Origin of the sequence: Mycolicibacterium frederiksbergense, assembly GCF_012223425.1 — a bacterium.
GTDB classification, from domain to species: Bacteria; Actinomycetota; Actinomycetes; order Mycobacteriales; family Mycobacteriaceae; genus Mycobacterium; species Mycobacterium frederiksbergense.
In genome coordinates, this window is sequence record NZ_CP038799.1 from 1,997,181 (window position 1) to 2,111,438 (window position 114,258).

Here is a 114,258-nt window from a genome sequence, read left to right on the forward strand (position 1 = left end):
CCGCCCAGGTCGACGTCCGCGACTTCGATGCCCTGCAGGCGGCGGTGGACAGCGGAGTGGAACAGTTGGGCCGCCTCGACATCATCGTTGCCAACGCCGGCATCGGCAACGGCGGGCAGACGCTGGACAAGACCAGCGAAGCCGACTGGGACGATATGATCGGCGTCAACCTCTCCGGGGTGTGGAAGTCGGTCAAAGCCGCTGTCCCGCATCTGATCTCCGGCGGACACGGTGGCTCGATCGTGCTGACCAGCTCGGTGGGCGGCCTCAAGGCATACCCCCACACCGGGCACTACATTGCCGCCAAGCACGGTGTCATCGGCCTCATGCGTACCTTCGCCGTGGAACTCGGCCAGCACTCCATCCGCGTCAACGCCGTCTGTCCCACCAACGTGAACACGCCCATGTTCATGAACGAAGGAACGATGAAGCTGTTCCGCCCGGACCTGGAGAACCCGGGTCCCGCCGATCTCGCCGTCGCGGCGCAGTTCATGCACGTCCTGCCGGTCGGCTGGGTCGAGCCCGTCGATATCAGCAATGCCGTGCTGTTCCTGGCATCCGATGAATCTCGCTACGTGACAGGCCTTCCCGTGACCGTGGACGCCGGGAGCATGCTCAAGTAGGGCAACTCACGGCAGCGCGGCGATGAGCGCCGCGGTCACCTCGGCTGTCGATGCCGTACCCCCGAGATCGGCGGTGCGGGTGTCCGGGTCGGCGAGGGTGGCGGTCACGGCGGTCATCACATCCTCGGCCGCGCCGGGGTGGCCGAGATGGTCGAGCATCAACGCCGCCGACCAGACCGCACCGATGGGATTGGCGATACCCCGTCCGGCGATGTCCGGCGCGGATCCGTGTACGGGCTCGAACATCGACGGGTTCTGCTTGGTCGGATCCAGGTTGGCCGAGGGCGCAATGCCGATCGACCCGGCCACGGCAGCGGCCAGGTCGGAGAGGATGTCGCCGAACAGGTTCGATGCGACGACCACATCGAAGCGCTGTGGCTGCAACACGAACTTCGCTGCCAGGGCGTCGATGTGCTCACTGTCCAGGCGCACCTCGGGGTAGTGCGCCGCGCGCTCGGCGACGACCTCGTCCCAGAACGGCAGGGTGTGCACGATGCCGTTCGATTTCGTCGCCGACGTGACGTACTTGCGGCGCGACATGGCGAGGTCGAACGCGAAGTCCGCGATCCGGCTGACCCCGACCCGGGTGAACACCGATTCCTGGACGGCCAATTCGTCGGGGAATCCGCGGTTCAGCCGGCCACCGACCTCGCTGTACTCCCCCTCGACGTTTTCCCGGACGACGACGAAGTCGACGTCCTCGGCGTCCCGCAGCGGGCTCCGGACACCGGTGAAGACCTTGATCGGCCGCAGGTTGACGTACTGCCGGAAGGCTCGCCGGATGGGGATCAGCAAGCCCCACAGTGAGACGTGGTCGGGCACCCCGGCCCAGCCGACCGCGCCCAGGAAGATCGCATCGAACTCGCGCAGTGTCTCGATACCGTCGTCGGGCATCATCGTGCCCTCGCGCTCGAACCGTTGACAGGACCAGTCGAACATGCGGTATTCCAAGCTGATCCCGTGCCGCGCGCAGACCGCGTCCAGCACGGAGCGGGCAGCGTCGACCACCTCCACGCCGATGCCGTCGCCCGGGATGACCGCGATGCGCTGCGCGCTCATGCGCCCAGCCCCAGCACCGCGACCATCGCCGGCAGGAGCAGCACGATGAGGATCGCTCCGGCGATGTCGAAGGTCACCCCGGACCGGATCATCGTCGTGATGGGCACCGCTCCGGACCCGTAGACAATCGCGTTCTGCGGGGTGGAGACCGGCAGCATGAACCCGAAGGACGCCGCGAAGGTGGCGGCCAGCGCGGGCACGAAGGGGTTGACGCCGGCGGCGACCGCGATCGGGATGATGATCGGCACCACGACCGCCGCGGAGGCGGTGTTGCTGGTCGTCTCGGAGACCACGATGGCCAGCAGCACCGCGAAGATCGTGATGGCCACGACGCTCGTCAGCCCCAGCGACTCGGCCACCGAATTACCGATGGTCTCGGCAAGTCCGGTGTCGGCCAGCAGCGATCCGAAGATGATGCCGGTGCCGAACAACACGATCGTGCCCCAGTCGATGGCCGCGGCATCCTTCCACCGCAGGGTGAACTCGCGCTGCTGCCAGTCGGTGGGGAGCAGGAAGAGCAGCGCCGCACCGAACACCGCGACCGTTCCCTCGTCCAGGCGGTCGCTGACGGCGGTGTACACGTCGGAATCGTTGCCGAAGACCAGCGCGAAGACACCGGGCAGGATCCACAGCGACACCGTCACACCGAACGCGACCAACGTGTTCTTCTCGGCCCGGGTCAGATTCCCCATCTCGGCGCGTTGTTCGGCGATGTACTCCGACACCCCCTCGATCCGTTTGAGCTCGGGCTTGTTCAGCGAGATCAACACGATCGCCAACACCAGGAACATCGCCAGGCAGATGGGTGCGGCCAAGACCATCCACTGCCCGAAACTGATCTTCTCGCCGGTGGCCTCTTCGATGAGTCCGCGACCGATCAGGTTGGGCGGACTTCCGACGGGGGTCAGGAGCCCACCGACGCTGGCCGAGTAGGCGAGCATGAGCATCAGCGCGGCGCCGACCTTCAGCCGCAGCGGGTCGAAGTCGTCCGCGACTTTCCCTTGCACCTGAAGGATTTTCGCGATGACGCCGAGGATCCCGATCGCGGTGGGCAGCAGCATCGCGACCGTCGCGGTGTTGGACACGAACGCCGACAGCAGACAGGTGATGGCGCCGAACGCGATGATCACACCGGTGGTGGACTGCCCCACCCGGGGAAGCGCGAGGATCCGGAAGGCAAACCGACGAGCCAGTCCGTGCTTCAGCATCGCCTGGGCCAGGATGAACGCACCGATGAAGGTGAAGACCGTGGATGAACCGAACGGCCCGAGCACATCGTCGGCCGGCGCGACGCCCAGGAAGACGATGACGGCGACGCCCAGCAGTCCGCCGATCGGGATGGGGATGGCCTCGGTCACCCAGAGCACGATGACGCCCAGCAGTACCCCCGCCAGTGTCTGCTGCTGGGGCGGGATGCCCATGGGCAGCACGAGGAAGACGATGGCCACCACCGGCGCGAGGAACAGCCCGACCGTGCGCCGCCCCTTCTCGAAGCGCTCCTCGCCCGGGCTGAGCCGCTGTTCTCCGAGGCTGCGGTAGGTGGATCCCCCCATCAGGGCACCGTCGACGTCGGTCTTCTTTGCCGTGTGTTCTGTGGTCATGGCCGCTCCCCCGCACCGAGCCCACGCCGTGTGACGCAGGTCACCGAACCTGATTCCTCAGTGGTGCCCGTTCTTGCCGCGCGGTAACCGTGAATTGTCAATCAGCGGCCAGGATCCGGACGGCCGGAGCGCAGCGGCCAGCCGCCCGTGGACAGCCCGCTGCCACGCCGGGACTGATCGGGACGGCTGCGGCCGACTCGTACACTTCGTTTCATGTCCGGACATTCGGTGCTGGATTAGGCTGCGCTCGGTGGGGTTGAGCTCGGAGGGGGCGGTACTCGTTTCTGTGCCAGGTTCATCTCGGCCGTCCTCGTGACGGCACCCAGTTGGCAGGACCCCCGCCATCCCGACCACTACCACTGGATGACCTCGCGCCTCGACGCGCGCGGCGCCCGCGTCGCGACCTCCCGATTCATCGCCGCCTGGATGATGATCGGGGGTTTGGCGCCGGCGCTCGTCATCTTCGGTTCCACCAACTCCTCGCAGTGGCCGCTGCGAGCTGCCGGGGTGGCCATCAGCCTCACCAGCGCCCTGCTCGGATTACTGTGGATACGCGGCGTCTGGCCGACCAAACGCCAGTCGTCAGCCTGCGTGATCCTCGGGACGGCGCTGGGCGTGGCCACCTGTCTGTTGATGCCGCACCCGCTGCTCGGGCTGATGGGTGCGGCGCTGTTCTGCGCCGTCGCAACCTACGCCACCGTGTTCCATACCGGGACGTTCGTCGCCTACGTCCTCGCCGCGGGCGGCACCGTCATCGGCGTCACCGGGTACTGGCTCGGCCGCACCGACCCGGCGGTCGCCCTCGGTCTGAGCCTCACGATCGCATTGAGCCTCGTGTTCATGACCTTCGTGGTGCGCGCCCTGATCGGTCTCATCGATGCGGACATGTTCACCGGCGCCATCGAGCCGATCACCGGACTGCTGAGCCGCGAGGGTTTCGACGACGGCGTGGCCATCACCATTGCCGCGCGCGGCCGTACCGATGACCGCTACCTGGTGATCGTCGTCGTGGACCTGGACAGTTTCGGCGCCGTCGCCGATCTCGCCGGCGAGGGCCGCGCCCGGCAGCTGCGGGTGCTGATCGCGCAGATGTTGCGGGACAGCGCACGCCGGGACACCGTGCTGGCCCACACCGCCGACTCCGAATTCGTGCTGGCCGACATCTTCAACTCCCGCGACCCCGACCCGCTGTGCGAACGGATCAATGCCGGCGTACCGGCCACGGCGCGCGAGCTCACGGCAAGTGTGGGGGCGGTCGTCACACCGCTGGGCCCGCTGTCTGCGATGGCGCCCACCGACGTCACCGCCGCGCTGCTGAAGATCGCCGGCGAGGCCGCCGACACAGCGCGCAAGAACGGCGGACACCAGCATCGCATCGTCTACCTGCCGGAACTACCGGAGACCGATCCACCCGCGCATTAGCATTGCTAATCTACTGTAAGAATCATTAGCTATACTTCGGCCTGGACGCGCCCTACCGTCAGCACCATGGCTTCACCTGTCTTCATCGGATTCCTGACCACCATGGCATTGATCGCTGCGATCGGCGCACAGAACGCCTTCGTGCTGCGCCAGGGCATCCGCGGCGAGCATGTGGTGCCGGTGATCGCGCTGTGCACGGTGTCGGACCTGATCCTGATCGCCGCCGGGATCGCCGGCGTCGGCGCACTGATAACCGCGCACCCGACCGCGGTGACGGTCGCCAAGATCGGCGGCGCCGCCTTCCTGATCGGCTACGGACTGCTGGCCGCGCGGCGGGCACTTCGGCCGAGCGCGCTGAACCCTTCCGAAGAGACCCCCGCGCGCCTGGCCGAGGTGCTGCTCACCGCTGCGGCGCTCACTTGGCTGAACCCGCATGTGTACCTCGACACCGTCATCCTGCTCGGGTCCCTGGCCAACGAACATCAAGAGCAGCGTTGGCTTTTCGGCGCCGGTGCGGTCGCGGCGAGCGCCCTGTGGTTCACCGGACTGGGCCTCGGCGCGCGCAAGCTCGCCGGGCTGTTCGCGAATCCGTCCACCTGGCGCGTCCTGGACGGGATCATCGCGGTGGTGATGGTGGCGCTCGGGGTGTGGATGGCGGTCTCCTGACCGGGGCAGATAGTTGTTTAGCAGAGCGAACTTTTCGCGTCGTTAAAGTTGGGCGCAGGGCGGCGAGCAGCGCTTCCCGCCCGTGACCCTCTGACCCGAAAGGTGATGTGTGCATGCTCGAGATCAGCGGCGTGACATGGGGTGTGACGATCGGCGTGATCGTCGGACTGCTGGCTGTCGACCTCATCCTGGCGGCGGTCCGGCCGCACCGCGTCGGCTTCCGCGAGGCCACCGCGTGGTCGGTGTTCTACATCCTGGTGGCCGTCGGCTTCGGGGTGTGGTTCACGATGGCCCACGGCGGGGACTTCGGCACGCAGTACTTCGCGGGGTACATCGTCGAGAAGAGTCTGTCGGTCGACAACCTGTTCGTGTTCGTCATCATCATGACGACCTTCGCGGTACCCGAGGAGCACCAGCACAAGGTGCTGACCTTCGGCATCATCCTCGCGCTCATCATGCGGGCGATCTTCATCGCACTCGGTGCGACTCTGCTGTCCCTGTTCTCCTTCATGTTCCTGATCTTCGGTCTGCTGCTGATCTACACCGCGGTCCAGCTCTTCCGGCACCGCAACGAGGATCCCGATGTCGAGAACAACATCATGATCCGGGCGACCCGCAAGATCCTGCCCATCAGCGATGACTACGACGGCGGCAAGCTGCTGACCCGCCGGGAGGGCCGGCGGATGGCGACCCCGCTGCTGGCGGTCCTCATCGCGATCGGCAGCGTGGATCTGCTGTTCGCACTCGATTCGATCCCCGCGGTCTTCGGCGTCACCAGCGAGCCCTACATCGTCTTCACCGCAAACGCTTTCGCGCTCCTCGGGTTGCGTGCGCTGTTCTTCCTCGTGAAGGGCCTGCTGGACCGGCTGGTCTACCTGTCGACCGGGCTGTCGATCATCCTGGCCTTCATCGGCGCGAAGCTCATCCTGCACTGGGGGCATGTCGACATCGATGCGCGCATCCCCGAGATCAACACCTATCTGAGCCTCGTCGTGATCATCGGCATCCTGGTGATCGTCACCGTCGCCAGCCTGGCCAAGACTCGCAAGGACCCCTCGGCCAAGGCGCATGCCGGTTCACTCCGCGCGTCGCGGAAGGAACCGCGGGAAGAGTGATTCCGCTTCGCCCGCTGGATATTTCGGTCCGCGGCAGTGCGTACCGAAATATCCAGCGGCTTCCCGCGGCGGCGATTTCTCTGTGTAGTTTTCAAGGTGCCGAGAGTTGGGGTTATGCGGCTGCCGAGAGGTCGGTCATGGTGCGTCGGGCGTGGGATCTCAGGCGTGCCGGTTCGGGGCCGGCCGGGTCATGGGGTTGGATGAACCAGGGGTGGCGGTCGGGGCCGAGGTAGACCTGCCAGCCGCCGTGGTGGATGGCGGTGTGGTGCAGTCGGCACAGCAGCACCCCGTTGTCGATGCTGGTGTGCCCACCGCTGCTCCACGGGGTGATGTGGTGGGCGTCGCACCAGGAACCGGGTCGTCCGCAGCCGGGGAATGCGCAGCCCCGATCGCGGATACCCAGGGCTTTGCGCAGCGCCGGGGTGAACAGTCGCTCGGCGCGCCCGAGGTCCAGCGGTATGCCCGAATGGTCGACGAGCACCGTGGTCAAGGTGCTGTCGCAGGCAATCAGGTCCGCGGTGCTGGCGCTGACCGGGCCGGTGAACCCCAGTGAATCCACAGACCCCTCGGCCCCCGCTGCGGACCCCACTGATGCGGCGGAGCGGATGAGGGTGACATGCGGAAGGACACCCCCTGATGTGGGTCGCCGTTGGCCCGAAAGATAGTCGCGGATGATCTGTCCGAACGCGTCGGCGCGGCGCCGCCCAGTCGGCCGGGGATCCGGTGATCCATCCGGCAACGGTACCGGCCGGCACAACGGATCCAACGCGGCCAACAGTTCTTCCCCGGTGAGTATGTCGAGATCCAGTCCGGCACTGACCCGCCCGTCCTCGCCCTGCACCACGGCCATGTCGTTGAGGTCGGGGTTCTCCGCCACCGGCACCGCCCCGTCGTCGACCGGCCGGGTCTTGGCTGTGGCGATGGCGATCGCCCGTGCCTTCTTCTGCACTGCTGCCGGGGTGGTCTCGATCATCAGCTTCGTCACGACCTCGGCCCGGTCCTCGTCGCACAACGGCACCCGGTTGTGGATGTGGGCGACGCCCTTGCCAACGGCGTCGGCGAACTCGATACCGACCCCACCCAGGCGCTGCTGGTGGGTCAACGCGGGCAAGGTGTGCGCGGCCCGCCCCACCCGTACCGCGCGCTGCGCGGCACCGGGCGCCACACCCAGCGCGGTGAGCAGATCGGCGCCGGAGCCCAGGTGTTTACGTGCGGGGATCCCGGCCCGTTCGGCGGCCGCGACCGCCTCGGAAATCACATGATCCAGCAGATTCCGCGCGGCCACCGCGCCCGCCAGCACCGCCAGCAACCGGTGTTCATCGATCACCCGCCGCGGGCAGTCCAGCAGATGAAACAACGTGCGATCCTCATCCCGCGCAGGCACCGGGGTGAGGTCATCGATCAGCGCATCAACAAACGCGTCGAGATGGGTGGCGTCCATAGGGATACCGACTTTCACAGAAGGTGCCCACCAACAGGGGACACGATCAGGCACTACGATCCGCACAGCCCCCAGGGGGCCATCGAACCTCGCGGCGACCGAAGTCGCGGTCTGTGCTCACCGAGCGGAGATGGGAGCAACGTCGCATTCGAACTTATGTTCGATCGTACGCCGCGCCATTGCATGGTGCAAGTGTCATGTCTCAAGACATCGGTGACAGTTCTGCATCAGGACATCGGTGACACTTTGAGGGTGCGGGCTCAGCGACGGTGACAGCCTGCAGAACCGCGCGTCCTCGGCAACCGCGCGCCCCGGCCCCCGATCACGCCGTTGGTGAACATGGCTGGACCGGATCAGAGCATCACGGTGATTAGGATCGGGCCAAATGGCCCGCAGATCTCCGCAAACCGAGCGTCTCGTCGAGATGGTCGAGTATCTGGCGGCGGACCCGCATCGGGAGTACCAGCTCACCGAGCTGGCCCGCCTGGTCAATCTCGACGCCGCCACCTGCCATCCGATGCTCACCGAGCTCACCCGGGTGGGCTGGCTGGTCAAGGACCGCGTGCACAAGACCTACCGGCTCGGGCCGCGTCTCATCTCCGTCGGCGCCTCGGCGCAGGCGTCCCTGCAGATCGCCACCTACGCCCGCCCCGAGATGCAACGCGTGAGTACTGAAACCGGTGTGCCCGCCTGCCTGTTCATCCCGTCCTCCGACGATCTGGTGATCGCCGACCTGACATATCCGGACGGCAAAGACAGCGGGCATCTCCCATTGCAGGCCGGCGATCACATCGAGTTCGGGCCGCCGCTCGGCGCGGTGCTGGCGGCGTGGGCCGGCCAGTACACCGTCGACACGTGGCTGCGCCGCGTCGAGCCGGGACCCGACGACCCGGGGCGCACCTGGCAGATCCTGCGGACCATCCGGGAACGCCGATTCTCGGTCGAGTTGTCACCGGCGTCGCAGGCCGAGATGCGCGAGCTGACGGATTTTGCGATCGGGGAGGTGCACGGCTCCCGCCGGGCCGCACGCATGATCGGTGGACAGCGGCCGGTCATGACACCGGAGCTGATGCTCGGGGACATCGACGACGCCGCGGTCTACGCGCCGCTGTCGGTCAGCGCGGCCTGCTTCGACCCCGGGGGCAATCCGGTCGCCGCGCTGTCGGTGCTGACGATGGCCGAGCCCAGAACCGGCCGAGAGCTGCGGGACCTCGGGGCGAGCGTCAGCGCCGCGGCGGGCGCCATCACCGCGCGCCTCCACGGCCGCTGATACCTGCGCGTTTTGCACTATGCAAATCCTTGCCCGCAGGCTCTCATCCGACTTACGGTGACCGGCACCACAGTGATCGAGGAGGCCCCGTGAGTGTCGAGCAGAAGGTGACCTACTGCCGGATCTGTGAGCCGCTGTGCGGGCTGATCGCCACCGTCGAGGACGGCCGCCTCCAGTCGCTGCGCCCCGACAAGGACCATCCGCTATCCCAGGGCCGGGCATGCCCGAAGGGCATCGCGTTCACCGATGTGCAGAACGACCCCGACCGGGTGCTCAACCCGTTGCGCCGGGAATCCGATGGCAGCTTCACCGAGGTCGGCTGGGATGACGCGCTCGCCGACATCGCGCGCAGGCTGCAGGGGGTGCTCGACACCCACGGCGGCGACTCGGTCGGTGAGTACCTGGGCAACCCGTCGGCGTTCGGGTACGCCGCGAGCCTGTGGTCGGGCCTGTTCATGAAACGGATCGGCGCCGGGCATCTGTACTCGGCCGGATCCCAGGACATCAACAGCCGCTACGTGGCGAGCAAACTGCTCTATGGGGCCGCCACCCAGATCCCGTTCCCCGATCTGCCGCGCACCGATTTCCTGTTCATGCTCGGCGCCAATCCACTGGTGTCACATGGCAGCGCGCTTCGGGTGCCCCGGGTCAGGGACGACCTGTCGGCGATCGTCAAACGCGGCGGCCGCATCATCGTGGTCGATCCGCGCCGCACCGAAACCGCGGCCGCCTACGAACATGTGGCGGTGCGCCCGGATTCGGATTCCTGGCTGATGCTCTCGCTGCTGCACGTCGTGTTCGCCGACGGCCTGGAGGACGGAGCGGCCATGGCGGCGCAGTCGACCGGTGCCGCCACCCTGCGTGCGCTGTGCGCGGACTTCCCACCGGAGGACACCGCCATCCGCACCGGGGTCCCCGCAGCGACCGTACGCGCGCTGGCCCACGACTTCGCCACCGCCCGAACGGCCGTCGCCTATGGACGCACCGGCGCCTGCCTCGGGCATCACGGCACCCTGGTCAGCTTCCTGATCGACGCGCTCAACCTGGTGACCGGGAACATGGACCGGCCCGGCGGGGCGCTGATGTCACACCAGGTGATTCCGGTCGAGGACATGGGCGAACGATCGGGCGCGTTCGGCTACAACAGCAAGCGGTCCCGGATCGGTGACTTCCCCGATGTTTTCGGTTCCTTCCCGGCTGCGCTGATCGCCGACGAGATCACCACGCCCGGCGCGGGCCAGTTGCGCGCACTGTTCGTCTTCGCCGGCAATCCGGTGCTGTCGGTGCCCGACAGCGCCGCCCTGGACGCGGCGCTGCAACAGCTGGACCTGCTGGTGTCGCTGGACCTCTACGTCAACGAGACCAATCGGCACGCCGACTACATTCTGCCGGCCACCACCTTCCTGGAACGCGACGATATGCCGATGGCGTTCGCCGGCTGCTGCCCGACGGTGTTCCTGCAGGCCGCAGAGCCGGTGCTGGAACCGTACGGGCAGGCCCGACCGGAATGGGAAGTGTTCGAGGAGTTGGCCGCCCGGATGGACGTGTCGCTGCTGGCCGCCGGTCCGCTGGTCCGACTCAACCCGGTGCTGCGCTGGCTGGAACGCCGAGGCCTGCGACTCACCCCGCAGAAGATGATGAACACGCTGCTGCGCATCGGGCCGTACGGGGACCGGTTCGGGCTGCGCCGGAGTGGGCTGAATCCGCAGAAGCTCAAGGACAATCCGCACGGCATCGTGCTGGCCGAACACGCGCCGCACGGGGTGCTGCGCGATGTGGTTGTCCACCGGGACGGCAAGGTGTGCCTGGACCCGGCCGAGATCGTCACCGAGGTCGCCCGGCTCGGCACCGCACCCAGCACGAGTCCACAATTTCCCTTGTCGGCCATCGGCATTCGCGAGTTGAGGTCACAGAACAGCTGGATGCACAACAGCCCCACCCTGATGAAGGGCACCCGCCGGCAGCGCGCCCGGATCAACGCCGCCGACGCCGAGGCGGCCGGGATCACCGACGGTGACATCGCGCGGGTGGTCTCCGCGACCGGAGCGATCGAACTGGAGATGACGATCACCGACGAGGTCGGCCCCGGCACCATCGCGATCCCCCAGGGTTGGGGACACCGCGGCGGCGGCTGGCGGTTGGCGAATGCCAACCCCGGCGTCAATGTGAACGAGTTGACCTCGAGCCGCCCCGAGGACCTCGAGGCACTTGCTGGCATGTCGGTGCTCAACGGGGTGGCGGTGCGACTGGAGGCGGTGGCTCCAGGCGGCGAGGACCGCGCGACTCTCGGTGCTCGCGCGGCGTTCTCACACCCCTAGGAGCGTGGGTCGGTAAGGCTTCGAGCGGGTGTGTGGCGTCGAGTCTGGGTAGAGATGGTATTGCGGGGTCTGCGGCGTTCTGAGTGGATGTTCGGTGTAGACGTGCCCCGATGAGTCGTGTGTCGGCAACTGGGGCGGCCAGCGGATGCCCCGTTAGGCTGGCAGGGCGGTGAGTCCGGTAATTCCGATGTGGCCGTGCAATTTTCGCAGGTTGTGGCAGGCAGCCAGAAGTAGCCATTCCCCGCGGGCTTGGTCCAACCCGCGCAGCAGTAGCGCTTTGGCGTTCTGCAGGGTCGACATTTGACCGAACACCGGTTCGACGATCGCTTTGCGGCGGGCATAGACCGCGTGGCCTTTCTTCGTGGTGAGCTTGCGGGCCATCCGCTGCTTGCCGGTTGCGTTGTTGGGGATCCGCCCGCGCGGCGGTGCCGGGGTCGGTTCGTCGCGGCGGCGGCGGCCGGTGGCGATGAAGAACTCGGTGCCGTGGGTGGCGGTGAATTGCGTTGCCTTATCGAGGTTGTCCGCGGAGCAGTAGCCGGCATCGGCGAGCATCTGGCCGGGGACCTGCCCGGTGTTGGTGAGGGTCTGTTCGGTCATCGAGATCAAGTTCATGACGTCGGAGGCGTTGGTGCCCAACTCGGTGGCCACGATCACCTGATGGTCGGAGTCGACCACGGCCTGGGCGTTATAGCACTGGTGGAACGCCCCATCGCCGGTGAGCATGATCTTCGACTCAGGGTCGGTGAAGTTGCGTTGCGACTTGGGTTTCGGTGTCGCCTCCTCGGCGGCGGCGGTCCCTTTCTCGGCGGCGGTGTCGTCGTCATCGCCGCGCTCGCGGGCTTTGGCCTCGGCGTGTTCACGCGCCGCTTGGGCGGCTTCGGCTTCCAGTGCGGCCTTGGCTTCCCGAATCGCCGCCAGCCGGGTTTCACGGCGCCGTAGTTCCTCGGGTAGTTCATCACCGCGGCGGTTCTTGCCGAACTTCTTATCTTCGGCAGTGTCGATACGTTCGGCCTCAGCCAACAACGCCGAGACCTCCCCGGCGAGGACCTTTTCCTTCTCGGTCATCCGGGCGTAACTCATCGCTTTACGTTTAGAGGCATTGGCCCGGACTTTCGTTCCGTCGAGGGCGACTCGGCCCAGGCTGACCATGCCCGCGGCCTGGCATAACGCCAACGCTTGGACGAACAAGTGCCCCAACGCGGAGAGGTGGCGTTTACGGAACCGGGCGATCGCCCGGTAATCCGGGGCCGATCCGGCGGCCAGCCAGCGAAATGCCACCACATCAACACAGGCCGCCTCCAGCTTGCGCGAGGAGCGGACCCCGGTGGTGTAGCCGTAGAGCAGGATCCGCACCATCAACCGCGGGTCATACGGCGGCCCGCCACGGACCTCGGTATAGACGCCATGGATCCGGGACAGGTCCAGATGCTCATCAACAAGCTCGGCGACGAACCGGGCCAGATGCTCAGCCGGTAGCCAATCATCGAGCGAGGGCGGAAACAACAGGTCCTGATCCGGGGCGAACACCCGAAACGTCTTATCCACCGGCGCCTTTGACGCCACGGAATGCGGTTCAACCCTGTCCGAAGGGTCTACCTCGAACAAACCATCCGGATCGAGATCATCAGGCATACCCCATCATCGCTGATACACCACCATCAACCAGACATCCCGCCAGGCGTGTTACTGACCCACGCTCCTAGCGCCGGTTCAGGACGAGTTCGCGTCGCGGTGCACACCCAACAGGTACTCGTAGGCGGACGCATTCACAACGTTGGCCTCGATCTCCTCCGCGTTGAGCTCGCGGCGCACCTTGGCCGGCACACCGGCCACCATCGATCGTGGCGGGATGACCATCCGCTGCGGCACCACCGCGCCCGGGGCGATCAGCGACTGGGCGCCGATGACGGCGCCGTTGCCGATGACGGCGCCGATGCCGATCAGGCAGTCGTCCTCGACCGTGCACCCGTGCAGCACCGCGTTGTGACCGATCGTGACCCGCGCACCGATCTTGACGGGGAAGCCCGGATCCGTGTGGATGGTGACGCTGTCCTGAACGTTGGAGCCCGGCCCCACCTCGATCGGCTCGAACTCCGCCCGCAATGTCGCCGAGTACCAGACGCTGGCGTTCGCACCGAGCAGGACGTTGCCGATCACGGCCGCGTTCGGCGCCACCCACGAGGTGACGGCCAACCGCGGCGTTCGGTCCGGAAGGGCGATGATCAGCGGCTCTGCCATGCACCGATTGTGCCCAACGCCCACCGGGAACCCCCATCCGGGCCATTCGGGGACCGCAGACGAGCGGCCCGCGAGGACGTGACCGGCCTCGCAGAATACGATCGACACAAGCGGGGTACCCAGTACTCCCGTCGCTCAGCGCTGAGCCGCGCAGTCTGAAGTACGCCGTTGAGCAGTGAGGACGTCCATGTCGGTATCTCCCAAACCGTCGACCAGCCAGGTGGCCGAGCAGGAGGTGTGGCCGGGTAAGGCCTACCCCCTCGGCGCGACCTATGACGGTTCCGGTACCAACTTCGCCCTCTTCAGTGAGGTCGCCGAACGGGTGGAACTCTGCCTGTTCGACGAGGACGGTACCGAGACCAGATATCGGTTGCCCGAGGTGGACGGTTTCGTCTGGCACGGCTTCCTGCCGGCTGTGGAACCGGGTCAGCGGTACGGCTACCGGGTGCACGGCCCGCACGACCCTGCGGCCGGTCATCGGTGCAATCCCCACAAACTGCTGCTCGACCCCTACGCCAAGGCCATCGACGGGACCTTCCAGTGGGACCAGTCGCTGTTCGGCTACAACTTCGGGGAGCCCGACAGCCGCAACGATGACGACTCCGCGGCCAGCATGCCGAAGTCTGTGGTGATCAGCCCGTTCTTCGACTGGGGTATCGACCGCCCGCCGCAGCGCGAGTATGCCGACAGCTTCATCTACGAGGCGCATGTCAAGGGCCTCACCGAGACACACCCGGACATCCCCGACGCGATGCGCGGCACCTACGCCGCGATCGGACATCCGGCGATCGTCGATCACCTCAAGGCGCTCGGTGTCACCGCCATCGAACTGATGCCGGTGCACCACTTCGCCAATGACTCGACGCTGATCGACAAGGGCCTGTCCAACTACTGGGGTTACAACACCATCGGGTTCTTCGCCCCCGATGCGAAGTACTCCAGCAGCGGCACCCCCGGCGGCCAGGTGCAGGAGTTCAAGGCGATGGTGCGCACCCTGCACGAGGCCGGTATCGAGGTGATCCTGGATGTGGTCTACAACCACACCGCCGAGGGCAACCATCTCGGCCCCACGGTGTCGATGCGCGGGATCGACAACGCCGCCTACTACCGCCTTGTCGACGACGACAACCGTTACTACATGGACTACACGGGAACCGGTAACAGCCTCAACGTCGGACACCCGCATTCGCTGCAACTCATCATGGATTCGTTGCGGTACTGGGTGACCGACATGCACGTCGACGGTTTCCGATTCGACCTGGCATCGACGCTGGCCCGCGAGTTCTACGATGTCGACAAGCTGTCGACGTTCTTCGAACTGGTGCAACAGGATCCGACTGTCAGTCAGGTGAAGCTCATCGCCGAGCCGTGGGACGTCGGCCCCGGCGGATATCAGGTGGGGAACTTCCCACCGCAGTGGACCGAATGGAACGGCAAATACCGCGACACGGTGCGCGATTTCTGGCGCGGTGAGGCAGGCAGCCTCGGCGAGTTCGCATCCCGACTCACCGGTTCGGCGGACCTCTACGAACAGAGCGCACGCCGCCCCGTCGCCTCGATCAACTTCGTCATCGCCCACGATGGCTTCACGTTGCGAGACCTGGTGTCCTACAACGAGAAGCACAATGACGCCAACGGTGAGGACAACAACGACGGAGAGAGCCACAACAGGTCGTGGAACTGCGGGGTCGAAGGGCCCACCGACGATCCGGAGATCACTGCCCTGCGCGCCCAGCAGGAGCGCAATTTCCTGACCACGCTGCTGCTCTCCCAGGGCGTGCCGATGATCTGCCACGGTGACGAACTCGGCCGCACCCAGGGCGGCAACAACAACGGGTACTGCCAGGACAACGAGATCACCTGGGTCGACTGGGCGAACGCCGACCAGGAGTTGATGGACTTCGCCGCCCTGGTCTCGGCGCTGCGCGCCGAACACCCGGTCTTCCGCAGGCGCCGGTTCTTCAACGGCCGGCCGGTACGCCAACGTGGATCCGCCGGCGTGCCCGACATCTCCTGGTTCCGGCCCGACGGTTCGGAGATGAGCGACGAGGATTGGGACACCGGGTTCGGCAAGTCGATCGCGGTCTACCTCAACGGCAACGGCATACCGGATCTGGATGCCCGCGGCCAGCGGGTCACCGACGACTCGTTCGTCGTGTGCTTCAACGGCCATCACGAACCCCTGGAGTTCACGCTGCCACCCGAGGAGTTCGGACCGGCCTGGCACACCGTCATCGATACCGCGATGCCGGCCGGTACCGGTGACGAGACCGTCCCCGCGGGGGCCTCACGCAAGGTCGCGGGCCGCTCGGTCACGGTGTTCCAACAGGCGGGGTGAGCGGCTGGTCCTATGCTGCTCACCATGGGTGTGGTGGCCAGGAACAACATCAAGATGGTGGGCGTCGAGGGCGCTCCCCTGCTGCTGTTGGCCCATGGGTTCGGCTGCGACCAGAACTTGTGGCGGCCCATCGTCGAACGCCTCCGGTCCGATTTCCGGATCATGCTGATGGACCACGTGGGAGCCGGTGGCGCCGACCCCGCGGCGTGGGACGCGGACAAATACTCGACGCTGCACGGGTACGCGGCCGATGTGCTGGACATCGTGCGCGAGCTCGACCTGCACGACGTGGTGTACGTCGGCCATTCGGTGGCGGCGATGATCGGCGCCCTGGCGGTCATCGCCGACCCGAGCCGCTTCGCCAAACTCGTCATGGTGACGCCGTCACCGCGCTATATCGACGACGGCGACTATCACGGCGGCTTCTCCGAGAGCGATATCGACGAACTTCTGGAATCCATCGACGCGAACTACCTGGGCTGGTCGCGGGCGATGGCGCCAGTGATCATGGGCAATCCGGACCGCCCAGACCTGCACGCCGAGCTCGAGGAAACGTTCTGCCGGACCGACCCTGCCTGCGCCCGGGTGTTCGCCCGCACAACGTTCTTGTCCGACAATCGATCTGATCTTCCGCACGTTCCGGTGCCCACGCTGGTCCTGGAGTGCACACAGGATGCCATCGCCCCGCGCACCGTCGGCACCTTCGTCCAGCAGCAGATCCCCGGCAGCACATTGGTCACCCTCGACGCGGTGGGCCATTGCCCACACGTGAGTGACCCGGACGCCACCGCGGCGGCCATCGCCGCGTTCGCGGGCACCCAATGACCAGCCTCGATTTCGAGGACTTCTGGGACAATTCGCCGTCCGGGCATCTGATCCTGACTGCCGACGGTCGCATCGTCAGCGCCAACGCCACCATCATCGACCGGCTGCGTTACCCCAAGGGCGCGCTGCACGAGAAGTCCTTCTCAGATCTGCTGACCACCGGCGGAAAGATCCACTACGAAACCCACTTCGTTCCGCTGCTGCGGATGACGGGCACGCTCGAAGGTGTCACCGTCGACATGCTGACCTCCGACGGCGCGCGGCTCCCGATGTTCCTGACCGCCAATGTCAAAGCGGCGAGCCCAGAAGCGCCCGAATTGTGGCGCGTCACCGCGGTCGATGCCGGGGACCGCCGGGCCTACGAACGCGAACTCCTGGAGCAGCGCCGTCGCGCGGAGACCGAGCAGGAGCGGGCGCGCGCGTTCGCCGCCACGCTGCGCCGCTCACTGCACCCGCCGTTGTTGTCGCCGCCACCGGGTCTGGATGCCGCCGACCACTACCACACCGCCTCACCCGACGATGTGGGCGGTGACTTCTATGATCTGTTCCCGCTGCCCCCGAACACCTGGGGTTTCTTCCTCGGCGATGTCGCGGGCAAGGGCGTCGACGCCGCCGTCGTCACCACGCTGACCCGCTATGTCCTGCGCTCGGCCGCGGTGTTCGACGACGCCCCCGAGCAGGTGCTGCACAACCTCAACGCGGTGCTGCACCAGCAGTTGGGCATCGAACGCCATCGGCTGTGCACCGTGGTCTACGGAAACCTCACAGCGCGGGGTGACGGTTTCGACGTCGACCTCGCCAGCGCGGGTCACCCGCCCCCGCTGCTGCTCGGCGGGGACGGGAGCGCCTACTTCGCCGACACCATCGGCGGCCAGGCCGTCGGCATGATCGAGGATCCGCACTTCTTCAGCAGCCGAATGCATCTCGGGCCCGGTGACACCCTGGTGCTCTACACCGACGGATTGACCGAGGCGCGAGTCGGCCCGGGCACCGCACGCTACGACGACGATGGCGCGCTGCTGCGGTTCGCCCGCGAGCAGGCGCCGGCCAGTGCCTCCGAGGTCGTCGACGCCATTCGGCGGCTGCTCGACGCGCTGGGCGACGGCGTCGAGGACGATGCCGCGGTGCTCGCCTTCGGAGTGCCGCGGAGCGGCGACGCGTAGGCCGAGGCTGGTTTTTGAACCTCACGGTTGCATCCGACACGTCACCTGAACTCCGGGTACTGAAGCAACCATTCCACCCTCGGCACCTACGACCGTACGCCCGATACATCACGATGGGGACCCACACTTCACCAGGGACGTGTTTGCAGCGGCACCGATGTGGCTACCGACCCAGGTATGTCTGAATCTTCTGTTGACGGTCGCATCGACGCGGTGGCCCCCGGCGACCTGGTCGCGCTCGATCGTGGCGCCGGCGAGCTGGCCTACAAAGTGGTCCACAAGGAAGAGAGCGAATCCGGTTTCCTGGTCACCTTCGAGGGTGACGACGGCGAGACATTCCAGCTCACCATCGCCGCCGGTGAGCCGGTGAAGCGGTCTCTGGAGTCGAAGTGGGAGTCGGCGCAGAGTCCCACGCCGCACTCGATGTGACTGTGCACACTGTCGAGTACGCGCCGGGGCGGTCCGCCGATCTGTTCGGAGAGCCGTCGCGACCCATCGTGCTGCTGTGGCACGGTACGCAGACAGATTCCCGGGCCGCGGTCCGCGTGCTCGCCGAAGCCGTCGCCGAGCACGGGGTCGGGGTGATCGCCCCGGACTGGGATTCGCACGCCGCCGACGGTGGGCGTGCGGACCTGCTGAACTCGGCGCGATTTGCGCGCACGCGCAGCGCCGGCGCCGATCTCGTGCTCGTCGGCTGGTCGCTGGGCGGTGTTGCCGCGGCCGGGTTGACGCTCCGTGCACAAGAGTTCGATGTTGCTGTCGCGCACACGGTCTGCCTCGGCGGGGCGTTCATGGTGGATGATCCGATCTCCGGTGGTCCGGTGCTGCGGGCTGTCCCCGATACCGGCTTGCGGACGCCATTGAGCCTGCTTGTCGGCGCGGGCGACGATGTGGTGCCCGCATCAGCCGCCGTCGACTTCGCGGCAGGCCTGCGCGCGCTGGAGTGGCCGGTCGAGATCGTCGAGGTGGCCGCCGACCATGGATCGATAGCCGGGGCGCGCTATGACGCTGCCGCCGACCGGTACGAAGCGGACGACGACCCCGCCACCGCGGTCGTCGCCCGTGCGGTCGCCACGCATATCGCCGCGGTGGCGTACAACGCCTGACTCCGGGCGATGCTCGGCCGAAAAGGCGACCTCGCCGTCTGCGGTGCGTTTACTCCGCCCGAGTCGCCGGGTAACCGCACGGCAACGGACGAGAGGGCAGGACATGGGCACTGGACCCGGAAGACACGCACGCAGGACACCGCACACCACCGTGCTCAGCCTGTCGATTTCCTTTGCAGTCGCATTCGCCGCCGTCGTCACCGCGCTCCTCATGCACCTGATGGACTCGGGCGTCGCGGCGCCTCGTCCCGAGCCCGCGCCCGTTGCCGTCACGCAGCCCGTCACCCAGGAAGGCCGAGTGATCGCCATCGCACCCGATTCGTTGACCGCCCAGGGGCCCGACGGGGTGGCGCGAACGTATCGCGTCGACGATCAGACGCACGGCATCACCGCAGCCGGAAGCCAACTGGGCGGCACTGCCGAACGTTTCACACTCAATGACGAAGTGTCCATCATCGGGGTGATCCGCGGCGGGCACAACGTCGCCACCACCGTCGTGCACCGCGATGTCGCCGATCTCAACGGCCCCCCGATGGACTACGCCCTGCCCTGATCGTTCGGTCAGTCGGCAGGATCTTCGGTGACCGGCCGCTCGACCAACAGCGACATCCCGTGGTGCGCCGGCATCTCCACGGTGAAGCTGTGCAGGTCATCGACGTGGGCGATCTCTTTGCCGCTGAACATGTCCGAGACGACCGCGTCCGGTGGCAGGAACTCCGAACGCACCGTCCCGGCGATATCGGCGTTGGCGAAATTGAGCACCGTCAGTTGCAGCTGGTGCGGATCTGCCAGCTGATGCACCATGACCAGCATGCCGCGGTGCGACACCTCCGGGATATCCACCTGGGTGCTGGTGGCGATGCCGAAATGCGTACGCACGGCCAGAATCGCCTGCAGCTGCCGCAGGAAGCTGGCCTCATTGTCCATCTGATCCGGGATCGATCCGTAGAGGCTGGTGCCGCGCGGCATCCCGGCACTGGAGTGCCGGGCATCGGGGTTCACACCCATGAGGTCATGCGCGGCGCGATGGATCCACCGGGTGTCCCCGCCACGGAGCAGTTCGCTCACATCACCGGGCGGGAGCGTCAGCATGCCGCACAGGTCCCACCCCGAGAGCGCGAAGACGCCCGGCTGCAGGGCGTTGAACATCGCGAGCAGCAGATGCGCACGCCGGATGGGATCGATATCGGTGATCTCGTCAAGGTCGGATATACCGAGCGTCGCCGCGATCACGGTCGCCGTCGTGCAGGCGATGCCGTTGGTGGTGAACACCAGGTTGTACGGGGCGTCGGGACCGGTGAGCGCCTCGACCAGGTCGGTGCGCACGCTGTGCCCGAGTTGTTCGCCGGTGACCTCGTGGCCCTTGTAGGTGTAGATGTCGTCGCGATGCCCGGCCGACCAGTGCACGAGTTCGTAGGTCAGTTCGTCGTGGTTCTGCATGGCGTGCACCAGCGAGGCCGGATCGATGTCCGTCTCCAGCGTGGTGCGCAGGGTCAGCCGGAGGAACTCGGTGTCGGCGGTGGCCAGCGCGTGCTGGTAGGCGGGCCGGTTGATGAAGTCATAGGACAGGTCCGGCCCGGCGATGCTGTTCTCGCGGATGTCGTCGATGGTGAGATTGAGCTCCTGGAAGGTGAATCCACCGAGCTTGCGCACCATGCTGCCGATGAACTGGTTCGCCGCCTGCGACAGCGGGTGCCCCTCGGACCAGCCGACGTCGTCCTCTGAGGACTTCTCGGCGCCGAGGAACCCGTTGGCGTCCAGGCGCAGACCGCCGGTGCCCAGGTCGGACAGTGAATGCAGCGCGTCGCCGATCACCAGCCGCATTCCCGCGAAGCTGGGATCAAGCCAGTTGATGGAGGGCTGACCGTCCTTGAAGTAGTGCAGGTACACCCAGCGCCGCTCGACACCGTCCACGCCGACGATCGGGCGGGTCACGCTCCAGTTGGTCTCCTTGATGCCCTCGGCGTAGAAGATGACGCGCTGCAGGCGGCCGATGATGTAGCCGGCCTTGTCGAGCCAATCCTCGGTCGCGGCATCGCAATTCACCGAATCCGCACCCTCGGGAACGTCGGGAAGATGCTCCCAGTCACGCGGATCGATATCCACCATGTGGTAGATGCCCGGGTAGTCGGCGTACTTCATCTCGGCCAGCCGGAAGTCTGCCCCCTTGCCGGTGTGACCCGGCACGATGTCATCGATGATCGTGCCGCCATACCAGTTGGCGGTTCCGCACATCTGCCGAAACTCGTCCTCGGATCCGAAGGCCGGGTCGATCTGCGTGCTGATGCGGTCGAAGTGGCCGTCCACACTCGGAGTGAGCTGCCAGCCCGAGATGCCGCCGGCCCGTTTCACCGGACCGGTGTGCACGGCCTGGATACCGATCTCCGCGAAGGCCTTCCACAGTGATTCATCGGACATCGCCTTGAGGAACGACTCGTCGGAGCGGGTGATCAGCGACAGCGGGTAGGCGGTGAACCACACCGACGCGGTCTCCACCGCGGTCCGCGGGTTGGGCCGGGCGAAGGGGTTCTGCCACATCGAACCCTGTCCGGAGAACTGCTGGCTGATCTCGTTGGCGTCGGCAAGCATCGACTGCGACAACAGCCACGAGACATAGGCCTGGTTTTCTCCGGTCGGCGGGCCGTCCTGGGCCAGCGACCGCCGCACGAACGGGGTGCGCACCCTGGGGCGGAACCGCAAGACTTTCGGGCGCGCCGGATGCAGGTGCTCGTCGAAGGTGATCTCCGCAGGCTCGTTGGCCTGATCTTCGGGTTTGGGGTCCGATGATGTGGCGGCAGGTTCCGACGGCTCGGCCGCGTGTGTCGACATCTGACTCCTCCCAGGTCTCGCGCAGCCGCAGCCCCGCCGTCGGTGTTATTGCCGTTATGCCTTGCACGGAAACTTCCGCACGACCAACGCTACAGAGAGTTGCCGATCCCCGGTCAGTCGGCGACGTCGAAGGCGGCGATGACCTTGCGCGGCGTGATGCGCACGACCAGTTCCCCGGGGACGCCATTGCGTTCGCCGTACTCGTCGGCACGCTGCTCGCCCATGTAGCGCGCCGCGATGCGGGTGGCGGTACCGCGTAGATCCGGGTCGTTCTCGCTGAGCTCAGCCGTGCCCTGCACCTGGACGAAGGAGAACGGCGGGCGCTCGTCGTCGACGAGGAGCACCACCCGAGGATCACGTTGCAGGGCACGGCCTTTGGCGGTGTTCGCGCCGGTGTTGAAGACCAGCCGGCCGTCCTCCACCAGAAACCAGACGGGAGCGATCAGGGGGCGGCCGTCGGCCGCGACGTAGCCGAGCTTGCCGGTCCGGGTGCCCGCCGACAGAAATGTGATGACGTCCTCGCTCAGCGAATCAGTTGCCATATGTCCATCATGCGCCAGCCCGGCAGGCGATACCGCTGGTACCCAATATGTTTGCCACGCTGTGCTGAGTTGTTATCCCCGTCACGAATGAACATCGCCCAAACTGGGTAAAGTGCCCATGTCATGGGTGATCGAGGACGGCAGCGCGCGGCATTCTCCCGCCCGGGAGTCGTTGCCACGATGGTGCACGCCGTGCAGATCCGTGACGACTTCGCCGCCTGGCTTGCCCGGTCTCTGAGCGTGGACGCGGAGAAGACCAGCGACATCGTTCTCGCCGTCAACGAGGCGCTGGCGAACGCGGCCGAACACGCCTACCTGGACTCCCCCGAGCCGGGACCGATGCATGTGCGCGCCGACCACGATCCGCAACTGGCCACGCTGACGGTGTGGATCACCGACGAGGGCCGCTGGCGCGCGAAGGAGCCCGCGACAGCGCCCAACCCCGCGCGGGGCCGCGGGCTGATATTGATGCGAGCGCTCACCGACAGCGCCGCGGTCGACTCGACGGCCACCGGCACCGAGGTGCGGCTGCACTGGGACCAGATCGCGGCACGTCCCGCCGATGCCGCCGATGCCGAACAGGACGACGACCGCCTGCTCGCATAGCGGGCCGCTAATGAGTCGGTGTGCCGCCGGCCGGAAGCGGACGCGTCGCGGTGAAGAATGCCAGGACCACGGCGACTGCGCCGATCATCGCCGCCGCCACAAAGGCCGCGTGCACGCCGGGCATATCCGGTGCGCCACCCGAGGCGGACGCCTTGGCCATGACCGTGACGAACAGTGCAGTGCCGGCCGCGCCCGCGACCTGTTGCAGGGTCGTCATGATGGCGCTGCCGTGGGAGTACAGCCGGTCGGGCAGGGCGCTGAGGGCATCGGTCATCAGCGGAGTGAACATCATCGACAGTCCCACCATCATGATCGTCTGCAGGACAACGAGTTCCCAGACCGGCGTGGCCGCCGACAGCAGCGCGAAGCCACACAGCGACAGGAACAGCAGGAACGAGCCGGGAACGACCAGCCGGCGCGCCCCGTGCCGGTCGTACACGCGCCCGACCAGCGGCCCCGCCAAGCCCATCAACAGTCCGCCCGGCAGGCTCGTCAGCCCGGCCACCAGGGCGCTCTTCCCCAGGACGTCCTGTACGTAGAGCGGCACCATGATGATCGCGCCGAACAGCCCGGTGAAGCCGATGACCACCAGACCCACCGAGACCGAGAACCGCCGGTAGGTGAACGGCCGCAGATCCAGGAACGCACGATCATCGCGTTGCAACCGCAGCTGCCGCGCGCCGAACAGCACCATCGCGACCGCACCGGCGCCCAGCGGCACCCACGCCGGTACGGACTGACCGCCGTGCCCGGGCGCGCCCAGTTCCGAGAGCCCGAACACCAAGCCCGCGAACGCGATCGCCGAAAGCGGCACCGAGACAGGATCGATGCGGGTGGGTTGTTCTCGCTCATCTGCGACGCGCAGCCACATCCACCCGGCGGCGAGTCCGAGCAGGGCGATGGGCAACACGATCCAGAACATCCAGCGCCAGTTCAGCGATCCGAGGATGAAACCGGACAGGGTGGGCCCCACCGCGGGTGCGACGGCGATGACGATCGAGATGGTGCCCATGGTCTGCCCGCGACGTTCGGCGAGGATCAACTTCATGACCGTCGTCATCAGCAGCGGCACCATGACCGCGGTGCCGCACGCCTGCACGATGCGTCCGGCCAGCAGGACGGCGAAGCCCGGCGCCAGTGCGCAGACCAGGGTGCCCGCGCAGAACAGCGACATCGACGCCACGAAGATGGCCCGAACCGGAAAACGTTGCAACAGTGATCCCGACATCGGGATCACCACGGCCATGGTGAGCAGGAAGCCGCTGGTCAGCCATTGCGCCGTGCGGGCGGCGATCTCCAGATCGACGATCAGCACGGGAAGCGCGACGCTCATGATCGTCTCGTTGAGGATCATGACGAACGCGGAGAACACCAGCAGCGCGATGATGACGCCCGCGCTGGGCGGTGCTTTCGGCTGCGCTGCTGTTCGGGTACTCATGCACACTCCCTGGGTGACCGCACATAGTTAGCGCGGCTACCCAGAGTAGGCGCGAGTCCGTGGGTCGCGAAACTGAATATTCTCCCGCCCCGCGATCTGCGTGCGATCGGCCTCCGCGGGGTACACCGCATCATCACGGCAACGGCTCGCGCGGAGGCAGGGATGACATCAGAGGCCATGGCGCATGCGCCGCAAGGCGCACCTCCCGAGGGCAAGCTCGCCCGAAAGATCACCGGTCCGCTGTTGTTCCTGTTCATCCTCGGCGACGTCCTCGGAGCGGGGATCTATGCCTTGATGGGGGTACTGGCCGGCGAGGTCGGCGGGGCATTGTGGGTGCCGCTGCTGGCAGCGCTCCTGTTGGCACTGCTGACCGCGGGTTCGTACGCCGAACTGGTCACCAAGTACCCGAAGGCCGGTGGTGCGGCGGTCTTCGCGGAGCGGGCCTTCCGTCGTCCGCTGGTGTCGTTCCTGGTCGGCTTCTGCATGCTCGCGGCGGGCGTGACCAGCGCGGCGGGACTGTCACTCGCCTTCGCCGGGGATTACCTCGCCACGTTCATCGATGTGCCGGCAATACCGGCCGCCGTAGTGTTTCTCGGGCTGGTCGCGGCGCTCAACGCCCGCGGGATCAGCGAATCGCTGAAAAGCAACGTGGTCCTGACGGTCATCGAGTTGACCGGCCTGCTGATCGTGATCGTCGCGGGTGCAGTGATGGTCGGCCGAGGCGGCGGTGACCTCGGGCGAGTCGTGGAGTTCCCCGCGGACACGACGCCGGCCCTGGCGATCCTGGGCGGAGCGATCATCGCCTACTACTCGTTCGTCGGATTCGAGACCTCGGCCAATGTCGTTGAGGAGATCCGTGATCCGAGCAAGGTCTACCCACGGGTGCTGTTCGCCTCGCTGATCACCGCAGGAGTCGTCTACGTCCTGGTCGGCCTCGCGAGCGCCGCCGTGTTGTCGCCCGAGGAATTGTCCCGGTCCAGCGGTCCCCTGCTCGACGTCGTCTCGGTGTCCGGACTCGGTGTTCCCGCGTGGGCGTTCAGCGCCATCGCATTGGTGGCGGTGGCCAACGGGGCCCTGCTGACCATGATCATGTCGAGCCGGTTGGCATTCGGCATGGCAGAGCACGGTCTCCTGCCAAAACAATTGGGTTACGTTCTGCCGCAACGCCGCACACCGTGGGTCGCGATCGTGGGAACGACCGTCGTGGCGATGCTACTCACGCTGGTCGGCGATCTGTCGACCTTGGCGGAGACGGTGGTGCTGCTGCTGTTGTTCGTGTTCATCTCGACCAACGTCGCGGTCCTGGTGCTGCGGCGAGACACCGTGGATCATCCGCATTTCCGGGTGTGGACGGCGGTGCCGGTGCTGGGTGTGGCATCGTGCCTGCTGCTGTTGACCCAGCAGTCCGCGAAGGTCTGGCTGTTCGCGGCCGTCCTGCTCGCCGTGGGCGCCGTCCTGTTCCTGGTGACCCGGCGCCTCGGCGCGTCTCAGGCGTTCAGCGACCACACGGCGTAGTTCAGCGCCGTCGCGAACAGCACCCACCCGAGGTAGGGAATCAGCATCACGGCCGCGAGGCGGTTCGCCCTCCAGAACAGTGCGATCGTGGCGGCGACCGCGACGTCGAGTGCCACGATGTCCACCAGGGCCAGGCCTCGCCAGCCGAGCCCGAAGAACAACGGTGACCAGGCCAGGTTGAGGGCGAGTTGCACGCCGTAGACGATGATCGCCGGATTGCTCCACCGCGGGTTCGCCCGCCAGATCAGCCAGGCCGCCACCGCCATCAGCACATACAGGACGGTCCACACCGGGCCGAACAGGAAGGACGGTGGGGCCCAACTGGGTTGTGCCAGCTGTCCGTACTCGGATGCGGCATCGGCCGACGCGTACCCGCCCAGCGCCGCGACCACGGCGACGACGAGTAGCGAGACGACAAGTGCGGGAATGTGTTGGGAGCGGCCTGTGGTCGATGTCTCGGTGGTCATCTGCATCCATCCTTGGAGTCGGGGCTCTTCCTATATTGTTCAGCCTGCTGAATAAATTGCAAATGGCTCGACCCGACGAGAGGCACACATCGCTGATGGACGGCATCGATGGATGGCCGACGGGGCGGCTGCTCTCGATGGCGGCCCGACTCGTCGAGCAGTCCTGGGAGCACGTGCTGCGCGAGTACGACCTGTCCAGCGCCGGCCTGATCGTCCTGCACGTGGTGGCGCCCGGGCCGGCGACCCAACGCGAGATCGCCCAGGCCTGCCGGGTGACCGATCAGACCGCCAGCCGCACCATCGAACGACTCGAACGCCTGGGCTATGTCCGCCGCCAGACCGACCCCCGCGATGAGCGACGCAAATCGGTGATGAGCACACCGACCGGTCGCCGCGTGTATGAGGCGCTGCTCGAACGCGAACGCAACGACCCGGCCCTGATCGCCGCGATCGGCGACCACGAACCGGCACTGCGCCGCCTGCTCATCGAACTCATCCGCACCCAGCAGGCGCCCGGGCGGTCGATCACCTGACCGCGGCGTGGTACCGATGCCGGGCGGCCAGGGCGAGTTCCATCTCGGCGAGCAATGGGTCGAGGAACTCCTTGCGGTACTCACCGTCGCCGACGGCACGCACGCTGACGTACATGAAGGTCAATGCCGCCAGGAGTGCGGTCACGTGCAGGTGCGCCACGGAGACCGGCAAGGCGATGTCGAACCAGACACTTTGGGCCGAGGCGCCATTGGTGAGTTTGTCCGATACTGCCGGGTTCAGCACGATCAGGCCCATCGTGAAGAACACCGCACCGGTGACGATGGCGAGCAACAGCATCTGGGTCACCTGCGAAACCGTCAGCACCAGTAGCAGATTCACGCGCTCGCTTTTCCGGAGCGGTGCGGCGTCAGCGCCGGCCACCAAGTCGGCGAACGGTGTGCCGGCAAGACCTGCTTCGGCGCGATCGGGTAGCGGCGCGGCGGTGACCGTGTTCAGTGCGTCGAGAATCCCGGACACCAGGAAGGAAACCGCGATCAGTCCCAGAAACCCGACCAGCAGGGCCATCCGGAGCACGTCGAGATCCGTCGCGATGGTCCACACGAGCGTGTTGAAGAAGACGAGCACCGTCAGCAGGACCACCGGGAGCGCGCGGGCCATCAACCGGCCGGCCGACCGCAACTGACGAAACGTCACGCGCGCGGACCACCCCAGGATCGATCCGATTCCGGTACCGGTGGCGACCAGGATCGCGGCGATGATCGCTGCATCGACGAGCGTGTCCCGCACCAGGTTGGCACCTCCGTCGCCGTACCAGTCCGACGCCAACGCGACGACGACGGCAATCCCCGAGGCGACCCAGCGTCCGCGTCTGCCGGATATCCACGAAACGCAATAGCCGGCCAGCAGCATCGCGGCCGGAATGGCCGCCAGCACAACCAAAGCCAGCCATTGCGATGCCGACGGATCAGCATCGACGTCGACGTCGCTGTCCCCGGATGCCACCATCACCACCAGGCTGAGCAGCATGAGCACCGCAAACGCGGCCAGGGCCGGCGCCGACCGCGGCACGACATCGCGGCACCGCGCCTTGATCGGTACGGCGGATGGCAACCCACGCTGCAGGAACCAGCGGTCGGCAGCAGTCATCGCTTCGGCGTTCGCAGGCATGCTCCCAAGTTATCCGGGCAAGCACTCACTAGTGTTGAGGACGACCGGAAGGATGTTCGCGAATGCCGACGAAGCTCGTGCGCCTGCTCGCGGGGCCCGCTGCCGCGCTGCTCGGCGTGCTGTCCGCGGGCTCGGCGGGAGCCGAGCCCGTGCGGGAACAGCTCATCATCGTGGAGGCGCCGCAGGCCGATTCACCGATCGGCACGCTCACGGCCTATGAGCGGACCGGCGGCGAGTGGCGAACGGTGCTCGGACCGACCCACGCCGATCTCGGCGAACTGGGCGTGGGCGAACCCCAGGACGATGTCTTCCGCACCCCGGTCGGCACCTTCCCGCTGGGGATGGCCTTCGGCCGGGAGCCCAACCCGGGGACCACGATGCCCTACACCCGGGTGGACAACTCGGACTGGTGGGACGAGGACGTCGACTCCCCCACCTACAACACCCTCGTGCGGTCGCCGACGATGCCGTCCGAGGATGCCGAGAACCTGGGGCGCTCCGGCGAGATCTACGACTACGCCGTGCTCGTCGAGCACAACCCGCAGCGGATCCCCGGGCGCTCGGCGGGCATCTTCGTGCACGTCACCGACGGCGAACCGACATGGGGTTGCGTCGCGATCGATCGGGACCGGATGCGCACACTGCTCCAGTGGCTCGATCCGGCCGCCGCGCCGCGGATCATCGTGGGTGTTGGTCGGCAGGTACCGCCGGCGGGTGGTTGATCCCCGACGGTTCACCGGGCCAGCACCGCGTTGCCGTACCAATGGCACAGCAGCAGAGCGACTTCCACGTCGAGCACGTCATCGGCGATGGGTCGGCCCCGGCGCTCGATCGCCCGCGCCACCCGATACTTCACCGAATTGAAGTGCAGGTGCAGTTCCCCGGCGGCGGCCGTGAAACTCGATCCTGCACGTAAGAACACCCGCAGGGTGTCACGGAGCCGCTCATCCCTGTCGTCGACTGTGGCCAGCGGCCCCAGGACCTCGCGCACCCAGACCCGCGCCTCGTCCAGATTCCCCCCGGCCAGACCGGCCAGCAGGAGTCCCGGCTCGCCGGCACCGACCACCCGGCCGGGGGCATTCTCCGCGGCGGTCATCACCGCGCGCACCAGCTGCGCCTGACGGTGCGAACGGCGAAACCCGTCCACCCCCGGAAGGAGTTGGCCCGCAGCAATATTGACCAGCGTGCCCGACGTGTCAAGTGGCGGCACGAAATGGTCGTTCTCCAGCGGTATCCAGGCCCACCCGGTCAGCCGGTCCGCCGAGACGAACAGGGCGCGGTCGCGGGCGCCGACTGCCGTGGCGTAATCACGGACATGGCGTTCCAGGGTGGTCAGTTCATCGTGGTCGGCGGATTCCTCACACCACAGCACCAGCGCCAGGTGGTTGCACCGCAGCGGATAGCGCAGCACGGTGGAGACCGCGTCGATGTCGATATCGTCATCGCCGGCCAAGACGGCACGAATCTCTGCTACCCGCAGGTGGTTTCGGCTCTGTTGCCAGCGCCCGTGTTCATCCTGATGGACGGTGAGAACCTGCTGACTGATCCAATCGATATAGCGGAATGTCACCGTGAGGATCTCATCGAAGACGTCCAGCCGGTGCTGCGCATCGAGGTCGGAGGTCCGGATCTCCTCGAGCAGGATCTTGAGCACCTCCTGGTGGCCGATCCGGTAGGCGCGCACCAAGGTGTTGGCCGCTATATCCCGCTGCGCCAGCCGCCTCGCATACTCCAGAGCGGCCGTCGGTGCCTCGACATGCTCCACCGGAATGCCGTGACGGATCGCCGAGAATACCGTGTCGATGTTCGCGGCCACGTTGTCCCGCATCAACTGCACGAGTTGCGCGTCACCACGTAGGTCGGAGACCTCATCCATCAGGACGGCCTGCGTGCGGGCGGTGACCTCATCGAGCCTGTCGGCGAGTCGACTGACCACCGCCGCTGCGGATTGCGCGACCGGGCCGCCTGCAGTTTGTTCGTCCACATTCGGCACCTTACTTGTCTTCACAGAACAAAGATGAACGGCCGGTTGATGTCCCGAGGACGTCGTTTTCGACTCGTACGGCTCATAGCGTTGTCCTGAGCGGTTCTCCTTACCGCGGCCGACATCGAGAGTCCCGGAGAAACCCATGTCCCTCACTGCAGCAGTGGACGACACCGCCACGGCGTCGCCCGACCGCCACGCGCTGCCGGATCCGGGCGCACCCGTGCCCAGACTGGCGCTGCCGACGGTGGCGATCCTGGTGGTCGGGTGGACGGCGTTCGTGGCGTCGACGGCCGGGTACATCCAGGGTGCAGTGCCCGCCGCGGTGACAATCGCGGTCAACGCGGTGGTGACGTTCGTGATGTTCACCGTGAGTCACGACGCGATCCACTACGCGATCAGCAGCACCCGTCGGGTCAACGGACTCGTCGGGCGCCTGGCCTTTGCGCTGGTGGTCCCGATGATCTCGTTCCCGACCTATGCGTTCATCCATATCGAGCACCACCGGCACGCCAACGACGACGTGAACGATCCCGATGCCTGGGCCTCGCATTCGCGGTGGTGGCAGATGCCGCTACGGTGGCCCTTCCCTGAGGTGATGTACTCCGGCTTCATCCTGCGCACGTTGCGCAGCCGGCCGAAGCCCGAGGTGGCCGAGACCTTGGGCATGCTCACGCTCTGCATATCCGGGTTGAGTGTCGCGATCGCCATCGGGCACTTCTGGACGCTGGCCGTGGTGTTCCTGATTCCCCAGCGCATCGGACTCATCGTGCTGTTGTGGTGGTTCGACTGGCTGCCGCATCACGGGCTGGCCGACACCCAGCGCAGCAATCGCTACGGCGCGACCCGGGCCCGGGTGGGGATGGAATGGCTGTACACCCCGCTGATGCTGTCGCAGAACTACCACCTGGTGCACCATCTGCACCCGTCGGTGCCGTTCTATCGATACCGAAAGACCTGGCACCGCAACGAGGAGGCCTACCTGGAGCGGGACGCAGCCATCACCACGGTGTTCGGTCAGCAGCTCAATGCAGGCGAGTACCGCGCCTGGAAACAGTTGAACAGCAAGCTCGGCCGGGTGGTGCCGGTGTACATGCCGCCACGGTCCAGCGCCCCGCACGCGGTGTTGCACAGCATTCCGGTGGCCTCGGTGGACCCGATCACCACCGACAGCACCCTGGTGACCTTCGCGGTGCCCGAGGCGCTTCGTGATGAGTTCCGGTTCGAGCCCGGTCAGCACATCACCGTGCGCACCGATCTCGGCGGGGAAGGTGTGCGGCGCACCTATTCGATCTGTGCGCCCGCGACCCGCGCCCAACTGCGGATCGCGGTCAAACACATTCCCGGGGGCACCTTCTCGACCTTTGTTGCCGATCACCTCCGGGCCGGCGACGTGCTGGAGCTGATGACCCCGACCGGCCGTTTCGGCACCCGCCCGGACCCGCTGGCACAGCGGCACTACGTGGGCCTGGTGGCCGGTAGCGGTATCACCCCGGTGCTGTCGATCCTGGAAACCGTGATGCAGATCGAAACCGAGAGCCGGTTCACCCTGATCTACGGCAACCGCACCAGGGAGTCCACCATGTTCCGGCACGATCTGGCCCGGCTGGAGTCCCGCTACGCCGACCGGCTCGAGATCATCCACGTGCTCTCCGAGGAGCCGCGGCACACCCCGGCGCTGCGCGGCCGGATCGACCGGGAGCGGCTGCAGCGACTACTGACAACCAGCCTGTCGCCCGACACCGTTGATGAATGGTTCGTATGTGGCCCGATCGCCATGAGCAGTGTCGCCCGCGATGTGCTGATCGGCCACGGTGTCGCCGAGGCGCGCATCCATCTGGAGATGTTCACCGGCTACCCGCAGAACCGCACGGTGAATCGCGACTATGACTCGGCCACAGTGACGTTCACGCTCTCCGGACAGCGGGCGACGGTCGCGCTGGCGCCCGGGGACTCGATCCTGGAAGGCGCCTTGCGAAGCCGCAGCGACGCCCCCTATTCGTGCATGGGTGGGGCCTGCGGGACCTGCCGCGCCAAGCTGGTACGCGGAACGGTGGTGATGGACCAGAACTTCGCGCTCGGTCCCGCCGAACTGGAGGCCGGGTATGTGCTGACGTGTCAGGCTCATCCGACCAGTCCGACGGTGGCGGTCGACTATGACGCGCCGTGATCCGGTCAGCGGAAGTCACCGTTGTTGCGGATGAGCAGCAACCGGTCCCCGGCCTGCAGGGCACCGACCTCGGGTGCGTCCACCCGGATCAACTGGCCCGCGCGCACCACGCCCAGCACGATGTCGTCGATATCCCTCGGTGAGCAACCCACCTCGTTCTCGGCCGCGTCCCGTTCTGAGATGGCGAATCCCCTATCGGGTGTCAGCAGGTCCTCGATCATCTCGACGACACTGGGGGTGCGAATCGCGACGCCCAATAGCCGGCCCGCCGTCACCGCAGAGACCACGGTCGAATCCGCACCCGACTGCCGCAGCAGATGCTGATTCTCGGTTTCCCGGGCGGCGGCGATGATCTTGGCTTTCGGGGCTATTTGACGGGCGGTGAGGGTGACCAGCACGGCCGTGGCATCGTCGTCGGTGGCGACGATGATCGCCTTCGCATGCTGGGCGCCGGCGATCCGCAGGAGATCGGCGTTGGTGGCGTCCCCGTGCACGGTGACCAGCCCGGCGCCCCTGGCGCGCTCGAGCGCGGAACTGTTCTCGTCGATGACGACGATGTCCGCGGGGACGACCTCGTCACCGACCATCGCCGCAACCGCGGCTCGCCCCTTTGTGCCGTAACCGACGACGACGGTGTGGTCGCGCACTCGGTGTCGCCACCGCTGTATCTTCAGCACCCGACGCGACTGGTTGGTCAGCGTTTCGACCGTCGTTCCGATCAGGATGATCAGGAACACCACCCGTAGGGGTGTCACCGCGACGACATTGATGAATCGAGCCGTGGGAGTGACGGGGGCGATATCGCCATAGCCTGTCGTCGACAACGAAACCGTCGCGTAGTACACGCAATCCAGGAACGACACCTCGCCGTCAGCGGAGTCGGTGTAGCCCCCGCGGTCGAGGTAGACGATGCCGGTCACCGCGGCCAGTGCGCCCAGCGCGTAGACCAGCCTTCGCAGGATGCGACGGCCCGGACTGACGAAGGTCTCCGGAATGGACAGGATGTCGACCAGCGCGGCGCGCGGCCGGCGGGACAACGCCTCATCACCAGCTACCACCGCGTGCACACCTTGCCGTCGCAGGACAAATACCCTGCCGAGCAGACTTCCCGGCGCACCGGAACCGACGTTAGCAGCACAGCCCGCCGTGAACGACTCCGGCGCGTGTCGATAGTCAAACTGGATGGCAAACGTCACCGCTTCTAGCTGCGCCTTTTCCATGATAGTCACGGAGATGGCGAAGCGGCTTTGGTCATCCAGGTGGCAAAAGTTGGAACGGTACGGTGGTGCATAACTGGGTTGTTCTTCGAGGCCGTGACAAGATCGGCCGAATCGACCTGATGGATCACAGTGCAGATCTCGCTCGGTTGCCCGTGTAACGAATCAACTCCATCCGTTTAGCACTCTCGAATAGCCGCACGGCCACATCCACTTCACTTTCCCATTGGGACTGCGTGGGCGGATCTAGGTCACGCGGAGGAGAAGTTTTCCTGCCAGGCGGCCTGATTCGAGGATACGGTGCGCTTCTTGCACGTCATCGAACGCGAGCACGCGGTCGATGCCGATTATCAGCGCGCCACGGTCGCGGGCGTCACCGATGTAGGTCTTGGCGGCCGCGAGACGATCGGGGAATTCCACGAGTTCGAAGAGGTCGACGAACGACACCGACTTGCGGTCCAACGACACCAGGGGCACGTCAACGCGAGCGGCACGGATGTCGGGCGAAGTCTGAGCGCCGTAGCACAGCACGTGGCCGAACTGCGCGGTCGCGTCGATCAACGCAGCCAGCAGTGACCCGCCCACGGTGTCGTAGACGACCTTGGCGCCGCGCCCGCCCGTGAGTGTGGATATCACGCCTGCGAGGTCTTCGTCGTCGGTAGCGATTGCGTGATCGGCACCCAGCGCGAGGATCTCGGGCTTGCGCGCAGTGGTGCGTGTCGTCGCGACCACCGTGGCGCCGAAGTCGTGTGCGATCTGGATCAGCGCGGTGCCCACCGAGGATGTCCCGGCGGTCACGATCACGGTGTCACCCGGGGTGATCGGCACTTTGGTAGCGAGGGTGTAGGCCTGCAGACTGGCCATCCACGTCGCGGTTTCCTCCTCGTCGGACCGGTCGGCGGCGACGTGGACGAGGGCGTCGACCGGTACGTCGGCGTGTGTCGCGTAAGTGCCGGTGCCCACTGTCGGTGACTGGATCGGTAGGACCGCGACCCGATCCCCTGTCTGAAAACCGTCGATTCCTGGTGCAGTCTCAGTGATTGTTCCTACTGCCTCGACACCGAGGGTCGCCGGCAGGGTGGGCTTGATGACGTAGTGGTCGCGGCGGAACAGGGCCTCGAAGCGGTTCAGCCCGATCGTGTGAATCTCAACCCGAACGTGCCCGGGCGGCAGTGCCGGGAGCTGCAACGGCACCATTTCCAGTACCTCGGGTCCACCGAGTCGGGTGAACTGCACCCGTCGCATACCGGAGGCATCACTGGCACGTGGTTGGTCAATAAACAACGGATTCATGATTTCTTGCTCCTATGAGTCGGTACTTGTGTCGCCGGCACGAAACTGTGCCGGTGACTGGCCTCCTTGCCTGAACCGTCCTACGGCGCTCCTGCCACGCAGAACACATTGCCGTCCGGATCAGCGAGGACCACCCACCCGAAGTCCGCGCTTGCCTCACCGCGGCTCACTTCGGTGGCGCCGGCGGCGATGAGCCGGGCTACATCGCGCACCCTGTCATGAGAGTGCAGGTCAAGGTGCAACCGGTTCTTCCCTGGCGTCGGGTCGGGCACATTCTGGAATCCCAGCCGCAGTCCCTGCGGCGAGGCGACCGTCACGAACTCGCCGGGCGCCGCGATGGTCATCTCGCCGGCGACGGCGTCCGCCCACCACCTCGCCAGCCGCTCGGGCTCGGTGCAGTCGAAGGTAACCATTGAGATGTCGAGCGTCAGAGTTTCGTTGTGCATTGAATTCTCCATCTGGATGTGGTGTCGGTGTGCTCGGTGAGCCCAGACCAAGTCCGCGATTCGAGTTCCCGCGCCAGAGAGGCAGGCTTCAGATGTTGGCGCCGCCGTCGATGATGAGGTCGGATCCGGTGAGAAACGACGACTGATCGGAGGCCAGAAATACTGCGCCGGCAGCGATCTCCTTGGCGTCGCCCAGTCGCCCGAACGGCGTGGTGATGCCGGCGGCTCCCTCGTCACCGAGTTCTGCCAATACGTTGCTCATGCCAGGAGTGGATACCGGTCCGGGGCACAGCGCCGAGACGCGAATCCCCCGGGGCGCCAGTTCAAGTGCCCACGAGCGGGCGAAGTTGCGGATCGCCGCCTTCGTCGCGGCGTACACGCTCATCCCGGGCTGGCCGCTGATCCCGGCGATGGAGGACATCAGCACCACCGACGCACCGTCAGGGAGCAGCGGTAGAGCTTTCTGAACGGTGAACACCAGGCCTTTGACGTTGTCATCGAAGGTGGTGTCGTAGTGCTCTTCGGTGATGTCGGTCAGGCCGATGGGCCGTCCGCTGCCGGCGTTGGCGACAAGCACATCGAGACGGCCGCTGCGTTCGGCGATGACTGCATACAAAGCGTCCAGGGAGGCCAAGTCGGAGACGTCGCCGACGACGCCGGTGATGTCTCCGCCGGTGTCGGACGTGATGTCGGCGGCCGCGGCGTCGACCACCTCCGGGCGGCGTCCGGTCAGGTAGACCTGGGCGCCTTCCGCGGCGAAGCTGCGAGCGGTCGCCAGGCCGATGCCGGAGCTTCCGCCGGTGATGAGCGCGACCTTGCCGTCGATTTGTCCCATGGTGTTTCTCCTTCAGTGTGGTGCGAGGGTGGTCGTGGGTGCCGGCTCTCAGCTGAGGTCGATGTGGTCGGCGAGTTGCTTGAGCAGGGGTCGCAACGTGTCCTCGCCAAGGCCGGCCAGCAGTGTCCGCGCCACCCCGCGTTCGGCGAACTGCTGCAATTGCGCGACGACCCGATCGAGGGCTGCGGTGTCGCCGGCACCCGCGGCGGTGAGTTCGGCGGGATTACCGGGGTAGGGCGCGGTTACTTCGATGTCCGCGGGATCACGTTGTAACCGTTCGGCTTCGGCGTTCATGATGTCCAGCAGCGGGCTGAGTTGACGCGGGTCGGTGATGCTGGGGAAGTAGCCGTCTCCGATTTCGGCGGCTCGGCGTGCCGATCGGTTGGAACGGCCACCGATGACGATCGGCACGGCGCGGCCTGCCGGTTGGGGCAGGCTGATGGCGTTGTCGAAGTTGGTGTAGGTGTTGTGCACGCTGGCTTTGGTGTCGCGCCACAGGGCGCGCATCGCCTCCACGTAGTCGTCGTGCCGGCGGCCGCGGTCGGCGAACGGAACACCTACTGCATCGAACTCCTCGACGAGCCAGCCCACCCCGACGCCCAGGAGTAAGCGCCCTTCGCTGAGGACATCAAGGGTGGCGGCCTGCTTGGCCAGTACGACCGGATTGCGTTGCGGCAGAACAATCACGCCGGTGCCGAGCTTGATATCGCGGGTGACCGCAGCGGCGAAGGCCAGCCAGGTCAGCGGGTCGGCGATCTCGACCTCTTCAGCCCCGCCCATCATCTTGCCGGATTCGTCGTACGGGTATTCAGTTTCGTAGCCCGACGGCATCACGACGTGATCGATGGCCCACAGTGACTCCAGTTCCAGCTCCTCGGCCAGGGCGGCAGTGGCGCGGGCGTGCGCTGCGCTGGCTCCGGCACCGACATTGACGGCGAACAGTCCTAGCTTCATGACCTGAAATCCTCTGTCTTGTCCGTTGTTTCAAGGCGTCGGCCTGTCGACCACCAGCTACGCCAATCGCCGACTGCCTGCGACCGGGATGAAAACGCGGGAGTGGTCTACCGGCCGACCGCTACAGCTCTGTAACTGTCTTTGTTACAGGTAACATACGTAACAGAGTTGGTTACAGTCAAGTCAGGCGTCGGGACAACCCGACGAGGAGCGGAATGGGCCCTCGGGGATGAGCACGAACAACAGGATGAGTTTGGCGGTGCACGTGCTGACGTGGATCGCGTTCGATCGCCGGGGCTCTGATAAAGAGGTCGGCACCTCACAACGCATCGCGACCAGCGTAAACACCAACCCGGTGGTGATCCGGCGATCTTTGATCGACCTCCGCGAAGCCGGTCTGGTGGAATCGAGCCGCAGCCGCGGTTGGACGCTGACCCGCGATGCGTCGAAGATCACTCTGCTCGATGTCTACAACGCCGTTGGCGGCGGTGAGATCTTCGGCATGCACGCCTCACCACCAGACGCCGAATGCTATGTGGGATACGGGATTCAACCGGTCCTCACCCGCGTCTACGAACGCGCCACCACCGCGCTGCGCGACTCGCTGGCCACCACGACCATTGCCGACATCCTGCGCGACACCATGGCCCAATTCGAGATCGGCAGCGGAGCGGAGATCAACCGTGGCCCCTGACAATTCACCCTCTGAACGCAATCAGCTCGGTGACTTTTTACGCGCGCAACGAGCCCGCGTCAGCCCTCACGAGGTCGGCCTACCCGCCGTCGGCGGCAGACGGGTCCTGGGCCTGCGGCGCGAAGAGGTCGCCGTCTTGTCCGGTGTCAGCGCCGACTACTACGCACGCCTGGAACAAGGCCGCGAACGCACGCCCTCTGCCCAAGTCATCGATGCGATCTGCCGCGCAATACACCTCAGGGCGGATGCGCGCGAACATGCCTTCCGACTGGCCAAGCTCTCCCCCACCGCAGAACGCACCACCGAGACCATCAGCCCGGAGCTGCTCCAGACCATGGCCGCATTCCCCAGAGCGGCCGCCTACGTCACCAACCCGGCCTTCCGGGTTCTCACCGCCAACCCGGCCGCCACCGCCCTGATCGCCCCACTGCAGCGACGCGACCCCAACGTCCTGGCGGCACTGTTCCTCGACCCCGCCGCGCAGGACTTCTATGTCAACTGGAGTGATGTGATCAAAGCCTCGGTCAGCGCCCTGCGCCTGTCCCAAGGCGCAGCTCCTGCCGACCCAGAAGTCGCCGCGCTCATCGCCCGGCTGCACCGCGACAGCGCCGACTTCCGCCAGCTGTGGGACGACCACGCAGTGGCCGGCCTCACCGTCACGCAGAAAACGATCCGCCACCCCGACGTCGGCCTTCTCCATCTGAGCTACCAGACCTTCGATGTCCGAAGCAGCCCCGGCCAGCAACTGACGGTGGCCACCGCGGCACCCGGATCACCGAGCGCCGACGCGTTGGCCCTGCTGGGAGCACTCGACGCCACCCGCCGCCACGAACGCATCTAATCGGCCCGAATTGGTTCCTAGGTGCAGCGCACCCAGGAAGACGCACCCTTCCCCAGCAGTGGCGACGCTGGTTGACTCAGCGTCACCACCACTTGAGAAAGGCACACCATGAGCATCGTCCTGATCACCGGAGGCAGCCGCGGTATCGGCGCAGCGACCGCACTGGCCTGCACCCGCCGCGGCATCGGCGTCATCCTCACCTACAACAGCAATCCCGACGGCGCTGCCGGCGTCGTCGACCGCATCACCGAAGCCGGCGGCACCGCGGTCGCATTGAAACTCGACGTCGCAGACAACACGTCGTTCCCGGCATTCGGTGAGGACGTCCGCGCTGCACTTCAAACCACTTGGGGCCGAACCACATTCGACTACCTGGTCAATAACGCCGGCTGCGGCCTCTACAACCCGATCACCACCGTCACCGAAGCACAGTTCGACGGACTGTTCAATGTCCACCTCAAAGGACCGTTCTTCCTCACCCAGACTCTGCTGCCACTCATCGCAGACGGCGGCCACATCGTGAACATGACCAGCGCCACCACCCGCGTGGCCACCGCCGGAGTAGCGCCCTACGCCAGCTTCAAAGGCGGACTCGAAGTGCTCACCCGGTACCTGGCCAAGGAACTCGGCGACCGCCGCATCCGCGCCAACTCCATCTCCCCGGGAGCCATCCGCACCGAACTCGGCGGCGGCCTCAACGACGAATCCGAGAACCTGCTTGCCGCCCAGACCGCACTAGGACGCGTGGGCGAACCGGAGGAGGTGGGCACCGCTGTAGCCAGTCTCCTGGCCGACGACAACCGCTGGATCAACGCCCAGAACATTGAAGTCGCCGGCGGCTTCAACATCTAACGGGGAAAGAGACCACGGACATGCTGGATCACATCTTCTTGTCGGTGAGCGATCTGAATCGCTCCATCGACTTCTACACCGCAACACTTGCGCCACTGGGCATCACCACCCGCTTGGACTACGACGGAAAGGACGGCCCACCAGGGCACCCCGACCTGAAAGGTTTCGGCGCCCATGGGCGGATGATCTTCTGGCTGCGCCGCGGAACGGCCGACGGCCACGCCGCCCACGTGGGATTCGTCGCCGACAGCACAGCGCAGGTCGACGCCGCCTACGTGGCCGCCATGTCCGCCGGCGCCTCCGACAACGGACAACCCGGAGCGCGGATGCACTACGACCCGCGCTACTACGCAGCCAACGTGCTGGATCCCGACGGCTACAGCCTCGAATTCGTCTACAAGAGTTGGCAGCACTGATCATGCCCACACTGATGATCTACGGAGCCACCGGCTACACCGGCCGCATGGCTGCCGAACACGCCGCCGCAGCCGGGTTCGATCTCGTCCTGGGCGGGCGGAACCACACTTGCGTCTCAGCACTGGCCGACGAACTCGGGGCCGACCATCGAACGTTTGACCTCGACAACGACGACGCCATCGACGCCGCACTGTCGGACATCACCGTCATCCTCAACTGCGCCGGACCGTTCATGCGAACCGCGCGACCACTCATGGAAGCCTCGATCCGCACACACACCCACTACCTCGACATCGCCGCCGAACTCGACGGATACCACATGGCCGAAGAACTCGACGCGACCGCTCGCGACGCCGGAGTCATGTTCCTTCCCGGAAGTGGCGGCAGCGTCGCCATGCTCGGCTGCCTCGCCGGCCACGCCGCACAACGCGTCAACAATCCTCAGCACCTGCACATCGCGCTACACGTGGCCGGATCGATGTCACGGGGATCAGCCATCAGCGCCGCCCAGAATCTCACCACAGACTGCCTGCAACGCCTCGACGGTCACCTCATGGCCCGCAACCCTGACGATCGACGCGACTTCGACTTCGGGCGCGGACCGACATCCTGCTCTGCGACAACACTTCCCGACCTGGTGACCATCTGGTGGGCCACAGCCATCCCCCACATCGAGACCTTCGTGCACGTATCCGGAGACGCCTTCCCCCAAGGCGACCTCGCTGCCCTTCCCGAAGGCCCCTCAGCCCAGCAGCGGACAGCCAACCGCTACCACGCCGCCGTGGAAGTCACTGGAGCGGACGGCACGGTGGCGCGCTCGGTCCTCGACACCGTCAACGGATACACCTTCACCCCCCTGGCCGCCACTGAGGCCGCACGCCGTGTTCTCGGCGGTGAACATCATCCCGGATTTCACACTCCCGCAGGGTTGTTCGGCACCACCTTCGCAGAGACCATCGCCGACACCCGAATCACGGACTTGCATGCGGACGCCTCCAGATCCGTCCACAAGGCCGTCTAACCGCCGCACGGTCGCCACCGATGGGTTGTCATCTGCCTGTCGACCGAAACTGGACGGGAGCACGCCCATGTAATAGCGACCGCGACAGCCCCGATTATGCGTCTGATGATCGATCAATAGACGACTGAGACAGGTGGCGTCTAAATCAACGCCCATCACAACGTGGCGCCTCCGCATCCACCACCCCTGGGGGCGATACGGAGGGCGGCTAAGGCCTTCATCATCGAAGTGTCATCTGCGACATCTGGTGACATCTCAAATGACCAAATGACATCCACTTTGACTATCGACAGCAGCGGCGGGGGGGCGGCTGGTATGGCAAATTGCCGATCACTTCTTTGGCAATCGACAGCGGGAATTTGCCCCACCGAGCCTATCGGTCTGACGACACCAAGGTCGGCTACATAACTTGTCATCCAGATAGCAACGTTGCCATCGGTTGCCATCTCAAATGACGAATTGCCATCGAGTTTGACTATCGACAGTCAGTGTCGATTGTCAAACTGGATGGCGAACGTCACCGCTTCTAGCGGCGCCTTTTCCATGATAGTCACCGAGATGGCGGAGCGATTTCGGTCATCTAAGTGGCAAAAGTCGGAACGGTACGGTGGTGCCAGTCGTGGGCCCGCCGTCGGTCTGGCGTTTGCAGGCCACTCAGTCCGATGCCCGGGCGCATTCCCATATTAGTATAGACATATGCGCATATCGCTATGTATCCTTAGCGTGGCCGCGGAGCCACGAAAGAAGCACGGAAAGCCTGATGAACCACAGCGACCGGCGCAGGCTTCCAGAACCGCCGCCTCGACCACTGAGGAACTCGCGATATGGCAACCGCAGCACTTGCTCTTTACGGGATATTCATCGTCTCGGGCTTCGGATGGCGTAGTTATCGCCAATGGCGCCTCACGGGTTCGACAGGCATGCGGGGTTTTCACGGCCGCCCCGGATCGTTGGAGTGGCTCGCCGGCGCCGGATTCGTGGTGGCGATCTTGCTGGGCGCTCTGGCCCCCCTGCTGCAATGGTTGGGTGTGCTGTCGCCAGTGGCCTGGCTTGATCATTGGGCGGTGCACACGCTAGGAGCTTTCGCAGCGATCCTGGGCATCGCCGGGACACTGTTAGCGCAGGAGTCGATGGGCGAGTCATGGCGCATCGGCGTCGACGCCAGCGAAACTACCCGACTGATCGACAATGGGGTCTTCAAACTGGTTCGAAACCCCATCTTTACCGCCATGCTGATCTTCGGAGCCGGTGTAGCGCTCCTCGCTCCGAATGGGTTGGCGTTGCTCGCCTTCGCCACCTTGGCCACGTCCATTGAGCTACAGGTGCGGATAGTTGAAGAGCCCTATCTACGGCGGACGCACGGCTTGCATTACGCGGAATACACCAGCCGGGTGGGACGCTTCATCCCTGGACTCGGTCGAAGTTCCACGACTGTCTGAGTTGCGCATGCAGGCAGGCGCCGTTGCCCCACTGCTTCGTGCCCGGTCGCTGTCTTAGCCGCCGAATAAGAGGTAGAGCCCCACGAAGGTGTAGCCGACCATAGTGAGCATCATGGCGAGTTGACCGCTGATTTGATGCCGCACAGGGAGGACCTGCAGCGCCTTGTCGTGTGCAGCGATGACCGCCACGATGTGGCCGACGACCACGCATGCCACTTTGATGGTCCACAGCACCGAGGGGTGCTCAGAGAGCACGTACCAGACGTCGGTCCTGTCGAGACCAAACAGATGCCATCCCCGTCCCAAGGGGTCAGCGAGCCGAACCACCGTTTCCTGCCCGCGCTCGACCAGGTACGACAGATAGTGGGCGAAAATGTAGCCAACAACGATGGGGATCAGTGAGTGGGCCAGTTGTCCCGGCAACTGCTGACGCTGCTTCCGATCGACCCCACCTGTAGCCCGTGCGGCACCGCAAAATGTAACTCCTACAACCGAAACGAAGGTGAGCAGTCCTACGGTTCGCACCAACGAAGCCCCTGCGCTGTCGCTGAGTACCGGTAGCGAGGAAGCATGGCGATCGACGAAGTTCCTGAAGGTCGGTGATTGGGAGAAGCTGTCGAAGGCAGTCGACCCGAGCAGCACCGCTAGGACCGCCACTGTCCCCGGCCGGACGGGCATTGTGGGCAGGTGATCGAGGGGGTTGATCAACGAGACCCGTCCTGTACCGGCATTGCGGGCAAAAGGTGCGAGCCGAGAGACCGCAACGCTGTACACCTCGAACGGATCTGCTCGCGAGAACCACTGCGAGCCGTACACGCATGCCCCGAGACCCATGACTAGGGCGTAAATCAACAGCCAGGCTTTGATTGCCGACGTAGACCCCGGATCGGGGGCGGCTAGTTCTAGCCAGACGAACGCGAATAGCCCCAATACCGCTGGCCAAAATCCCCATAATTCTGGGTATTTTCGCCGTGGCAACGACTCCCCGTTTCCATGGCGCGCCATGCCGGCCAGACGATAAACGGTGCGTACCGGCGAGATGATTCGCCACAAAGGTCCCACGCACACCGAAATGGCGACCAACCCAACCCACAGAAGCACGTAGAACACACCGGGGAGTGGATTGCCGCTTCCTGTGGGGCCCCATACCGACGACGCGGCCACCCAGATGGTGAACAACAGTGCCGCCGTCGCCGCGGTCCAGCGCACTGCCGCGGAGTCCACGACGCGGGTCACCCATGCAGGCAGCTCATGTCCAGAATGGGCGGGGTCAAAGCGAGGTTTTCTCCATGCCAGCGCCACGATGGCGAAAGTTGCGGTCAGGGCCCAGGCCGCGCCGATCAGGGCGAATGACAGTGGCACCGGCAGATCGGTGGAGCCGCCCACGCCGTGCGCGAGCACGGTAACGCTTTGGCGCACCGTTATGGCCGGACTTCGATCGTCAAAACCGTGCGATCAAGATCGTGGAGTTCTACATCTACCCGGCCGGGAACATCGACGGTGAACTCGAACTTCTGTCCGGAACCGGCCTGGATGTCAAAGGTGTACTCCGGCACCGAATGCACGTGAAGTTGATCTGCGACGTCGCTGTCGATCATCAACACGATCGGTCGACCGGCAACAGCTTGGGCCTGGCCATTCGTCGGAGTCACGACGCCGCCGGCAATGCCAACATTGATCACGGTGCTAGCTGTGTCTTCTGCAGCTGCCGAAGCGGTGGCGGGACCCTGGCTCGACTGCGTGACCGTGGTCTCGCCGGGGGTCGGACTGCCCGTCGTCTGAGAGGCTTCCGGTGGTGCGCCGCAACCAATTACGAAGGCGCATGTCGTCGCGGCGATAGAGCTGCGGAATTTCTGTCGGCGATTGTTCATCACTGTCCTTCCGCCGCTGAGGGCGGCGCTTCCGGCACGAGTGGATCCGGCGGACGGCGGCGGTCACGACGGATGACGAAAGCAACCACGCCGGCGACCACAAATGCTGGGACGAAGGCCGGCAAGGCCATCCACAGACCCACGTCGGTGGCCATCAAAATGACCGGTGGTGCGCTCATCGTGGTCCTCGGGCGACGAGCCGGCGTGGAACCGCCCAACCGGGGCTACACCAACTGGCCCTTCCCATGGAATTGGCCTCCGCTCTGTTCGCGCCGCCAGCGCCGGTGCCATCTCGTCGGTACCGACTATCGGTCGAACTTGTCTACCACCGACTACACAGCAAAGCGATGACCTACCCGCGAGGTTTGCAGGAAAGATACGCAGTACCGCGGGTGGCCCCGGTTTGGCAGCGGTTTATCTGCCAGGGGTTCGGCGGGCAGGAGTCCACACCCACACCTCAGTTACCCAACTGAGGTGTGGCGCTCGACCGGCCGTCAGCAGGTCGAGCCGATTGATCGTCGGCGTCAGCCACGAAGTGGCACGCGCCGCTGGCACGAAAAGGCTCGGCAAGTTGCGCGAGGTAACCGACCGGGTACTTCGGCTTGGCAGCGATACCGAGATCGTCGGCGCGGAAAAGGCGGCGCGGATCGTATGAAAACGTGTGTAGCAAGTGGTCCCACATCAGGGTGAACAAGCCGAAGTTCACATCGCCGACCCCTGCCCACTTCAGATGGTGGAAGCGGTGCCCCTCATTGAGCGCCAGGACCTTTCGTAGAGGCCCAACCCGGTAGTCAGCATTGGAGTGCTGCAAAAGCAGTTGGACAGCAATGCATACCGTAAGTGCTTCGGCGACCGCCTTGGGCATACCCAGTATGAGAAGCGGCGTGGTGGCGACCGCCAACTCGAGCGCTCCGTGGAGCGGATGTTTCATCAGACCGTTGAACCCGTAGAACCGCTTGACGCTGTGATGCACAGAGTGGAACCGCCACAGCCAGCCCACCCGGTGGCTTGCCATATGTACCAGCGTTACCCCCACGTCGGTAACCACGACAGCGAGCAGCACCTGTACAGGAAAGGAAACCGCAGCCGGCCACGCAACACTGAATGGCGAGAGCACGGTCAGCACGGGAATCACCAGCACAGTCGCAAGCAGCGCTACTTCGTTGACCATCGCGTGTGCTACGTCGCGGCCGCCATCACCGACCGTGTCGTTCCACTGCTCGTTGTAGGGCAGGAGATGCTCAGCCGCGAACGACACCGCAATCGCGAACAAGATCAAACCTGCCATCCACAGCTCAGCCCACGGGGCCTGCGCCAAACCAATCGCGGCCCCGTTGACCCCCAACAGCATCAGCGGCGGATAGCCGTACCGAACAATAGATTTCACCATGCAAGCAGTGTTTCGCCCACAGCCACTATCCCGCATGTACAGATCCGTCGACTTCAGCTCGGCGCAACCCGTGCTAGCCGTAGCGGAATCCGACACGCCATACTGAGCCGCATGCAATGGTCCGGTCAGGCTGTGATCGAACCGGGTCGGCTGATCTATCGTGGCCGCTTGGGCACAGCGCATCATCACGCCCACGCGGCGGTACAGATCGCCGTGGCCACAGACGCCACTCCGCTTCTCTTCACCGATGCCCGCGGTCAGCGCGCGAGCGCCCTAGCTGGAATCATTCCCGCTGGTACGGCGCACGCCCTCGATGCCGCAGACACAACCGGCCTGATGGTGTATCTAGAACCCACCACCTCCGTTGGGCGCTCAGTGAGCGCGCTCGTCGACAAGCAGACGCGCGCGTCCTGCTCGTCCTGGACCACCGCCGCTGCAACGCTGAGCCCGAATAGTGCTGTTCAAGAACATCTTTCGGGCGCCGCCGACGCCGTGTTGCGAACACTGCTCGGCCATACCCGCACCAGCGCGGCCCCGGATGAGTTCGTTCACCCCGGTGTGCAGCAGGTTGTCGCACTCATCCCACAACTGATCACCGGACCGATACGACTCACTGGAATGGCCGCTGCCGTGTACCTGTCCCCCGACCGGTTGGGCCGTCTGTTCGCCCGCGATGTCGGATTGTCGCTTTCGGCCTATGTGCGGTGGGCTCGGTTAATCCGCACGATGGAGGTAGCACGGAACGGTGGCACGATCACCGATGCAGCTCACGCGGCCGGGTTCAGCGACAGCTCGCATGCCAACAGGGCCTTCCATGAGATGTTCGGTATCGCTCCCATCAGCGCTTTCCGCGGTGTCAAGCTGCAATGACAGGCAGGCGTGGCGCTCTGCTGACCCTCGCCGTTCGCCTTCAGGCGGGTTCAACCTCGTGGCCTTGATCTGGCTCGTGTTTGCGAAGATGGACTGGTGACCGGACCGAACGCTCTGCCCCACGAGCAGTCCGAGCCCGCGCCCCTACCGAATCTGGGTTCCCGCGCCGCGGCAGCGCTGGTGGTCATTTCGTCGGCCGCAGTGTTGGTGGTCGAGATCACCGCCCTGCGACTGCTGGCCCCCTACCTCGGCCTCACACTGGAAACCAGCACTCTCGTCATCGGAATCGCGCTCGCAGCAATAGCTCTCGGATCCTGGGCAGGCGGACGCATGTCCGACCGCACTGACCCGCGCCAGCTCATAGGACCCGCGCTCGGCGCATCTGGTGCCGTCGTCGCGCTCACTCCCGCAGTGCTGCGCATGGCGGCGGAGTGGGCGCCGCCACTGCTACTCATTGTGGCGGCGATGACCATCCTGATTCCGGGCGCCCTGCTGTCCGCGGTGACACCGATGGTGACGAAGCTGCGCCTGACCACGCTGGATCAGACCGGAACGGTCGTCGGACAGCTTTCCGGACTCGGCACTGTGGGCGCTATCGCCGGCACAGTGCTCACTGGGTTTGTCCTGATTTCGCGGTTGCCGGTCAGTGCCATCCTGATCGGACTCGGGTCGTTATTGGTTCTGGGCGCAGTCGTCGTCGAGTGGCGAATGCGCCGCCGCAACCGCGCCAGGACTGCCGGGCTCGCGCTGGTCCTCATCGTCGGCGGTCTCGCCGACTACGTCGCTCCCGGAGGCTGCGATGCGGAAACCCAATATCACTGCTTGCGAGTGGTGGCCGACCCCGAACGCGACACTGGCCGAACTCTGGTCTTAGACGGGTTGAATCACTCCTACATCGATCTCGATGACCCGACTTACCTGCAATTCATGTATGTACGCGGGCTTGCCTCGGTGGTCGATGCCGCGTTCCCTGCGGGTGAGCCGCTGACGGCCTACCACCTCGGAGGCGGCGGGCTCACCTTTCCGCGGTATCTCGCAGCCACCCGGCCCGGGACGCGCAGCCTTGTCTCTGAGATCGACGGGGGCGTGGCGCGCGCCGACCGCGACGAGCTCGGCCTGAAATCCGATACTGGCATCGATGTCCGCGTCGAAGACGGCAGACTCGGAGTCGGCCGGCTTGCTGCAGGAGGCCAAGACCTGATTGTCGGAGACGCCTTCGGAGGCGTCAGCGTGCCGTGGCATCTCACCACCGCCGAGGCGATCGCTGATGTGCGCACGGCACTCAACACCACAGGGATATACGTCGCCAACCTCATCGACTATGGCGAGTTGTCTTTCCTGCGCGCCGAAATCGCCACCCTCAGTCAAGCCTTTGATCACATCCTGCTGGCTGGCGAACCCCGCGACCTCGGTCTGGATCTGACGGCCGCACCCGATGGCGGCAACTTTGTCGTCGCCGCCTCCCATCGAGCCCTGGACTCCGACGCGATCCAAACGGGTCTCGACGCTCGAGAAACGCCATGGAAAGTCATGCAAGGAGAAGCTCTGCGCCAGTGGGTGGGCGACGCCACACCGCTCTCCGACAACTACGCCCCCGTCGACCAGCTTCTCGAACCGTCCCGCACGCGAAGCACCGGTTAGCAACCTCCACCGACCGCCCACCGCCCGCACAGTTCAAAAAATGAGGCCGCCGACGCCGGTGAAAAGGACGCGACGTCGACGGCGGGTCGCCGCGATGGCCACCAACCCGCCGCCCATACATCGCCATTAACCGGTTATCATCGCCAGATGACGATGAATAAGGAGAGTGCCTGTCTGTTCGGCAGCGGCGGCTCAGGAAACACTTCGAGTGTCGATGCTGCGGTGGCGTTGTTTCGCAGTCTCTCCGATACGGCCCGGCTGGCCATCGTCCGCCGCCTGTCGGACGGTGAGGCACGGGTGGTAGATCTGACCGGCGAGCTGGGCTTAGCCCAATCCACGGTCTCAGCCCATGTCGCCTGCCTGCGGGACTGCGGCCTGGTGATCGGACGTCCCGAAGGTCGACAGATGTTCTACTCACTGGCCCGACCCGAAGTCATGGACCTGTTGGCCTCAGCAGAGACGCTGCTAACAGCGACAGGGAACACCGTTGTGTTGTGCCCCCAGTACGGAACCGATAGCGCCGTTGTGATCGATACGCGCATCGACCAAAAAAACGATGCGCCGACCCGAGGAGAAGGCACCGCTGCCACGGACGCACCGGCATGATCCTGTCGTCAGTTTTGCCGGCCATCGGCCTGTTCATTGTCACCAATATCGACGACATCATCGTGCTCTCGCTGTTCTTCGCCCGCGGCGCTGGGCACCGCGGCACCACGGTCCGGATTACCGCTGGGCAGTATCTGGGCTTTGCGGGCATTCTGGGTGCGGCCGTCCTGGTGACACTGGGTGCCGGTGCGTTTCTTCCCGCACAGGTCATCCCGTACTTCGGCCTGATCCCCCTGGCCCTAGGTCTACGGGGGGCATGGCAGGCGTGGCGTGGCAACGGTGACGACGATGATGATGCGAGCGCCACAGGCAGAAGCGTCGGCGTGTGGACCGTCGCTGCAGTCACTTTCGCCAATGGCGGTGACAATATCGGCGTCTATGTCCCTGTCTTCCTCAGCGTGGGGCCTGCTGCGGTCGTTGCCTACTGCGTCGTGTTCCTCGTACTCGTCGCTGTCCTCGTCGTTGCCGCCAGGTACGTCGCCACCCGCCGGCCGATCGCCGAAGTCCTCGAACGCTGGGAACACATACTCTTTCCGATCGTCCTGATTGGTCTTGGCATCGTCATCCTGGCTAGCGGTCTCGTCTCCTGAAAGCTCAATGGCTTCGCTCGCTCGGCAGAATGCCACACAACGCTCGTCGTACTGGACGCGAACCCCGAGGGCGCCGCCTGAACCTTGCTTTCCGCAGAGGAGCGCTCCCGCATTTGCGAGTCAAAAGGTCATGGCCCTAAGAGGATTCGCGACAGCTCGGTGGTCGTTTCGACACCGTCGTCGTAGCCGCCCTCACCATCGAGGCCGTTCATGATGGCCAGGGTGTAGCGCTGGCCCGGGCCGGCGAAGCCCACGGAGTTGACCACCCACCCGCCCTGCTCCTGCGACCAGCCGTTCTTGTTGCCGGGACTCATCGCGGCCCCGGCGCCCCACACCCCCCACTGCTGCGAGCTGTCCACCCGCTGCATCTCGGCCACCACTGCCGCCGCGTTGGCCGGCGTGAGACCGGTGAGCACATAGTTCATCAGGGCGTCGAAGTCATCGGCGGTGCCCTTCTGAAAGCCCCAGTACGGGTAGACGTCGCCGAACCCGCGTTGCGGTTGCACGCTTGTCATCCCGTACCGAACGAAGTTCGCGTTGAACACATTGCTGGTCCCGCCGTACCGCGACCACAGCGAATCGGCCGCATCATTGTCCGAATTGCGCAGCATCGCAGCCATCTGTTCCCGGTCAGCCGCGGTCAGACGCAGCGTGCCGACCTGTTCGCGGCTCAGCAGGTCAGCCACCATCGCCAGTTTGATCGTCGATGCGGTCCAGATCGGCGTCCCGGCCGCGGCATTGCGGTAGCGCGCGCCGGTAACCCGGTCACGCAGCACGAACCCGACCGTTCCCGGACGGGTGGCCACGTATTTCTCGGCGGCCGCGATGCGCTGTTGCAGCCCGCACTGCGGGTCCGCAGCACTGCAGCTTGCCGAGGCCGACGGTACTGCGATCATCCACGACCACAGCATCGCAGCGCCGACCAGGAGGCGAAGCCCTCGGCGCACAGGTGTTTTCATGTGTTTCAGCTCTAACAGGGCCCGTAAACCGTCGGCCGCATGACATGGCCGTGTGTCGCACTTCGTCATCAAGGTGTGTTCTGTAGCGCGTCCTCGACGGCGGTACGCAGATCCTCGGCACGACGCAGGGCAATCTGCTGGCCGTTGACGAAGAAAGTGGGTGTGCCCATCACACCGAGCTTTTCTCCGTCCTGCTGGTCAACGCGGATGCGTTCCAGCGTCGCCGGATCGTTGTAGGCCGCGTCGAACGCCGCCATGTCCAGGTTGAGGTCGGTGGCGAAACCGCGGAAGACGTCATCAGCCGGCACGCGCTGCTCGCCCCACTCCGATTGTGTCTCGTACATTTTCCGGTACATCGCTTCGAGTTGACCCTGTTGTGCAGCGGCCTCCACGGCGCGTGCGGCACGCTCACCGTTGAAATGCCCCGACAACGGGAAGTACCGGATCACGAACTCGACACGATCGCCGTACTGGTTGCGCAATTCCTCTACCAGGGGGTACGCGGCGCGGCACCCTTCGCACTCGAAATCCAGGAACTCGACGAGAGTCACCTTTGGATCCGGCAGGTCGTTGAGCCGGTGGCTGCTGTCGCGCACAACCTGTACCCCGCCGGCATCGGCGGTGGGCGCTGCTTCACTGCGGTTAGCATCGTCACCCTTGCTACCGCTGTTCATGAGCAAGACCACGCCAACCGCCAGGATGGTGATGACGGCCAAAGCGGTCAGCCAGGCACGGCCAGCGCGCGTTGTCAGCAACAGTTCACTCCCTAGGTGGCGCTAAAGCGGCATGGTTCCCCGCTGACGTGCATATACGTAGCAACTACGTAGGATGGTAGCGCAACGGATTCTCGGCGACGGACAGGACGGCTTTGATGGGGCGGGCGATTTCCACGATACGCATGCGAGGCACTGCGCTCACCACGCTATTCGCGCTCCTCACGCTGGTGGCGCTGGTCTTGGGTTTGAGCGCCTGCAGCTCGCCGCAAGGCACCCCGCAGGCGCAGCCGATCGAGAAGGGCACGCCATACAGCGACCTGCTCGTCCCTAAATTGCAGGCTTCGGTCACCGACGGCGACATCGGGGTCACGGTCGAGGAACCAGTGACGGTGAGTGTCGAGGCCGGCGTGCTCGGCGAGGTGACCCTGGTGAATGCGCAGGGACGGGTCGTCGCGGGCGAGCTGAGCACCGACGGCGTTTCTTGGCGTTCGGCCGAGCCGCTGGGCTACAACAAGGAATACACACTGAACGCCGATGCCTATGGATTGGGCGGGGTGACCCACACCAGTGCCACCTTCGAGACGCACTCCCCGCAGAACCTGACGATGCCCTACGTCATGCCCGATGACGGTGCCGTGGTCGGCGTGGGCCAGCCCATCTCGGTGACCTTCGACGAGCCCATTCCTAACCGCCTCGCCGCCCAACGCGCGGTCACCGTGACCACCACTCCTGCGGTGGAGGGCGCATTCTATTGGCTCAGTGGTCGTGAGATGCGTTGGCGGCCCGCCGAGTATTGGAAGCCGGGCACCACGGTGGAGGTACAGGTGAAGACCTACGGGGTGGATCTGGGCGACGGTCTGTTCGGACAGGACGATGTCACCAGCCGATTCACCATCGGCGATGAGGTCATCGCCACCGCCGATGACGCCACCAAGACCCTGACCGTGCGTGTCAACGGTGAAGTGGCCAAGACGATGCCGATCTCGATGGGCAAGGATTCCTCACCCACCGACAACGGCACCTATATCGTCGCCGAGCGCCTTGCGGACATGGTGATGGATTCGTCGACCTACGGCGTGCCGGTGAACTCACCCGACGGGTACCGCACCGAGGTCAAGTGGGCCACCCGGATGTCCTACAGCGGGATCTTCGTCCATGCGGCTCCCTGGTCGGTGGGCAGTCAGGGGCGGACGAACGTCAGCCACGGCTGCCTCAACGCCAGCACCGAGAACGCGAAGTGGTTCTACGACAACACCAAACGCGGGGACATCGTCGACGTGATCAACACCGTCGGGCCCACGCTGCCCGGCACCGACGGTCTCGGCGACTGGAACATCCCCTGGGAGCAGTGGAAGGCGGGTAACGCCGCAGCTTAGCGCTACCGCGAATCGACCTGACGTAGCGCTTTGCGCATCTGCGCGGATTCGTCGGCGGACATTTGCGCGAAGAGTGAGGCGAAGACCGCGTCCGGATCCCCCCCGGCTTCCAACGCTGCCCGCATGAGATTCGCGGAGCGCTCCTCGCGAGTCATGGTCGCCCAGTAGCGGTATGCCTTGTGTTCGCGGTCGCGTCGGACCCAGCCTTTGCGGTGCAGATTGTCGAGGGTGGAAAGTACCGTGGTATAGGCAATTTGGCGTGTTGTGGACAGTTCCTCGAACACTGTACGCACCGTGACGCCCTCCACACTGGCCCACACACGGTCCATCACCGTGGCTTCCAACTCGCCCAATCCCCCAAGCTGCACGCTGATCGTCCCCTAGAGCTGCGGCCTAGTAGCGCCGTGCGTTGTAGATGGGCGCCGACGATATCGGCGCTACCTTCACCGGCGTGCCGTAGGTGGACGCGTGCACCATGTTGCCCTCGCCAATGTAGATGCCGGCATGAGAAGCATCTTCGTAGAAGGTCACGATATCGCCGGGCTGCAACGCGTTAATCGCCACGTCCTGGCCACCTGCTGCGAGAGCCTGACTGGAACGCGGAAGCGATTTACCTTCTTGCAGGAAAGCCCATTTGATCAATCCGGAGCAGTCGAACGCTGCCGGCCCGGTGGCGCCCCAGGAGTACGGAGAGCCGATGCGGCTCATGGCTGCCTGCACCGCCACGGTTGCGCCGCCGGGAGACGCTGGCGGTTGGGCCGCCTCGGGCATCGCAAGGATTGCCGGATCAGGCCCAGGGGCGGGGGGCGCGGCAACAGGCCCAGGGTCGGCCAGCACGACTCGCTGTTGTGGAGTCAGGGCCTGGTATTGGGCCTCCACTGAGGTGATCTTTTCTTTGAGGCGACTCTGTTGAGCCTGCACATCGGCCCGGACCGCGGCCGCCTCAGCGGCAGCCGCGCGCGCTTGCACAGCCGACGCTTCTGATGCCCGTACAGCAGCATCTGAGCGCAGGATCGCATTGCGGTGAGCGGTCATTCGGTCCCTCATCTGGCCGGCCATCAGAGACTTCAGAGCGAGGTCATCGATCATCCGTTGCGGCGACGGCGCGACGAGAATTGCCCCTAGAGTGCTTGTAGATCCGGCCATGTAGGCGGCCGCAGCCACTTCATCGACCGCGGCCTGATAGCCCGCCAGCTCGCCTTGGGCGGCACTGGCGGCCGCCAGATCGACACGGTGGCGCTCTTGGGCTGCGCGGTGCGCGGCGGTCTTCGATTCCAGGTCGATCTCGGCGGTGTACATCTGCTCGGTCAGCCGTTCAGCCTCCCGCGAGAGCTCGTTCATACGCGCAAGCGCGTCGGCTGCGGGGTCAGCGCTGACCAAACTTGCGCCGGCGAGCATCACCGCGGCCACCAGGGCAGACACGACCACCCGAAACCAGATGGTACGAGACGCCGGCTGCGCGTAGCTGTACCGCACGTCGACTCCTCCTTGAAAGTCTTAGAATATACGTATTTACTACGTAGATCACAGGAAGGTTACGGAAGTTTGGCCCACCTGTCCACGCGTGGCGGTCAACACCCACCCGAGGGCCTCGCGGAGCACTTCGACACTAGAGCGTCCTGGCAGGATCAACGTTATAGCGACACGATGGGCGGCTGTCACGCCACCGCGGGGAGACGCAGTTGGCGAGCCGCCGACTCTATGCCATAGTACGTACTTAATACGTAGACCATGAAGTCGGCCATGCCGTGAGGAACACCATGACAACCGGAACTGCCATCACGGCGAAGGTTCACTCACTGAACCGACCCAACATGGTCGCCGTCGGCACCATCGTGTGGCTGTCGAGTGAACTGATGTTCTTCGCTGGACTGTTCGCGATGTACTTCACTGCGCGTGCGCAGGCCGACGCGTGGCCGCCAGAGCCGACAGAACTCAATCTGGCGCTCGCCGTGCCGGTGACGGTGGTATTGATCGCGTCATCATTCACCTGCCAGATGGGGGTCTTCGCGGCCGAGCGCGGCGATGTCTTCGGTCTGCGCAGGTGGTACGCCGTCACGTTGTTGATGGGGCTGTTCTTCGTTTTGGGCCAAGGCTACGAGTACGTGAAACTTGTCGGCGAGGGAACGACTATCTCCGGCAGCGCCTACGGGTCGGTCTTTTACTTGGCGACCGGTTTTCATGGGCTCCATGTGATCGGTGGACTGGTCGCCTTCGCGATGTTGTTGGCGCGCACTAAAATGAGTAAGTTCACCCCCGCCCAAGCAACAGCAGCGATCGTCGTCTCGTATTACTGGCACTTCGTGGACATCGTCTGGATCGCATTGTTTGCCGTGATCTATTTCGTGCGATGATGCCGCGCTCGGCTGCGATGCCTGTCGTGATCGTCGCCGCAACCGTCCTTCTCTTCGCCGCGCTGTCGGTGCCGATTCACGCCGACGCAACGACGTCGCCCGCGCCCTCTCCGACGATCACCACCCCGACGACTCATAGCTACGACGATTCCCACACCGACCAGCAAGCGCCCGGATCGAATCCCGCCTTCTGGATTCTTGGCGCCGCGGCGATCTGCCTGGTGGTCATCGCGACGATCATGTTGCGCGCGGGCCGGCCGGCTCGAACTCATCTTGATCGCGGTGCGCACCCGCCTGATCAGCGGCCCACGTAAACGACTCCGGACGTGGGTTTTACGGACGCCTAGCCGGCCGGCCACCATGACCTACTGCCTTACTACGTATATACTGGGGTTTGCGGCCGCTCGCCCAGCCATGTGTGGCGCGATAGCGGTCGCCATAGACAAAGGATGTGCGCCGGTGGCCCCTCTCACACGACTTCTGTTGACCGCGTTCGTGGCGTTCACAGCGATCATCGGCGCTGGTGTCTACCTGTCAGTACGGGACGCGTCCACGACGACCGCTCAGGAAGAGGTCGTAGATGCCGGACAACTTGTTCGAGAGAACAGCCGTCGCCTCAACACAGCTCCCGGAAGTGACGTCAACTTCGTTGAGTTCCTGGACTTCGAATGTGAAGCGTGCCGCGCCGCGTTCCCCCTTGTGGAGCAGCTGCGAACCGAGTACGCAGACCGAGTCAACTTCGTCGTCCGATACTTTCCGATCCAATCGCATTTCAATGCCGAACGCGCAGCACGTGCCGTCGAAGCTGCCGCTCAGCAGGGCAAGTTCGAACCGATGTACAAGAAGATGTTCGAGACGCAGAGCCAGTGGGGTGAACAGCAGGTGCCGGCGGACGCGACCTTCCGCGGATTCGCCGTTGAACTCGGCATCGACATGCTGGCCTTTGATGCCGCCTACAACGATCCAGCCACCGTTGACCGCATCAATGTCGATGTCGCCGACGGGGAAGCATTGGGTGTCAAGGGCACTCCGAGCATTTTCCTCGGCGGTCAGCAACTGGACTTCCGAACGTATGAAGATCTGTCCGCGGCGGTCGATCAAGCGTTGGCCCAATAGCGAGAGAGCGACGAAGTCAGTGCATTCCACGCGTAGACCATTCACCGCGATCATCGCAGCCGGGTCAGCGGTCATCGCGATAGCGACGAGCGCGACTGCCTCTGCTGAGCCGATGGACCCGACCCCACCCACTGTCCCGGGTGAGCCGTTCGCGATGCCGACGCCTGTCGGTGAAGCATCCGCGGGCCAGAATCCGGCGCCCTACATCGGGGAGCCGGTATTCGCGCCACCGACATTCAACCCAGTCAACGGCTCGCTGGTCGGTGTCGCCAAACCCATCGTCATCAACTTTCAGCGCCCGATCGCCAACCGCCCGCTGGCCGAACAGGCGGTGCACATCTCATCCAACCCCCCGGTGCCCGGCAAGTTCTACTGGATGAGCGATACCCAACTGCGCTGGCGGCCTCTGGACTTCTGGCCAGCCAACACCGTGGTCACTGTCGACGCCAGTGGCACGAGATCGAGTTTCCGCACCGGCGATGCACTGGTGGCGACCATCGACGATGCCACTCACCAGATGGAGGTCATGCGCAACGGCGAGCTCGTGAAAACCATTCCGGTGTCCTTGGGTAAGCCCGGATACGAGACCCCCAATGGCACTTATTACGTCCTGGAGAAGTTCGCCGACATGGTCATGGACTCCTCCACGTATGGCGTCCCGATCGATTCCCCAGAGGGTTACCGGCTCAAGGTCAAGGACGCGGTGCGAATCAACAACGCCGGGATCTTCGTCCACGGCGCCCCCTGGTCCGTCGCCGATCAGGGCAAGCGCAACGTCAGTCACGGCTGCCCGAACCTCAGCCCCGCGGACGCCCAGTGGTTCTTCGACAATTTCGGTAGTGGAGATCCGGTGGTCGTGAAGAACTCCGTCGGTACATACACCGAGAATGACGGCGCTCAGGATTGGCAGATCTGACAGGTTCAGGCGGACGACTCCGCTCTTGGAACTGGCGTAGGCACGTCGTCGAACAGAACCGATACGACACTCCCCCACGAGAAATCGTCAACTCGGCAGTGAGTGCACCGACGTGCATCCGGCATATCGGGTCGACATGATCTTGGTGACTGGCACCCATATCGAGCACGAAGACCTCTACCGGCGAAGTTATATTGCGCAGGCGCAGTGGACCCAACGATGTTGATTCAACACCGCCGGAGGATCGTAGCTCCTTCGCGGCAGCGTGGTCCATGACGATCTGGCCTGGTTCGGCTATGGCCGCAAGTCTGGCCGCGGTGTTGACCGTCGCGCCGAAGATGTCGCCGTGGCGCTTGATCACCGAGCCGACACCAAATCCCGCCCGCAGCAGCGGAAAACCATCGATCCTGCGGGACGCGTCAGTGAGTCGTTGCAGGAACGCCACAGCCGCTGGGGCATCCGGGCTGGTGACCATCACGGCGTCACCAATAGTCTTGATCAGTTCGTCATCGGGCCCGAGCACCGCTTCAGACATTTCGGCGAAGTTGCCCGCCAGTCCTGCGGCGCGATGATCGCCGTGAACTTCGGTGTAGGCAGTGAAACCTGACATGTCCACGAATGTGACGACGGTATGGACGTCGGTGTGCTCGAAATCGCTTGCCACGCTGGACATGATTGTGACTACCTCACGTGCGGGTTATTCAACGGCGCCAGCGGGCGTATCGGTGTTGCGAGCAGTCGGAGCGCGTTGACCACAACGATGAGCGTCGACCCTTCGTGAATGAGTACCGCCGGGCCGATTCCCAGGCCCAGCACTGTCGCTGGAATCAGCAGCGCGACGATTCCCAGGCTCGCCCAAAGGTTCTGCTTGATGATGCGCGAGGAGCGCCTGCTGAGATCCACCGCGAACGGCAGCGCTGTGAGGTCATCGGCCATCAGAGCAACGTCGGCGGTCTCCAGGGCGACATCGGAGCCTGCCGCTCCCATCGCGATGCCGACGCTCGCGCTGGCCATCGCGGGAGCGTCGTTGACGCCGTCTCCGACCATGCCGACCCGGCCGTGGCGCAGTCGAAGCGCCGCGATCTCGGACACCTTGTCCTCGGGCATCAGGTCGCCGCGGGCGAACCCGACGCCCACTTGGGCCGCGACGGCATCAGCCACGCGCTGGTTGTCGCCCGACAGCATCACGGTGTCATCGATGCCGAGCTCTGCGAGCTGTGCGATCACGGCTGCGGCCTCGGGACGTGGCACATCCATCAGTCCGATAGCGCCCAACCAGTGCTCGCCCGCGCGCACCAGCATGGTGGTGCGGCCCGACTGTTCCAGGAAGTCGACGTCTGCGGCCAGCTGACTCGGCGGGTGTTGGCCGGCTTCGGTGAACAGTTCGCGCTTGCCGATGCGGACCTCGACGCCGTCAACCGACGCTGAGATACCGCGACCGATCAGCGCACGGACGTTGGTCGCCTTCGGCACTGCCGCACCTGAAAGCCGTGCACGACCGTCGCGGACAATGGCACGCGCCAGTGGGTGATCACTCTGCTCTTCGACCGCCACCGCGATGCTGAGCAGTTCTTCGTCGCCGCCGCTTGTCGTCGCGATGACGTCTGCGATCTGCGGGCGGCCCTCGGTCAACGTGCCGGTCTTGTCGAAGGCCAGTACCTTCACCCTGCCGAGTTCTTCGAGCGCGGCGCCGCCCTTCACCAGGACTCCGGCCTTGGCCGCGCGTGCCACCGACGACAACACCGCGCTCGGCGTTGCGATCGCCAAAGCACAGGGACTTGCGGCCACCAGCACCGCCAGGGCGCGGTAGACGGTCGCGGTGAACGGCTCGTCGACCACCAGTCCGGCGAACAGCAGCAACGCCACGCCGACCAGGATGGTCGGCACAAATATGCGTTGAAACTTGTCGGTGAACCGCTGGGTCGATGTTGTCTTGGTCTGCGCCTCGGCGACCAATCGGACAACCCGGGCCAGTGTCGAGTCACCGGCAAGGCGGGTTACCTGGATCTCGATGGCGCCGGCACCGTTGATCGTGCCGGCGAAGACCCGTGCCGTGGCGTCCACGAGTTCGGGTGCGGCGGTAGCTGCCGCGACATCCGGGACAGGTCTCTTGTCGACGGGCACGCTCTCGCCGGTCACGGGGGCCTGGTCGATGCTGCTGGTGCCCGCGACGACGAAGCCGTCGGCGGCAAGACGCATGTTGGGCCGTACGACGACCACGTCGCCGATCCCCAGATCAGCAACGGGTATTTCGACGGTATCGCCGGTGCCCCCGCGGCGGACCAGAGCTGTCTTGGGCGCCAGTTCGGCAAGGGCTTCGATCGCCCTGCGGGCGCGACCCATCGCGTACCCCTCCAGCGCGTGACCCACGCTGAACAGGAACAGCAGCAGCGCGCCTTCGGCGACTTCACCCAGCGCCGCAGCACCTGCTGCGGACACCAACATGAGGAAGTCAATCTCGAACCTCCCATGCCGGACACTGGCATAGGCCTCCTGCACGGTGAAGTACGCGCCGAAGAAGAACGCCAGGGAGTAGACCACCAACTCGACGATCCGGGGCGTGCCGGCGAATGTCGCCAGCAGCCATCCGGTCAGGAGCAATCCACCGGATAGTGCCGCAAAGATGAGTTCGCTGCGTTCCCCGAAGATTCCGCCGTGGCTGTGCTGATGATCGGCGTGGCCGTCTTCGTGCGCGGGGCTGTCCTCGATATCGCGCTCTGGGACCTGAGACCGGCTCCACTCGCCGATGACATCGACGATTTCCTGTGCGGTCACCACCGCACGCTCGAACTCCACCTCGACAGCAGTCGGTGTCGCTTCTGCGGCAACCACTCCCGGGATTGTCTGCAGTTGCTCGACCAACTCCATACCGATGGTGACATCATCGACCCCGTCGGTCGGCGACCAACTCAGGTGACCGTACTGCGAAGTGATGGTTTGCGCCGCCTGCCGCGCGCGCAGCTGAATATCGCTGGCCGTCACCGCGCTGGCGTCATAGTGCACACATAGGCGGGGTTTGCGAGTTTCGCCCGCGACGAGGTGAGCTTGCTTGATGATCACATCGGCGGCGAGCCCGTAGGTCAGTCGGTCGGCGCACCGCTCGTCGCTGCTCGGGAGTAGGTCGGCAAGTTCGAGCGCCAGAGTTTTGATAGCCGGCGTGTCGTTGCGGCCAGTGGCACCGCAGTCTCGATCGGTCATACATGCAACTATACGCATGTATGCATGGATGCCGTCAATGCTTAGGTGCGAACTTCCACATCGTCGATCCGGGTGACATCCCCGTCGGACGGCCCGTGTGCCCGACCGATGTGCGCCTCGGCGCGCATCCGCTCCACCATGTGCGGGTAGTGCAGCTCGAATGCCGGCCGCTCCGAACGGATCCGGGGCAGTTCGGTGAAGTTGTGCCGCGGTGGTGGGCAGCTGGTGGCCCACTCCAGAGAGTTGCCGTAACCCCACGGGTCGTCGACCACGACGGGCTCGCCGTAACGCCAGCTCTTGAACACGTTCCAGACGAACGGCAGCGTCGACACGCCCAAGATCAGTGCCCCGACGGTGGAGATCACGTTCAGCGTCGTGAAACCGTCACTGGGCAGGTAGTCGGCGTAGCGACGCGGCATCCCATCATTGCCCAGCCAATGCTGAACCAGGAAGGTCGCATGGAAGCCGATGAACGTCAGCCAGAAGTGCAACTTGCCCAGACGCTCGTCGAGCAGCCGTCCGGTCATCTTCGGGAACCAGAAGTAGATGCCCGCATAGGTGGCGAACACGATGGTGCCGAAGAGCACGTAATGAAAGTGCGCGATCACGAAATAGCTGTCGGTGACCTGGAAGTCCAGCGGCGGGCTGGCCAGCAGCACACCCGACAGGCCACCGAGCAGGAAGGTGATCAGGAAGCCCACCGAGAACAACATCGGGGTCTCGAAGGTCAACTGCCCCTTCCACATCGTGCCTATCCAGTTGAAGAACTTGACGCCCGTCGGCACCGCGATCAGGAACGTCATGAACGAGAAGAACGGCAGCAGCACCGCACCGGTGGCGTACATGTGGTGTGCCCACACCGCCACCGACAGCGCCGCGATACCCAGCGTCGCGTAGATCAAGGTGGTGTACCCGAAGATCGGCTTGCGGCTGAACACCGGGAAGATCTCACTGACGATGCCGAAGAACGGCAGCGCGATGATGTACACCTCGGGGTGGCCGAAGAACCAGAACAGGTGCTGCCAGAGCAGCACACCGCCGTTGGCCGGGTCATAGATGAGGGATCCGAGATGTCGGTCCGCGAGCAATGCAAAGAGCGCCGCGGTCAGCAGCGGGAAGGCCAGCAGCACCAGGATCGAGGTCACCAGGATGTTCCAGGTGAAGATCGGCATCCGGAACATCGTCATACCGGGGGCGCGCATGCAGACCACGGTGGTGATCATGTTGACACCGCCGAGGATGGTGCCCAGACCACCGACGATCAAACCGACGATCCATAGATCCGCCCCCGCACCGGGGCTATGGATGACATTTGAGAGCGGCGTGTAGGCGGTCCAGCCGAAGTCGGCGGCGCCACCGGGGGTGATGAAACCACCCATGGCGATCAGCGCGCCGAACAGGAACAGCCAGTAGGACAGCGCGTTCAGACGCGGGAACGCAACGTCAGGGGCGCCGATCTGCAGCGGCAACACCAGGTTCGCGAAACCGAACACGATCGGGGTTGCGTAGAACAGCAGCATCACCGTGCCGTGCATGGTGAACAGCTGGTTGTATTGCTCGTTGGACAGGAACTGCAGCCCGGGAACCGTCAACTCGGTGCGCATCAGCAGGGCCATCAATCCGCCGGCCATGAAGAACCCAAAGCACGTGACCACGTACATCATGCCGATCAGCTTGTGATCGGTCGTGGTGATCAGCTTGTAGATGAGGTTGCCCTTGGGGCCCATCCGCTGCGGGAACGGACGCCGAGCCTCGAGTTCTCCGACGGGGGGCGCCTGGGCTGTCAAAGAATCCTCCTGCTGCCGCACGTCCGCCGTAGACCGTGTCATCTACTGGGTAGATCAGTAGATTAACCTACTGAGTATCCCAGTACTAATCTAGGTAGTTGTTCGTGCGGTCGAGATCGTAGTCCGCGCTGGTCATCGGCACGCAGCCCGCACTCCGTGCTCGGATTGCCGCGAATATGGAGCTTCTGGCGCTTGCTGAATCGTTCTGGCTCAGTTAGCGTCTCGCCATCGCATAACAAAACGGTAACGGTGAGGGAAGTTGGATTTGGCGCTGCAGCGACCGGGTGCGCCCGGGGCACACCGTCGGTCTGCCGACCCCACCGAGGTCCTTCCCGTCTGCGCTTTGGACAACACCGCAGCGCCACTGGTCGGTCGCAGCCCGTTCGCAAGAGACATCGAAATCCTGCAGGCACCCGAACTCGACGACACGAACGACCTGTTCGAACAAGCGCCCCGGTCGCTTCTCAAACCTCGGCCCGATGTCGTTGTTGGGCACCAGTCCCCGGCTCGCGACGGTTCGAGCAGCCTAAGCTCCGAACGCCCAAGACCGTCCGCTTACCGGATGCGAAAGACGCCTCCAGCGCGTCGCCCCAAACCCGGCTCCCACCGCAAGACTCGGCGAACCGTCGGTCCGGCCCACAGCAGACTGATCATGACCAGCCTTGCTGCCGGAGCGGTCGCCGCCGCAGCCCACGCGGCGGCCGAAACTGCGCAGCCAGGCACGCAGTCGACCGCGATGATGGCGTCCGCCGGCCCGGCCGTAGCTACTTCGGGTATTCAGATCGTTGCGGTGAAGAGTGCGTCCGAGTCGGCGGTCCATACCGAAGAGGTGGCCCGCGGTGCGGCTTTCGCTCGTGATCGCGCTCAGCGAGAGGCGCTGCTGCGGCGCCCACAGTTCGTGTATCCGACCAACGGAATTTTGACATCGACATTCGGAACCCGCTGGGGCACCCTGCATGCAGGATTGGATATCGCCAATGCGGTCGGTACCCCCATCTATGCCGCCGCTGACGGCGTGGTGATCGCGTCGGGACCCACTCCCGGTTACGGCATGTGGGTCAAGATTCGCGGCGCCGACGGCACCGTCACGCTCTACGGACACATCGACACCACCACGGTGCAAGTCGGCGATCGAGTGGTCGCCGGTGACCAAGTCGCCACGATGGGTAACCGAGGGAACTCCACCGGCCCCCACCTGCATTTCGAAGTTCACCTGAACGGATCGGTAAAAGTCGACCCCTCGACGTGGTTGCGGATCCGCGGTGTAGCCATCGACTGAACAGGAGTCACCCCGCCACGAACACGTGCCGGCCTCCTCGCTGTATCGGCTTCCTTGGCGCTCACACCGTAAGCTGTCTACGGACTTAGTCAGGAGGTTCCATCATGGCGCGAGTGCGCGGCTTCGGAGAACTAGAGGCGACGATCATGGATCGTCTATGGAGCCGCAGCGCGGATTCGGGTGCCACGGTCCGTGAGATCTTGGACGATCTGCTCACCGCGCGCGATATCGCGTACACCACGGTCATGTCGACGATGGACAATCTGCACGGCAAAGGCTGGCTCACGCGCGAGCGCGAAGGCAGAGCCTATCGCTACCGGCCCACCCTGACTCGCGAAGAGCACAGCGCCCGCCTCATGCTCGATGCGCTGAGCGGCGGCGGCCGCTCAGAGGCCGTGCTGAGCCATTTCGTCGCGCAGATCGACGCCACCGAGTCGGCCGATCTTCGCGCCGCACTGCGCCGACTGGCGCGCAAGGCGGGGCGGCGATGACCGTTGCGGCAGCATTGATCCTCTATGTCGCGACGGTACTTGTCGCGGGGCCACGACTTCTGCGCCGAATCACTGCCGAAGGGTTTGCACCCCGTCTGGCGATCACCGCCTGGCTGGCGGCTGTCGTGACGGTGATCGGATCCGCTATCGCGGCGGTGGCGATGACGTTGGTCGAGGCGGCGGGGCACTGGGACAGCCCCGATGTTCTGCTTGCTTCGTGCGTCGAGCGCCTACACGCCATTCTGATCGGCCACTCCGGGTGGCCGGCACAAGTTGTGGCCACCGCCGCCGTCGTCGGTGCGCTGAGCGGCCTGGGTGCAGTGTGTCTGCGTGGGGTGCGGGCGCTGCGCCGCATGCGCGCCCACACCCTCGACCACGCCGACGCGGTGCGCTTGGTGGGCCGATCCGATGGCAGCGAGCTGGTCGTCATCGAGGCGCCCGAACCCGCCGCCTATTGCGTCGCCGGACGCCCGGCCGCCATCGTTGTCACCTCTGCAGCCATCGCAGCGCTCAATGAGCAGCAACTGGCCGCCGTCATCGCCCACGAACGTGCGCACTTGGCCGGCAGACACGGCTACATGGTCGCCGCGGTGCGCGGTATCGCCGCGGCACTGCCTGGAATCAGCTTTTTCACCGTCGCTGCCACCGAAGTGTGCGCCCTCCTGGAAATGTGTGCCGATGACGCCGCCGCGCGCCGGCACGGCCGTCAACCGCTCCTTGCCGGGCTGCTGACCCTGTCGGGGGCCGTGGTACCGGCCCACGGGCTGGCTGCGGCAAGTGTGGCGGTCCTGGCTCGCGCCAAACGTCTCACCGATCCACCCAAACCGCTGGTGCAGATCCGCCATCGCATCACGCTCAGCGGCGCCGTTGCGGCCATTGCCGCCACACCTGTAGCGATCGGGCTGCTCGCCGTGTCAGGCGCCCTGATGTGCTTCGCATGATCCACACGAAGTACTTACCCGCCGTTTCGTAGGTCTGCCGAGTCGGGCGCACTACCCGGGGGTTCATGCAACCTGCGGAGGAAGGCGTTGTAGGCCTCCAACTCCGCGTCGCGACCCTCGACGTCGGCTTCCGACTTCGCTGACTGAGACTGCTCATCACGACGCCACCGAATGGCAAAGATGAGCACGATCAACAGCGCCACGGGCTCGCCGTAAGACCACGCCAACGCGCCGGCCACCGCCTGATCGGCGACGGGATCGACATTCCAATTAACTGGAGGCTGCGCGAAGGTCTCAGTGAGCGCTCGGGGCGCCATCATCAGAATGACCCCAATAAAGACGTGCAACGGCATCTCGACGAAGATATCGAAGAACCTGCCGAGATTGCTCTGCCGCACAGGCAACGGACCTGTGGCAAGAATCGGCACGATGAACAACAGACCGCTGGCCAAGAAAAACACCTGCAGAGCCAGGTGACCGCCGACACTGGCCGCGGCCGCGTCGAACAGGTCCGAAAGATACAGCCCGTAATAGCTCAACAGGAAGACCGGAATGGTGAAACCGGGATGCAGTACAACCCGACTCGCCCGGCAGCGTAGCGCAGCTAGTGCGACGATCAGGACGTATCGCCCAAGACCGCGATGGGCGGTAGACCTGAGCAGGAGCTGGCCAGGCGATCCCAGGACCAACAGCGGCGGCACAAGGATTGACAACGTCAGGTGCTGGAACATGAAAGCACTGAATAAGCGATAGCCATAGCTGTCGATGGCCAGACCGGTCACCGCCGCCAGCACGGTACAGCCCGACAGAAAACTGGCGGTCCGCGTCCAACTCCACCGCCGACCAGTTGTTCTGACTTTGTACACGGCGAGCAGATACCAACTGGCCGCCCCGATCGCGACCAGCGGAAGCAACGGAACCGGGGGCGGTAACCAGTCGAACATGCGCAAGACCGACGGCGGATCCGTCGGCAGCGTGAGCTCACCGATCACGACTGTCGTTCCTGCGCACCGATGGGGACCGAGCTAATGTCCGTGCGTTTCCTGCATCGCCCGCCATCTACTGTCCGCCGGCCCCGGTCATCGGTTCTGAGGCGAGGCGGCGGACAACGGGTTCGAGATCTGAGGCCAACAGTGCGCGCAGGAAGACCGCCGCCACACGGTGGTCACGGTCGAGCACTACCGTCGACGGAATCACCGTGGTGGGATACCGGCCGCCGAAGGCGATCATCGTGCGCATCGACGGGTCATAGATCGACGGGAAAGTGACATCACGATCGACGATGAAATCCACTGCAGCCTGACGATTGTTGTCACGGACATCGATACCCAGAAACGCCACCCCCTCATCGCGGGTTGCGGCATACACCTGCTGCAGCTCCGGCATCTCGGTGCGGCACGGTGCACACCATTGACCCCACACATTGATGACCACGACCTTGCCGGCGAAATCAGACAGTGACACCGTGCGATTCACATCCAGAAGGTCCGGTCCGCTGATCGGCCCGGGACGCGACCGGTTTTCGGGCGGGTCATAGTAGATGTCGACCTGCCCACCGGGAGCAACGAACTCGAAACTCCCACCCTGCGCGACCGCACCCGCACCTGTTGAACAACCCGTTATCAGGCCGACGAGCCCCAACACCGCGGCCACGGCGATCCACCGATTCATGCGTCGCCGCAATGGCCGGGCACGCTATACCTGGTCATTGATCTCCCCACACGCCAGATTCTACGTATTTACTACGTAGTATAGTAGCCGGTTTGGCGGCCGACCAGAATGGAGTCAGCACCATGCTCTCGATCATGCGCCTGTTCGTGACGTGCTTGACCACGTTGGCATTTGTGACGCTGGGCTCCGGGACAGCCGGAGCCCATACGGCGATGACCGCGTCTAATCCGGCAGAGGGATCGACACAAGCCACGGTCCCGAACCGCATCACCTTGACCTTCAACGAGGACATCAACGCCACCTTCGCCAACGTCGTCCTCAACGACGCCGATGGACGCAACTGGCTGGCAAACCCTCCGCAGGTACAGGGACCGCAACTGAGTGTCACCCTGGGCCCAGACCCAATCCCCAACGGCGTGTACACGGTTGGTTACCGCGTCTTATCCGCCGACGGCCACCCTGTATCAGGGTCGTACACCTTCACCCTCGATGCACCCGTAACCAATCAATCCGCGCCCAACCCGAACACCACTACCGCTACCGCGCCAGCTGCCCCGGCACAGCCCGCACCTTCGCCAGCCGAAGCGGATACCGGCACCTCGACAGCGATACTGCGGGCAGCCGTGGCCGGCGTCGCCGCAGGGGGCGTCATTGCGGCGTGGCGAGCAATCAAGCGGCGACGCAGTGCCAGACTCAACGAACAACGCTCCTCAACGGATGCGCCTACATCGCATGAGGAACCCCACGCCTGAAGCTTCTGCCTACCGCCGCCGGCGACATGGCGTGAGCCCCGTTGCACGACAGCCGTTATCAGCAGTCCAGTGCGCTGTTCGCGCAACGTACAACCACGAGAATCTCCGCACCTCACGCTGCCGCCGAGATAATTCGGTGTCACCCGCAGATATCCCTGCGCGCGAACGGCATGTCCGGTAGGCGACGCCTGTATGGCACAGGCGGCGCTTTTGACTTGCGGCGATACCTTTGCCACCCAATGCTTTACGGCGTCAGGTCACAGCTCTGTGACAGATGTGATCAGTGAGGCGCCAGTGTTATACGCTCCTCCGTAATACGTAGTTACTCAGTAGTTGATGCTGCTGGCGACCGGTGGAAGGCGCGCCCATGGGCTTCCTGAGAAGACCGCTGCTTCTCGCTGTGGCGACGCCTCTGGTCTCGATGCTGGTGGCCAGTGGTCAGGCGATTGCCATTGCCGAACCCGACAGCCCGCCACCGGACGTCATCGCCAGACTGGTCGGCGATGTCGCGCGAGCCGACGAGCAATTGGCCACGCTGCAGGCTGAGGTCCACAACCAGCAAGAATCAGTCATGAAAGCGCTCCATCAGGTCCAAAGCGCGCGTGAAGCCGCCGGCGCCGCGCAACTCACACTCGACTCCGCGCAGCGCGAAACCCAGGGTGCCACCGATGTCGTCGAGCGCGCTCAGCAACGGTTCGACGATTTCGCTGCCGCCCAGTACGTACGCGGACCGGCCCAATGGCCGCTGGTGCCATCAAGTCCCGAGCAGGCGATGTCCACGGCAGCGGCCCAGCAGGCAATGGGGCTGGCCTTCTCCGAGGCGCGAGGAGTCCTGCAGCGAACGCGGGTCACCCAGACCAATGCGCAGTCAATGGCCCGCCTGGCCCAAGAACGCGCCGATCAGGCCGCACGCGATGCCCAGGCCCGCTACGACGAGGCCGTCCAGGCCCTGCGCGCCACCGAAGCGGCGTTCACCACCAAAGAAGAACAGATCGGCGCCGCAGCCAGCACAGCTCGCCTCGCACGTCAACGCCTGCAACAGGTCCGCCGCTCATCGGCACCAGCGGACGAGCCCGCCTCCTCGCCTACCGGGCAGTCGGCACCGCAACCTGGCAGCTGGGATACCCAATACCCCGCACCCCACAGCGACACCGGCTGGGACACCTCGAAACCAGCTGTGCCTCGTGCCGATTTAAGTGATCCGGTAGCCATCGTCAACTCCGTCTTGCAAGTCTCCGCGGCCTCCGCGCAGCTCACTGCGGATCTGGGCCGGCGGTTCCTGTCCAAATTGGGTCTCATCCCGAGCCCGGCACCGTCGACGGCAGCGACACCCGGCCGGATTCCACGGCTCTATGGCCAACAGGCGGTGGAGTTCGCCATCCGCAGAGGAATGTCACAGTTGGGCGTTCCCTACTCCTGGGGTGGCGGCAATGCCGCCGGACCGACACGAGGAATCGATCAAGGTGCAGGGACAGTCGGCTTCGACTGTTCAGGCCTGATGGTGTTTGCTTTCGCCGGCGTCGGTATCAACCTCCCGAAATACTCGGGAGCTCAATACGACCGTGGGCGCCGTGTTCCCGTCGCGCAAATGCGACGTGGTGATCTCATCTTCTGGGGCCCCGGCGGTAGCCAGCACGTTGCCATCTATCTCGGACAAGGGCAGATGCTGGAATCGCCGTTCACCGGGTCCCAGGTGCGGATTGCTCCCGTGCGATCCAGTGGCATGACGACCCATGTTGTCCGGCTGATCGACTACTGAGCGCCAACCTGACCCACCAGGCGTGCGCACACAGCCCGATGACCTCAACTTTTGCCGACACAGGTCATCGCGGCCTGCGTTCAGCTACGCCAGCGCTGTTACAAGGCCCTCGTCCGCATGCGCGCGGCCACGCCGACAGAGCGCTTCATAACCAGACAAAGTCGAACATGCTGCCGCCCAATAGAATGCGCCGTAGTTGAAGTCGCCAACGAGGTGTTCATCACTTGGCTGAGCTCGCCGCCGCACCCGAGGGATCCGGCCGGGTGCGCCCGGACGCGGCCGTGGTCGCGCGCCGCCACAGCGCGAGTGTCAATGCGGCTGCCGTGATCGTCGCACCAGCCGCAACGACGTATCCGCCTTGGCGTTGGTCCTGCAGAAGATCGACCGGCCAGGGCAGTTGCAGTGACCGATAATAGGCTTCTCCGATGATGTCGGCTCGGTGCGCCGTCATCAGACCAGCACCCAGATAGACGGCCAGTGCGCCGAGCGTCGCAACCACGGCCGACGCTGGTCGGTGCCTGCCGCGCTGGCCGAGGACCGATTCGAAGAAGAGCCAACCGCTGCCCAGCACATAGCCATTCATCAGCAGGTGCGTGGAGTGCTTGCCGACGGCGATGGCGAACAGCCCGCCGAGCAACAGCACGGCAATGCTCGAGCCGAAAATCAGCGAAGCGACGACCGGTCGGAGGAGGAACCGCATCAGCGATGACCCCGCCGCCGCCACCAGCCACTCCCGGCGCCCGGGCGGCGCCCCAGCGTCGGCCCTCGGCAGCGTCAGCAACGCCAGCCTGCCGGGGGCACCAGTAACCAGCAGGACCGGCACAACGGTGGACAGCAACATCAAGACGAGCATCTGGATGCTGAAATCGACCGGCATGTAGGTACCGAGTCCCGACGAAGTCGCCAACAGCAACACCGCGCAGCCCAGCACCCAGCACCCGGTACGCGACCATGGCCACCCGTGACCACGGCGGCGCAGGCGGTACGCGGCGATGACATACACCGCGGCCATGACGACCGCGGCCGTACCGAAGAACAGGTCAAAACGCCAGTCCCCCATCATCCGCCAAACATTCGGGGGCCCGGCCGGGACGAAACCGATCGCAGCCTCGGTCGGGCCCGGTTCCGACTGCGCCACCGGTGGTGGCGGCGTCCGACCGAGTCCGACCGCAATTCCTACTGCAACACCAAAAATCACCGCCTCTGCCAGCGCCAGGCGCATCATCGGGCCGCGTGCAGTTGGATCGGATCGCAAAGCAGCAATACCTGAGCGTCGTTGTCTCCAGCCGAACACACCGAGTGCTGCGAGCGCGGCCAACTTTCCGGCAACCAACAGGCCGTACCGACTGTCGAGGTCGCTGATCCCCACCCGGATGCCGGCATTGATCAGGCCACTGAAGCCTATTGCGACGAAGCACCACAAGGCCAGCGAAGAAAACCGGCGAACAGCCAGGGCGAGGTGTTCGCCGTGGCGGATGCCGTAGCAGAGTACCGCCAGTAGCCCACCCATCCAGACGGCCCCTGTTCCCAGGTGAATGAGCAGACTGTTCGTGGCCATATCGTGCGCACCACCGGAGGAAGAGTGCCCCGACAGTCCGATGGGCACCAAAGTCAGCAAGGCGATACCCAAGCAGACGGGAACCCATTTCCAGCGCAGCACAACGCTACTGAGCGCCGCCACCGTCGCGGCCAGTGCGGCAGTCCAACGCCAGGCGTTCGTCGTTTCCACCATGCCCGCGGCACTCCAGATCTGCGCCGGCGTGAGCGCGGTGACCGGTCGGCCTGAAACATCGGAAACAGACAAAGCAACCAACAGGATGGCGCTGGCCGCCCACACCCCAGAGGCAGCGGCGCCCAGCCGGACCGCACGGTAGCCCGCCACATCGAGCACCCCGCTGGGCTGCGGGGGCACAAGAAACGCCGCAAACAGGAACGCGCCGACAGCCACCACGGCGGCGACCTCTCCGATAGCGCGGGCCGCCGGCAAGCCCAGTGTGGTCACCGGCCCCGAATCAGGCAGGCCCGTCGCGGTCAACACCTCGTCCAGCGACCACGACCCGATTGCGGCAGCGGTCATGCCGGCCAATACCGCCACCGTCACCAGCGTGGCTGTCACCGCAGCTTGTCGACTCGCCACAGCTTTCATTGGACCGTGTCCGTACGGTGCCGGGCACGAGTTTCACCGGCGGAGTGCGCATCCGGCACCAAGCGGGTGACCAAGCGGTCGAACTCCTCGCCCCACCCGGCATTGTCCGTTCGCGCCAGCCCGCCGAACTCGATGGACACCAGGCCGGAGGTGGCCGAGTGGCGGATTTTGACCCACACTCTGCGGCGTCGAACAATGAGCGACACCAGAAGACCGGCCATCATGGTGATGGCGAACACCAGCACCCAGATCTGGGCCGGGTCATAGGACAGCTGCAGGCTCACAAAGTCAGTCACCGCGTCGAAGCGGACCACGGTGTTGTCCTTGAGCCTGACCTGCTCGCCGAGGCGCAGATTGACCCGCTCCATCCGCTCAAGCCTCCCCTGTCCGATCATGCGCTGGTCCAGGGAGAAGATCGATTGCGGCCTCCCGGAGTCCATTCCGGTATCGCCCTTGTAGACGTCCACCGCCACGGCGGGATCGTTAGGGGCAGGGAACGCTGACGAAAGAAGCTTGCCGTCGAGCTGCTCGGTCGGAGCCAGCAAACCTTCGATCGCGATCTGATTCTTGCGGCGCTCGTCATCGTCAGGAAAACTGCGCGCCGGCGGATCGAAACGCATCGCGCCCGATGACAGCAACGTCTGCAGATCTTCAGGCTGCCACTGCAGCGTCTGAGTACGCGACTGCCCGTCGGGAAACGTGACGGTGAACGTCGGGGCATAGCCATGGCCCAGCAGGTACAACCGCACACCGCCCACCCGAAGTGGATCATTGACCTGCAATCGATACGGTTGCCACACGTTGGAGGTGAGGTCATCACCGGCTTGGTAATCGATATCCGCAGCGAATCCCACGGCCTGCCCGTTGGGCAGGAAATCGGCCTCAAAACCATTCACACGCACACACATCGGGAACAACTCCGTGCCGTCGACTGTCGTCCCTGGCCGGAATGCGTCGAATGCCGCGGCCGACGCAGAACAAAATCCCGGCCCCCCATCGGCGATCACAATGACATTGCCTTCGTAGGCGTAGAGCTTGCCGGCTGCGAGCGAAATCAGCAGGCCGATCAGTGAGAAGTGAAATATCAGGTTCCCGGCTTCTCGCAAGTATCCGCGCTCAGCAGCGATCTCGACGCCGTCCGCGCCGCGACGGGTGACCGCACGCCAACCCCGCAGTCCGGCACGAACCTCGCGCGCACGCTGCCAAGGATCGCCCTCGGCGACGACACGTCGATACTTCGGCAGCCGTGAGAGGTTACGTGGAGCAGGGACCGGTACCGCTCTCAAACCTCGGCCATAATCGGCCAAACGTGCTGTCAGACAACCAATCAAGGATACGAACAATAGGATGTAGATCGATGTGAACCATATGCTGGAGAACACGTCGAACACCTGAAACCGGTCCAACCACGGTCCGACTCTGGGATTGTCCGCGATATAGCCTGCCACCGTCGTCGGATTGACGGCGCGCTGCGGCCACAACGCACCCGGTATTGCCGCCAACGCCAGCAAGAACAACAAGACCAAAGCAGTGCCCATCGAGGTCAGCTTGCGCCAAGCGCTGCGCAGGTACACCACAAGGCTTCGTGTCATGTCGTCCCAGCGGCACCGGCACTACCGGCGACGTTATCGCCGACCCCGCTTACTGTGCGACCTACCGGCCCGGCTGTAGCTATACCACCTAGTGGTCCGTCTGCGTATTGACCTGGTGGAGAGAGGCTCTGCCGCGTCGGACTTTGGTGATGATGTCCTCGGCGGGGCTTTCCAGATGAAGGGTTTGGGATCGGCGTTCCAATGGGTGGCCCAGGCGATGATGGCTTCGGAGAGTTCGGCGACGCTGGTGAAGGTTCCGCGGCGCAAACGTTTGTCGGTGAGTTCTTTGAACCATCGCTCGATCAGGTTCAGCCACGAGCTCGAGGTCGGGGTGGGATGCATGTGCCAGCGGCGACGATCCTTGTGCGCCAACCACTTCGCGATCTCAGGCGTGGAATGCGCTGACAGGTTATCCAGAACGACGTGTACAGAGAGTCCACGCGCGACGCTGGCGTCGATCTGCTTGAAGAACCGCAACACGTCCGCACCGGTGTGGCCTTTGCGCAGGTCGGTCAGGACCTCGCCGGTAGCGACGTTCATCGCGGCGAACAAGTCGATGGTGCCGTTGCGCTTGTAGTCATGGGTCATGGTTCCGGCGCGGCCGGCCTTCATCGGTAACGATGGTTGAGTACGGTCCAACGCCTGGCACTGGGTTTTCTCATCGAAGCTGAACACCACCGCCCGCGCGGGTGGATTCATGTACAGCCCAACGACATCGACCAGCTTCTCCTCAAACCGCGGATCGTTGCTGACCTTGAAGGTTTCGACCTTCCACGGCTTGAGCTTGTGATCGGCCCAGATCTTGGCCACCGAGTCCTTGCCGATCCCGACCCGGGCAGCCAACGTGCGGGTACTCCAATGCGTCGAGCCGTCGGCAGGTCGCCCCTGATGGGTCAGCCTCAATACTTCTTCGACCGTGCCCGCCGGCAGACTCGACTTACGTCCACGCCCTTTGGCGATCCGGCCCACCCCCTCGATCCCCTCCTGGGCGAACCTGGAACGCCAGCGCCGCACCGTGTCCGAGTCCACACCGCTGCGCCGCGCGATCTGCTCGTTAGCCACCCCGTCAGCAGCCCACAGCAGCGCCTGCGCCTGCACCACTTGCCGATGCGGCAACGACGTCGAGGCCGCCATCCGCTCCAACTCCGCACGCTGCGCATCACTGACCGGCAACGCGACAGCTGTCATAACAGGCATACTACAAACTACCAGATTAATTCACAGACAGACCACTAGGGTGCGCCGTCGAGGCAGAGTCGGTGACGCTGCGCGTCCCGCGAGGCCGGCGGTTCTAAGCATGCGGGTACGCACCTCTTTCTGCAGTTTCCGGGCCGAGCATTCGCGTGCTCGTTGCAGGCTTATCTACTGAGATGCTACGTAGTTTAGTTGACCGTCATCGGGCCGCATCGCCTAGGGCGCCGAGCCACGAGTGGCTTCATATATCAACATACTTTAGTATGTTCGTATGATTGAGCCGGTGGCTACTTGCGAACTTCTCTGCCTAGACCTGCCTCATGCGGAGCATATTCGCGCCACCGTGCCCGACGCCGAAACCGTGCAAGCGGCCGCAGCGGCTTCGCGCGGTCTGGGAGACGCCACCAGGTTGGCCATCGCCGCGGCGCTCGTTACCGGCGACGAGCTGTGTGTTTGCGATGTGGCCTGGGTGGTCGGGTTGTCGCAGGGACTGGTGTCCCACCATCTGCGCCAGCTCAAGAATGCCTCCTTGGTCTCGTCACGCCGCCAGGGCAAATTGGTCATGTACCGGCTGACCGAGCGCGGTCGCCAGCTGACGGCTGCCGTCCTGGGCAACGTGCCGGCCCCGGCGGAAAGGGTGACTGATCGTGTCTGACGCGTGCTGCGGCCCCCAGGACCTCGCCGAACTGGACTCAGGTCCCGAAGAGCTCTGGCAAGTACGGGAACTGCAGCTGGCAACGCTAGCCGCGCTTCTGTTGGGTGCGGGCTGGATCGTGGGGCGGATCGGGTACGACGATGCCGCAGTTGCCGTGGAGTTGATCGCGGTGTGTGCCGCGGCCTCGACCTTCGTCCCAGATGCAGTACGCAACCTTCGCCATGGGCGTATCGGTGTGGGCACGTTGATGATGATCGCCGCGATCGGTGCCGTCGCGCTGGGGCAGTTCGCGGAGGCGGCGCTGCTTGGCATCCTTTTCTCGATCGCTGAAGGTTTGGAACATTATGCCGTGAGCCGGACACGGCGGGGCCTGCGTTCGCTGCTGGCGTTGGTGCCGCCGAAGGCATCGGTTATTCGCGGCGGCAGCGAAATCACCGTGGCACCCGATGATCTGGTCGTCGGCGATGTCATGGTGATCCGCCCCGGCGAGAGAGCTGCTACAGACGGGTTCATCCGATCCGGTCAGACCAGTCTTGATTTGTCGGCCATCACCGGCGAATCGGTTCCGGTGGAAGCCGGACCTGGCAGTGAGATCCACGCCGGTGCGATCAATGGCGGCGGCGCAATTGAGGTCGAGGTGACCGCGCTGGCTGCGGACAGCTCACTTGCTCGCATCGTCCATATCGTCGAAGATGCCCAGGAACGCAAGGGGGCAGGCCAGCGGATTGCCGACCGCATCGCCCGCCCACTGGTTCCGGCGATCATGATTTTGTCCGCGCTGATCGCTGCGGCCGGTGCGCTCTTCGGCGACCCGATGCTCTGGCTGGAGCGGGCGCTGGTTGTGCTTGTCGCCGCGTCGCCGTGTGCGCTGGCCATCGCGGTGCCGCTGACGGTCGTCGCGGCCATCGGCGCTGCCAGTCGTCAGGGCGCCCTGATCAAGGGCGGTGCGGCAGTCGAAGAGCTGGGCCGGATCAAAGTCATCGCACTGGATAAGACCGGCACCCTTACCCGCAATCAACCACAGGTGGTCGAGGTTGTCACCGTGGACGGCGTTGGCGCCGCAGACGCGCTGAAACTTGCCGCAGCGCTTGAGGCACGCAGCGAACACCCTCTGGCGCAGGCGATTCTGGCCGCTTCACCCGATGCTCCGGTGGCCAGCGACGTCACTTCCGTGCCGGGTCACGGACTGCACGGCCGCCTCGGTGAGCACCACCTGCGCCTGGGTAAACCCTCGTGGGTCACGCCAGGAATCCTGGCCGGGGAGATCGAGCGGCTGCAGGCCGCTGGCGCCACGGTGGTGGTCCTGGCGTGCGACGGCAATGTGCTCGCGGCGATCGCGGTACGCGACGAGCTTCGCCCCGAAGCGGCTGAAGCCGTTGGCCTGTTACAGCGACTCGGCATCACCGTGGCGATGCTCACTGGCGACAACACCCGCACCGCGCAGGCACTGGCTACCCAAGCCGGCATCACCACCGTGCATGCAGAACTACTCCCCGAGGACAAATCCGCCCTGCTACCGACGATCGCAAAGGGCCGCCCGATCGCTATGGTCGGCGACGGCGTCAACGACGCACCGGCTCTGGCCACCGCTGATGTCGGTATCGCCATGGGCGCGATGGGCACCGATGTCGCGATTGAAACCGCCGACGTGGCCCTGATGGGTGAAGACCTGCGCCACCTACCTCAAGTGCTGGCACACTCACGGCGGGCCCGGCGAATCATGGTCCAGAACATCGCGTTCTCACTGGCGATCATCACCATCCTGATACCGCTGGCTTCATTCGGTGTGCTCGGCCTTGCCACCGTGGTGTTCATCCACGAGTCCGCCGAAGTGCTCGTGATCCTCAACGCCATCCGCGCCGCCCGCACCCGCGCTTTGCCCGGTGTGAACGTCCCGCCGCGAAGCTCTCAGGTTCACGGCGTCAACATCGGCCCACCCAAGCAGGTCGCTGACACCTGCTGTGGGCCGATGATCCCCGACCCGACGCCCGCAGTTGCATCTGTGGACCACGGTTGCGACTGCTGCGCCCCGCCGAGGATCAGCCACACCGGGAAGTGACCGACTTCCCTGGGCGACGACCCAACTTGCTGTGAACACGATGTCACTCAACAGAAGGGAGTGAGTGTGATGACAAGAGTCAGCGACAGCGTGCGAGGGCTCTATCGCGCCGAAATGAACCCTGCCGCCACTGCCGACGACCTAGTAGTGCGGCGGCGCCACCTGGAGCGCGCCCATATCGTGTCCCAGCCGGATCCGTGGCTGCATACGTGCAATCACGCCGCGATGCTCAACTTGTGCTGCGCCAGCACGACCGCCGAGAGGCACTCGGACAGGTGCTGCGGCTGATCGTTGCCGCTCCAGGCTCGCTATCCCGTCGGCAATACCGGCCGCACATCCCGTCGGACTCATGACACCTATGCCGATGCCCGCTGATCTTCGCGCTTTAACACGAAACCTCCTAGGGGCGCGGCGAAGACGCCGAAAACATCCAAGCCGTGCGACCGCTTGGCAAGTCCGCGAAACACGGCGGCTTGCTTCTCTAGAAAAAGCGGCGAACGCGCGTTCCGCCGTCTCGACTCGGGGCCACTACGAGGGCTTCCGGCTCCTCGTTCAATTCCGCCGCGACGGAATCGACGCCACGCTCGGCCATCACCGGTGAACTAGCCCGGTAGGACCGCAGGGCTACATCTTTCCGCGACAGCCGGGGCAGGGGCCTTGCATGTCAGCGCACATAGGACAGTTGTCCATCGACATTGTCATGGACCCGTTGCAGCACCACATCAGCTTGGTCGTGCCGTTGTCGTAGATGACCGCCATGGGCTCTGAGCCGGTGACATCGAAGTAGAGTGCACCAGTCGAGGATTGGCCCTGGCCAAGGGTACTGGCCGGAAGTCCTTGGGGGCTGGCGATCTGCCACAGAACGGGGTAGCGCTGCCCGTCTGCGGTGACGGCATAAAGGTTCGGAATTATTGGAGTCACCGTGCCGCTTGCCGCTCGGACGGTGGCGGATGCTTCCCACACTTGACCGCGAGCCGCGTACCCGGGCAGCACGGCAGCGGATGTCCGAAGATCACTGACGATCCACTCCTGGACGACAGCGCCTCCAGCGTCGGTCAGTTGGTGAGGCGAGCCGAATTGATGATCGCAAGCCATCGCGGCAACAGCCGGTGGAGCGAGAGCGGCCGACACAGCGAAAATCGTCGCGAAGACGAATGTTGACAGGGAGGCGCGGAACCGCATGGTGAGTGTCCTTCCGTACGAGTGAGAACGCGTCAACCAGTAAGTCGCTGTGACCACCAATGGCAAGCCGAAGCCTTCAGTCCCGACTTCATAAGGCATCGCCACCAGCCTGGCGCGTATGAACGGCCGCACGCTGCGGAAGTTCACTGCCCCAGCGTTAGTCACCCGAGTATGGGTTGGTCCGACTTCTCATAAAGATCTGATGAAGATGTGGCCCCAGGTAAGCGACGCCAACAGACGATGACGTGCGGTGGCGACAAGTAACGTGCCGCTGCGCGGCTGGCGTTTGTGCCGCCGAGAACCGAGGCACGGTAGACGTCAGCCCCGTGACAGAAGAATCTCGGTCAGGTTGAGATGTGGTGTCGCCTAGCTGGGTTGCCGTGATGGTGGTGCCATCATCGGACGGTGGCTATCAAGGCGGCTCCCAGAACCGACAGCAGGTTGGCTGCTCGTTGCGCCGCACTAGCTTCTCTTGGGGTCGCAATCGTTCATTTTGCGGTGGTGCCGGCGCATTGGCAGCAATGGCCGCTGTCGGGGCTGTTTTTCGGTGCACTGGCTGTGCTTCAGCTGGTTTGGGCACGTGCGGTGCTTGTCAGGACTACCACCCCGGTACTGGCTGCAGGGATCTTGCTCAACGTGGGGGCCGTGGCCTTGTGGGCTCTGTCCCGCACGGTGGGCGCGCCGTTCGGTCCGCATGCCGGTCAGCCGGAATTGGTTCAGGGCGCTGATTTGTGTGCTTTGTTGCTTCAGATCTACATCGTGATGGGTGCTGGCTGGATCTGGTATCGCGGGTTGCAGGGCGAACCGGTTTCGGCGCTGACGAGTGCTGGGGTGTTACTAGGAGCGGTCAGTGTTGTCGCGCTGGCGTCGACGGTGGGCGTCGTTTCAGGTCAGCGCCATGGCGATCATCACGGTCCTGCGGAGGCCGGTGCCGGCCATCACGGAACCGAAGCCGGCTCCGCCGAGGGGCATCACGGCCACGAGCCCGGCCCGGCGCCGGTCGTTCCGCTGAACGTCAGACCAGTGCAGCCGCCGCAGGCCCCGCCGCCTGGCGAAGCCACCGTCTCGCCGGCGGCACCGCCGATTATCGAAGCGCCGGCACAGCCCCTGCACGATGACACCAGCCACGAACACTAGCGATACCGCAGCAGCCTGCTTCGGGCTGTGGGGCTTCGGGATGCTGGCGGACCATGATGGGGCTAGCGCTGCAATACGGCCTGGGCGCTGGCTTCGGGTCGAAGGTCCAGACGCCGCAATACCTGTGCGTTGAGCGCCACGACGATGGTCGACAGCGACATGAGAATGGCGCCGACTGACATCGGCAGTACGAAGCCGACGGGCGCCAGGATCCCGGCGGCCAGCGGTACCGAGATGAGGTTGTAGCCTGCGCCCCACCAGAGGTTCTGTTTCATCTTGCGGTAGCTGGCGCGGGACAGTTCGATCACCGAGAGCACCGAACGCGGGTCTGAGCTGGCGAGGATGACTCCGGCGGAGGCGATCGCGACATCGGTTCCGGCGCCGATGGCGATGCCGACGTCGGCCTGCGCAAGTGCGGGAGCGTCGTTGACTCCGTCGCCGACCATGGCGACTTTCTTGCCTTCGTGCTGCAGTGCCGCCACTTTGGATGCTTTGTCTTCTGGGCGGACGCCGGCGAAGACTCGGTCGACGCCTAGTTCCTGTCCGACGGTGTTGGCGACAGCTTCGGCGTCGCCGGTGATCATGACGACTTCGACGCCGAGCTTGTGCAGCGCATCGACGGCCTCGCGAGATTCTGGGCGTACCTCGTCGGCCAGGCTCAGACCACCGATGACGACCCCGTCGCGGACCACGTGCAGGATGATGGCGCCGTGGGCGCGCCATTGCTCGGCTGCTTCGATTTCGGGTTCACCGAGTTCTTCGAGCAGTCGAGGGCCGCCCACCCGTACTTGATGGCCGTCGATGGACGCGCTGACGCCTACGGCCGGCGAGGATGTGAAGCCGCTGGCGCGTGGAACATTGAGACCTCGGTCGGTGGCGGCTTTGACGATGGCTTTGGCCAGTGGGTGTTCACTGTCTGTTTCTGCCGCGGCGGCCAGCGCGAGGACGGTTGCTTCATCGTGGTCGGCGACGGTCTGCACCGCTGTGACAATGGGCTCGCCTTTTGTCAGGGTGCCGGTCTTGTCGAAGAGCACCGCGTTCACGGTGCGCATGCCCTCTAATGCGAGCCGGTCTTTGATGAGCACGCCGCCGCGGGCGGCCCGTTCGGTGGCGATGGACACGACTAGTGGGATGGCCAGGCCCAGCGCGTGGGGGCAGGCGATCACGAGGACGGTGATGGCGCGAACGACCGAAGCGTCTGGGTCCCCGACGATGGCCCAAACGAGCGCGGTGAGGGCCGCGGTGGCGACCGCGAACCAGAACAACCAGCCGGCGGCGCGGTCGGCCAGGCGTTGGGCTCGTGAGGATGAGTTCTGCGCTTCGGTCACCAGGCGTTGGATACCGGCGAGGGCGGTATCGTCGCCGGTCGCGGTGATCTGTACGCGCAGACCGGAATCGGTGGCCACCGTGCCTGCGGTGACGCCATCGCCGACGCTGCGACTGACCGGTCGGGATTCACCGGTGACCATCGACTCGTCGATGTCCGCGCGCCCGTCGACGATGGTCCCGTCGGCGGGAACGCTTCCACCCGGGCGAATCACCACCACATCGCCGACCCGCAGCTCTGCCGGGGACACTGTGACTGTGTGCTCGCCTTCGACCTTCTCTGCTTCGTCGGGCAGCAGGGCAGCCAAAGTGTCTAGCGCCGATGTTGTCTGGGCCAGTGAGCGCATTTCCACCCAGTGCCCCAGCAACATGATGACGATGAGCAGGGCCAGTTCCCACCAAAATTCAAGTTCGTGGTGCAGCAAGCCCAAGCTCGCACCCCACGACGCGAGGAACGCGACTGTGATGGCCAATCCGATCAGCAGCATCATTCCCGGTTTGCGGGTGCGGATTTCGCTGACGGCGCCGGTGAGGAAGGGGCGCCCGCCCACGATGAACATGACGGTGCCGAATACGGGTGCGACCCACTGTGCACCTGTGAAACGCGGAATGTCGTAGCCGACGAGCATGGCGAACATCGATGAGAACGCCACGACCGGAACGGCGATGATCATGTTGACCCAGAACAGCTTTCGGAACTGAGCGACATGGTCACCATGGCCGCCGTGACCCCCGTGCCCTTGGTGGTGTTGTTCCGTGTCGGCTGCCGCGCGTGCCTCGTGGTCGTGGTGACCGCCATGTTCGGCGTGCCGATCAGCGTGGGGGGTCGCTTCGGAGGGGTCGGGGTGGTGTGTCATGTGTGTCCTTGAGTAGATCGCGGCGGCATTGGGGCGGTTCGCAAACGCTAGGAGCGCACCAGCCGCGCGATCGCCTCGGTTGCTTCGGTCAGTTTCGCGTCTGCCGCGGGGCCGCCCGCGGCGGCGGCGTTTGCGACGCAATGGCGCAGGTGGTCGTCGAGCAGTCCGAGTGCTACCCCTTGCAAGGCTTTGGTCAGAGCGTCGACCTGGGTGAGGATGTCGATGCAGTAGCGGTCCTGCTCGATCATCCGGCTGATTCCGCGGGCTTGGCCCTCGATCCGCTTGAGCCGTGCGAGATACCGCTCTTTGTCCGTGATGTAGCCGTGGTGGCCGACATCGGTCGTCGCGCACTGGCCCGTACCGTCTGTGGTGGTCATTGATTCCTCGCTTTCACGCTCGAAGGTCGAGGTGCGGCGGCGCTGCTCCAGTCGATATCCAGCAGGTTCGGTGCAGTAGGGATGTCTGCTACTGCCGCAGCCTTGTCCTCGCCATCGGCGCAGCAGCAGCCGGCCCGTTGCAGTTGTTCAGTCACGACGACTGTCCTTTCTATCGCTGTCTGTCTGGTTGAAGGTGCTGGCAAATCCGCGTAAGCGCAGGCTGTTGGTGACGACGAACACACTGGAGAAGGCCATCGCCGCGCCGGCGAGCATGGGGTTGAGCATGCCCAGGGCGGCCACGGGGATGGCAGCGACGTTGTAGGCGAACGCCCAGAACAGGTTGGTCTTGATGGTTGACAATGTCCTGCGGGATAGCCGGATTGCGTCGACGGCGCTGCGCAGATCGCCGCGAACCAGGGTGATGTCGGAAGCCTCGATCGCCACGTCGGTGCCGGTACCCATGGCCAGACCGAGGTCGGCCTGAGCCAGAGCCGCAGCGTCGTTGACACCGTCGCCGATCATCGCGACGGTCTTGCCTTCGGCCTGCAGCCTGGTGATCACCTGCACCTTCCCTTCGGGCATGACCTCGGCGATGACGGTGTCGATTCCGACGTCCTCGGCGATGCGGCGGGCGACGGCCTCGTTGTCTCCGGTCAGCAGCACAGGGGTCAGCCCGAGTTGCTTCAGTTGCGCAATGGCCTGCGCGCTGGTGGGTTTGACGGTGTCGGCGATGACCAGGATGCCGCGGGCCTGTCCATCCCAGCCGACAGCGACGACGGTCTTTCCCTCAGTTTCGGCGTGAGCCTTGGCCCGCACCAAGTCGGGATCGAGGTGTTGTGCCCAGTCGGCCAGCAAGGTCTCTCGGCCGACGACGACGGCGTGCCCGTCAACGACGCCCTGCACGCCCTTGCCTTGCACGTTCGCGAATTCCTCGACCGTGGGAAGTGTTCCGGTCTCGTCTCTTGCCGCGATAGCGATCGCTTGGGCAATGGGGTGTTCGGAGGCGTCTTCGATGGCACCGGCCAGCCGTAGCAGGTCGCCGCGGGTGGTTCCCGGCGCCGTGACCACGTCGACGAGGGCCATTTTCCCGGTGGTGACGGTGCCCGTCTTATCCAGTACCACGGTGTCCACGGTGCGGGTGGACTCCAGCACCTCGGGTCCTTTGATCAGAATGCCCAGTTGTGCGCCCCGACCGGTTCCCACGAGCAGCGCGGTGGGGGTGGCCAGTCCGAGCGCGCACGGGCAGGCGATCACCAGGACCGCGACGGCCGCGGTGAACGCGGCGGCGACGGGGAAACCAGCCCCGAGCCACGCGCCGAGGGTGATCACCGCGACGGCGATCACGATCGGCACGAAGACCCCGGAGATCCGGTCGGCCAGGCGCTGCACTTCCGCTTTGCCGGTTTGGGCGTTCTCGACCAGTTTCGCCATGTGAGCCAGCTGGGTGTCGGAACCGACACGGCTGGCGCGCACGACCAGGCGGCCACCGGCGTTGACCGTGGCGCCCACCACGTTGTCGCCGGTGCCGACTTCGACCGGGACGGATTCGCCGGTCAGCATGGACGCGTCAACTGCTGAGGTGCCGGACACCACCACGCCGTCCGTGGCGATCTTTTCCCCCGGTCGTACGACGAATTCGTCGCCGGCGGCAAGCTGGTCGGCGGGGATTTTGGTTTCGGTGCCGTCGCGCAGTACCGAGACTTCTTTAGCGCCCAGCTCCAACAGTGCGCGCAGCGCGGCGCCGGCCTGGCGCTTGGACCTTTTCTCGAAGTAGCGACCGGCCAGGATGAAGGTCGTCACCCCCGCGGCTACTTCGAGGTAGATGTTGGCTGCGCCATGGGAGGGGGCCAAGGTCAGCGTGAAGGGGTGCGTCATTCCGGCCGCGCCTGCGGTTCCGAGGAACAACGCGTAGAGCGACCACAGGAACGCCGCTAGGGTGCCCATCGAGATCAGCGTGTCCATCGTGGCGCTGCCGTGGCGCAGGTTGGCCCACGCCGCACGGTGAAACGGCCACGCTGCCCACAGGACGACCGGGGCTGCCAAAGTCAGTGATGCCCACTGCCAGTAGGTGAATTGCAGGGCCGGGATCATCGCCATCGCGATGACCGGCACCGACAACGCGGTGGCCGCGATGAGGCGGTGACGCAGCGCGAGCAGTTCGGGGTCGGCTTCGCTCGCGGAGGTGTCATCGGTGGTCTCTACTGTGCTCCCGGCCAGTGTGGCGGTGTAGCCGGTCGCTTCCACCGCAGTGATCAGCTGCGTCGGGTCATACCCGTCGGGCACCGCCACAGCGGCCTTTTCGGTCGCGTAGTTGACCGAGGCGGTGACGCCGTCGATCTTGTTGAGTCTGCGCTCAATTCGGTTCGCGCAGGAGGCGCACGTCATGCCGCCGATCTTCAGCTCGATGCTCGCGGCGGACACCGGTGTCGATGTCGTCATGGATGCTCCTTTTTTCTGGGGGCCGGTATCGCGGTCAGTGCCCGCTGTGGCCGGCGCTGTGATCCGGATCTGCTGTCGGTGCGGTAGCGCCGAGGCCGCTGCGGGTGGCATCAACAGCGAATGTCGCGGTGTGCACTGTGTCCTGTATTTGGAAGTCGAGATAAAGCAAGTAACGGCCGGCGGTGGGTGCGGTGGCCGCGAACGGCACCGTTGGTCCACCGTGGTCCCCCGGTGACGGCACAGCGCCTTCGGGATGTACATGCAGGTAGGCAAGGTCGCCTTCACGGAGCGCGACAAGGTGCCCGAACGCACCCAGATACGGTTGCAACGCGGTCACGGGCTGGCCGTCGCGGGTGATGCGGGCGGTGAGCTGTGCTGATGTCCCCGCGGTCATGGTTCCCTGTAGCTCTACGGTGTATCCGCCGACCCGGTCCACCGTGCGCGGGTCTGAAGCCGGCAAGGGCGCAAATGTTCCAGCCACCTCAACGGTACGAGTGAGCGTGCGCTGGCTCCCGCCCGTGGGCGCGAAGTCCGCGAAGACCCGGTAGCTGCCTGCGGCTTTCCAGGTCCACGGAATGGACCACGTGCCGCTTCGGGGATCCAGGATCGGATGCACATGGGCGTAATGACTTCCGTCAGAACGCACGACGATCAGGTGTAACTGCTTGTCGTGAACGGTGTCGTAGTCCCGCAGCGGCTCTCCCGAGGAGTCCAGGATCGAAAAGCTCAGGATGCCTCGGGCATCGACGGTGCGTGGCGCTCGCACCGGCAGCAGCTGATAACCGTCCCGAGCGAGCGACAACCCTGCGGGGTCCCCGACCGGCATGGCGCCCGGCGCCGGCGGCTCGTTGCTGGCGAGAGGTTTTGCCGTCGAGCTGGCGTTCCCTTGGGCTGCGGGGGCGGGAACGACGGCCGCCGCGGTGGCGTAGGCGGCACCGAAAGCTACGACCATTACCACGCAGAAGGCGGCCAGTCGTCCCGCGGCGTTCATGCGACCCGCACCGCCGAGTAGCCGGCCTCGGCTACGGCAGCCACAACCTGCGCGTCATCGACAGACCCGTCAGATGTCACGGTGAGCGCGCCGGTCTTGGCGCTTACCTCGACATCTCGGACCCCGGCGACGCCGCCGACCTCCTCGCGTACGGATGCCTCGCAATGCCCGCAGCTCATCCCCGTGACGGCGTACTTGCTCGTACCCATGACTGAACTCCTAACTTCGCTTACCGTTTATACCCCTACCGGGTATGTGTACCTAGGCTATACCCCCACGGGGTACGGCACAAGGGGCAGTTCTCCGCGGCTTTGATGACCGTCAATGCTTATCGGGGTATCCCTACGAAGGGCGAGACGGTTGGTGATGCGAACGTTGCACGTCGGGAACGATGGCTGGCCACTGATGGGCGAGGTCGTCGGCCACGGCAAGCTGGTCATCATGTTGCACGGCGGTGGGCTGCCCGATCACCACAGCATGTGTCGGCTTGCTGGCCGCCTTGCTGGTCGGTATCGCGTTGCGCTGCCAGACATTCGAGGGTACGGAGCATCGCGTTGCCCCGACCCGGCGTTGCACCGGTGGGATCAATACGTCACGGACACCAAGGCGATCATGCCTCCAACATCCCCGAATCGCCCGGTCGGCAGTCGTCATCAGCGCTGAAGCTATTGAAGACGACAGGGAAAAAAGCCGCAGACAAAAGGCTGACGAGCCAGTTCGCCGATCGCGCCCGCTCTCGCGGCTTACAGGCCGCGTGGGAGCTGTTCATTCCTCACCTCCAGCCGCTCATAACTAACCTCGTCACCGAGGCTATTCCGCGCGCTGACGCCCAAAGCGCGGCTGCCGCAGTGGCAATCGGCAATGACCGCGCCGTCGCGATAGTCGAAGAACTCCGGCGCATCGACACTCCGACCCTCATCATTGCCGGCGATGACACACGTCATCCCACGCACTTGGCGCGTTCGCTCGCCGACGTCCGTCCGATGGAATTTTTGGCGCGGGCCACCATGTCCGACCTGCTGGTCAACGCTGACGACATGGCACATGCCTTCGCCTCGGAAATCGAGGAATTTCTCGCCACCACGTCCGACCCGGAAACTCAGCCCCACCAAACGCAGCGGCGAAGCAACCTCAAATAGCCACCTAGGGCGATTTGATGGTCCGCCTGTCACCGGTGATGCTGTGGCGCTTCTGTTAGCGACCGCCGCCCATCGCGCAGCCGTCAGCCGCAGCAGGACTTTCCCTTGTCCGCCGCGATGGCACGGCGCCCGCTGGTGATGCCGCCCAGCGCACACAGAGCAATGCACTTGGCGACCGACCGCGCCGTCGCACTACGGAGCATCCGGCGCACCTTCTCGCCCATTTGCATCCAACCCTTCCGCCGACTGTTATACCCCCCGGTGGTATGCAAATACTAGCCCGTGGGTTGTCATCTCACAATGGGTCAGCACTCGACCTGCGGACTTGAACTCGATGTCGGTCCGCGCGGTCCAGCGGGGACATCGCCTACACCACGGTCATGTCGACCGTGGACAACCTCCACACCGAGGGGTGTCTGACCAGGGAGCGCGAGGGGCGAGCTTACCGGTACCGGGCGAGGTTGACCCGCGAGGAGCACAGCGCGCAACTCATGAGCGCCGCGTTAGCCGGTGGCGGGCGACCCGACCTCGTGCTCAAGTACTTCTTGGAGCAGATCGGCACCGAGGAGTCCGACACCATCTGCCGCGCACTGCGCCGCGCGTCCCGAGGCGGACGGTGAACGTCGAGGCCGCTGGCGACGGCGCGAAACCACCACACCTGCAGCCGTGATAGAACGCCCTACTCCCCACCGGATTTCGGCGGTATCAGGCGCCGTCGAGACGAGCGCACGCAGCCACACAATGATCGCGCCACACCTGCATCATTGGATGGTGACCGCGCTGGACGACCTTACGTGCTACGCGACGGCCAGGCGGTATCCGACGCCGCGCACGTTCAGTACCAGTTCGGGATCGTCAGGATCGTCTCCCAGCCGACGCCGTAGCGCACCGATGTGCACGCCGACCCGGTCGGCGGTGGCGTTCGACCGCGGCCCCCAGACGGCCTCCGTGAGATCTCGGCGCGTCACCACCGCACCGCGACGCCGGGCCAGTTCGACCAAGATGTCGAACTGAGTGCGGGTCAACCCGATGCGCTCATCGGCGACCCGCACTTCACGTAGACCAACGTCGATCGACAGCGATCCGTACGAATAGCGTGGCGGCGCAGCGTCGCCACGCTCAACGCGCGCTTCGGTGGCGGTCCAACGTCGCAGCGCGGCCCGCACCCGCGCCGCGAGTTCACGGCTACTGCGTGGTCCGGTGAGGACGTCGTCGGCGCCTGCCCGCAGGCCCGCAACGACGACGCTCTCGTTGTCGGCACTCGAGTGCATCGTGACGTGGGCGTCGCAGACGTCGCGGATTCCCCGGCACACCTGCATCACCGTCCCCCCCAGCGAATCCACATCGAGGGCAACGAATCCGGGCCGCAGGCGGTGAGCGACCCCGACCGCCTCACCGGCGTCGTCGGCCACCACCAGGGACACCTCATCGGCGCGGAAATGGTCGGCGACGGCCTCGATCCATCTGAGGTGGTCGCCAACGATCAGCAGCATCGTCGGGGCCGGTATCGCCGTCATTGAACGGTCACGCATCCCTACATACTGCCCTACTACGTAGCTACATATGTGCTTCACAGTATGGTGTGTCGCTCACCGCGCATATCGCCACCGGTCACCACCTCGCGCGTCGACCCGCTGGGTACGGACGAACCCGGGGTCCGCAGCCGTCCGGAACCGCTCGCGCGCAACGCACCCGGCGACGGCGAATTTGTTACGGAAGCGAGACGAGAGGCGCAAGTCATCCCCCGTGAACGATGTTAGCGTTTGATACCAGAACGTGGTACGTACGTACTGCCCTATTACGTAGGTATGCGGCGAGTCCGTTGGCGCGTTGCCGCAGATCGTCGCGGGATCCCGCCCGTGCCCAGCACTGGCCGACGATCGAGAAGGTGAGGACCGTGTCCACCAAACTATCCCGGCGGAAGGTGCTGAGCTGTTCGGCCGCGGCGGTGCTGACCGTGGCCTTCTCCGCGCCCGCAGCCGCCGAACCCGCCGATGGAACCTGGGATCCGAGCCTGCCCAAGATCGCGAGTGCGGGCGCGCCGGGTGATCCGCTCGCCATCGCCAACGCCTCGCTGCGCGCCACCGCGATAGCCACCCAGACCACGATGGATCTCGGCCGCAACTTCCTGCGCAGTCTGGGGTTGGGCGGTGCTGAGCCCACCGCCGGTCCGCTGGCATCTGGCCGCGTGTCGGGAAGCCGGGCCATCGAGTACGTGATCCGCCGCGCGGGCACCCAACTCGGAGTGCCCTACTCCTGGGGCGGCGGCAGCCTTACCGGACCCAGCCGCGGCATAGACCAGGGTGCCGGCACGGTCGGTTTCGACTGTTCCGGACTGACCCGCTATGCCTTCGCCGGCGTCGGCATTCTGCTGCCGCGGTGGTCCGGTCATCAGTACAACGCCGGCCGCAAGGTTCCTCCGTCACAGGCGCGGCGCGGCGACCTGTTGTTCTGGGGCCCCGGCGGCAGCCAGCACGAGGCGCTCTACCTCGGAAACGGTCAGATGCTGGAGGCTCAGCAGACCGGTGTGCCGATCAAGATCTCTCCGGTTCGCCTGTCGGGAATGACTCCCTATGTGACGCGCATCATCGAGTGACCTGATCGCCACCCAACCGAGGAGATCATGCAGTCCGCAACGCCCATTTACGACGCGTTGGTCGAGGAAATGCTCGGCCCGCTAACTGATTTCGTGCCCCAATGGCTGATCGGCCGGCGCGCTGAGCACCCGCGGCCACCGTCAGAGACCGAGCCACGTCGTGTGATCGCCCCGTCGGAGGTTCATCCGCCCGAACGCCCCGGCCGCCCCTCGCCGCCACCTCCTCGACACCGCGTGACCCAACCCGGCGTCCGTCTGACTCCGACACGTCGGGCGAGCCAAACGGCCCGGTGAGCTTGCGTCACAACGGTCTCGGCGTCGCCGACCACCTCGGTTTCATCAGGTGCAGACCAGCACGCCGGAGGCGGCCATTGACAGTGCGGCCAAGGGTGCCAGGGCGATGAGACCCGCGATGCCGGCCAGCATGGCGTCGAGACGCCGCACGCCGTCGGCGGGCGGCGACGTCAAGCGCTCCGCGCGACTGACCACGGCGACATCGGCGGCACCTAGCGCCGTCGCGGGTGCCGCTCCGGCCAGTGTGAGCAGCCCGTCCAGCACGGCGTGGCGTCCGTGCCGTTTCGCTGCGGCGTCATCGGCGCACATCTCCAACAGCCTCGTCACCTCGAGCGCGCCGTCGCGCATCAGTGCCAGCCGGGGCAGCACCGACGCGATCGCGCGCACCAGGATGGTCACCTCCAAGTGGTGTCCGCGTACGTGCGCCCACTCGTGGGCGAGCACCGCACTCATCTCGCGCTCGTCGAGGGCGGAAACCGCGGCGCTGGTGACCACGATCGTCGACGGCTTGCCGGCCACGCAGTAGGCGGCGCGCACCTCGGCGTCGACGACGAAGGTGTTCTGTTCCAGGATCGGTCGGCCTACCAGGCGGATGCCGTGAGCGTGGCCGTGAGCCTGCCTCCGTAGTCGGCTCGCGGTGCGCATCAGCTGCGCTGTGATGAACACGACGGCGACGATAATGGCTCCGGCACTCAGCAGAAGGACCCAGCGTGGTGCATCGCCCGACCGGCCCGCCAGGACCCGGCACAGCATCTCGATGCACGAGTCGATGAACGAGTGTCGCCGGCTCCAGTGCGCGACCTCGTCGATCACGATCAGAACCGCCGAGATCAGCCACGTCGCCAGCACACTGAGCATGGCGGTGAGCCATGCCGCGGCCCCCAGACGGGGCGCGCGTCCCGCCCGCGTCAGTGCGCGCAGCGCGGGCGGGCCCACGAGCAGTACCGCTGCGCTGTAGAGCAGAAGGCAGGCTGCCAGGCTCACTGGCGCTTGGCTTTGGTAGAGCGTCTCGACAACCGGCGCAGGGCCGATCGCAACCCTTCGGATTCCTCGGGCCCGATCTGTTCAATGAAGTGGTTGAGCACCAGTTCAGAACGGCCGCCGCCGTCGAGTGCTTCGCGCATCAATCGGGCGGTGTGCTCCTCGCGGGTCATCACTGCCCAGTAGCGGTAGGCGCGGCCGTCGCGCTCGCGGTCCAGCCAGCCCTTGGTGTGCAGGTTGTCCATCGTCGACATCACCGTGGTGTAGGCGATGTGCCGCTGTTCGGCCATCTCTTCGAAGATCTCGCGCACCGTGACGGTGTAGGGATCGTGATCCCACACCCGATCTATCACCGCGGCTTCCAGCTCGCCGAACCCTCGAACTCTCACCGCGCACCTCCACCGTCGTTGCCGGGCAGCCTACCTCGTCGTCGCGACCGCGACAGGTGGTGACGCGCGGCGATGAGCGCGCGTCACCGTCAGCGGCGCGCCTCGGCACCTCATCAGTACGCAGGTAAACCGTCGATCACCGTAGTAGCTCCGGCAGTGCGGTGGCGACCGGGACCGCCCTTTCAGCCCGACACGCGACGCCGGCCAAGGTCGCGGCCCCGGACTTCCGTCGAGCAGCACCTGTTTTGGTCCGGTGCCATTCATCGGAACCCCCAATGCCGCAATGGGTCCTGCGGCGCACACGGCTGATGGGGACTCACGGCGTGCGGTGCGTCGCACACGCGGCTGCCGACGCAATCTTCAGTGTTCCGGTTCTGCTCGCGGCGCAACGGGTGCCGCGATGATCACCGCACGGTGCACAACGCCAGCGCGGTGGTCAGAACTGCCACGACGATCACCGCCGTCACCGCCAGTAGCGCCGCGGTGCCCCCGGCGGCCGAGGCGGCGCATCCTCGGGCGCGCGGCGAACGCTGGCCGGACAGGCGCGCTAGCCTCAGTTGCACGCAGTCACCGGCGATGCCCAGCGGCGACAGCATGTGCCATCGTGATCAGCAGATGGTGGCGCCGTTGCAGGTGGGCTCGTTCGTGGGCCACTACCGCGCGCACCGCGGTGTCGTCGAGGCACTCGAGCACACCCGGTGCTCAAGACCACCAGTGGCGGGTCACCGGCGAGGCTGTAGGCGTGTTGCTCGGAGTTGGGCAGCCACAGCACGCCGTCGGCGCGCGGAGCACTGCCGTGCAGCATCCACGCCAGTTCGGCGTGCAGGGCGTGCAGTCGCCGGCGGTGCCGGCCCGCGATGGCGAGAAGCCATCCGCCGCGCGCCGCGGCGAACGCGATGAGTCCACCACTGATCACCCCGACAGCTGTGTCTATCTCTCAGTTGAGCCAGTCCCGGCAGCGCGATGGCGAACAGCGTGAGGCACACCGACACCGCCCACGCCAGCAGCAGCATGCCCGCGTCGGCGCCACGGCGGGTCAACCAGCGCAGCGCTGGCGGCCATGCCGCCGCCATCAGCACGCCCACGACCGACCACCACATGAGGCCGGTCATTGGGTGGCCCGCCGTTCCTTCAGCCCTCGACGATTCAACGTGCGGGACTCCGCGTCGGTGGCCGCACGCGCGAACTGCAGCAGAGCAGCCTCCGGATCGTCACTGTCGGCCAGCAGGTCTCGCAGCGCGTCGACGCCCGCGTGCCGCCGGCCGCAGCGGTTCCGACACCGATAGGTTCGATCATCGAATTGTCTGCTGAGCCAGCCTTCCTGTGCAGGTTGCCCTTCACCGTCATGACGGCAATTGCCGCAACCGCGCCGTCGGCACGACGCAGCCCGGGCAGCGCACGAGACACGCCCTGAGCACGCCCTCAAAGACGCCGATGATCACCAACGCAGCGGTCAAGACCAGCTCCCCGATCCTGCGGCGATGCGACGACATCCGACCCCTCGCTCTCGACGTGGTGTCCGCAAGGACGCGGACCCACTGTCTATCCACTAAAAACATCAATACTCGGCGCGTCGAAGACGGCTGTGCACCGCTGTTCAGCCGGTGTAGTCGAGCCGGGTCATCATCCCGGCGTCCTGGTGATAGGTGTTGTGGCAGTGCAGCATCCACTGACCGGGGTTGTCGGCAACAAACGCCACCCGAAGCCGCTGGGCGGGGAGCACGATCGCGGTGTCTTTGCGTGCGCCGGGCCTCCCGTCGGCGGTGAGAACCTCGAAGGTGTGACCGTGCAAGTGCATGGGATGCCACATCGTCGACGTGTTGTTAAACGTCATCTCGACGCGCTGCCCTGAGCGCACCTGCAACGGAGCGGTCCGGGAGAACGGCAGCCCGTTGATCGTCCACTCGTAGGGCGACATTGAACCGGCCAGGTCGACGGGTAGTCGCACGTCGGCGGCCGCGGGGACCAGCGCCGCGGCGGTGGTGGCGGTGAAGTCGCCGACCGTGGCGACACGACCTTTCAATTCTGGCGGCTGCAAATCTGCCGGCGGCGGGTCGCCTGCGCCGGTGACGAGCAGGGCGCGCGCCATGGCGTTCTTGCCCTCGGCGAGGGCGACCAGGGCGAACGCCCCGTCCCCGGCGGTGAGCCGCACGTCGTAACGCTCCCCCATCCCGATCAGCACTGCATCGACATCAGTGGGCTCCACGGGGAACCCGTCGGTGTGGGTCACGGTCAACTGATGCCCTGCAACGGCGACCCGGAACGCCGTGTCGGATGCCGCGTTGATGATCCGGATCCTGACCCGCTGTCCCGGTTTCGCCCGAAACACGCTGGGAGCATCGACGACTCGGCCGTTGACGAGATAGTACGGATAGGACACGTCACCGGAGTCACCGCCGAGAAGCGCACTCTTGGACGTCCCGCCGACACCCTCGACGGTGCCCGTTTCCATGTCCGGCATGTCATTGGACCCCGACATGTCGTGGCCCGGCGACATTGCTGTGCGCAACCCGTCGAAGATCTGCGCGGGACTGGATCCGACGCCATCGGTCCAGTCGTCGAGCATCACGATCCACTCGGCGTCGTAATCTCCCGGATCCCTCGGATCGTCGACGATGACGGGGAAGTACAGTCCGGTGTCGGCGTCCAGTCCGGTGTGTGGATGCGCCCAGTACGTGCCCGGATGTGGCACCGAAAAGCGGTAGGTGAAGTCGGTGCCGGCGGCGATGTCCGGCGTCGCCGGGGCAGCGCCGTCCATGTCGTTGCGCATCGCAATGCCGTGCCAGTGCACCGACGTAGTGCGCGGCAGCCGATTGCGCACCGTGACCGCGACCTCGTCGCCCACTGAAGCCCGCAGCAGGGGTCCCGGCGCCGTTCCGTTGTAGGCCAGCGATCGGGCGACACGGCCTCCGAGGTCCACACGGGTCGACTCGGCAGTCAGCGTCGCCGAGACTGTCCGGCCGCTGTGCGGACGGCGCGCCTCGGCCGCGGCGATCGCGTTGTCGGGCCCCACCGAGCTACCCTTTGTGCTGCATGACGCAAGCGCGGCACCGCCGGCCGCGGTCGCTGCGGCAGCGAGAAACGACCGTCGGGTAAACCGATAAGTGTCAGACATGACGTCGGCCGTGCACCACGTGCATGCTCGCCACATCCTCCACGCCGTGGTCGGTTCCACCCCGCGTGTGCGGCCGACGGGCGTGGGTGGGGCCGGCGAACAACGCCGTCGTCGCCAGGAGTGCCACCGTCCAGCAGGCCACGAGTACGCCGAGCATCACCAGCCAGCTGTGCCAGTCACCACCGGACACCCCGTGCGCCACATGGCCGGCCATCGTCAGCGTGCTCATGTGACGACGGTGCGTGACGTAATCGGCGAAACCGGTATTGGTCGTGTGAAGGTTCGTTGAAGATCGCGCCGCACGACACGAACGCGGTCGCAACCGGCACCATGAACGGCATGAAAGATACCTCAGCGCGCAGCGACGACCGCTCGCCGGGATTTCGGGCGTTGGTTGTCGACGACGAAGCCGCCCTGGCCGAGATCGTGGCCAGTTACCTCGTCCGGGAGCAGTTCGACACGCGCGTGGCTTACGACGGTGCCACCGCGGTAATCCTGGCGCGTGAGCACGACCCCGATGTCGTGATCCTCGATTTGGGCCTGCCCGGCATGGACGGACTGGAGGTGTGCCGTCAGCTCCGCACGTTCTCCGACGCCTACGTCGTGATGCTCACCGCACGCGACAGCGAACTGGACACAATTATCGGACTCAGCGTGGGCGCTGACGACTACATCACCAAACCGTTCAGCTCCGGCGAACTGGTCGCCCGGATCCGGGCAATGCTGCGCCGACCACGCTCGGCTCCCGCCGCCGCCACCGCAGTGGCCTCCGACATCCCGGCGCCGCTGACTTTTGGCCCGCTGCGCATCGACCTGGCCGCGCGCGAGGTGTACCTCGAAGACGAGCCGATCCCCCTGACCCGCACCGAATTCGATTTGCTGGCCGCCCTGTCGGCGCGGCCCGGCACAGTGATGAACCGCCGCCAACTGCTCGAAATCGTGCGCGACGGCCCCTGGGTGGGCAACGACCACCTCGTCGATGTCCACGTCGGACACGTACGCCGCAAACTCGGCGACGACCCCGCCGCACCGCGCTTCATCATTACCGTGCGCGGTGTCGGATATCGGATGGGCAGCCTTCGATGATCGCCACTGCACTTCGCCGGCGACCGAGCATCGGTATGCGGTTGCTCATCGCCCAGACGGCGGTCCTACTAGCGGGAGCGGTCACCACCTGGGTGGTCGCCGCCGTCGTCGGACCACCTCTGTTCCGCGAACACCTACATCAGGCCGGCGTGTCGGCGGGCTCGGCTGAGCAGCTGCACGCCGAAGAGGCCTACCTGTACGCGACGGTATTCTCCGTCGGTGGCGCCGTAGCGGTCTCGGCAATCACCGCGTTCGCAGTGACGCTCTACGTCAGCCGTCGGCTGCAGCGGTCGGTAACCGCGGTCGCGGCCGCTGCCAGCGCCGTCTCGGAGGGAAGATACGACGTCCGGGTGGCCCCGCAGAATCTCGGCGAGGACTTCGACGCGCTGTCGGAAGCTTTCAACCGGATGGCCGCCCAGCTTGAGTCCATCGACACCACGCGTCGTCAACTCTTCGGTGACCTGGCCCACGAAATCCGCACTCCGGTGGCCGTTCTCGAAGCCTGTCTGGAAGCCGTCGAGGACGGCCTGCGATCGCTGACTCCCGACACCATCGCGATGTTGCGTGACCAGTCACGCCGCCTGGTGCGCTTCGCCGGCGATCTGGGCGCGCTGGCTCAGGCCGAGGAGAGTGCGGCCACGATGTCCTTTACCGAACTTGATGTCGCCGACGTGGTCACTCGGACCGTCGCCGCTGTCACCGACCGCTACCATGCCAAGGCCGTGTCACTATCGACACATCTGTCGGCGTCTGAACATAGTGTGTGGGGGGACCCGCAGCGTCTCACACAGGTGCTGGTCAACATCTTGGACAACGCGTTGCGGCACACCCCCAAAGGGGGCCACGTGAACATACGCACCGACACCGTGGGCACCCACCTCGTCATCCGCGTAACCGACGACGGTGAGGGCATCGCCGACGCGCACCTGCCGCACGTCTTCGAACGCCTTTACCGCGCCGACGCCGCCCGCGATCGTAACCACGGGGGTTCAGGTCTGGGACTGGCCATCGCCAAGGCGCTCGTCGAAGCGCACGGCGGTCACATCGGCGCCGCCAGCAAAGGTACCGGGACGGGCACGACCGTCACCGTCGGTTTGCCGCTCCTGCTGGCGCCGCCGCGGCCCCCACCCCGCTAAACCGCGACTCATCCAGAAACGACCCCCTCAACGCTCCCCTCAGCGCCACCGTGGTCTCACTTCGCGGCCAATATGGTGTCCATGGTGTCGATCTCCTGCTGCTGGGAGCTCATGATGGAACGCGCCATCTCGGTAGCCGCCGGAAACTGGCCACGGTCCACCTCGGTCTTAGCCATGGCGATGGCTCCCTTGTGGTGCTCGATCATCTGAGTCAAGAACAGCCTGCTCGCCTCGGCGCCCTGGGCATCCTGCAGTGCTGCCATGTCCTGTTCGGACATCATGCCACCGCCCATACTGCCCATGTCGTGCCCGGGCATGTCGGACATTTCCGGCATCGCGGACGTGGTCGTCGATACGCCCCAGTCGGCCAGCCAACCCTGCATCTTCTGGATCTCGGGCCCCTGGGCCTCCTTGATCTGGTTGGCCAGCCTCACCACCTCAGGATCGATGCCCTGCTTGCCCAGCAGCAGGTCGCTCATCTCGACCGCCTGTTGATGGTGCGGAATCATCCCCTGCGTGAAAGCCACGTCGGCGTCATTGTGCGTCTGCCCCGTCTGGCCGCCCGACGGGGAGGAGGCCGCCGCAGCCGAGGTCTGCGAACCGCTCATCGACGACATGTCGTGATTCGTTGAAGTGTTGCTACACGCGCTTACCGTCAACATGCCCGCCACAGCAGCGGCGGCCAACAATCCGGTCTTCTTGACGTTGTTCATTCGAGTCCTCCGTAATCCGTTTCTCGACATCGCATTTCGACGTCGAGGAGCTGATCTCGCTTCGCGTGATCGGCACTCGTACGACACACCAGCTTGACCGCACCGTCTAAGAGTCGCCGCGGCGTTCGGTGAAGAAACGGTAAAGACGGACCGCCGCGGTTCTGCAACGCCGGGGGCCTCGACTAGTAGCGGCGGGCGTTGTGAAACGGGGATGACGAGATCGGCGCCACCTTCACCGGAGTTCCGAAGGTCGACGCGTGCACCATCATGCCCTCGCCGATATAGATGCCCGCGTGGGAGACATCAGAGTAGAACGTCACGATGTCACCGGGGCGCAGGTCGGTCTGCGTGATCGGCGTACCGCCGTCGGCCAACGCTTGACTGGAGCGTGGCAACTTGCGACCGGTCTGCAGGAACGCCCACTGGATCAGCCCCGAGCAGTCAAAGGCATCCGGGCCCGTCGCGCCCCAGGAGTACGGCTTACCCAACTGAGTAAGGGCGGCCTGAACGACGACTTCGTTCTGCCCTCCCGGTACATCGGCGGGTGCAGGCGCGGCGATGACAGCCGGATCCGAGGGCCGCTCGGGATCGGGCGCCGGTGGCGGCGGGCCGGGATCGGCCAGCACAGCGCGCTGCTCCGGCGTCAATACCGAGTACTGCGCCTTGACCGCCTCGACCTGCAGCATCAAGTCGCTCTGCCTGGCTTGGAGCCGGGCGCGCACCACGGCGGCTTGTTTGGCGGCACTGCGCGCTGCCGCCGCCGAATCCGTGGAGGCGCGCGCCGCCGCGTCCGCCCGTGTGCGCGCCTGCCGGAATCCCTGCATGCGGATGGCCATCTCCTCCGCGATGACCCGCTGGACGGACAGCTCATCGATCACCTGCTGGGGGGAGTCCGCGGCCACCACCGCCGAAAGGCCATCGGAGCGTCCGCCCACGTACATCGCGGCGGCTACCCCGTCGATCGCACTCTGGTAGCGGTCCAGTTCTCCCCTGGCCTCGTCTAGTGCCCCCTGGTCGGCAGACTGTCGCAGGTCGGCTGCGCGTTGGTCAGCGAGCTTCGCCTCGAGGTCCAACTGCGCGGAGTTCATCGCCTCGGTGGTCTGCTCTGCCGCCCGGGACAGCTCGTTGAGTCGTGCCAACGCGTCCGCGGCGGGGTCGGCGTTCCCAGCGCTCGACGCCCATGCGAGCAGCAGGATCACCGATACCGCGGTGCGTAGCCCTTTACCAGCGCACGCACGTGCCGCCTTGGCAACGCGTTCGACAGTCAAACAGATGATCCTTCGCGTCGCGATTGAAGTCTGTAACTACTACGTAGGTCGCGACTAGGTTACGAAATGGCAACGGTGTTGTCTACGGGAAGCGGATGGAGCATTGGCCGCCTTTACCGAATCTTCACCAAAGGACCAACCCAGCCATATTCGGAGCCGTGACACTGAGAGGTGAAGCAGTGACGCCGCGCAGTGCTATCCCGAGAATTCGAAGGAGGGTGTCTCGTGCCAACCGACCACATGTCACGGACCTTGCGTTCAAGTCGCGAATTCACTGCACCTGGGCGCCGGCGTCTCGCTGCAGCGATCGCAGTGCTTGTGGCCTCAACCCTCGCCGCGGCGGCGTGCGCGAATCCGGCGACCATCACGACAGCAGAGGCACCGGCGTCGATCACCGCGAAAGGCGAGCCCTACGCCGATCTGCTCGAGCCGTGGCTGCAGTCGTCAGTAACAGACGGCGCAGTCGGCGTGCCCGTCGATGCACCGGTGACGGTAACCGCCGGCGACGGCGTGCTCGGCGCGGTGGAGTTGGTCAATGCGCAAGGCAAGACCGTGGCCGGACAGGTCGGTACGGATGGTGTTACGTGGTCCAGCGCCGAACCCTTAGGTTACAACAAGCGATACACGTTGACCGCCGAGGCACTCGGGATTGCCGGCGCGCTCACTCGGCGGATGACTTTCCAGACCCAGTCGCCGACGAATCTCACGATGCCCTACGTGATGCCCAACGACGGTGACGTTGTGGGTGTGGGCCAGCCGATAGCGATCCGCTTCGACGAAGACATCACCGACCGCGCGGCCGCACAACAGGCTATCGCCGTTACCACCACCCCCCGCGTCGAGGGAGCGTTCTACTGGCTCAGCGCACGCGAAGTCCGTTGGCGCCCAGCAGAATATTGGGCATCCGGCACGAGTGTCGAAGTGGCTGTGAACACCTACGGTGTCGACCTCGGCGCGGGATTGTTCGGACAGGACAACATCACCACCCGGTTCAGCATCGGTGATCAGGTCATCGCCACCGCCGACGACGCCACCAAGACATTGACCGTGCGACGTAACGGCGAGGTGGTCAAGACCATGCCGATGTCGATGGGCAAGAACAGCACCCCCACCGACAACGGCGCTTACATCATCGGCGACCGATACGCCAACCTTGTGATGGACTCGTCGACTTACGGCGTCCCGGTCAACTCTCCCAACGGTTACCGTCTCGACGTCGACTGGGCTACCCAGATGTCCTACAGCGGCATCTACGTCCACTCAGCCCCCTGGTCGGTGAGCAGCCAAGGTAAGACCAACGTCAGCCATGGCTGCCTGAACGTCAGTCCTGATAATGCAAAGTGGTTCTACGACAACACCAAACGCGGTGACATCGTCGAAGTAGTCAATACGGTTGGGTCGACGCTCTCCGGGGTGGATGGCCTTGGCGATTGGAACGTCCCCTGGGAACAATGGCGAACCGGAAACACCACTGTGTAGCGGCGGAATCAACGGCGAGGGGCGCCAATCACTGACTGGCTACTTACAATCTACGTATCTACTGCGTAGACTTTTGCAAGGAACGTGCACGGGAACCGCGGCACGCCTAATAGGTTTCGATGATCTGACCTCAGGAGGAGTGATGACCCTGCGAGCCACCGTATGGGCTGCGCTCGGCGCAGTCGGCAGGACTGGCAGATCTAAGCCAACGCCGTCAACTCTGCAGAGTAATGAGCGCCGCAACCGACCCGTGCATACGAGCAGCCGCTGCGTGGGTGTCGACATACACGCGTAGATAGCACCGAAGTCTGATCTGGAGACAGATCACTCATGAAGGGATAATCATGACAGAACTCGCCCCCTCCACCTCGGGTCGGCCTCCACGGCTCTACCAAGCCTTGGCGATCACAGGAATCGCGGTCGGATTCTTTGTCATCGCCGTTGCCCTGTATTTCTTGATTGCGCGTCCCAGTTGCTGTGCCTCCATGAACATGGGCAACAACAGAATGATGGAACAACCCATGGACATGCCCTCGATGTCGCCAATGCCAGGCATGTCCTCGATGCCGGGGGCGCCCCTTCCTGCCCCCACGCCCTGAAATCCTGGGTGATATCAACCTTCACACAAAAGTGTGTCGCTGGCGGCGGTATACAACACCCGTGCGACATCGACGACGGCTGACGCTCCCGCGATAGAGGCGGACCACAGGCCCGCGTTGCCAGCTCGCTACCATCGCAGCACGTAGATTAGTCGTGACCAGAAGGTGTCGATGTGCAGCTACGTAAATTCATTGCCGTAATTGTGACCGGAGTCCTGGCCGCGGCGTGTTCGTCGAACGCCCCCGACGACGCGCCCGCGATTGTGCCGGGCATGGTGCATATCCACGGCCTCGGTCTCAATCCGCCCGACGAAGCTCTCTATGTGGCAACTCATTACGGGCTCTATACCGTCGATGACGGTCAGGCGCCACAGCGAGTCAGCGATCTGGCGCAGGACTTCATGGGCTTCACTGTCACCGGGACCGACGAATTTTTGGCCAGCGGCCACCCGGATCCGGCCGATCGTCAACAGCCGCCACATCTGGGCCTGATCAAAAGCAGCGACGCCGGCCAGTCCTGGGAATCGGTGTCGTTGCACGGAAGCGCCGATTTCCACGCGCTCGAGTACCGGCACGGACGGGTCTATGGTCACGACAGCCAGTCCGGGACTGTAATGGTCAGCCTCGACGAGCAGTCCTGGCAGCGGCGAGCAGAAATCGCCGCCTTCGACCTTGCAGTATCACCCGAGGATGCCGACGAGATTTTGGCGACAACCCAATACGGGCTGCTCCGAAGCACGGACGGAGCGACGACGTTTGGTGCAATTAGCGGTGCACCGCCCTTGGTGTTCGTCAGCTGGCCCGAACGCGGTCCTCTGCTCGGAGCCGACCTTGAAGGAAGGCTCTACACCAGCACTGACAACGGACAGATTTGGCGGCCACAACACGCCCTGAACTCCGAACCTCAAGCCCTTCTCGCCGCCGGCGACGGCCGAGTCTACATCGCGACAGACACCGCTATCTACAGCTCCACCGACGACGGTGCCACGGTGAGCGTCCTCACCGTTGTCGAGTAGAGACACGACTGTCCCGATGAACCGTCGATGCTCGACCGACTGCGGTCGCCGGCCGCGGCGGCTACTGTGTTGGCGCTGGAAGACGCTGCTGGGTCACCGGCAGCGCCGAGAATGGGACCGAATCCTGGCACAGATTGAATGAACTCGGGCCGGATGAGGGCCGCCCCTGCAGGATGAGTGGTCCAATTCCCTGGCGCGAGTGGCGGTCTCGGTCTATAGCAACCTACGGTGGGGCGCACGGGTGTTAGGCCGGTCGGTGGCGGTTGGTTGAACCTGGGTTGAGAGCAGTGGTGAGTTCCTGTGCGAATTCGGCCGGGTGGGACACGGCCCCGACGTGACCGCCCGGCAGTTCGACGGTGTTGCGGCCAAATTTCCGCGCCAGCACCACGTTTACGTCGTGAGCGGGATAGCCACGGGCTTCTCGTCCGACGGCCAGCAGGATTCGTTCCGCATGGAGGCTAAGCGAATTTAGGTCGAGTTGCACTGCAGGGTATTGGCGGAGTTCGTGTTCGAACCAGTAGATGGAGTTGGCCTCGTTGCGAGGAACCGCATTCATGACCTGCTGATCGCTGTGTGGGAAGGTCTGTGCGCGGAACCTCTGCATGGCCGGCCCGGTGCCGGCGTGCTTGTAGAGGTCATAGACCTGGTGGAAGAACTTCACCCAGCTGTCCCCGTCGGGCAGCTGTAGCACGGCTGGCGGTTCGAACGGTACGAGTGCGTGCACGACCTCGGGGTGACGGGTCTGCAGTTCGAGGGCGACGATCGCTCCTGAGCTGGCGCCGAATACCGTCGCCGGTCCACCGCCGACATGCTCGATCAACCTCCGCACGTCATCAGCGTCGGTGTTCAGGCGGTGTGAATAGTCCTGCGGCCCGTCGAGTCGGCTACGAGAGAATCCACGCCGGTCGTAGAGGACGATGGTGTAGTCGGCCGCAAGATGTTCGGCGACCATGCGGAAGCTGTCGGCCGCGCCGCCGGCCCCGGGAATCATGACCATCAGCGGACCTTGGCCGTGGACCTCGAAATACAGCTGGGCACCAGGCGCGTCCAGGACAGTCATGGACGCCGCTGTACCGCGGAGGGTGGTGGCGCTTCGCCCGGGTCGGTCGCGGATGTGGCACCCGGGCGCTGGTGCCGTTTCCTCCGGCCGGCGTGCATGGCTACGCCCCCAAGGCCTCGATAGCGCCGCATCCCCAGGTGCGCGACTAGGACCACCATCGTGGCCAGGATGATGAGCATCACGGTGTTGCCCACCCAACCCGTCCATGTCACGGCGGCTATAGCGGTTCCACCCAGCCCTAAATGCGCGGCGACGCCGACGGCAGCCAACCCGCTCCATCCCAGTCGCGAGCGCCACCACGGCCTCCTCACGACAAGCCCACGCGACAGCGCCACACGGTCTGCCTCGCCATCAGTCACAATCGGTAAAACTCCCAGCCCCTGCCAGTCCACAGTCACACAGTCGGGTCGACCTATCGTCTGCAGTCGGGCGGCAACGGTGTCCTCAAGTTGGCGCAAGCGCTCGTGGTCTGCGGCTTCCAGCCGCAGAACAAGCACGTCCGCACCTGCCCGCAAGGTCAACGTCCCTTCGGCGAAATAGACCGACCCCATGGTGTCGGTGTAGTCGACACGCTCGATCCTCGGGGGCATTGGGCCGCCGCGGTCGCTGGGATGGACTGACATCACCCGCATCTGGTTGGCATGTCGGCATAGTTGGGTCAGGTAGCGGCTGGCCCGGTCTGTCACAACCCGAGCTTCAACGGTTGGCATATAGGCCCCTCCTGAGACGTCCACCGGACACTTTTACGATACAACGTGTCGCACTACCGTCATAATGTATTGCAGCGGGCGGATTGTCTACACTGCGGTCTGTGCCCAAGTTGTGGAACGACACCATCACCTCTCACCGGCACGCCGTGCGGGAAGCGGCGATCGATGCCACTGCAGACCTGATTGCCCAGCACGGACTGCTTTCGGTGACGATGTCGCAAATCGCCGCGAAGGCTGGCGTGGGGCGGGCCACGCTCTACAAGTACTTCCCCGACGTCGAAGCCGCGCTTCAGGCGTGGCACGAACGCCAGATCGCGAATCATCTCGAACAACTCGCCTACGCCCGCGACCAGGCCGGCCTTCCGGCCGAGCGTCTCGAAGCCGTGCTGCGGGCCTTCGCGCTCATCACCCGCGAGTCCCACGAGCACCGGGACAACAGCGCTGTTGCAGCCCTATTGCATCGGGGCCATCATGTCTCGGAAGCTCACCGGCGTCTCCACACGATGATCAGCGACCTGCTGGCCGAAGCGGCCGCCGACGGCGAGGTGCGCGGCGATGCCTCCTCTGACGAGCTCGCCAGCTACTGTCTGCACGCCCTGGCCGCTGCCAACGACCTTGCCTCTCCCGCCGCGGTCGATCGCCTGGTCGACATCACCCTCGCTGGGCTGAGGAACTCTCGCTAATCGCCGTTACGCCAGCGCCTCTGGACGTCAACGTGCGCTATCAACTGTGCGAGTTGTTCTTTCATCGATCTCTACAGCAGCACGGTCCCCGGCGGCCAGACCCACGGGCGGCGACATCAGTCGCGCGCAGGTGACGAGTCAACATGCGGCTACGAACCGCAGCACATGCGTGGGACACGACTGTGACCTGCGCGAACAGCGGGTCTTCCATGTCCACTGATCTGTCGTTCTGATGAGAGGCCGCGTCAGCGTTCTCAGCGACCAAAACGTATGCAACCGCGCCTGTCTCAGGTTCCGGTCTCCGGTCACTTCGCGTTGGGTCGGGCAGTGACCGAGGCGAACTTGACAGCGGCTGCGACCGGGAGTTAAGCCCCGAACAGAAGGAACAAGCCTGCGAAGGTGTATCCGACCATGGTGAGCATCATGGCGAGCTGGCCGGTCAGTTGATGACCGACTGGTATGACGCGTAAAGCCTTGTCATGTGCGGCGATCACCGCGAGCATGTGTCCGATCACCACGCAGGCGACCTTGATGGTCCACAGCAGGGTCGGATTCATCGAGAGAACATACTGGACGTCTCCCGGGTCTAGCCCGAGGAGCTGCCAACCATGGCCGAAGGGGTCCGCCAGGCGCACGATCGTTTCCTGGCCGCGCTCGATGAGGTAGGACAGGTAGTGGGCGAAGATGTAGCCCACGACGATGGGAATTAGGCTATGCGCGAGCAGCCCCGGCAGCTCGCGCCGTTGTTCACGCCCCACCCCGCCCGTCGCGCGCGCCGCAGCCGAAAACGTCACGCCGACAACGAGTATGAACAGGAGCAGGCCGAGGGTCCTCAGCGTCGTAGCGCCTGCTTCTGGGCCGAGGAATGGAACGGCGCTGTCGGCATAGCGATCGAGGAAAACGTTGAAGGCCGCGGATTGCCCGAAGCTGTCGAATGCGGTCGATCCGAGCAGCACTGCCCATCACCGCAACGGTGCCCGGACGTACCGGCATCGTGGGCAGATGGTCCAGCGGGTTCCCGACGACAATGCGTCCGGTGGCCCGGTTGCGCCGAAACGGGGCGAGCCGCGACACTGTCACGCTGTAGACCTCGAACGGGTCGGCGCGAGCGAACCATGTCGATCCGAATAGCGCCGCACCGACGATCATCGCGACGGCGTACAGCAACAACCAGATTTTGATGGCGGTGAGCGAGCCCGGGTCTGCACTTGCCAACTCCAACCATACGAACGCAAACAGTCCGACCACTGCAGGCCAGTATCCCCAGCTCGGCCGATGCTGCACCGGCCCTTGCGCAACGGCCTTATCAGTCCGCCCGATATGCCAGAGCCGCCACAATGTGCGCGCCGGTGAGATGACCCTCCAGAAGGGTCCGAGCACCACCGATACCGCAACCAACCCGACCCACAGCAGGACATAGAACACGCCTGGCAAAGCGTTATCGCTGTCCTGTGGTCCCCAGATCGCAGCGACAACCATCCAGACTGTGAAACGGAAGGCAGCCGTGGCGGCTGCCCATCGGGTAACCGGGGAGTCCACTGCCGCAGTCGCCCAAGCCGGTAGCTCGCGACCCGGCTTACCCGCGTCGAATCGCGGGGTCCGCCAGGCAACGGCCACCACCGCGAATGTCGCAGCTATCGCCCATGCCGCCCCAATCAGCGCGTACGGCAAGGGCACCGGGAGATCGGTGGACCCACCTACCCCGTGAGCCAGCAACGTCTCAGCAGTCTTCGAGCATCAAGGACGAACTTCGATGGTGACGACGGTGACATGTGCATCGTGCAATCGCGACGCGACCGGAACTCGTGAGGTCAGGTTGTTGAACTCGGCGCGACCATATGCGGCGGTGCAAGACGACCAGTGCGGTCCAGGTGGTACAGCGCAGCCGCTGACACCAGTCCGACCACCGCCAACGCCACCCAGATCAGCTCCTCGGTTCCGGCATCGCGCGCGACTTGCATCAACGTTCCGGTAGCTAGGTTTCCCGCAAGGATACCGACGCCCACGATGGTGTTGTAAAAGCCATAGTGAGTGCCGACCAGGCGGTTACCCGACAACGAGACGACCGTATCCATCTCGAACGGGAACACCGCCGCGGAACCGACGGCCAGCACCGCCGCGGCAACCAGGAGCGCGCCCCCGGCGGCGACCACACCGAAACGCTGTGTGTCCGGTATGACGATCAGCGGCACAAACGCGGCCGCAAGGACAACTAACCCCACCGACAGGGAGCGCCCCGGCGCCCACCGGGCGGCGAACCACCGGGTGATACGCAGCTGCCCAAGGACCGCCACCAACCCCGACACAACGAACACCGCTGCCACGACCGTCGACTGTTGCTGCGGAGCAATGAGTCCCGCGTGCAGCGGCAGCGCCAGGTACACCTGAAACGACAGTACGTAGGAGCCGGTCATCGCCAAGGCGAACAACAGAAATGAGCGGTTGGCGATCACCGTGCGCCAGTCGGCAAGCACCGAGGTCTTTTCAGTCGGCGCGTCCCCGCTGTGCTGAGGTAGCGCGAAGAGTTGCGCGACGGTGAGCACGGCGAAGACGACGGCTGCAGCCGCTGCGGTGACACGGAAGTCCAGCATCATCAATGCCAGCCCGACCAAGGGGCCTGCGAGGATGCCAGCTTGGTAGAAGACATTGAACAGCGCGAACGCCTCGACCCGTCGCGCACCTGAGTCCGCCGCGAGGTAGGCCCGCACAGCCGGATTGAACAGTGCACCCGCGAATCCTGTAGCGGCCGAAGCGATCAGCACTGCGGGCAGAGAATCAGCGACGACCAGCAGTCCGAATCCCGCAGTACGCAGCACACATCCCGCGACGATGAGCGGCTTGTAGCCAAGCCGATCGGCCAATGTGCCGCCCACGATGAACATCCCCTGCTGGGAGAAGTTGCGCACGCCCAGAACCAGGCCCACCGCCCACGCTGCCAGCCCCAGAGGACCCGCCAGATACGTGGCCAGATACGGCATCAGCATGTAAAAACCCAGATTGATCCCGAACTGATTGACCATGAGCAGCCGACTCGGCCAACCAAAACTACGGAATTGCGAGACCAGACCCATCAGCGGCCCGCCTTCGTGGGATCCACGACGTGCGCGCACCGGGTCCAGGACGTGACCGCTTGCGACATCGGGTCATCGATGGTGGCCGGCTCTGATGCCGGCGTGACATCGAGCAGCCCGTGTGTCCGGCAGTAATCATCGTTGTACACGGTGTCGAAATATCGCTGGGGACCGTCGGGGAAGACCGCGGCGATCGTCTGGCCGGCCGCTGCGGTGCGCGCGGCCCAGCCCGCGACCAGCGCGACCGCTCCGACACTCCATCCGCCACTGGCATAGTAGGTGGAGGCCAACGTGCGGCATGCCCAGACGGCTTCCTGCGGAGCCACCCAGTGCACTTCATCGAAGGCGCGGTAATCGACGTTTCCGGGATAGATGCTCGAACCCAGTCCGCGCATCAGCCGGGTGCTGGCCGTTTGACCAAAAATGGTGGAGCCCACGGTATCGACGCCGATCAGTTTCATCCCTGGATTGAACTCCCGCAAGACGCGTGCGACGCCTGCCGAATGACCTCCGGTCCCCACCGAGCACACCAGTACGTCTACCGGCCCCAATTGCTGGTGCAGCTCGAGGGCCAATCCGCGGTAGGCCTCGACGTTGTGCGGATTGTTGTACTGATCTGGATGCCAGGCGTGTGGATCGGATTGCACGATCTCGGCCACGCGATCCTTACGGGCTTGCTGCCAGCCGCCGTGCGGATGGGGTTCGGTGACGAGCTCGACTTGTGCGCCGAACGCGGCAAGCATGTTCTGAATGATCGGTTCCAAGCCAGGGTCGGTGACAAGGGTCACCGGGTGACCATAGACCGTGCCGGCCAGAGCCAGTCCCAGACCCAGGGTGCCGCTGGTTGATTCGACGATGCGGGCACCTGGGACGAGGGCGCCGCAAGCGCGAGCGCGGGCCACCATGTGCAGCGCTGGACGGTCCTTCATCCCCCCGGGGTTGAATCCTTCGAGCTTCGCCCAAAAGCCCTGGCCGGCATTGCTGAACGGCTCAGTGATTCGCAGGACCGGCGTTTGACCCACCATGGTGGCCGGTCGTTCGTATCGGCCGAGGTGGGGCAGCTCGGGCAAGTGGGCATTAGGGGCAGCGTGAATGGACAGGACATGATTCATCGTGTGATGTCGCTTCTGTGACGCCGCGACGGGGCGCGGCAACTGATGACGGGCAGCGGTCACCGACTGCGCCCCGAAAGGAGGGGACGCAGCCTGGCGCTGGCCGATCAGCGTCGCGCGATGCAGAGCCGGGCAAGTACTTCGCGCCCGGACAGTGTGTGCGGTCGAATCCGGGGCGGGCCGCGCGGGGCCGCCACAACTCGGTTCCGCCACAACAGCGGAACACCCCCGAGGAACGCCAGAATGGCGACGATCAGCAGCGAAACTGTCCCGCGGGGAAGGACCGCCTCGGCAAAGGTGTCCGGCGAGAGCGGGGTCTCGCCACGAGAAACATGAGGGTGCTCGATCGCCACGAGCACTGAGGCATCGGCAGCATGGGCAATCAGTGCGTGGGGGCTGTGGGCCTGCGGCGCTGACTGTCTGCTCACTAGCGCCGACTCCGCGCCGACTATCACAACCCAGAACGCGATCATGGCGACCGCGAATGCCCGTCGTCGCCGCACCGAAGTCGTATCGAGGTTGCTCACAATGTTGCCCACTGTAGCAGCGCATCCGCTGGAGCCAGCGTGGCTCTACAGTCGACATCGGGTTGTGACCTGCCCGCGACATCGACTCGAGCCAGCGGGAACGCCATAGATCACACTGATCCTGTTCCTCGAAACCACTGCCGGTCAGTGCCTTTCATCGAAATCGCAGCGCGTCACACACGCTACGCCACACTGAGACACCCAGGTCACCTACGGTTCCGCTCCGGAGATGCGCCGTTGAGACTCGTGCAGCCTGCGCAGAAGTAGAGTTTGCTGAGACTGATGATTGGTGCGACGAAGCCCGGCCGTCGGCCCCGCTTCCGCCATATATTCAGGCTCTCGAAGCCACACTCAGGATTCGGTATGTCTGGGTGAAGATCCGCTCAAGATTGGCCGCATGTTTGATCACGTGGGCCCGAACGCGCTGCGAGGGGCAACCTGAGAACCATGGAACAAGCATCGCGTGCGTCATCGGCGTCGACCAAGGGGCTATCCGGGCGCGTCGTTGGTGGCGAGCTACGATTGGCGAAAATGGTAGCCAGCTACCTGGAACGCGAGCAGTTCGAGGCCATAGTTGCTGACAACACGATCGACCCGGTCCTGTGCTTGTGAAGTTTCTGTGTGTGTGGCGGAGAATCTTTGAACGGTCCTACCGAGCCGAGGTGGCCCGCGATAAGGGCACGCGCGGAAGCCGGCCTGGAACTGGCCATCGCCAAAGGTCTTGTTGAAGCGACACGGCGGGACCATCGCCGCTTCCAGCGGCGGGTGAGGCGCCGGAACCACCTTCACCGTGGAATTACCAGCAGAACAAGGCGACTTCGGATGACCGCCGACCACTAGCGATGCATGGCTGAATTGCCCTATTTGTCCAGCAGTGCCCGCATCTCGTCGATCTCGGCCTGCTGAGATGTCACAATGCTTCGCGCCATGTCGATAGCTGCCGGGAACTGACCATTGTCAATCTCCTGCTGGGCCATGGTGATAGCACCCTCGTGGTGCTCGATCATCTGTTCCAGGAACAGCCTGCCGGCTTCTGGGCCCGATGCGTTCTGCAGCGCAGCCATGTCAGCTTCGGACATCATGCCGTGGCCGCCATCGCCCATACCGGGCATATCTCCCATGTCACCACCGGACATATCGTGACCAGGCATATCCGTGCTGGTCGTGGCAGGTGCAGACGAAATGCCCCATTGCTGCAACCAGCTTTGCATCTTTTCGATCTCGGGTGCCTGCGCAGCCTTGACGTCGGTGGCCACGGAAAGCACTGCAGGATCGACACCCTGCTTACCGAGAAGCATGTCACTCATCTCGATCGCCTGTTCATGATGCGGAATCATTCCCTGCGCGAAGGCCACGTCGGCGTCATTGTGCGTTGTGGCCGCGGCCGACGTGCTCACCGTGCTCGATACCGATGCCGGAGAGGTTAGTGAGGCAGCCTCATCGCTGGTGGCCCCACCCGAACAGGCACTCAGAACGAGGGCTGACGTCCCCAGCGCCACGAACCCATATCCATACTGTTTGCGCTGCATCCGCACACCTTTCCTCGACTCAACTGACGAACATGCGCCAACAGGGCACCACCAGGAGGCGCCCGCCACTTCAGCGTCGGACTCGCGAGTATAGGTCTCTTCCACTTCCCATAAAGATCTCATGAAGACTGCGCAGTCGGTCGACTCGATCCTTGCGCACCGGTCTGAGACAGACTTTGAGATCACACCGTGGCAAGGTGAGCGATGGCGCGAATTGTTTGCGCGGCAAAGTGCTCATGAGGCTTGCGTCGGCGGCTGAAGCCGCCGGCGGGACGAAACCGCTGGAACCTTTCGCCGCTGAACGACACGCTGCGTAGCCGCACGAGGCAACCCTTGGATCAGGGGTTCTCGAATTAGCGAGAACCGGGGACGTTCCTCGGTCGGCCTGCAATTGACCGCTGCGGCCGAGGCGGTGTCGGCTACCCCAGGGAGCCGATCAGTTCTCGGCATGCTTGTTCACATCTGCGGCAAGCATCCGCGCAAACCCGACAGTGTTCGTGATGCCCGGCATGCTTTGTGCATTCGTCGCCACAGGCCTTGCACATGGCCGCACATGTCTCGAGCACGGAGCGAGTTATCTTCGCGTCATATCCGGTATGGCGCGACAGAACACGTGCAGTTACTTCGCATAGGTCCGCGCAATCGAGATTCGTCCGTACGCACCTGGTGAGGTCGGAAACCGAATCCTCGCTCAGGCACGAATCGGCGCACGCTGAACAGCTTTGAGAGCACGACTGGCATGCCTCGATACAAGCCACCAGACTCACCTCGTTTATACCTCCCAGGTCTTTTGGGTAGGCGTCGAGCATTTGCGATACGGTACTCATATTCCCTTTCCTAAACTGTCTTCGCAATGGATCTGTAGGCGCGTGCCGGTCCCGCCTTCGCACGGATACCCCGCGCCTGAGTGGATGACACGCCGTTGGATCGAGAAATCTGTAGCAACTACGTAGATGTAGCCGCTCGAATTATGTTCTGCAGCAGGCGCAGGCGCAGGCGCAGGCGCAGGCGCTGCCTTCGCTCCTCTACGAAACGCGCACCTGACGCCTCCATGAGGTGGCCAGCCATAGCGCAGTGGTCATGATCATCAGCCTTTACGCAGCGCCGCCTTTACTTGAGCTGACTGCTCGGCATTCATCTGCTCGGCGGTGAACGCTGTGGTGGTACGCCTCCGGAATCGAACGCGGCCGTCATCAGACGCGCTGAACGCTGTTCGCGACTCATCGCCGCCCTGTGGAGATAGGCTGTGCCGCCCGCGCCGCCGCTTGCGATACAGGTTGTCCATGGTCGACTTGTCCATGGTCGACATCGCGGCGACGCAGGCGATCGGACAACTCCTCTAAGACGCCGCGAACCGTGATCAGCTCTTGGTGGTCCACACTTCAGTTCATGATCACCGCTTCGAGATCGCCGGATCTTCGCTGTTCCGTGCGCTGTAACCCCCGCCTGGATCTGACGAGGTGGCCGATTCCTGCAGCTTCCTAATGAAGCCGCCGCCAGGCGAGATGCGACCTACTGCAAGGCTTCTCCACCTCCGATGCCGACCCCGCATCGGTAAGCCTGGTCGAGGTGTTATTGCATCGTGATTGTGACAGACGTTTCTCCTGATGCGGCAGTGATGTACGTTCCAGCTACGCACTATTGCACTACGTACTTATCGCAGTAGTAGGACATCGACCACAAGTGTCTCAGCGCGCCTGGCTTCATTTGTGGCCGACGTCAGTCATCCCACTCAGGAGAATCGATGCGGCACCTCACTTCATTTCTCACCGCTGGGCTGCTTGCTTCGATGCTGGTCGTTGGCTCTTCGGGCACCGCAGTGGCCGGGCACGAAAGTGGTGATGGCGACACGCTTGCGGTTCTGACCGCTGCCGTTGCCGAAGCCAACCAGCATGTTGCCGATATCGGCGCTGACATCCAACACCAGCAGGAGAGCGTCAATCGGGCCCTGGTCGAGGTTGCCAGTGCCCGCGAGGCGCTCTCCGGGGCGCACCGCAGAACCGCCGAAAGCGAGAAGGCACTCGCCGACAGCCAGACCAACATCGACGCTGCCCAACAGCGATTCGACGAGTTCGCCGCCTCCACCTATATGAGCGAGCCTTCCGGCGCACTGCCGCTGGCACGAAGCCCTGAAGACATCTTGTCGGCGGCCTCGACGCAGCAGATGTATCTCATCGCTTTCAGCGGAGTGAAACACGACCTACGCCGCAGCCAGACCGAACGGGCCAACAGGCTCTCCGCCGTCAAGCAGGCCCAGCTGGATGCGGACGCCGCAGCGGCCAAGGCGCAACGCCGACAGGACGGCGCCGTCGCCGAACTGCTCGCCGTACAGCAGGTATTCACAAACCAACAGTCTGACCTCGCACGGCTGGCCGCCGGACGCGACGCCGCACAACGGCGACTCACTGCTGCCCGGCCGCTGCCCGGTGCCGCCCACACCCTCACTCCTGCGCCCTCTGGCGTCCCAGCGCTGCCCAGCGGGCAGTGGGACCGTCCCAGCCCGTCTCCGGCGGACCGCGCCGGCGCCGAACAATGGGATACCACGCTGCCGATGGCGCCCAGCGCGAACGTGACCGGCGACCCGATCGCCGTCATAAATGCCGTTCTCAAAATCATGGCGACCTCGGCCCAACTGACCGCCGACATGGGCCGCAACTTCCTCACCAACAATCTGGGCATTTTGTCTCCGGCGACCGCTGCCGCCGACCCCGGCATCACCAATGGACGCATTCCCCGCCTGTATGGCCGCCAGGCCTCCGAATTCGTGATCCGACGCGCCACGTCGCAACTCGGAGTTCCCTATTCGTGGGGTGGCGGCAACGCCAACGGACCCTCGCGGGGCATCGATCAGGGAGCCAACACCGTCGGCTTCGACTGCTCAGGACTGATGCTGTACGCCTTCGCCGGCGTCGGCATCAAACTCGACCACTACTCCGGATCGCAATACAACGCCGGCCGCAAGATTCCGTCATCGCAGATGCGGCGCGGTGACCTGATCTTCTACGGCCCCAGCGCCAGCCAACACGAAGCCATGTATCTCGGCGACGGAATGATGATCGAAGCCCCCTACACGGGATCGGTCGTCAAGATCTCGCCTGTGCGGACCTCCGGCATGACGCCCTACGTCACGCGCTTGATCGAGTACTGACAGCCAGACGTCGACGATGACGGGGGCCGCGGAGTAGTCAGCTCGCCCGGCGTAGCCGCTGCGAACCGGATGCTCCTCCCGTCCCGCCCTGCTCGGTTCTGCCCGGCCGCGCACCAGCGTGGAAGAGCGCCGTCGCGGCGGCAATGGCTCAAGCCGGGAGCTAATGACCACCCGTGGGCGATACGGAGAGCAGCTGGTTTCGTCATTCAAGTGTCATCTGCGACATTTGGTGACATCTCAAATGACCAAATGACATCGACTTTGACAATCGACAGTGGTGGCTGTCGATCGTCAAACTGGATGGCGAACCTCACCTCTCCTAACTGCGCCTCTTTCCGATTGTCACACAGGTGGCGGGGCGGTTTCAGTCATCCAAGTGGCGGAAGTCAGAACGGTACGGTGGTGCCAGTCGTCAGTGCGGCGTGCTAAACCAGAGCGCCACCATCGACAACACGCTACTTCGTGCCCGGCGCCGGCGACGACGCCTCGCCCAGCCCGAACATCGAGGCGTATTCCCCACTCACCGCGGCGTTCATGCGGGCGTCCCAGCCGCGCGGATCGAACGGCCGCGAGTGCGACTCGATGTCGGCAATTACGAGCCCGACCGTCTGGGAGTCGGCGGCGGCGAGCACCGCGCCGTCGGGGTCAAGGATGCGGCTACACCCCAGGGCGAAGCGCCCCTGTTGCTCCCTGCGACGTCCGCCTGGACGATCGACACCGTGTTATCGACGGCGCGCGCGACGGCCAACGTTTCACCCCTGGTGCGGAACCTGTTCTTCAAGGTGCTGTCTCGGCGGAGATGGCCGCTATTGGTCGGCACCAGAATCAGCTCCGCACCCTTATTCGCGAGTATCCGCGCTGGTTCGGCGTACCAGATGTCGTTGCAGATGAGGATCCCGAACACGGTGTCGCGGAACGCGATGACCGGTAGTTCGGTTCCGGCGCTGATCGCTGTGCGATAGCCCGGGTACACCTTGCGCTGCACTAATTGTATTGCGCCGTCGGCGACGAACGCGACTGAGCTGTAGAGCTTTCCGGTTTCTGCGCGCTCAGTGAAGCCGATAACCGAAGCGACGGGCGAGGACACCACTGGCGCGAGCAGACGAGCCAACTCTCGTACGCTCACTGCGACTTCTGCAGGAGACTGGCCGTCAGATTCGTACGCGAGCCCACCGAGGAAGCTTTCCGGGCAGCACAACAGCTCGACGCCTTCACCCTCGCACTGCTGAAGTTGTCGTTGAATCAACTCGACGGCTTGGCCGAACCCAAACGGCAGATACGGACCCTGGTAAGCAGCCACCCTCATGCCAGGCAGCCTTTCATGCGGCGAGCCCCCTTGTGGTCAGGCTGCGGTCGGCCGGATCACCGAAAGAAATCGGGCGATCGATCACCAGCTCGGAGCTTGGATGGGCAGGCTATCAGCGATCTCCAGGATCAAAACAGTTGCAAGAGTTCGACGTTCAGAGCTGTACGTGAATGTAAGCGATTCTATCCGCTGCGCGTGCCGCACCCGCGATTGCGCTTTGTAACATGTCCCGTTCAGCCTTGGAAATTTGCTTCTTGCTGAATCGTTCGAGCTTCAGTTCGTCTCGAATGATGTTCTCCGCGAGTACTTCGTTGTTGGTGCGAGCATGCTTCACGCGGAGGTCTTCGATAGCGCTTACGAGTTTGACCAGCCTGCTCGCAGACTCAACCGCGACTGGTATCGCCGTTTTGGCTGCGACAACGACATCCAGCGGTGAGTTATACGAAAGCTTCTCAACGTTGAAACCTAGCGATGCAGATAACGCGCCTTCGTAGACGCTCTTGAAACTGCGGGGCTCACCGAGTTTGAGCTCCTCCCATTCGAAGAAGGTCGCAAGGGTCGAGACAAAGACCAAGCTGTGAAGATCCATCAAATTAGAAGCAAGCTGCGGAATTAGTAACGGTGCCTCGCCGTCATTGTTAGTAATGCTGAGAACG

The 114,258-nt window shown here is 64.8% G+C and carries 109 protein-coding genes and 4 pseudogenes (2 of these 113 running past the window's edge); 52 read left to right on the plus strand and 61 right to left on the minus strand.

All coding sequences use genetic code 11. The features are described 5' to 3' along the window. Positions 1 to 623, plus strand: the 3' portion of a protein-coding gene (locus EXE63_RS12655) for a mycofactocin-coupled SDR family oxidoreductase (RefSeq protein WP_168142256.1). Its footprint begins 220 nt before the window's first position; only the last 623 of its 843 coding nucleotides appear in the window; its start codon lies off the left edge, out of view; its stop codon occupies positions 621 to 623. A gap of 6 nt (positions 624 to 629) precedes the next feature. On the opposite strand, the gene EXE63_RS12660 is transcribed toward EXE63_RS12655, so the two are convergent. Continuing rightward, entirely contained in the window at positions 630 to 1,682 is a 1,053-nt protein-coding gene (locus EXE63_RS12660) for a tartrate dehydrogenase (RefSeq protein ID WP_168142257.1), read from the minus strand. Next, positions 1,679 to 3,283, minus strand: coding sequence for an SLC13 family permease (locus EXE63_RS12665; protein ID WP_168142258.1), 1,605 nt, complete (start codon positions 3,281 to 3,283; stop codon positions 1,679 to 1,681). Before EXE63_RS12665 ends, EXE63_RS12660 begins: the two co-directional genes overlap by 4 nt. A gap of 312 nt (positions 3,284 to 3,595) precedes the next feature. Here EXE63_RS12665 and EXE63_RS12670 point away from each other — a divergent pair, with 312 nt between their 5' ends. The 3 genes from EXE63_RS12670 (at position 3,596) to EXE63_RS12680 (ending at position 6,486) form a co-directional block, all read left to right on the plus strand. Next, positions 3,596 to 4,705: a diguanylate cyclase domain-containing protein gene (locus EXE63_RS12670; RefSeq protein ID WP_168142259.1), complete on the plus strand. Its 1,110-nt coding sequence runs from the start codon at positions 3,596 to 3,598 to the stop codon at positions 4,703 to 4,705. Positions 4,706 to 4,771: 66 nt separating this feature from the next. Continuing rightward, complete coding sequence (gene lysE, locus EXE63_RS12675) at positions 4,772 to 5,371, plus strand: L-lysine exporter (protein ID WP_168142260.1); 600 nt, start codon at positions 4,772 to 4,774, stop codon at positions 5,369 to 5,371. A 113-nt stretch (positions 5,372 to 5,484) separates the two neighbouring features. Continuing rightward, positions 5,485 to 6,486, plus strand: coding sequence for a TerC family protein (locus tag EXE63_RS12680; RefSeq protein ID WP_168142261.1), 1,002 nt, complete (start codon positions 5,485 to 5,487; stop codon positions 6,484 to 6,486). Positions 6,487 to 6,598: 112 nt separating this feature from the next. Here the strand turns inward: EXE63_RS12680 and EXE63_RS12685 are convergent, their stop codons facing one another. Then, a complete protein-coding gene (locus tag EXE63_RS12685) occupies positions 6,599 to 7,927 on the minus strand; it encodes an HNH endonuclease signature motif containing protein (RefSeq protein ID WP_168142262.1) in 1,329 nt (442 codons plus the stop codon). A 385-nt stretch (positions 7,928 to 8,312) separates the two neighbouring features. Here EXE63_RS12685 and EXE63_RS12690 point away from each other — a divergent pair, with 385 nt between their 5' ends. Next, on the plus strand, positions 8,313 to 9,197 hold the full coding sequence (locus EXE63_RS12690; protein ID WP_168142263.1) for a helix-turn-helix domain-containing protein: 885 nt from the start codon (positions 8,313 to 8,315) through the stop codon (positions 9,195 to 9,197). 89 nt (positions 9,198 to 9,286) lie between these two features. Continuing rightward, positions 9,287 to 11,515, plus strand: coding sequence for a molybdopterin-dependent oxidoreductase (locus tag EXE63_RS12695; protein ID WP_168142264.1), 2,229 nt, complete (start codon positions 9,287 to 9,289; stop codon positions 11,513 to 11,515). A gap of 153 nt (positions 11,516 to 11,668) precedes the next feature. Here EXE63_RS12695 and EXE63_RS12700 read toward each other — a convergent pair whose 3' ends face one another. Both EXE63_RS12700 and EXE63_RS12705 read right to left on the minus strand, forming a co-directional pair. Continuing rightward, positions 11,669 to 13,060, minus strand: a complete 1,392-nt coding sequence (locus tag EXE63_RS12700; RefSeq protein WP_436277479.1) for an IS1182 family transposase — start codon at positions 13,058 to 13,060, stop codon at positions 11,669 to 11,671. Positions 13,061 to 13,225: 165 nt separating this feature from the next. Continuing rightward, on the minus strand, positions 13,226 to 13,753 hold the full coding sequence (locus EXE63_RS12705) for a gamma carbonic anhydrase family protein (protein WP_168142265.1): 528 nt from the start codon (positions 13,751 to 13,753) through the stop codon (positions 13,226 to 13,228). Positions 13,754 to 13,940: 187 nt separating this feature from the next. On the opposite strand from EXE63_RS12705, the gene glgX reads away from it, so the two are divergent. The 6 genes from glgX (at position 13,941) to EXE63_RS12735 (ending at position 19,738) form a co-directional block, all read left to right on the plus strand. Continuing rightward, positions 13,941 to 16,091, plus strand: a complete 2,151-nt coding sequence (gene glgX / locus EXE63_RS12710; RefSeq protein WP_168142266.1) for a glycogen debranching protein GlgX — start codon at positions 13,941 to 13,943, stop codon at positions 16,089 to 16,091. Positions 16,092 to 16,115: 24 nt separating this feature from the next. Next, the gene (locus EXE63_RS12715) at positions 16,116 to 16,916 is read left to right on the plus strand and encodes an alpha/beta fold hydrolase (protein ID WP_168145552.1); all 801 of its coding nucleotides are present in this window, start codon (positions 16,116 to 16,118) and stop codon (positions 16,914 to 16,916) included. Continuing rightward, complete coding sequence (locus tag EXE63_RS12720) at positions 16,913 to 18,079, plus strand: PP2C family protein-serine/threonine phosphatase (RefSeq protein ID WP_168142267.1); 1,167 nt, start codon at positions 16,913 to 16,915, stop codon at positions 18,077 to 18,079. Before EXE63_RS12715 ends, EXE63_RS12720 begins: the two co-directional genes overlap by 4 nt. Positions 18,080 to 18,256: 177 nt before the next feature. Continuing rightward, the gene (locus tag EXE63_RS12725; protein ID WP_168142268.1) at positions 18,257 to 18,508 is read left to right on the plus strand and encodes a Hint domain-containing protein; all 252 of its coding nucleotides are present in this window, start codon (positions 18,257 to 18,259) and stop codon (positions 18,506 to 18,508) included. A 2-nt stretch (positions 18,509 to 18,510) separates the two neighbouring features. Next, on the plus strand, positions 18,511 to 19,185 hold the full coding sequence (locus EXE63_RS12730) for an alpha/beta hydrolase family protein (RefSeq protein WP_168145553.1): 675 nt from the start codon (positions 18,511 to 18,513) through the stop codon (positions 19,183 to 19,185). Positions 19,186 to 19,288: 103 nt separating this feature from the next. Continuing rightward, positions 19,289 to 19,738, plus strand: a complete 450-nt coding sequence (locus tag EXE63_RS12735) for a hypothetical protein (protein WP_168142269.1) — start codon at positions 19,289 to 19,291, stop codon at positions 19,736 to 19,738. Positions 19,739 to 19,746: 8 nt separating this feature from the next. On the opposite strand, the gene treS is transcribed toward EXE63_RS12735, so the two are convergent. Next, positions 19,747 to 22,014: a maltose alpha-D-glucosyltransferase gene (treS, locus tag EXE63_RS12740; RefSeq protein ID WP_168142270.1), complete on the minus strand. Its 2,268-nt coding sequence runs from the start codon at positions 22,012 to 22,014 to the stop codon at positions 19,747 to 19,749. A 113-nt stretch (positions 22,015 to 22,127) separates the two neighbouring features. Beyond that, positions 22,128 to 22,556: a PPOX class F420-dependent oxidoreductase gene (locus EXE63_RS12745; RefSeq protein ID WP_168142271.1), complete on the minus strand. Its 429-nt coding sequence runs from the start codon at positions 22,554 to 22,556 to the stop codon at positions 22,128 to 22,130. A 123-nt stretch (positions 22,557 to 22,679) separates the two neighbouring features. On the opposite strand from EXE63_RS12745, the gene EXE63_RS12750 reads away from it, so the two are divergent. Next, complete coding sequence (locus EXE63_RS12750) at positions 22,680 to 23,162, plus strand: ATP-binding protein (RefSeq protein WP_168142272.1); 483 nt, start codon at positions 22,680 to 22,682, stop codon at positions 23,160 to 23,162. A gap of 7 nt (positions 23,163 to 23,169) precedes the next feature. Here the strand turns inward: EXE63_RS12750 and EXE63_RS12755 are convergent, their stop codons facing one another. After that, entirely contained in the window at positions 23,170 to 24,600 is a 1,431-nt protein-coding gene (locus EXE63_RS12755; protein ID WP_168142273.1) for a DHA2 family efflux MFS transporter permease subunit, read from the minus strand. 162 nt (positions 24,601 to 24,762) lie between these two features. On the opposite strand from EXE63_RS12755, the gene EXE63_RS12760 reads away from it, so the two are divergent. Continuing rightward, positions 24,763 to 26,115 (plus strand): APC family permease, encoded by a 1,353-nt coding sequence (locus EXE63_RS12760; protein ID WP_234904469.1) that lies wholly within the window; start codon positions 24,763 to 24,765, stop codon positions 26,113 to 26,115. On the opposite strand, the gene EXE63_RS12765 is transcribed toward EXE63_RS12760, so the two are convergent. Continuing rightward, positions 26,088 to 26,582 carry a TspO/MBR family protein gene (locus tag EXE63_RS12765; protein ID WP_234904470.1) on the minus strand — a complete coding sequence of 165 codons (495 nt, stop codon included), beginning with the start codon at positions 26,580 to 26,582 and terminating at the stop codon, positions 26,088 to 26,090. The genes EXE63_RS12760 and EXE63_RS12765 overlap by 28 nt on opposite strands. Before the next feature lie 95 nt (positions 26,583 to 26,677). Between EXE63_RS12765 and EXE63_RS12770 the strand changes: the two genes are divergently transcribed. Further along, positions 26,678 to 27,115, plus strand: coding sequence for a MarR family winged helix-turn-helix transcriptional regulator (locus EXE63_RS12770; RefSeq protein WP_168142275.1), 438 nt, complete (start codon positions 26,678 to 26,680; stop codon positions 27,113 to 27,115). On the opposite strand, the gene EXE63_RS12775 is transcribed toward EXE63_RS12770, so the two are convergent. Next, positions 27,108 to 28,244: a hypothetical protein gene (locus EXE63_RS12775; RefSeq protein ID WP_168142276.1), complete on the minus strand. Its 1,137-nt coding sequence runs from the start codon at positions 28,242 to 28,244 to the stop codon at positions 27,108 to 27,110. The two genes, EXE63_RS12770 and EXE63_RS12775, sit on opposite strands and share 8 nt — an antisense overlap. 62 nt (positions 28,245 to 28,306) lie before the next feature. Here EXE63_RS12775 and EXE63_RS12780 point away from each other — a divergent pair, with 62 nt between their 5' ends. After that, on the plus strand, positions 28,307 to 28,966 hold the full coding sequence (locus EXE63_RS12780) for a L,D-transpeptidase family protein (protein WP_168142277.1): 660 nt from the start codon (positions 28,307 to 28,309) through the stop codon (positions 28,964 to 28,966). An 11-nt stretch (positions 28,967 to 28,977) separates the two neighbouring features. On the opposite strand, the gene EXE63_RS12785 is transcribed toward EXE63_RS12780, so the two are convergent. After that, entirely contained in the window at positions 28,978 to 30,228 is a 1,251-nt protein-coding gene (locus EXE63_RS12785; RefSeq protein WP_234904471.1) for a PucR family transcriptional regulator, read from the minus strand. Between the two features lie 145 nt (positions 30,229 to 30,373). On the opposite strand from EXE63_RS12785, the gene EXE63_RS12790 reads away from it, so the two are divergent. Next, positions 30,374 to 32,398: a fatty acid desaturase gene (locus EXE63_RS12790; protein WP_168142278.1), complete on the plus strand. Its 2,025-nt coding sequence runs from the start codon at positions 30,374 to 30,376 to the stop codon at positions 32,396 to 32,398. Positions 32,399 to 32,403: 5 nt separating this feature from the next. Here the strand turns inward: EXE63_RS12790 and EXE63_RS12795 are convergent, their stop codons facing one another. The 5 genes from EXE63_RS12795 to EXE63_RS12815 all read right to left on the minus strand — a co-directional run bounded on the left by EXE63_RS12795 (position 32,404) and on the right by EXE63_RS12815 (position 37,143). Further along, positions 32,404 to 33,456 carry a potassium channel family protein gene (locus EXE63_RS12795; RefSeq protein ID WP_234904472.1) on the minus strand — a complete coding sequence of 351 codons (1,053 nt, stop codon included), beginning with the start codon at positions 33,454 to 33,456 and terminating at the stop codon, positions 32,404 to 32,406. 405 nt (positions 33,457 to 33,861) lie between these two features. Then, positions 33,862 to 34,908 carry a zinc-binding dehydrogenase gene (locus tag EXE63_RS12800; protein ID WP_210000486.1) on the minus strand — a complete coding sequence of 349 codons (1,047 nt, stop codon included), beginning with the start codon at positions 34,906 to 34,908 and terminating at the stop codon, positions 33,862 to 33,864. A gap of 80 nt (positions 34,909 to 34,988) precedes the next feature. Further along, positions 34,989 to 35,339 (minus strand): VOC family protein, encoded by a 351-nt coding sequence (locus EXE63_RS12805; protein WP_168145556.1) that lies wholly within the window; start codon positions 35,337 to 35,339, stop codon positions 34,989 to 34,991. Positions 35,340 to 35,442: 103 nt separating this feature from the next. Next, complete coding sequence (locus EXE63_RS12810) at positions 35,443 to 36,189, minus strand: SDR family NAD(P)-dependent oxidoreductase (RefSeq protein ID WP_168142281.1); 747 nt, start codon at positions 36,187 to 36,189, stop codon at positions 35,443 to 35,445. Between the two features lie 48 nt (positions 36,190 to 36,237). Continuing rightward, the gene (locus tag EXE63_RS12815; RefSeq protein ID WP_168142282.1) at positions 36,238 to 37,143 is read right to left on the minus strand and encodes an LLM class F420-dependent oxidoreductase; all 906 of its coding nucleotides are present in this window, start codon (positions 37,141 to 37,143) and stop codon (positions 36,238 to 36,240) included. A 229-nt stretch (positions 37,144 to 37,372) separates the two neighbouring features. Between EXE63_RS12815 and EXE63_RS32895 the strand changes: the two genes are divergently transcribed. The 6 genes from EXE63_RS32895 to EXE63_RS12845 all read left to right on the plus strand — a co-directional run bounded on the left by EXE63_RS32895 (position 37,373) and on the right by EXE63_RS12845 (position 42,407). Next, on the plus strand, positions 37,373 to 37,837 hold the full coding sequence (locus EXE63_RS32895; protein ID WP_168142283.1) for an Rrf2 family transcriptional regulator: 465 nt from the start codon (positions 37,373 to 37,375) through the stop codon (positions 37,835 to 37,837). Continuing rightward, entirely contained in the window at positions 37,827 to 38,678 is an 852-nt protein-coding gene (locus EXE63_RS12825; RefSeq protein WP_168140741.1) for a helix-turn-helix transcriptional regulator, read from the plus strand. Before EXE63_RS32895 ends, EXE63_RS12825 begins: the two co-directional genes overlap by 11 nt. A 108-nt stretch (positions 38,679 to 38,786) precedes the next feature. Beyond that, positions 38,787 to 39,530, plus strand: a complete 744-nt coding sequence (locus EXE63_RS12830) for an SDR family NAD(P)-dependent oxidoreductase (RefSeq protein ID WP_168142284.1) — start codon at positions 38,787 to 38,789, stop codon at positions 39,528 to 39,530. A 44-nt stretch (positions 39,531 to 39,574) separates the two neighbouring features. Further along, on the plus strand, positions 39,575 to 39,946 hold the full coding sequence (locus EXE63_RS12835; RefSeq protein ID WP_234904473.1) for a VOC family protein: 372 nt from the start codon (positions 39,575 to 39,577) through the stop codon (positions 39,944 to 39,946). Positions 39,947 to 39,948: 2 nt separating this feature from the next. Then, positions 39,949 to 40,968 carry a saccharopine dehydrogenase family protein gene (locus tag EXE63_RS12840; protein ID WP_168142286.1) on the plus strand — a complete coding sequence of 340 codons (1,020 nt, stop codon included), beginning with the start codon at positions 39,949 to 39,951 and terminating at the stop codon, positions 40,966 to 40,968. 824 nt (positions 40,969 to 41,792) lie between these two features. Beyond that, complete coding sequence (locus EXE63_RS12845) at positions 41,793 to 42,407, plus strand: methyltransferase family protein (protein ID WP_168142287.1); 615 nt, start codon at positions 41,793 to 41,795, stop codon at positions 42,405 to 42,407. A gap of 54 nt (positions 42,408 to 42,461) precedes the next feature. Here EXE63_RS12845 and EXE63_RS12850 read toward each other — a convergent pair whose 3' ends face one another. The 4 genes from EXE63_RS12850 to EXE63_RS12865 all read right to left on the minus strand — a co-directional run bounded on the left by EXE63_RS12850 (position 42,462) and on the right by EXE63_RS12865 (position 45,668). Then, positions 42,462 to 43,832 carry a hypothetical protein gene (locus EXE63_RS12850; RefSeq protein ID WP_084395209.1) on the minus strand — a complete coding sequence of 457 codons (1,371 nt, stop codon included), beginning with the start codon at positions 43,830 to 43,832 and terminating at the stop codon, positions 42,462 to 42,464. Further along, complete coding sequence (locus EXE63_RS12855; RefSeq protein ID WP_062657364.1) at positions 43,829 to 44,278, minus strand: hypothetical protein; 450 nt, start codon at positions 44,276 to 44,278, stop codon at positions 43,829 to 43,831. The genes EXE63_RS12850 and EXE63_RS12855 overlap by 4 nt, the downstream gene beginning before the upstream one ends. Beyond that, the gene (locus tag EXE63_RS12860; RefSeq protein ID WP_131805313.1) at positions 44,278 to 44,457 is read right to left on the minus strand and encodes a hypothetical protein; all 180 of its coding nucleotides are present in this window, start codon (positions 44,455 to 44,457) and stop codon (positions 44,278 to 44,280) included. The genes EXE63_RS12855 and EXE63_RS12860 overlap by 1 nt, the downstream gene beginning before the upstream one ends. Before the next feature lie 278 nt (positions 44,458 to 44,735). Then, positions 44,736 to 45,668 carry a sterol desaturase family protein gene (locus tag EXE63_RS12865; protein ID WP_062657363.1) on the minus strand — a complete coding sequence of 311 codons (933 nt, stop codon included), beginning with the start codon at positions 45,666 to 45,668 and terminating at the stop codon, positions 44,736 to 44,738. A gap of 111 nt (positions 45,669 to 45,779) precedes the next feature. Here EXE63_RS12865 and EXE63_RS12870 point away from each other — a divergent pair, with 111 nt between their 5' ends. The 4 genes from EXE63_RS12870 (at position 45,780) to EXE63_RS12885 (ending at position 49,375) form a co-directional block, all read left to right on the plus strand. After that, positions 45,780 to 46,538 carry an AraC family transcriptional regulator gene (locus tag EXE63_RS12870; protein WP_062657362.1) on the plus strand — a complete coding sequence of 253 codons (759 nt, stop codon included), beginning with the start codon at positions 45,780 to 45,782 and terminating at the stop codon, positions 46,536 to 46,538. A gap of 207 nt (positions 46,539 to 46,745) precedes the next feature. Continuing rightward, positions 46,746 to 48,179, plus strand: a complete 1,434-nt coding sequence (locus EXE63_RS12875; protein WP_168142288.1) for a fused MFS/spermidine synthase — start codon at positions 46,746 to 46,748, stop codon at positions 48,177 to 48,179. A gap of 147 nt (positions 48,180 to 48,326) precedes the next feature. Beyond that, on the plus strand, positions 48,327 to 48,785 hold the full coding sequence (locus EXE63_RS12880; protein ID WP_062657360.1) for an ArsR/SmtB family transcription factor: 459 nt from the start codon (positions 48,327 to 48,329) through the stop codon (positions 48,783 to 48,785). Next, positions 48,782 to 49,375 (plus strand): cadmium resistance transporter, encoded by a 594-nt coding sequence (locus tag EXE63_RS12885; protein ID WP_062657359.1) that lies wholly within the window; start codon positions 48,782 to 48,784, stop codon positions 49,373 to 49,375. The genes EXE63_RS12880 and EXE63_RS12885 overlap by 4 nt, the downstream gene beginning before the upstream one ends. A gap of 128 nt (positions 49,376 to 49,503) precedes the next feature. Here the strand turns inward: EXE63_RS12885 and EXE63_RS12890 are convergent, their stop codons facing one another. Both EXE63_RS12890 and EXE63_RS12895 read right to left on the minus strand, forming a co-directional pair. Next, positions 49,504 to 50,271 (minus strand): serine hydrolase, encoded by a 768-nt coding sequence (locus tag EXE63_RS12890; RefSeq protein WP_062657369.1) that lies wholly within the window; start codon positions 50,269 to 50,271, stop codon positions 49,504 to 49,506. 131 nt (positions 50,272 to 50,402) lie between these two features. After that, positions 50,403 to 51,089 carry a DsbA family protein gene (locus tag EXE63_RS12895; protein ID WP_234904474.1) on the minus strand — a complete coding sequence of 229 codons (687 nt, stop codon included), beginning with the start codon at positions 51,087 to 51,089 and terminating at the stop codon, positions 50,403 to 50,405. A gap of 143 nt (positions 51,090 to 51,232) precedes the next feature. Here EXE63_RS12895 and EXE63_RS12900 point away from each other — a divergent pair, with 143 nt between their 5' ends. Next, the gene (locus EXE63_RS12900) at positions 51,233 to 52,426 is read left to right on the plus strand and encodes a L,D-transpeptidase (RefSeq protein WP_062657358.1); all 1,194 of its coding nucleotides are present in this window, start codon (positions 51,233 to 51,235) and stop codon (positions 52,424 to 52,426) included. A gap of 2 nt (positions 52,427 to 52,428) precedes the next feature. Here the strand turns inward: EXE63_RS12900 and EXE63_RS12905 are convergent, their stop codons facing one another. Both EXE63_RS12905 and ripC (EXE63_RS12910) read right to left on the minus strand, forming a co-directional pair. Continuing rightward, a complete protein-coding gene (locus EXE63_RS12905) occupies positions 52,429 to 52,755 on the minus strand; it encodes a BlaI/MecI/CopY family transcriptional regulator (RefSeq protein ID WP_234811753.1) in 327 nt (108 codons plus the stop codon). 64 nt (positions 52,756 to 52,819) lie between these two features. Further along, positions 52,820 to 53,902 carry a peptidoglycan hydrolase RipC gene (gene ripC / locus EXE63_RS12910; RefSeq protein WP_409365974.1) on the minus strand — a complete coding sequence of 361 codons (1,083 nt, stop codon included), beginning with the start codon at positions 53,900 to 53,902 and terminating at the stop codon, positions 52,820 to 52,822. A gap of 284 nt (positions 53,903 to 54,186) precedes the next feature. Here ripC (EXE63_RS12910) and ctaE point away from each other — a divergent pair, with 284 nt between their 5' ends. The 4 genes from ctaE (at position 54,187) to EXE63_RS12930 (ending at position 56,812) form a co-directional block, all read left to right on the plus strand. Next, positions 54,187 to 54,780, plus strand: a complete 594-nt coding sequence (gene ctaE / locus EXE63_RS12915; RefSeq protein WP_062657356.1) for an aa3-type cytochrome oxidase subunit III — start codon at positions 54,187 to 54,189, stop codon at positions 54,778 to 54,780. A 17-nt stretch (positions 54,781 to 54,797) separates the two neighbouring features. Beyond that, positions 54,798 to 55,094, plus strand: coding sequence for a hypothetical protein (locus EXE63_RS12920; RefSeq protein ID WP_234811754.1), 297 nt, complete (start codon positions 54,798 to 54,800; stop codon positions 55,092 to 55,094). Between the two features lie 145 nt (positions 55,095 to 55,239). Beyond that, on the plus strand, positions 55,240 to 55,896 hold the full coding sequence (locus EXE63_RS12925) for a DsbA family protein (RefSeq protein WP_062657354.1): 657 nt from the start codon (positions 55,240 to 55,242) through the stop codon (positions 55,894 to 55,896). Next, positions 55,853 to 56,812: a L,D-transpeptidase gene (locus tag EXE63_RS12930; protein ID WP_084395207.1), complete on the plus strand. Its 960-nt coding sequence runs from the start codon at positions 55,853 to 55,855 to the stop codon at positions 56,810 to 56,812. Before EXE63_RS12925 ends, EXE63_RS12930 begins: the two co-directional genes overlap by 44 nt. Here the strand turns inward: EXE63_RS12930 and EXE63_RS32900 are convergent. Beyond that, on the minus strand, positions 56,694 to 57,173 hold the full coding sequence (locus EXE63_RS32900; protein WP_234811756.1) for a YHS domain-containing protein: 480 nt from the start codon (positions 57,171 to 57,173) through the stop codon (positions 56,694 to 56,696). The genes EXE63_RS12930 and EXE63_RS32900 overlap by 119 nt on opposite strands. On the opposite strand from EXE63_RS32900, the gene EXE63_RS32905 reads away from it, so the two are divergent. After that, positions 57,078 to 57,419 carry a hypothetical protein gene (locus tag EXE63_RS32905; RefSeq protein ID WP_062657352.1) on the plus strand — a complete coding sequence of 114 codons (342 nt, stop codon included), beginning with the start codon at positions 57,078 to 57,080 and terminating at the stop codon, positions 57,417 to 57,419. The genes EXE63_RS32900 and EXE63_RS32905 overlap by 96 nt on opposite strands. Before the next feature lie 74 nt (positions 57,420 to 57,493). Here the strand turns inward: EXE63_RS32905 and EXE63_RS12940 are convergent, their stop codons facing one another. Then, positions 57,494 to 60,010, minus strand: coding sequence for a heavy metal translocating P-type ATPase (locus EXE63_RS12940; protein ID WP_234904475.1), 2,517 nt, complete (start codon positions 60,008 to 60,010; stop codon positions 57,494 to 57,496). Between the two features lie 41 nt (positions 60,011 to 60,051). After that, positions 60,052 to 61,797: an aa3-type cytochrome oxidase subunit I gene (gene ctaD / locus EXE63_RS12945; protein WP_062657520.1), complete on the minus strand. Its 1,746-nt coding sequence runs from the start codon at positions 61,795 to 61,797 to the stop codon at positions 60,052 to 60,054. Positions 61,798 to 62,449: 652 nt separating this feature from the next. Here ctaD and EXE63_RS32910 point away from each other — a divergent pair. From EXE63_RS32910 to EXE63_RS12960, 3 genes are all read left to right on the plus strand, one after another. Next, positions 62,450 to 63,076, plus strand: coding sequence for a M23 family metallopeptidase (locus EXE63_RS32910; RefSeq protein WP_230023736.1), 627 nt, complete (start codon positions 62,450 to 62,452; stop codon positions 63,074 to 63,076). A 104-nt stretch (positions 63,077 to 63,180) separates the two neighbouring features. Continuing rightward, positions 63,181 to 63,567 (plus strand): BlaI/MecI/CopY family transcriptional regulator, encoded by a 387-nt coding sequence (locus EXE63_RS12955; protein WP_062657516.1) that lies wholly within the window; start codon positions 63,181 to 63,183, stop codon positions 63,565 to 63,567. Beyond that, positions 63,564 to 64,508 (plus strand): M56 family metallopeptidase, encoded by a 945-nt coding sequence (locus tag EXE63_RS12960; RefSeq protein WP_062657515.1) that lies wholly within the window; start codon positions 63,564 to 63,566, stop codon positions 64,506 to 64,508. The genes EXE63_RS12955 and EXE63_RS12960 overlap by 4 nt, the downstream gene beginning before the upstream one ends. 14 nt (positions 64,509 to 64,522) lie before the next feature. Here the strand turns inward: EXE63_RS12960 and EXE63_RS12965 are convergent, their stop codons facing one another. Continuing rightward, the gene (locus EXE63_RS12965; RefSeq protein WP_084395230.1) at positions 64,523 to 65,452 is read right to left on the minus strand and encodes a cytochrome c oxidase assembly protein; all 930 of its coding nucleotides are present in this window, start codon (positions 65,450 to 65,452) and stop codon (positions 64,523 to 64,525) included. A 115-nt stretch (positions 65,453 to 65,567) separates the two neighbouring features. Next, entirely contained in the window at positions 65,568 to 66,179 is a 612-nt protein-coding gene (locus EXE63_RS12970) for a TlpA disulfide reductase family protein (RefSeq protein WP_062657513.1), read from the minus strand. Positions 66,180 to 66,271: 92 nt separating this feature from the next. Between EXE63_RS12970 and EXE63_RS12975 the strand changes: the two genes are divergently transcribed. Both EXE63_RS12975 and EXE63_RS12980 read left to right on the plus strand, forming a co-directional pair. Next, the gene (locus tag EXE63_RS12975) at positions 66,272 to 66,931 is read left to right on the plus strand and encodes a copper resistance CopC family protein (protein WP_234811960.1); all 660 of its coding nucleotides are present in this window, start codon (positions 66,272 to 66,274) and stop codon (positions 66,929 to 66,931) included. Between the two features lie 352 nt (positions 66,932 to 67,283). Continuing rightward, entirely contained in the window at positions 67,284 to 68,690 is a 1,407-nt protein-coding gene (locus EXE63_RS12980) for an NlpC/P60 family protein (RefSeq protein ID WP_436277748.1), read from the plus strand. Between the two features lie 220 nt (positions 68,691 to 68,910). Here EXE63_RS12980 and EXE63_RS12985 read toward each other — a convergent pair whose 3' ends face one another. The 3 genes and pseudogenes from EXE63_RS12985 to EXE63_RS12995 form a co-directional block, all read right to left on the minus strand. After that, complete coding sequence (locus EXE63_RS12985) at positions 68,911 to 70,767, minus strand: bifunctional copper resistance protein CopD/cytochrome c oxidase assembly protein (protein WP_230022986.1); 1,857 nt, start codon at positions 70,765 to 70,767, stop codon at positions 68,911 to 68,913. 65 nt (positions 70,768 to 70,832) lie between these two features. Then, positions 70,833 to 72,428, minus strand: a complete 1,596-nt coding sequence (gene resB, locus EXE63_RS12990) for a cytochrome c biogenesis protein ResB (RefSeq protein WP_062657510.1) — start codon at positions 72,426 to 72,428, stop codon at positions 70,833 to 70,835. A gap of 88 nt (positions 72,429 to 72,516) precedes the next feature. Further along, positions 72,517 to 73,616, minus strand: a pseudogene (locus tag EXE63_RS12995) (IS630 family transposase). Between the two features lie 277 nt (positions 73,617 to 73,893). Here EXE63_RS12995 and EXE63_RS13000 point away from each other — a divergent pair. From EXE63_RS13000 to EXE63_RS32915, 3 genes and pseudogenes are all read left to right on the plus strand, one after another. Next, positions 73,894 to 74,277 (plus strand): ArsR/SmtB family transcription factor, encoded by a 384-nt coding sequence (locus EXE63_RS13000; protein WP_062657509.1) that lies wholly within the window; start codon positions 73,894 to 73,896, stop codon positions 74,275 to 74,277. Continuing rightward, positions 74,270 to 76,336 carry a heavy metal translocating P-type ATPase gene (locus EXE63_RS13005; protein WP_062657508.1) on the plus strand — a complete coding sequence of 689 codons (2,067 nt, stop codon included), beginning with the start codon at positions 74,270 to 74,272 and terminating at the stop codon, positions 76,334 to 76,336. The genes EXE63_RS13000 and EXE63_RS13005 overlap by 8 nt, the downstream gene beginning before the upstream one ends. 69 nt (positions 76,337 to 76,405) lie before the next feature. After that, positions 76,406 to 76,727 (plus strand): annotated as a pseudogene (locus EXE63_RS32915) (DUF3703 domain-containing protein); the annotation flags it as partial. 233 nt (positions 76,728 to 76,960) lie between these two features. Here EXE63_RS32915 and EXE63_RS13015 read toward each other — a convergent pair. After that, a complete protein-coding gene (locus EXE63_RS13015; RefSeq protein WP_062657519.1) occupies positions 76,961 to 77,518 on the minus strand; it encodes an MPT63 family protein in 558 nt (185 codons plus the stop codon). 405 nt (positions 77,519 to 77,923) lie between these two features. Between EXE63_RS13015 and EXE63_RS13020 the strand changes: the two genes are divergently transcribed. Further along, a complete protein-coding gene (locus EXE63_RS13020) occupies positions 77,924 to 78,655 on the plus strand; it encodes a hypothetical protein (RefSeq protein WP_168142291.1) in 732 nt (243 codons plus the stop codon). A 62-nt stretch (positions 78,656 to 78,717) separates the two neighbouring features. On the opposite strand, the gene EXE63_RS13025 is transcribed toward EXE63_RS13020, so the two are convergent. From EXE63_RS13025 to EXE63_RS13050, 6 genes are read right to left on the minus strand one after another with little or no spacing between them, the layout of a single operon-like run. Then, positions 78,718 to 80,838, minus strand: a complete 2,121-nt coding sequence (locus EXE63_RS13025) for a heavy metal translocating P-type ATPase (protein ID WP_168142292.1) — start codon at positions 80,836 to 80,838, stop codon at positions 78,718 to 78,720. A gap of 47 nt (positions 80,839 to 80,885) precedes the next feature. Continuing rightward, entirely contained in the window at positions 80,886 to 81,215 is a 330-nt protein-coding gene (locus tag EXE63_RS13030) for a metal-sensitive transcriptional regulator (protein WP_062657505.1), read from the minus strand. Continuing rightward, positions 81,212 to 81,370 (minus strand): hypothetical protein, encoded by a 159-nt coding sequence (locus tag EXE63_RS13035; RefSeq protein ID WP_165605343.1) that lies wholly within the window; start codon positions 81,368 to 81,370, stop codon positions 81,212 to 81,214. The genes EXE63_RS13030 and EXE63_RS13035 overlap by 4 nt, the downstream gene beginning before the upstream one ends. Beyond that, positions 81,363 to 83,654 carry a heavy metal translocating P-type ATPase gene (locus tag EXE63_RS13040; protein WP_062657504.1) on the minus strand — a complete coding sequence of 764 codons (2,292 nt, stop codon included), beginning with the start codon at positions 83,652 to 83,654 and terminating at the stop codon, positions 81,363 to 81,365. The genes EXE63_RS13035 and EXE63_RS13040 overlap by 8 nt, the downstream gene beginning before the upstream one ends. A 34-nt stretch (positions 83,655 to 83,688) precedes the next feature. After that, positions 83,689 to 84,645, minus strand: coding sequence for a DUF8832 domain-containing protein (locus tag EXE63_RS13045; RefSeq protein WP_062657503.1), 957 nt, complete (start codon positions 84,643 to 84,645; stop codon positions 83,689 to 83,691). Beyond that, complete coding sequence (locus EXE63_RS13050; RefSeq protein ID WP_062657502.1) at positions 84,642 to 84,854, minus strand: heavy-metal-associated domain-containing protein; 213 nt, start codon at positions 84,852 to 84,854, stop codon at positions 84,642 to 84,644. Before EXE63_RS13050 ends, EXE63_RS13045 begins: the two co-directional genes overlap by 4 nt. Positions 84,855 to 85,223: 369 nt before the next feature. Between EXE63_RS13050 and EXE63_RS13055 the strand changes: the two genes are divergently transcribed. Then, on the plus strand, positions 85,224 to 85,784 hold the full coding sequence (locus EXE63_RS13055) for a hypothetical protein (RefSeq protein WP_230022958.1): 561 nt from the start codon (positions 85,224 to 85,226) through the stop codon (positions 85,782 to 85,784). 83 nt (positions 85,785 to 85,867) lie between these two features. Here EXE63_RS13055 and EXE63_RS13060 read toward each other — a convergent pair whose 3' ends face one another. Continuing rightward, positions 85,868 to 86,008, minus strand: a complete 141-nt coding sequence (locus tag EXE63_RS13060; RefSeq protein WP_168142293.1) for a hypothetical protein — start codon at positions 86,006 to 86,008, stop codon at positions 85,868 to 85,870. Between the two features lie 135 nt (positions 86,009 to 86,143). Here EXE63_RS13060 and EXE63_RS13065 point away from each other — a divergent pair. After that, a pseudogene (locus EXE63_RS13065) lies at positions 86,144 to 86,404 on the plus strand (BlaI/MecI/CopY family transcriptional regulator); the annotation flags it as partial. A gap of 177 nt (positions 86,405 to 86,581) precedes the next feature. Here EXE63_RS13065 and EXE63_RS13070 read toward each other — a convergent pair. Further along, positions 86,582 to 87,316: a winged helix-turn-helix transcriptional regulator gene (locus EXE63_RS13070; RefSeq protein WP_064961321.1), complete on the minus strand. Its 735-nt coding sequence runs from the start codon at positions 87,314 to 87,316 to the stop codon at positions 86,582 to 86,584. 392 nt (positions 87,317 to 87,708) lie between these two features. Here EXE63_RS13070 and ripB point away from each other — a divergent pair, with 392 nt between their 5' ends. Continuing rightward, positions 87,709 to 88,380 carry an NlpC/P60 family peptidoglycan endopeptidase RipB gene (gene ripB, locus EXE63_RS13075; RefSeq protein WP_230022984.1) on the plus strand — a complete coding sequence of 224 codons (672 nt, stop codon included), beginning with the start codon at positions 87,709 to 87,711 and terminating at the stop codon, positions 88,378 to 88,380. Between the two features lie 339 nt (positions 88,381 to 88,719). Here the strand turns inward: ripB and EXE63_RS13080 are convergent, their stop codons facing one another. From EXE63_RS13080 to EXE63_RS13100, 6 genes are all read right to left on the minus strand, one after another. Beyond that, positions 88,720 to 89,658, minus strand: coding sequence for a M56 family metallopeptidase (locus EXE63_RS13080; protein ID WP_062657499.1), 939 nt, complete (start codon positions 89,656 to 89,658; stop codon positions 88,720 to 88,722). Continuing rightward, entirely contained in the window at positions 89,655 to 90,044 is a 390-nt protein-coding gene (locus tag EXE63_RS13085) for a BlaI/MecI/CopY family transcriptional regulator (protein ID WP_062657498.1), read from the minus strand. The genes EXE63_RS13080 and EXE63_RS13085 overlap by 4 nt, the downstream gene beginning before the upstream one ends. Positions 90,045 to 90,448: 404 nt before the next feature. Then, positions 90,449 to 90,607 (minus strand): hypothetical protein, encoded by a 159-nt coding sequence (locus EXE63_RS32920; protein WP_234811961.1) that lies wholly within the window; start codon positions 90,605 to 90,607, stop codon positions 90,449 to 90,451. A 4-nt stretch (positions 90,608 to 90,611) separates the two neighbouring features. Further along, on the minus strand, positions 90,612 to 90,737 hold the full coding sequence (locus tag EXE63_RS32925; RefSeq protein ID WP_308205527.1) for a M48 family metalloprotease: 126 nt from the start codon (positions 90,735 to 90,737) through the stop codon (positions 90,612 to 90,614). A gap of 904 nt (positions 90,738 to 91,641) precedes the next feature. Further along, positions 91,642 to 93,159, minus strand: coding sequence for a multicopper oxidase family protein (locus tag EXE63_RS13095; RefSeq protein WP_062657495.1), 1,518 nt, complete (start codon positions 93,157 to 93,159; stop codon positions 91,642 to 91,644). Beyond that, positions 93,152 to 93,388 carry a hypothetical protein gene (locus EXE63_RS13100; protein ID WP_062657494.1) on the minus strand — a complete coding sequence of 79 codons (237 nt, stop codon included), beginning with the start codon at positions 93,386 to 93,388 and terminating at the stop codon, positions 93,152 to 93,154. The genes EXE63_RS13095 and EXE63_RS13100 overlap by 8 nt, the downstream gene beginning before the upstream one ends. Before the next feature lie 101 nt (positions 93,389 to 93,489). Here EXE63_RS13100 and EXE63_RS13105 point away from each other — a divergent pair, with 101 nt between their 5' ends. Together EXE63_RS13105 and EXE63_RS13110 are read left to right on the plus strand one after the other, a co-directional pair. Further along, positions 93,490 to 94,245 (plus strand): response regulator, encoded by a 756-nt coding sequence (locus tag EXE63_RS13105; RefSeq protein ID WP_062657518.1) that lies wholly within the window; start codon positions 93,490 to 93,492, stop codon positions 94,243 to 94,245. After that, positions 94,242 to 95,381: a sensor histidine kinase gene (locus EXE63_RS13110; RefSeq protein WP_062657493.1), complete on the plus strand. Its 1,140-nt coding sequence runs from the start codon at positions 94,242 to 94,244 to the stop codon at positions 95,379 to 95,381. The genes EXE63_RS13105 and EXE63_RS13110 overlap by 4 nt, the downstream gene beginning before the upstream one ends. Positions 95,382 to 95,437: 56 nt before the next feature. On the opposite strand, the gene EXE63_RS13115 is transcribed toward EXE63_RS13110, so the two are convergent. Then, positions 95,438 to 96,094: a DUF305 domain-containing protein gene (locus tag EXE63_RS13115; protein WP_062657492.1), complete on the minus strand. Its 657-nt coding sequence runs from the start codon at positions 96,092 to 96,094 to the stop codon at positions 95,438 to 95,440. A 182-nt stretch (positions 96,095 to 96,276) separates the two neighbouring features. Beyond that, the gene (ripC, locus tag EXE63_RS13120) at positions 96,277 to 97,362 is read right to left on the minus strand and encodes a peptidoglycan hydrolase RipC (RefSeq protein ID WP_084395225.1); all 1,086 of its coding nucleotides are present in this window, start codon (positions 97,360 to 97,362) and stop codon (positions 96,277 to 96,279) included. A 240-nt stretch (positions 97,363 to 97,602) separates the two neighbouring features. On the opposite strand from ripC (EXE63_RS13120), the gene EXE63_RS13125 reads away from it, so the two are divergent. Continuing rightward, positions 97,603 to 98,841: a L,D-transpeptidase gene (locus EXE63_RS13125; protein WP_062657490.1), complete on the plus strand. Its 1,239-nt coding sequence runs from the start codon at positions 97,603 to 97,605 to the stop codon at positions 98,839 to 98,841. 388 nt (positions 98,842 to 99,229) lie between these two features. On the opposite strand, the gene EXE63_RS13130 is transcribed toward EXE63_RS13125, so the two are convergent. Then, positions 99,230 to 99,433: a hypothetical protein gene (locus EXE63_RS13130; protein ID WP_062657489.1), complete on the minus strand. Its 204-nt coding sequence runs from the start codon at positions 99,431 to 99,433 to the stop codon at positions 99,230 to 99,232. Between the two features lie 180 nt (positions 99,434 to 99,613). Between EXE63_RS13130 and EXE63_RS13135 the strand changes: the two genes are divergently transcribed. Further along, on the plus strand, positions 99,614 to 100,456 hold the full coding sequence (locus EXE63_RS13135; RefSeq protein ID WP_168142294.1) for a F510_1955 family glycosylhydrolase: 843 nt from the start codon (positions 99,614 to 99,616) through the stop codon (positions 100,454 to 100,456). A gap of 244 nt (positions 100,457 to 100,700) precedes the next feature. Here EXE63_RS13135 and EXE63_RS13140 read toward each other — a convergent pair whose 3' ends face one another. Both EXE63_RS13140 and EXE63_RS33465 read right to left on the minus strand, forming a co-directional pair. Next, positions 100,701 to 101,447 (minus strand): alpha/beta hydrolase, encoded by a 747-nt coding sequence (locus EXE63_RS13140; protein WP_210000492.1) that lies wholly within the window; start codon positions 101,445 to 101,447, stop codon positions 100,701 to 100,703. A gap of 65 nt (positions 101,448 to 101,512) precedes the next feature. Further along, the gene (locus EXE63_RS33465) at positions 101,513 to 102,226 is read right to left on the minus strand and encodes a DUF2218 domain-containing protein (protein ID WP_084395222.1); all 714 of its coding nucleotides are present in this window, start codon (positions 102,224 to 102,226) and stop codon (positions 101,513 to 101,515) included. Between the two features lie 101 nt (positions 102,227 to 102,327). Between EXE63_RS33465 and EXE63_RS13150 the strand changes: the two genes are divergently transcribed. Beyond that, positions 102,328 to 102,909, plus strand: coding sequence for a TetR/AcrR family transcriptional regulator (locus EXE63_RS13150; RefSeq protein ID WP_062657485.1), 582 nt, complete (start codon positions 102,328 to 102,330; stop codon positions 102,907 to 102,909). A gap of 365 nt (positions 102,910 to 103,274) precedes the next feature. Here the strand turns inward: EXE63_RS13150 and EXE63_RS13155 are convergent. The 4 genes and pseudogenes from EXE63_RS13155 to lpqS all read right to left on the minus strand — a co-directional run bounded on the left by EXE63_RS13155 (position 103,275) and on the right by lpqS (position 107,631). Then, positions 103,275 to 104,622: pseudogene (locus EXE63_RS13155) on the minus strand (hypothetical protein). A 98-nt stretch (positions 104,623 to 104,720) separates the two neighbouring features. Further along, positions 104,721 to 105,980: an MFS transporter gene (locus tag EXE63_RS13160; protein ID WP_062657484.1), complete on the minus strand. Its 1,260-nt coding sequence runs from the start codon at positions 105,978 to 105,980 to the stop codon at positions 104,721 to 104,723. Next, the gene (locus EXE63_RS13165) at positions 105,980 to 107,092 is read right to left on the minus strand and encodes a PLP-dependent cysteine synthase family protein (RefSeq protein ID WP_062657483.1); all 1,113 of its coding nucleotides are present in this window, start codon (positions 107,090 to 107,092) and stop codon (positions 105,980 to 105,982) included. Before EXE63_RS13165 ends, EXE63_RS13160 begins: the two co-directional genes overlap by 1 nt. Before the next feature lie 107 nt (positions 107,093 to 107,199). After that, the gene (gene lpqS / locus EXE63_RS13170; RefSeq protein WP_234904476.1) at positions 107,200 to 107,631 is read right to left on the minus strand and encodes a putative copper homeostasis (lipo)protein LpqS; all 432 of its coding nucleotides are present in this window, start codon (positions 107,629 to 107,631) and stop codon (positions 107,200 to 107,202) included. A gap of 435 nt (positions 107,632 to 108,066) precedes the next feature. On the opposite strand from lpqS, the gene EXE63_RS32930 reads away from it, so the two are divergent. After that, on the plus strand, positions 108,067 to 108,231 hold the full coding sequence (locus EXE63_RS32930; protein WP_230023082.1) for a hypothetical protein: 165 nt from the start codon (positions 108,067 to 108,069) through the stop codon (positions 108,229 to 108,231). 248 nt (positions 108,232 to 108,479) lie between these two features. On the opposite strand, the gene EXE63_RS13180 is transcribed toward EXE63_RS32930, so the two are convergent. From EXE63_RS13180 to EXE63_RS13190, 3 genes are all read right to left on the minus strand, one after another. Then, a complete protein-coding gene (locus EXE63_RS13180) occupies positions 108,480 to 109,148 on the minus strand; it encodes a DUF305 domain-containing protein (protein ID WP_062657481.1) in 669 nt (222 codons plus the stop codon). 419 nt (positions 109,149 to 109,567) lie between these two features. Next, positions 109,568 to 109,975 (minus strand): four-helix bundle copper-binding protein, encoded by a 408-nt coding sequence (locus tag EXE63_RS13185; protein WP_084395221.1) that lies wholly within the window; start codon positions 109,973 to 109,975, stop codon positions 109,568 to 109,570. Between the two features lie 260 nt (positions 109,976 to 110,235). Further along, a complete protein-coding gene (locus EXE63_RS13190) occupies positions 110,236 to 110,448 on the minus strand; it encodes a hypothetical protein (protein ID WP_234811963.1) in 213 nt (70 codons plus the stop codon). A gap of 489 nt (positions 110,449 to 110,937) precedes the next feature. Here EXE63_RS13190 and ripA point away from each other — a divergent pair, with 489 nt between their 5' ends. Continuing rightward, on the plus strand, positions 110,938 to 112,296 hold the full coding sequence (gene ripA / locus EXE63_RS13195) for an NlpC/P60 family peptidoglycan endopeptidase RipA (protein WP_234904570.1): 1,359 nt from the start codon (positions 110,938 to 110,940) through the stop codon (positions 112,294 to 112,296). Between the two features lie 592 nt (positions 112,297 to 112,888). On the opposite strand, the gene EXE63_RS13200 is transcribed toward ripA, so the two are convergent. Then, complete coding sequence (locus EXE63_RS13200; protein WP_168142296.1) at positions 112,889 to 113,602, minus strand: carbon-nitrogen hydrolase family protein; 714 nt, start codon at positions 113,600 to 113,602, stop codon at positions 112,889 to 112,891. A gap of 154 nt (positions 113,603 to 113,756) precedes the next feature. Further along, positions 113,757 to 114,258, minus strand: partial view of a hypothetical protein gene (locus EXE63_RS13205; RefSeq protein ID WP_168142297.1) — the 3' portion only. 32 nt of this gene lie beyond the right edge of the window; only the last 502 of its 534 coding nucleotides appear in the window; the start codon falls outside the window, past its right edge; it ends in the stop codon at positions 113,757 to 113,759.

Bases quoted from the DNA above. Each gene is read 5' to 3' on its own strand.
- EXE63_RS13100 (WP_062657494.1), bottom strand. From the start codon at position 93,388: ATGAGCACGCTGACGATGGCCGGCCATGTGGCGCACGGGGTGTCCGGT.
- EXE63_RS13060 (WP_168142293.1), bottom strand. From the start codon at position 86,008: ATGGGCGAGAAGGTGCGCCGGATGCTCCGTAGTGCGACGGCGCGGTCG.
- EXE63_RS13165 (WP_062657483.1), bottom strand. From the start codon at position 107,092: ATGAATCATGTCCTGTCCATTCACGCTGCCCCTAATGCCCACTTGCCC.
- EXE63_RS12830 (WP_168142284.1), top strand. From the start codon at position 38,787: ATGAGCATCGTCCTGATCACCGGAGGCAGCCGCGGTATCGGCGCAGCG.
- EXE63_RS12690 (WP_168142263.1), top strand. From the start codon at position 8,313: ATGGCCCGCAGATCTCCGCAAACCGAGCGTCTCGTCGAGATGGTCGAG.
- EXE63_RS12870 (WP_062657362.1), top strand. From the start codon at position 45,780: ATGCAATGGTCCGGTCAGGCTGTGATCGAACCGGGTCGGCTGATCTAT.
- EXE63_RS12855 (WP_062657364.1), bottom strand. From the start codon at position 44,278: ATGAACAATCGCCGACAGAAATTCCGCAGCTCTATCGCCGCGACGACA.
- EXE63_RS12940 (WP_234904475.1), bottom strand. From the start codon at position 60,010: ATGACCGATCGAGACTGCGGTGCCACTGGCCGCAACGACACGCCGGCT.
- EXE63_RS12660 (WP_168142257.1), bottom strand. From the start codon at position 1,682: ATGAGCGCGCAGCGCATCGCGGTCATCCCGGGCGACGGCATCGGCGTG.
- EXE63_RS12755 (WP_168142273.1), bottom strand. From the start codon at position 24,600: ATGAGTACCCGAACAGCAGCGCAGCCGAAAGCACCGCCCAGCGCGGGC.
- EXE63_RS13180 (WP_062657481.1), bottom strand. From the start codon at position 109,148: ATGCAGCGCAAACAGTATGGATATGGGTTCGTGGCGCTGGGGACGTCA.
- EXE63_RS12775 (WP_168142276.1), bottom strand. From the start codon at position 28,244: ATGCCTGCGAACGCCGAAGCGATGACTGCTGCCGACCGCTGGTTCCTG.
- ripA (WP_234904570.1), top strand. From the start codon at position 110,938: ATGCTGGTCGTTGGCTCTTCGGGCACCGCAGTGGCCGGGCACGAAAGT.
- EXE63_RS12665 (WP_168142258.1), bottom strand. From the start codon at position 3,283: ATGACCACAGAACACACGGCAAAGAAGACCGACGTCGACGGTGCCCTG.
- EXE63_RS12680 (WP_168142261.1), top strand. From the start codon at position 5,485: ATGCTCGAGATCAGCGGCGTGACATGGGGTGTGACGATCGGCGTGATC.
- EXE63_RS12885 (WP_062657359.1), top strand. From the start codon at position 48,782: ATGATCCTGTCGTCAGTTTTGCCGGCCATCGGCCTGTTCATTGTCACC.
- EXE63_RS12760 (WP_234904469.1), top strand. From the start codon at position 24,763: ATGACATCAGAGGCCATGGCGCATGCGCCGCAAGGCGCACCTCCCGAG.
- EXE63_RS13105 (WP_062657518.1), top strand. From the start codon at position 93,490: ATGAACGGCATGAAAGATACCTCAGCGCGCAGCGACGACCGCTCGCCG.
- EXE63_RS13190 (WP_234811963.1), bottom strand. From the start codon at position 110,448: ATGGACAAGTCGACCATGGACAACCTGTATCGCAAGCGGCGGCGCGGG.
- EXE63_RS13000 (WP_062657509.1), top strand. From the start codon at position 73,894: ATGATTGAGCCGGTGGCTACTTGCGAACTTCTCTGCCTAGACCTGCCT.
- EXE63_RS12960 (WP_062657515.1), top strand. From the start codon at position 63,564: ATGACCGTTGCGGCAGCATTGATCCTCTATGTCGCGACGGTACTTGTC.
- EXE63_RS12890 (WP_062657369.1), bottom strand. From the start codon at position 50,271: ATGATCGCAGTACCGTCGGCCTCGGCAAGCTGCAGTGCTGCGGACCCG.
- EXE63_RS12965 (WP_084395230.1), bottom strand. From the start codon at position 65,452: ATGTTCGACTGGTTACCGCCCCCGGTTCCGTTGCTTCCGCTGGTCGCG.
- EXE63_RS12790 (WP_168142278.1), top strand. From the start codon at position 30,374: ATGTCCCTCACTGCAGCAGTGGACGACACCGCCACGGCGTCGCCCGAC.
- EXE63_RS13115 (WP_062657492.1), bottom strand. From the start codon at position 96,094: ATGAACAACGTCAAGAAGACCGGATTGTTGGCCGCCGCTGCTGTGGCG.
- EXE63_RS32930 (WP_230023082.1), top strand. From the start codon at position 108,067: ATGGAACAAGCATCGCGTGCGTCATCGGCGTCGACCAAGGGGCTATCC.
- EXE63_RS12845 (WP_168142287.1), top strand. From the start codon at position 41,793: ATGGCAACCGCAGCACTTGCTCTTTACGGGATATTCATCGTCTCGGGC.
- EXE63_RS12920 (WP_234811754.1), top strand. From the start codon at position 54,798: ATGCCTGTCGTGATCGTCGCCGCAACCGTCCTTCTCTTCGCCGCGCTG.
- ctaE (WP_062657356.1), top strand. From the start codon at position 54,187: ATGACAACCGGAACTGCCATCACGGCGAAGGTTCACTCACTGAACCGA.
- EXE63_RS12810 (WP_168142281.1), bottom strand. From the start codon at position 36,189: ATGGGACAAATCGACGGCAAGGTCGCGCTCATCACCGGCGGAAGCTCC.
- EXE63_RS12800 (WP_210000486.1), bottom strand. From the start codon at position 34,908: ATGAATCCGTTGTTTATTGACCAACCACGTGCCAGTGATGCCTCCGGT.
- EXE63_RS13095 (WP_062657495.1), bottom strand. From the start codon at position 93,159: ATGTCTGACACTTATCGGTTTACCCGACGGTCGTTTCTCGCTGCCGCA.
- EXE63_RS13125 (WP_062657490.1), top strand. From the start codon at position 97,603: ATGTCACGGACCTTGCGTTCAAGTCGCGAATTCACTGCACCTGGGCGC.
- EXE63_RS12955 (WP_062657516.1), top strand. From the start codon at position 63,181: ATGGCGCGAGTGCGCGGCTTCGGAGAACTAGAGGCGACGATCATGGAT.
- EXE63_RS32895 (WP_168142283.1), top strand. From the start codon at position 37,373: ATGAGCACGAACAACAGGATGAGTTTGGCGGTGCACGTGCTGACGTGG.
- EXE63_RS13160 (WP_062657484.1), bottom strand. From the start codon at position 105,980: ATGGGTCTGGTCTCGCAATTCCGTAGTTTTGGTTGGCCGAGTCGGCTG.
- EXE63_RS13045 (WP_062657503.1), bottom strand. From the start codon at position 84,645: ATGAACGCCGCGGGACGACTGGCCGCCTTCTGCGTGGTAATGGTCGTA.
- EXE63_RS13040 (WP_062657504.1), bottom strand. From the start codon at position 83,654: ATGACGACATCGACACCGGTGTCCGCCGCGAGCATCGAGCTGAAGATC.
- treS (WP_168142270.1), bottom strand. From the start codon at position 22,014: ATGTCGACACACGCGGCCGAGCCGTCGGAACCTGCCGCCACATCATCG.
- EXE63_RS12780 (WP_168142277.1), top strand. From the start codon at position 28,307: ATGCCGACGAAGCTCGTGCGCCTGCTCGCGGGGCCCGCTGCCGCGCTG.
- EXE63_RS13110 (WP_062657493.1), top strand. From the start codon at position 94,242: ATGATCGCCACTGCACTTCGCCGGCGACCGAGCATCGGTATGCGGTTG.
- EXE63_RS12840 (WP_168142286.1), top strand. From the start codon at position 39,949: ATGCCCACACTGATGATCTACGGAGCCACCGGCTACACCGGCCGCATG.
- EXE63_RS13140 (WP_210000492.1), bottom strand. From the start codon at position 101,447: ATGATTCCCGGGGCCGGCGGCGCGGCCGACAGCTTCCGCATGGTCGCC.
- EXE63_RS13185 (WP_084395221.1), bottom strand. From the start codon at position 109,975: ATGAGTACCGTATCGCAAATGCTCGACGCCTACCCAAAAGACCTGGGA.
- EXE63_RS12815 (WP_168142282.1), bottom strand. From the start codon at position 37,143: ATGAAGCTAGGACTGTTCGCCGTCAATGTCGGTGCCGGAGCCAGCGCA.
- EXE63_RS13030 (WP_062657505.1), bottom strand. From the start codon at position 81,215: ATGACCACCACAGACGGTACGGGCCAGTGCGCGACGACCGATGTCGGC.
- EXE63_RS12715 (WP_168145552.1), top strand. From the start codon at position 16,116: ATGGGTGTGGTGGCCAGGAACAACATCAAGATGGTGGGCGTCGAGGGC.
- EXE63_RS12985 (WP_230022986.1), bottom strand. From the start codon at position 70,767: ATGACCGCTGCCGCAATCGGGTCGTGGTCGCTGGACGAGGTGTTGACC.
- EXE63_RS12880 (WP_062657360.1), top strand. From the start codon at position 48,327: ATGACGATGAATAAGGAGAGTGCCTGTCTGTTCGGCAGCGGCGGCTCA.
- EXE63_RS12720 (WP_168142267.1), top strand. From the start codon at position 16,913: ATGACCAGCCTCGATTTCGAGGACTTCTGGGACAATTCGCCGTCCGGG.
- EXE63_RS12860 (WP_131805313.1), bottom strand. From the start codon at position 44,457: ATGAGCGCACCACCGGTCATTTTGATGGCCACCGACGTGGGTCTGTGG.
- EXE63_RS12970 (WP_062657513.1), bottom strand. From the start codon at position 66,179: ATGAATCGGTGGATCGCCGTGGCCGCGGTGTTGGGGCTCGTCGGCCTG.
- EXE63_RS12705 (WP_168142265.1), bottom strand. From the start codon at position 13,753: ATGGCAGAGCCGCTGATCATCGCCCTTCCGGACCGAACGCCGCGGTTG.
- EXE63_RS12750 (WP_168142272.1), top strand. From the start codon at position 22,680: ATGGGTGATCGAGGACGGCAGCGCGCGGCATTCTCCCGCCCGGGAGTC.
- EXE63_RS33465 (WP_084395222.1), bottom strand. From the start codon at position 102,226: ATGCCAACCGTTGAAGCTCGGGTTGTGACAGACCGGGCCAGCCGCTAC.
- glgX (WP_168142266.1), top strand. From the start codon at position 13,941: ATGTCGGTATCTCCCAAACCGTCGACCAGCCAGGTGGCCGAGCAGGAG.
- resB (WP_062657510.1), bottom strand. From the start codon at position 72,428: ATGACACGAAGCCTTGTGGTGTACCTGCGCAGCGCTTGGCGCAAGCTG.
- EXE63_RS12900 (WP_062657358.1), top strand. From the start codon at position 51,233: ATGCGAGGCACTGCGCTCACCACGCTATTCGCGCTCCTCACGCTGGTG.
- EXE63_RS13050 (WP_062657502.1), bottom strand. From the start codon at position 84,854: ATGGGTACGAGCAAGTACGCCGTCACGGGGATGAGCTGCGGGCATTGC.
- EXE63_RS12745 (WP_168142271.1), bottom strand. From the start codon at position 22,556: ATGGCAACTGATTCGCTGAGCGAGGACGTCATCACATTTCTGTCGGCG.
- EXE63_RS13015 (WP_062657519.1), bottom strand. From the start codon at position 77,518: ATGCGGTTCCGCGCCTCCCTGTCAACATTCGTCTTCGCGACGATTTTC.
- EXE63_RS12725 (WP_168142268.1), top strand. From the start codon at position 18,257: ATGTCTGAATCTTCTGTTGACGGTCGCATCGACGCGGTGGCCCCCGGC.
- EXE63_RS12770 (WP_168142275.1), top strand. From the start codon at position 26,678: ATGGACGGCATCGATGGATGGCCGACGGGGCGGCTGCTCTCGATGGCG.
- EXE63_RS12765 (WP_234904470.1), bottom strand. From the start codon at position 26,582: ATGACCACCGAGACATCGACCACAGGCCGCTCCCAACACATTCCCGCA.
- EXE63_RS12865 (WP_062657363.1), bottom strand. From the start codon at position 45,668: ATGGTGAAATCTATTGTTCGGTACGGCTATCCGCCGCTGATGCTGTTG.
- EXE63_RS13025 (WP_168142292.1), bottom strand. From the start codon at position 80,838: ATGACACACCACCCCGACCCCTCCGAAGCGACCCCCCACGCTGATCGG.
- EXE63_RS12905 (WP_234811753.1), bottom strand. From the start codon at position 52,755: ATGGACCGTGTGTGGGCCAGTGTGGAGGGCGTCACGGTGCGTACAGTG.
- EXE63_RS12930 (WP_084395207.1), top strand. From the start codon at position 55,853: ATGAAGATCTGTCCGCGGCGGTCGATCAAGCGTTGGCCCAATAGCGAG.
- lysE (WP_168142260.1), top strand. From the start codon at position 4,772: ATGGCTTCACCTGTCTTCATCGGATTCCTGACCACCATGGCATTGATC.
- EXE63_RS13200 (WP_168142296.1), bottom strand. From the start codon at position 113,602: ATGAGGGTGGCTGCTTACCAGGGTCCGTATCTGCCGTTTGGGTTCGGC.
- EXE63_RS13070 (WP_064961321.1), bottom strand. From the start codon at position 87,316: ATGCGTGACCGTTCAATGACGGCGATACCGGCCCCGACGATGCTGCTG.
- EXE63_RS12685 (WP_168142262.1), bottom strand. From the start codon at position 7,927: ATGGACGCCACCCATCTCGACGCGTTTGTTGATGCGCTGATCGATGAC.
- EXE63_RS12735 (WP_168142269.1), top strand. From the start codon at position 19,289: ATGGGCACTGGACCCGGAAGACACGCACGCAGGACACCGCACACCACC.
- EXE63_RS32910 (WP_230023736.1), top strand. From the start codon at position 62,450: ATGACCAGCCTTGCTGCCGGAGCGGTCGCCGCCGCAGCCCACGCGGCG.